This is a genomic window from Streptomyces sp. NPDC001513, assembly GCF_042894695.1.
GTDB lineage: Bacteria > Actinomycetota > Actinomycetes > Streptomycetales > Streptomycetaceae > Streptomyces.
This window is the reverse complement of record NZ_JBIAVU010000001.1, coordinates 54,742-162,106: the sequence shown is the minus strand read 5'-3', so window position 1 is coordinate 162,106 and position 107,365 is coordinate 54,742. Positions and strand designations below refer to the sequence as shown.

Here is a 107,365-nt window from a genome sequence, read left to right as displayed (position 1 = left end):
CACCGCCGGCTCGGTGATCGCCTCCCGCCTCACCGAGGACCCGGACGTCACCGTCGCCGTCATCGAGGGCGGCCCCAGCGACGTCGACCGCCCCGACGTGCTCACCCTGCGCCGCTGGATGGGCCTGCTCGGCGGCGAGCTCGACTACGACTACCCCACCACCGAGCAGCCCCGCGGCAATTCGCACATCCGCCACAGCCGCGCCCGCGTCCTCGGCGGCTGCTCCTCGCACAACACCCTGATCGCCTTCAGGCCGCTCCCGTCCGACTGGGACGAGTGGGAGCAGGCGGGCGCCGAGGGCTGGCACGCGGCCGCCATGGACCCGTACTTCGACAAGCTGCTCAACAACATCGTCCCGGTGGCCGAGAAGGACCGCAACGCCATCGCGAGCGACTTCGTCGACTCCGCGCAGAACGCCCTGGGCGTCCCGCGCGTCGAGGGCTTCAACCGCAAGCCCTTCCACGAGGGCGCCGGCTTCTTCGACCTCGCCTACCACCCCGAGGACAACAAGCGCTCCTCCGCGTCGGTGGCCTACCTCCACCCCGTCATGGACGAACGCCCCAACCTCCGGATCCTCCTGGAGACCTGGGCCTACCGCCTGGAACTCGACGGCCCCCGTGCGCGCGGGGTCCGCGTACGCTCCTCGGACGGTACGGAATCCCTGGTCACCGCACGCCGCGAGGTCCTGGTGTGCGCCGGCGCCGTGGACACCCCGCGGCTGCTGCTCCACTCGGGCATCGGCCCGCGCGCGGACCTGGAAGCCCTCGGCATCCCGCCGGTGCACGACCTGCCCGGGGTCGGGGAGAACCTCCTCGACCACCCCGAGTCGGTGATCGTCTGGGAGACCGACGGCCCGATACCGGAGAACTCCGCGATGGACAGCGACGCGGGGCTGTTCGTCCGCCGCGACCCCGACTCCGCGGGGCCCGACCTGATGTTCCACTTCTACCAGGTCCCCTTCACCGACAACCCCGAGCGCATCGGCTACGAACGCCCCGCGCACGGCGTGTCGATGACCCCCAACATCCCCAAGCCCCGCAGCCGCGGCCGCCTCTACCTGACCAGCGCGGACCCCGAGGTCAAACCGGCCCTCGACTTCCGCTACTTCACGGACGAGGACGACTACGACGGCCGCACCCTCGTGGACGGCATCAAGCTCGCCCGCGAGATCGCCGCGACCCAGCCGCTCGCCGGCTGGCTGCGGCGCGAGGTCTGCCCCGGCCCGGAGATCACCGGCGACGAGGAGCTGAGCGCCTACGCCCGCTCCGTCGCGCACACCGTCTACCACCCGGCCGGCACCTGCCGGATGGGCGCCGCCGACGACCCCGGGGCCGTCGTGGGCCCGGACCTGAAGATCCGCGGGCTCGAAGGCATCCGCATCGCGGACGCCTCCGTCTTCCCGACGATGCCCGCGGTCAACCCGATGATCGGAGTGCTCATGGTCGGCGAAAAGGCTGCCGAACTGCTCGCCCGGGACGGTGGTACCCGATGACCACCGCCCCCGTCGCACCCGCCGCCCCCACCGGTCCCGCCGCACCCGAAGCCGATCCGGCCGCGTCCCCCGTCTTCTCCGTGGACGGCCTCTGGAAGGTCTTCGGCCCCGACAAGGCCGCCGCGAAGGTCCCCGGCTCCGCCGACGCCGACCTGTCCGCCACCGAACTGCGCGAGCGCACCGGTTGCACCGCGGCCGTCCGCGACGTCACCTTCGACGTCCGCAAGGGCGAGGTCTTCGTCGTGATGGGCCTGTCCGGCTCCGGCAAGTCCACCCTCGTACGCTGTCTCACCCGGCTCATCGAGCCCACCGCCGGAAGCCTCGCCATCGACGGCGAGGACGTCCTGGCCATGGACGCCACCCGGCTGCGCGCCCTGCGCCGCCACCGCGCCGCCATGGTCTTCCAGCACTTCGGCCTGCTCCCGCACCGCACCGTCCTCGACAACGTGGCGTACGGACTGGAGATCCAGGGCGTCGGACGCGCCGACCGCCGGCACAAGGCGGCCGAGCTCGTCGCCAAGGTCGGCCTCGAAGGCCTGGAGGACCGGCGCCCCGGCCAGCTCTCGGGCGGCCAGCAGCAGCGCGTCGGCCTGGCCCGCGCCCTCGCCGCCGACCCCGAAGTGCTGCTGTTCGACGAGCCGTTCAGCGCACTCGACCCCCTCATCCGGCGCGAGATGCAGGAGGAGGTGGCCCGGCTCCACCACGAAGAGGGCCGCACCATGGTCTTCATCACCCACGACCTCGCCGAGGCCCTGCGCCTGGGCGACCGGATCGCGCTGATGCGCGACGGCCGCATCGTCCAGCTCGGCACGCCCGAGGAGATCGTCGGCTCGCCCGCCGACGACTACGTACGGGACTTCGTCCGCGACGTCCCCCGCGAACAGGTGCTCACCGTCCGCACCGCGATGCGCCCCGCCACGGCCGGCGAGGCCGAACAGGGCCCCGCGCTGGGCCCTGCCACCACCGTGTCCGAGGCCATCCACGCCGTCGCCCTCAGCGGCGGTCCGGCCCGCGTCGTCGACCGCGGCCGCTGCCTGGGCGTCGTCGACGACGCGGGACTCCTCGCCGTCGTGGCAGGACTCCCGGCCACCACCGGACGGGGGGTGGCGGCATGACCTGCCCGGCCCGTCCCGCGACCCCCGTCCCCGATGCCCGGAGGTGGTGCGCATGACCGCGACCCCGACCCACACGCCGGACCACACACCGGCCCCCACCCGGCCCGACGCCCGCGCCGCCACCCCTTCGAAAGCCCCGCAGTCCTCCGAACGGCCCGCCGGCGCGCGCCCCTCCCGTACCGCGTCCGCTCCACAGGACCGCCCCCGCAGAGCCCTGCCCGGCCTCGCCGGGCGCCGCGGACTCCTCCTCCCGATGGGCGTCGCCGCCGCCCTGCTGATCCCGCTCGCCCTCGTCTTCCCCGGCGCCGGCAGCTGGCCCGCGGCCCTGGCCGTCGACCTGTCCGGCCCGCTCGGCCGCGCCGGCGACTGGATCATCGACCACCGCGACAACCACTGGCTGTTCCTCTACTTCTTCGGCCACGTCAGCAACGGCGTCGTCGTGTCCGTCCGCGCCGTGTACGTGGTCCTCCTCGCCGCCGGATGGACCGGGGTCACCGCCTTCGCCGCCCTGGTCGCCTGGCGCCTCGCCGGCATCCGGCTCGCCCTGACCTGCGCCGCCGCCTTCGCCGCCTGCGGACTGCTCGGCATGTGGGTGCCGACCATGCAGACCCTCGCGCTGATGGTCGTCGCCGTCGCAGCCTCCGTCGTACTCGGCGCCCTGCTGGGCCTCGCCGCGGGACTCTCCCCGCGCGCCGACCGCATCCTGCGCCCCGTACTCGACACCATGCAGATCCTGCCCGCCTTCGCGTACCTGCTGCCGATGGTGCTGGTCTTCGGCATCGGCGTGCCCGCCGCCGTCCTCGCCACCGTCGTCTACGCCGCCCCGCCCATGGCCCGCCTCACCGCCCTCGGCCTGCGCGAGGCCGACGCGGGAGTCATGGAAGCCGCCGCCTCGCTCGGCGCCACCGGCCGCCAACGGCTGCTGACCGCCCGCCTTCCCCTCGCCCGCCGACCGCTCCTCCTCGGCGTCAACCAGGCCATCATGACGGGCCTGTCCATGGCCGTCATCGCCTCCGTGATCGGCGCGGGCGGCCTCGGCGACCGCGTCTACCAGGCCCTCGCCTCCGTCGACGTCGGCGCGGCCCTCGCCGCCGGCATCCCGATCGTGCTCCTCGCCGTGGTGCTGGACCGCACCGCCGACGCCGCCGGCCGCCGCATCGGCGCCGACCCCGTACCCGCCCGCGAACAGCACCTGCTGCGCCGGGTCTTCGCCGGCTGGTACGGCCGCCTGCTCACCCTCCTCGCCGCCGTGGCCGCCGCGGTCGCCGGCCACATCGCCGACAGCTCCCTGTGGCCCGATTCCTGGACCGTCTCCCTCGCCGACCCCGTGAACTCGGCCGTCGCCTGGATGACCGACCACCTCTACTCCGGCGTGCCCGTCGTCGGCGGCACCGCCGACTGGGCCGCCCGCTTCACCGGCTGGATCCTCGACCCGCTGCGCAGCGGACTCCAGGCCGCCCCCTGGTGGCTGCTCCTGCTCGTGGCCTGCGCACTCGCCCTGCTCGCGGGCACCTGGCGCACCGCGCTCACCGCGGTCCTCGCCCTGGGCGCCGTCGGAGTGCTCGGCGTGTGGGAAGCCTCCCTGGACACGCTCTCCCAGGTCCTCGCCGCCGTCGCGGTCACGCTCGTCCTGGGCTTCGCGATCGCCGTCGGCGCCGCCCGCAGCGCCCGGGCCGAGCGGCTGCTGCGGCCCGTCCTCGACATCTGCCAGACCCTGCCGCAGTTCGTCTACCTCATCCCCGTGGTCGCGCTGTTCGGCGTCGGCCGCGCACCGGCCGCCGCGGCCGCGGTGGTGTACGCGCTCCCGGCCGTCGTCCGGATCACCGTCCAGGGCCTGCGCGAGGTGGACCCGACCGTCGTGGAATCCGCCCGCTCCCTCGGCGCGACCCGCTCGCAGCTGCTACGACAGGTCCAACTACCCCTGGCCCGGCCAGCGTTGCTGCTCGCCGTCAACCAGGCCGTGGTCCTGGTCCTCGCCGTCGTCATCATCGGCGGCCTGGTCGGCGGTGGCGCGCTCGGCTACGACGTCGTCCTCGGCCTCGCCCAGGGCGACCTGGCCACCGGCCTGGTGGCCGGCGCCGCGATCGTCTGCCTCGGCCTGCTCCTCGACCGCGTCACCCAGCCCGCGAAGGAGGCCTGACATGCGCGACGCACACACCCGGCGCCCTCCGAGCCGCCGCCGCGGGGCGGCCGTACTCGCCGCCGCCACCGGACTCGCCGTCCTCACCGGCTGCGGGGCCGCCGACATGACCCGCCAGTCCTCCCCGTACGCCGCCGCACAGGGCGCGAAGACCGTCACCCTCTCCGTCCAGTCGTGGGTCGGCGCCCAGGCGAACACCGCCGTCGCCTCCTACCTGCTCGAACACGAGCTGGGCTACCGGGTGGACACCGTCCAGGTCGACGAGGTCCCCGCCTGGGACGCCCTCAGCCAGGGCCGCGTCGACGCGATCCTGGAGGACTGGGGCCACCCCGAACAGGAGAAGCGGTACGTCGAGGGCAAGAAGACCATCACCGCCGGCGGGGATCTCGGAGTGACGGGCCACATCGGCTGGTTCGTCCCCACGTACTTCGCCGAGGCCCACCCCGACGTCACCGACTGGAAGAACCTCGACAAGTACGCCGACCAGCTGCGCACGCCCGAGAGCCGCGGCAAGGGCCAGCTGCTGGACGGCTCCCCGTCCTACATCACGAACGACAAGGCCCTGGTGAAGAACCTGGGCCTGGACTTCGAAGTGGTCTTCGCCGGCTCCGAAGCGGCCCAGATCACCCAGATCAAGCAGTTCGCCAAGGAGCACAAGCCCTTCCTGACGTACTGGTACGAGCCGCAGTGGCTCTTCGAGCGCGTCCCGATGACCGAGGTGAAGCTCCCCGAGTACACCGAGGGCTGCGCGGACGATCCGCAGAAGGTGGCCTGCGCCTACCCGAACACACCGCTCCAGAAGTTCCTGAACACGCGCTTCGCGGAGTCGGGCGGCAAGGCGGCCGCCTTCCTGAAGAAGTTCCACTGGACCAAGGAGCAGCAGAACGAGGTATCCCTGATGATCGCCGAGGAGAAGCTGTCGCCGCAGCAGGCGGCGAAGAAGTGGGTCGAGCGCCACGAGGACGTGTGGAAGCCCTGGGTGGAGTGACCGCGCGGCGTTCAGGCGTAACGGCTGAGGAGGGATTCGATGTATCCCTCCAGCCGTTGGGTCAGGACGTCCGCCGTCAGATCGACGCGGCCCAGTTCGCGCCAGGGGCCGGCGACCTTCTCCGCGTCCGGGGCGAAGCCCAACGCGTCCAGCAGGCGCCAGTAGAGATGGGCGGCTCCGTCCTCCGTCAGGGTTCCGCCCGCGGCGACGTAGCGATCGGCGAAGCGCATGCCCGCGGGCACCCCGTGCAGCAGGGCGAGCGCCGTCGAGCAGTGGGCCACGTCCAGGTCGGCCGGCCCCCACGAGGTTTCCACCCAGTCGACGACACCACTGACCTTCAGGTCGCCGCCGGTGCCCGTGAAGAGCACGTTGCCGGGGTGGAAGTCCCGGTGCAGGAAGCAACCCTGATGGGCCGGGGGCTCCCGGCGGATGACGTCGACAGCCCGCCGCCAGAGCCCGGACCGCCCGGTGGCGGTGGCGGTGGCGGCGGCAGCGGGCGGGGTCACTCGCTCGGGAGAGGCCCAGGCCTGGTAGACGCGAGGCCGTTCGCGTGCGGCCACCGGCAGCCGATGGATGCGTACCAACTCCCGGGCCAGCAGTTCGGCGCGGTCGTCAGCGCCCTGATCGTCCAGGCGCACGGACCCCGGCAGCAGGGACATCAACAGGGACGGGTGATCGCAGTACTGCGCCGTCGCATCCACCCCCACGAGCGTGGCCGCCGGCACGTCCGTGGCACCGAGCAGGCGCAGGACGGTCGCCTCACGGGTCAGCAGGCCCTCCGCGTGCCGGAGGTAGAAGGGCTTCACGAAGGAACGCAGGACGAGCGAGCGCCGACCGTCCGGACCGCAGAGGTCCAGACGGCGCATCTCCGAGGTCCAGCCGCCGCGCAGCCGTACGACCCCTTCGATGCGCTCCGCCTCGGGCAGACCCTTCTCCACCCAGGCGCGCGTGGCGCCCCAGCCCTGACCGTCACGTTCCGCGCCGAAGTCCTCGGTCGCCCCCGCACCCGAACCCATGCCGTCAGATTACTCGCGGACCCGAGCGTTCACCGCGGGTTGCGCGTCGCCGCTGTCCGCTCCCAGGCCGGCGAGCAGGCGCAGCCCGTCCTCGGCGGGGCTGCCGGGGGCCGGGGACAGCACCAGTAGCTCCATGCCCGATTCGTCCGGTAGCGCGAAGTTCTCGTGATGCAGTTCCAGCAGCCCGACCAGCGGGTGCCGGTACGCCTTGCGCCCATGGGTGCGGGCGCGCACGTCCGCGCGGGCCCACAGGCGGCGGAAGCGTTCACTGCCCATCGCCAGCTCACCGATGAGCGAGGCCAGGCGGGGATCGTCGGGGTACTTGCCGGCGGCCAGGCGCAGGTGCCCGACCACGTCGAGCGTGCACTGCTCCCAGTCCCCGTAGAGGCCACGCTCGGCCTCCTCGAGGAAGATGTGCCGGGCGGTGTTCAGGCCCGGCATCGGGCGACCGTAGAGGAGCCCGGCGAGGCGGTTCCCGGCGAGCACGTCCAGGCGGTGGTCCATGATCAGCGCGGGTGCGTCGGCGACCAGGTGGAGGACGCGCAGCAGCTCCGGCCGGATCCTCCCGCCCGGTGTCCTCGCGGGGCGGCGGCGCTGACAGGCGAGCCGGGCCAGGTGCCCGCGTTCCGTCTCGTCGAGGCCGAGGACGCGGGCGAGCGCGTCGAGGACCTGCTCGGAGGGCTGGGTCGCGCGGCCCTGTTCCAGGCGTACGTAGTAGTCGACGCTGACTCCGGACAGGTGCGCGACCTCTTCGCGGCGCAGCCCTTCGACCCGGCGGCGGCTGTCGGTGGGTATGCCGACGGACGCGGGGTCGACCCGGGAGCGCCTGGTCCGCAGGTAGCCCGCAAGATCGTCCATGCCCCCAGTATGGCCGCGGCGCCGCCCGCGAGGGTGGCCCTGCCAATACCAGGAAGTCCGGTCCGATGGAAGCGGCGCCCCTGAACAGCGGGCGCCCCGGCGGCCAGGATCGAGGGCAACCGACCCCGAGGAGTTCCCGTGAAGACGCTGATCGTCCACGCCCACCCCGAGCCGCAGTCCCTCAACAGCTCGCTGAAGGACCTGGCGGTGACCACGCTGGAGGCCGCCGGGCACGAGGTGCGGGTGAGCGACCTGTACGCGATGAACTGGAAGGCGGCCGTGGACGCCGCCGACTACGGCCCCCACGCCTCAAGCCCGTTGAAGGTCGCCCGGGACTCGGGCCGGGCCTTCGAGGCCGGGACGCTCACCCCGGACGTCCTCGCCGAGCAGGAGAAGCTGCTGTGGGCCGACACGATCATCTTCCAGTTCCCGATGTGGTGGTACTCGATGCCCGCGATCCTCAAGGGCTGGGTGGACCGGGTGTTCACCCACCGGTTCGCGTACGGCGTCGGCGAGCACAGCGCCACCAAGTACGGCGAACGCTTCGGCGAAGGCACCCTCGCGGGCAAGCGGGCCCTGCTGTCGGTGACCGTCGGCGGCGCGGAGTCGCACTACGCCGCTCGCGGGATCAACGGCCCCATCGACGACCTGCTGTTCCCGATCCACCACGGCATCCTCTACCACCCGGGCATCGAACCGCTGCCGCCGTTCGTCCTGTACGGCGCGGACCGGATCACCGACGAGGACTACGCGGACGTCGCCAAGGCCTGGGAACAGCGGCTGCTCACCCTGGAGTCGACCGCACCGATCCCCTTCCGGCGGCAGAACTTCGGCGACTACGAGATCCCCTCGCTGCACCTGAAGGAGGGCCTGGAGCCCAAGGGCCGCACGGGCTTCGGCCTCCACGTGCGCGGCTGACCCCGGCGGTCAGCGGTACCAGTCTTCGCCGGCGTGGGAGAGCGCACGGTGGAGGTACGTCTCCAGATCGGCTGCCACCCAGGTCCGGCTGTCGTTCTCGTGGTCCCAGACGAAGACGTCGGTGCGCTGAGGGGTACGCACGAAGGCGAATTGGTCTCCGCCGCCGTTGTCACCGAAGAACATCAGCGCATCGAACGGCATGTACAGCGAGGAGAAGTCTCCGCCCGTCCGGAACTCTCGATTCTGCCGGCCGATCCGGGCCGCGCTCCAGACGACGTCCGTGCCGTCCTCATCGACTACGCCATCGCATTCGAGCAGCAGCTCTCGCAGCGGTGCCGGAAGCGGCTGTCCCAACTGGAGCTCCAGATCGCTCAGATCCTGATCGGATGCGGGCTCCTCCAGTTCGACGTCATCGTATTGCTCTACGAGCTCACGCCACACGGATCCTCCAAGGCTCGGTCTCATTTTCGGGGGCTCAGCGGCCGGCGGCGGGCTCCTCCGGTACCTCGCCGGTCCGGTACGCGGCCTCCCGCAGCAGTGCCTCGGTCACCCGTACACCTGTGAGGCGCTCGGTCAGCGCGAGCACCGCCGCCTTGCGGTCGACTTCGGGGTCCTCGTCACCCGTTGGGTTGAGCCCGAGCTCCCTCATGACGGCGTTCAGCGCGTCGGGAGTGCTGCCGGTCCTGTCCGCGGGCCACTCGAAGGTGGTCCGCAACTCCCCGTCCTCGTACCAGTGGAAGAAGTCCATGGGCTTCCCCCCGTTGCTCGAATGGGAGACGCTCCCGCGAGGAAGGACTCGGGCCGGTCCTCGTACCCGAACAGGATCTCCGTGTGCCGCTCGATCAGCTCGTCGATCCCCTCACACGTGCCGCGCGGCTCGGCACCCGCCACTTCGAGCAGTTCCGCGGCGGGCGCCGTGGCGGGGGCGCCCCGGCCGCGACGGTGGCCGGACCGCAAATCCGCTGGCACGACGGCCTTCCGGCGACGAGACTGCACCGGTGAACGACCTGCCCCAGCCACCCGACCCGCTCCTCCGGCCCGTACGGGACCCCCGTGCCCGCTACGACGTTCCCGACTACGCGGGCATGCACGAACTGGCTGCCGACCTGGTCCTGCCCGGCGGCGCGTCGATGTACGTCATGAGCGCGTTGGAAACCTCCCGCGAGCTCATCCGGCACTCCTACTACCGGTACGAGTTCGCCACCGTCGCCGTCACGCACTCCCTGTTCGCCCTGGAGCACGTCCTCGCCGAGCGTCTGGCCACGAACGAACCGCTCCACACCCTGATCGAGAGGGCCGCCGACACAGGGCTCATCACGGCCGAACTCGCCGCCGAACTCGACCGCAGCCGGCTGCTGCGCGACAAGCTCACGCAGGGCGCCGCGTCGAGTGCCTCCCTCAGACTGTTGCAGGCCGTCCACATGGTGCGCGCCGTCTTCGATGCCGTCGCCCTGCTGCTTCGCCCACCGTCCGGGGCCGAGGCGGCAGCGGCCGGAACACCACCCGACGGCGTACTCGACCGGTTGTGGGAGGACCACCGGCGCGCGCTGTACCCCGACGGCTTCCGCGGCGTGGACATCGACGGCGTCGAGCTGATCCTCCTGGACGCCAACGTCGCCGGCCTCGTGTACACGGAGCTGACGCACGGACTCGACGACAGCGGCATCGCCCACCTCTGGGGCTGCATCGCCGACCTCGACAAGGCCGTGCCCCTGATCAACGAGGAGTACTGCGCGGGCTACTTCACGAACCTCCGGACGATGGCCCGGGTCGCAGCAGCACGCCACATCCCCACCGCGACCACATGGTGAGATTCAGGCAGGCAGCGGCGGATCCGGCGACCGCCCGCGACCAGTGGTCCGTCTCAGCCCGGCAGTGCGTCCTCGAGGCGCGTCAGCTCCGCCGTGCTCAGCGTGAGTTCCGCGGCCTTGGCCGAGTCGGTGATGGAGGCCGGGCGGCTGGCTCCCGGCACCGGGATCACCGCGGGGGAGCGGGCGAGCAGCCACGCCAGGGCGATCTGCTGCGGGCTGACGCCGCGCTCGGCCGCGACACGGTGGAAGGCGGTGCCGACGGAGGTGGGGCCGGACGGGCCGTCGAGGGAGCTGCGGGCGATGCCGCCGAGCGGGCTCCAGGGCAGAAAGGCCAGACCCAGCTCCGTACTAAGGCGCAGCTCGGGCTCGCTGTCGCGGATGGCGGGTGAGTACCGGTTCTGTACGGAGACGAGCCCGTCGCCGAGGATCCGATGCGCCTGGCGGATCTGGGCGGTGGTGACGTTGGAGATCCCCGCGGCGCGGATCGTGCCGGCGTCGAGCAACTCGCGCAGCGCGCCGACGGACTCCGCCCACGGCACGGCCGGGTCCGGCTTGTGCAGTTGGTACAGGCCGATCGCGTCGCCGCCCAGGCGCTTGGCGGAGGCCTCGGCCGCCCGCTTCAGGTGGGCGGGTGTGGCGGTGACGGTCCAGCTGCCGTCGCCGGGGCGGCCCCGGCCGCCCTTGGTGGCCACCAGGACGTCGGAGGTGTCGCCGCCGTAGCGGGCCAGGGCGCGGGCGATCAGCAGCTCGTTGTGGCCCGCCTCTCCGGCGTGCCAGTGGTAGCTGTCGGCGGTGTCGATGAGCGTGACACCCGCGTCGAGGGCGGCGTGGACGGTGGCGACGGCCCGCGCCTCGTCCGGGCGGTGCTCGATGGACAGCGGCATGGCACCCAGACCGATGGCGCCGACGGTGGTGCGGGAGATGGTGCTGCCGATGGTGCGGTACTGCACGGTGGCTCCGTTCCTCAGGCGGTGGGTGACGGCTCGGTGGTGAGGGCTTCGGCGACGGCGCCGGGCAGCCAGTCGGCGGTGCGGGAGAAGGAGAAGCCCAGCTCCTTCGCGCGGGCGTTGCTCATGGCGTAGTGGCGGTCGAAGGAGAACGGGGAAGCCTCCTCGCCCGCCGCGACCACCCGGTAGACGGGCTCCCGGCCGGCCTGCGCGGCGATGACGGCGCCCAGGTCGCGTACGTCGAGCGGGCCGTCGGAACAGGCGTTGACCGGACCGGTGAACTCGGCCGTCGCCGCCCACAGCAGCAGGTCCGCCAGCTCCTCGTAGTGGATGAAGACCGTGGGCAGTGCCTGCGCGTGCACGGTGACCTCTTCGCCCGTGCCGATGCGCCCGACGTAGTGGGCCAGCCGGCCGGTGAACTCCTGCGCGCCACCGCCGAGTACATGGGCACTGCGCACACTGGCGAACGCGAAGCCGTCGGCGCGGGCGAAGACGGCCTCCGCCTGACGCTTGCCCTCGGCGTAGTGCCCCTGCAGGTACGCGTCGTCGTGCCAGGGAAGGTCCATGACCGCCCGCCAGGTGGCCGGGTCCACGTTCTCCTCCGGCACCGGCGTGCCCGGAGGCACCGCCGGCAGCGCGGCGGTCGCGGGGTCGTAGACCTCGATCGTGGAGGTCATGACGTAGCGCCGGGTGCGGCCGGCGAACGCGCGGACGGCGATGGCGGCCTGCACGGGGGTGTAGCAGACCTGGTCCACCACGACGTCGAAGGTACGGGAGTCGAGCGCGGCCGTCAGGGCGGTCTCGTCGTTCCGGTCGACAACGAGGTGCTCGACACCGGCGGGTGGCGGGGTGGAGCCGCGGTTGATCACCGTGACCTGGTGGCCGGCGTCGCGCAGGCGCTTCACCAGGAGCTTTCCGAAGTATCGGCTTCCGCCGATGACGCAGATCCTTTGCATGCCCCCATCCTGGAGACCTATCGTCATCAGCAGAAGTGCCGATCTACTGGATGCGTATAAAGGAAAACTGTTGATCGATGTGCAACGGCTCCGCGTCCTGCGGGCAGTGGCGGAGCACGGCAGCTTCAACCAGGCGGCCACGGCCCTCCGCCTCACCCCCTCGGCTGTCTCCCAGCACGTGGCCGCCCTGGAGCGCAGCCTCGGTGCGCAGGTCGTCGCCCGCAGCACCCGCGGCGTCACCCTCACACAGGCCGGTCAGATCATGGTCGGCGCCGCGGAATCCGTGGCCGCAGAGCTCGAACACGCACAACAGCAGGTCGCCCGGCTCAGCACCGGCCGCGCCCAACTCACCGTCGCCACCTTCACCAGCGGCGGCCGGCTCCTGCTGCCCGCCGCCCTCACCCGGCTCATGGCAGACCATCCCCACACCGTCCTCCACATCAGGGAGGGCGAACCCGAGGACACCCTGCCGCTCGTCCGCCAGGGCGCCGTGGACCTCGCCCTCGCCTACCACTTCGACGGCCCGCTCCCCGTCGGGCCGGGCCCCAGCGCCCGTCTGGAGTGGACGCCGCTCCTGGAAGACCCCCTGCACGTCGTCCTGCCGCAAGGCCACCGACTCGCCCACCGCGACACCCTCGACCTCGCCGAGCTCGCGGCCGAACCCTGGGTGCTGGGCTGCCTGAAGACCGAGGCGTACCTGCGCCGCTACGCCGAGCGCGCCGGCTTCGCCCCGGACGTGCGCGGCACCACAACCGACTACTTCTTCGCCCGCTCGCTCGTCGCCGCCGGAATGGGGATCTCCCTGATCCCCTCTATCGCGCTCGCTCCCGAGATCCCCGGCCTGCGCACCGTCCCGATCACATCGCCGGGGCCGATCCGGCACATCGGCGTCGCCGCGCTCCACCGCAGAGACCGACCCCACGTCACGGCACTCATCCAGGCCCTCCGCGAACAGGCGATGCGGCAGCACGAGACGTAGTGTGACCCACATGCAGACGACCCCGGTCTCCTCGGCCGCGGACCCGGGCATGCCCGCCTTCGGCCGCGACCGGGGGCGCAAGGTCACGTCCACCGACCCCGACTGCACCCCTGCGCCCCTCGCGCCGGCGGAACCGGCACGAGGAGCAGGGGCGGAGTGGTCGCATCACGCGACGGCGGTTCCCTCAAGCTCGACCATCTGGCCCGGGACCGCCAACCGCGTCACCCCGAGCATCGTGGACGTCGGTGCCACCCCGGCGGCACCCAGCCGCGCCGCCAGCACGCCGTAGTGCTGGAAGAGCAGATCGACGTCGGTCGTGTAGACGTTCAGCCGCACGAGGTTCGCGAGAGACATGCCGGCCGCGCCGAGCACGCCCTCCAGGTTGTCGACGCTCAGCGCCAACTGCGCGGCCATGTCGCCCTCGTGCATCGGCTTGCCGTCACAGCTCATCGCGGTCTGCCCCGAGACGTACAGGGTCCGTGTCTGCCCGGAGACGAGCTCACCCTGGTTGAATCCCAGCTCCTGCGACCACGTCACCGGGTTGACCGCTGTTCGCTCCACTGCCACATCAGCTCCATTCGATTTGCTTCGATTCGCTTCGATTTCTGGGGAGTGCGTACGTCCATCGCCGCTCCAGCCAACCGGCTTTGACGTCGCGTGACCGAGCCTCGCAACAAATCACGACACCCTCCGTCATGTATTCCCTTAGCGTTCTCGTATGCGTGCCGACAGGCTGGTCTCGCTCGTGCTGCTCCTGCGCCAACGCGGGCGACTGACGGCGGACACACTGGCCCGCGAGCTGGACGTATCCACCCGCACCGTGCTGCGCGACATCGAGGCACTGTCCGCGGCCGGCGTCCCGGTCTATGCCGAACGCGGCAGGCACGGCGGTTTCGCGCTGTTGCCCGGCTTCCAGACCAAGCTCGCCGGACTGAACCACGACGAGGCCCTCGCCCTGCTGACCGCCGGATCGGGGCGCGGCGAGCAGGTCTTCGGACTCGGCTCGGCGCTCGCCTCGGCCATGCGGAAGGTGGTCGACGCACTGCCCGAAGGCCACCGGACCTCCGCGAACGACGCGGCCCGGCGATTCCTCGTCGACCCGGAGGCCGACCTGCTCTCACGCCGCCGTGTGGTCACCGAGGAGGTCCCGGACAGCACAATGTTCGAGGTCAGGCGTGCGGTGCTCGCCGGACACAAGCTGCGCATCCACTACGCGGCGACGGGCCGGACGCCGCAGTGGCGGACGGTGGACCCGATCGGCCTGGTCACCGTACGGGACCGGGGCTACTTGCTGGCCACGAGATCCGGCGAGGACCGTACCTACCGGCTGTCGCGGGTGCTGGCCGCCGAGGAGCTTCCCGAACCGGCAGAGCGACCCAACCGGGTCGATCTGGACCGGATCTGGCAGGAACGCTCCGCTCGGTTCCTCTCCGGCGGCGACCACATCACCGTGCTGGTACGGATGGACCCGGCGCGGCGGGAGGAGCTACTGGACACCGTGCTGGCCGTCCGTGCAGAAGAACCCGACGCGGACGGCCGGCTGCGGCTGGAGGTGACCTTCCAGGACTTCCGACACGCCGAATGGGCCCTGTGGCAGCTCGGCACGGACGCGGAAGCCCTGGCCCCGCAGTCGTTGCGCACCGCCCTGCGCAACCGGGCCGCAGCGATCGCCGCCCGCTACGAAGACTCACCCTGACACGGGGTCTCACCGACCGTTTAGGGTTGCGCGCATGGACATGGACAACGAACGTTCGACAGGGCCAACGGGCTTCAGGTAGCCCGCCAGGAAGTACCTGGCGGTTGCCGCGAACGGAGTCCGTCCCGTGACACGCACCGCTCACCATCTTCCCCCTTCACGCCGTCAGAGTGCGTACGACCGCTCATCAGGAGGCCCTTGGCGTTCTGTGGTTCTCTATGACCTCAGGTACAGCGCACACACCTTCACCGATGCCACACGAGAGTCCAGAAGGCCCCAACCGCGCCTGGTCCGCCGCACGGTGGACGTCTATTCGTTCCCTCGACACCAGCAGGACCGCTCCGTCGCACGGTGGTCGGCGGAGGAGGAGCGCCGGGCGCGCCAGCGGCTGCGCGCCCAGGTCGGCACTGTCCTGCGGCTGGTGCGTTCCGCCACCAATGAACTCGCTCTCGATGCCGCGGACGCGGTGGACATACCGCCGGCACGTCATCGACGTGGCTCGCTCTGGCTCGCGTAGCCGCGACGGGAGAACCGCCTCACTCCTCACTCGCTGCCGGCCGACGCCTCTGGCCCCGGCCGGCAGCGAAAACGAGGCATGCCCTCACGCCTGAGGCGTCAGGTCCGGCTTCCATTCCTGGACGAGGAGTCCGAGTACCACGTCGTCCAGGAACTCGCCCATCACCCAGGCCGAGGAGCGTAGTACGCCCTCACGGACGAAGCCGTTGCGCTCGGCCGCGCGCAGCATCGCGGTGTTGTCCGACAGCGTCTCGAGCTGCAGCCGCTGCAGGCCGCGCACGATGAACCCGTAGTGACACATCACCGCGACCACGTCGGTGCCGTAGCCCTTGCCGCGGGAGGACGGCCGCAGGCCCATGCCGATGTGCGCGGACCGGTTGTGGTTGTCGATGCCCCACAGTGTCGCCGTACCGACGAGCGTGCCGCCGTCCAGCTCCACCACGGAGAACGAGACGTGCCCCTGCTCGCTGTCGTCCACCACGAGCCGCGAATCCTTCGAGCCGGGCGTGATCGGCCGCCACGGCCGGAGTTCGGACCGCGAGTAGTTGACCACGTCGTCGTGGAACTCGCTCTGCAGGATCGGAATGTCGTCGTCGTGCCGGGCCCTGAGCCCGACCTTGCTGCCCTTTAGCATGCAAGGTTCCTATCCGACCAGGCCGGCCGGCGGCAAACCCATTGATGATGGACAGCCCGGATCATGACGCGCTGGGACGGGTAGGGATTCTGATTGAATCGGCTGCGTATACGTCATACACTCATGCTTATGTCATATACATCATCGCGCGTGGGCGGCCTGCCGCTGCGAAGGTTCACCGGAATCACCGGCGTGGCGTTCACGGTCCTGCAGGTCATCGAGGTGCCGCTCTACTTCGTCCATGACGGGGCACCGCCCGACTCCAACGTGCTGACCCGCATCATGCTCAGCCTTGTCGTCCTCGTCCTGCTCTTAGGATTCGTCACCGGGCTTCGCGAGCTCGTCCGCCGGGCGGACCCGGCCTGCGGCTGGGTCGCGGACCTCGCCTACGGCGCGGCACTGGCCTACATCGCGGTCACCTTCGTTGCACACTCCCTGCAGGCCGGGGAGGTCATCGCCGCCAAAGAGCCGGTCGATCCGACCATCACCGCCGAGGGCTCCTATCTGCTGTACGGCTCGATCGGTCGCATCCTCACCGCGGTGTTCCTGGTGGCCGCCGGGTATGCCGCGGTTCGCTCAGGACTGCTGTCACGGTGGGCCGCCCGGTCGGCGTACGTCATCGCCCTGATCAATCTCGTGTTCGTCCCGTCGCTGTATTTCGGAAACGACACCGGGCAGTTCTTCAGTGCCAACGGCTGGGGCACCACGGCCACCATCGCCAGCCTTTACGCCTACTGGGTCCTCGCGTTCGGCATCGCGCTGCTCCGGCACCGAAACGCCCGCCACTATGCTGGGCAACCGGGATCGGCCTCGGAGAATCGGCGGTAGAAGTGTCAGAGGACAAGAGCGCGGCCACCTTCCGACTCCTATGGGAGACGAAGGAGAGCTCGCGGTCCTCCCTCAGCGTCGGCGGCATCGTCGAGGCCGCCATCGCGCTGGCCGACGCCGAGGGCCTGGGCGCGGTGTCGATGCAACGGGTCGCCGGCGAACTCGGCTACACCGCGATGGCCCTGTACCGGCACGTCCCCGGGAAGGACCAGCTGGTCGCCCTGATGGCCGACCGGGCACAGGGCAACCCCCCGGCGGAGTCGGGGAAGGAGTGGCGCACCGAGATTCTGAACTGGGCCGATGCGGCCTGGGACTTCTACCTCGCCCACCCCTGGATGCTGCGCGTGGCGACCACCGGGGCCCCGACCGGCCCGAACGAGCTGGCCTGGTTCGAGGCCCTTCTGCGGCCCCTGGCCCAGTCCGGCCTCGCCCCCGAGAACCTGGTCGCCACGGCCATGTTCATCTCCAGCGCCGTCCGCGACCTGGCCCGGATCGCCACCGAGATCGTCCCGTCCGGCTCCGACTACGGGAACCTTCTCGCCCAGGTCATCCAGCCCGACCAGTTCCCCACCCTCGCGTCCCTCATGACCTCGGGCGCCATGGAAGACGACGGCGATGTCAGACCAGCCCTCGACTTCGGCCTCAATCTCATCCTCGACGGCCTCAAGACCCACACTTCCTGACACCGTTCTGTCACCCCGGCCTGCGACCCCCGGCCAGAAGGCCGCGGGGTGTTGTCGGTGGTGCTCAGGTGCCAGGGGAGTGTGAATAGGGTGACCCCATGTCTGTCACATTGAGCTCCGCGAAAGCTGCTGCCGCACTCCGCAAGTCGGCACGGATCTCCGCCGAGTTGCTGGTGGTCCTGGTCATGGCGGCGGCGGCCCTGTGGGTCTTGAGCCGGATGTGGTCGGTCGTCTGGCCGCTCATAGTCGCCCTGTTCCTCACCACCCTGACCTGGCCCCTGGCCGCATTCCTGCGTCGGCGCGGGTGGCGGCCCGCCCTTGCCGCCTCCACGGTGACCGTGCTGTTCCTCCTGGTGGCCGCCGGCATCGTGGCGCTGATCGCGGTGCCCGTGGCCTCGCAGTCGGGCGAACTGGCCGACGGCGTGTCCGAGGGCATCCAACGACTGCGCGAGTGGGCGGCCGGGCCGCCGCTGAACATCGGCGACGACCAGATCAGCGGCGCCTCCGACGCCGCGATGGACCGCCTTCAGAACAGCGTCGGCAGTGCGGTCTCCACCGTCGTCACGGGGGTGAGCACCGTCTTCAACGGCCTGATCACCGCCGTCCTGGCGCTCTTCCTGATGTTCTTCTTCCTCAAGGACGGCCCCCGCTTCCTGCCGTGGCTCACCCGCCAGCTCCCCGGCCGGCTCGCCACCGACATCCCGGTCGTGGCCGCGCGCAGCTGGCAGACCCTGGGCTCGTTCGTCCGGTCCCAGGCCTTCGTCGGCCTCCTCGACGCCGTGTTCATCGGCCTGGGCCTGTGGATCGTAGGCGTACCCCTGGTGCTGCCGCTGGCGGTTCTGACCTTCGTCTCCGCGTTCGTGCCGATCGTGGGAGCCCTGTTCGCCGGCCTGGTGGCGGTGCTCATCGCCCTGGTGTCGAACGGCCTGACGGACGCGCTGATCGTGCTGGCCATCATCGTCGCGGTGCAGCAGCTCGAAGGAAACGTGTTCCAGCCGATGATCCAGAGCCGCAGCCTCGGTCTCCACGCGGCGGTGGTCCTGCTGGCAGTCACGCTGGGCGGCAGCCTGGCCGGCGTCGTGGGCAGCCTGCTGGCCGTACCGGCCGCCGCGCTCCTCGCCGTCGTCTGGAACTACCTGCGCGACCAGCTCGGCGAACCACCGCACGAGCCGGAGGCCGACGAGCGGCTTCCCGCTGTTCCCGCACCGTCTTAGGACCCCGCCACGGCCCTCCCCGAGCCGTGGTCAGTTCGCCGTGGCCGCGCGCTCCGTCTGCAGGGTGCGCAGGAGGTCGAAGGCGGGGCCGTCCACCGGGCGCCGGGTGTTGCCGAGGGCGATGACGGCGAGCCGGCTCTCCGGGTCGAACCCCACGAAGGAGGAGAAGCCCCCTGTTCCTCCGTTGTGCCAGATCTGGAGGTGGCCGCCCTGCCGGGGGTGCAGGCGGTGGGCCATCCAGCCGAGGTGCACCCAGGTGAAGGAGTTCCGGCGGTGCTCGTACGCACGGCTCAGGCGGATCGCCTCGGCGAGCCCCGCCGGGCCGCCGTCCAACTGGGCCCGTACGAAGGCCACCAGGTCGGTCGCGGTCGACCGCAGGCCGCCCGCTCCCGCCAGGTCGGCGAGGTGCCAGGGTGCGGCGGGCCGCCCCGGGCGTACGTGGCCCTGCGCGGAGCGTTCCGAGCGGGCGTCGTCCACCGTCACGACGGTGTCGGTCATGCCCAACGGGGCGCAGATCTCACGGGTGATGAGGGTCTCGTACTCCGTGCCCGCCCGGCGGGCGAGGGCCAGCCCCAGCAGCCCGGCTCCGAGGTTGGAGTAGCGGAACCGTTTCCCGGGAGTGGCCCCCAGACGGGTCCGGGCCAGCCCGGCCAGCAGGACGTCGGCCGTGCAGCCGGCGTACGGATCCGGCTTCGACGGGCGCAGCAGAGCCTGGAGCAGCATGCCTTTCGGCAGCCGCGGCAGGCCGGAGGTGTGGGTGGCCAGATGCTGCAAGGAGATCTGCTGTCCGTCCCGTGACGGAACGGCCGTCCCGGCGGGCAGCAGATCGGCGAGCGGCTCGTCCAGGCCCACCGTGCCGGCGGATGCCAGGCGCGCCAGGGCCAGGGCGGTGAACGCCTTGGTCACCGAGCCGATCTCGAACAGGGTGCCGGGGCCGGGGACGGTCGCGTGGTGTGCGCCGGTGCTTCCGGCACCCCGTATCTCCACGACGTCATCCGCCACCGCGGCCACCACCACGCCGACCTGCCGCTCCGCCAGCCGGTCCGCGGTCTGCTGGACGAGCGCTGCGAGTTCTTGTGCCATGACGGACATCATCGCGGCGTCTCCCCGTGCGACAGGTGCGCCCTGATGATGATTTCCGGCCGTCGGCACTGCGACCTGAGCAGTACGGCGAGGCGACGACGGCACCCCCAGCGGGTCGCACCGCCGAAGCCCGGAACCGCGGGTCGCCGCGCGCACCCGGTTTTTGGGGGCCTCTGCCAGGTGTGGCCCCGGCAGCTAGGACGTGGCGGGGTGGGCCTCCAGTTCCGACTTCAGGTTGCGCAGCGTGGCCCGGATGTTCTTGCGCTGGAACTCGGCGAAGGTGTGCCCGCGCGTCGCGATCCTGTCGAACGTGTTGGCCACCGGGTCGGGCCAGCTGCGCCGGTCATCGGTCCAGGTCTCCGTCACCTCGGTGCCCCCGGGCACGGCGGCGAAACGATACTCCCAGGTGGCGATCGGGCCGCGCAGCCATGGGCGGCGCAGGCCTATGGCGTGGACCTTGAACCGGAAGACCTCGTCCGGGTCGGCGGCCGTCACCGTGCAGCGGGTGGTCCAGCGGTACGGACCGCGCTTGTTGTGACCGTCGAAGACCATCCCGACCCGAGTCGCGGTGCCGGGTCCCTCGGCCGGGGTCGCGCCCAGGTTTTCCGGGCTCCAGCGGCCCATGAGAGCGGGGTCGGAAACGTGCTGGTACACCGTCGACGGGTGGGCCGCGACGATGATGGTGTCGCAAACGCTGAACGTGCGGGGCATGTGGCTCCCTCCTCAGAGCACGACGGTAGCGGTCGCCGGCCCGGCGCTCGCCTACGGGCTCCACCGGTACGGCTTCCAGGCCACCATCGTGGAGCGCGCCCCGGCCCTCCGTGAGGGCGGCTACGCCGTCGACTTCCGCATCACCCTCCGCGACTACGGCGACCTCGCCCATCCGGCGAGGCGGCGGGCTTCGGCCGTGACCTCGGCATCGATCTGAGCTGCCGCTCTGTCGCCGGGGTACTCGAGGAAGGCGTACGCGTCATCGAGTTCGGCGAGCCGTGCTGTCAGGGGCAGCTCATGCCCGTAGCGCTGGTTGATCCGGAAGGTGAGCTCCCAAGGTTCCAGCTCGCCGGCCAGCATGCGTCGTGCGAGCGCTCGCACGGCGGCTTCTCGGCCGGCCTCGCCGGCGGGCGGATAGAAGATCAGGCCGAGCTCATCGAGGGCTTCGGGGAGCAAGTCGTGCACGTCGTAGTCCGCCTCGGCGCGTGAACAGGCTGCCAGCACCCGCAGTCCGGGGCTGTCCAGGCCGGCGACGAGCGCGTCACAGGCCGCGCTGACGACATCGGCTGCTGGGATCTCGCCCACACTCCAGAGAGCGGCGCGGTCCTGTAGTTCGCCTGCTGCTGCTTCTGCTTCTGTCATTCGGACCACTCAGCGTGTGAGGATGACGCGCCGGCGGACCCACAGGTCGCTGGTCGCGGCGGAGAGCAGGAAGTCCGCGACGTCGGCACGGTTGATCCTCCCGCCGACGCGCCCTTGGGTTCCGTCCAGCGGGATCGTCTTGTAGTCGGCGGTCGTCTGGCCGTTGCCGAACATCACGGGCAGGGCGATGGTCCAGTCGCGGTCGCTGCGGGCGATGGTCTCATCGGCGATGCCCTTGTCCGCCATGAGCGCGCCCATCACCAGCTTCGACGCGGTGGCCTGGAAACGGGACTGGCGCCGGGCGGTGTCGCCCGAGCCGAGAGCCGAGAGCCAGACGAGACGCTCCACGCCGGCCGCGGCCATGGCTTCCAGGACGGGACCGGCGGTACGGGTGGCGAGCGTGGACTTGTAGTCCTTGCCCGGTCCCAGGGCGCAGATGAGGGCCTGGCTGCCCCGAGCCGCCTCTTCGACGTCCGCGGCGGAGGCGGCGTCGCCGATGACGACGGTGACGCGCTCCTCGTCGCGCTGCGGCAGCCGGGCCGCGTCACGGACCAGTGCGGTGACCCGGTGCCCGGCTGCGAGGGCCTGCTGGAGTACCTGCCGGCCGATGGGGCCCGTGCCGCCGAGGACGGTGAGCTGCATGATCAGGCCTCTCTCTGTGTGCGGGCCGGCCCTTCGGACGAGGCGCGCCGCCGAGCGCGGGTTCCGGAGTACGGGCCTCACGGCGACCAGCCCAAGAGCCCCGCAGTGCCGGAGGGGACGGCGCGGCACCGCGACGGACCCCGGCGGCGTGACTCGGCGAGCCGCACCCGGGCTGGACCGGTCACGATCACGAGCCTACTGGCGCAGCACTCCGCACAGCGGGCTCCGCGCACGTGGCGCACGGAGGACCGGGTGACGGGCGCGGTTCGGCGCCCACCTGGACCGGCGTGACGACCGCCACCCCTGGCTCACGTACGCTTCCGGCCGACGCCTGCCCCTATTGCGGCTTCGGGCCCTTCATCAGCTTGCTGAGCTCTTCCAGAGGGCCTTCCTTCATGCCCCGGACGTAGTCCCAGCCGTTGTGGTCGCCGCCCTGGATCTCGTGGATCGAGACCTTGATGGGGCCCTTGCCGAACTGCTGCTGGAACTTCTCCATCCGGTCGCGGCCGCCCTCCTTGGTGCCGTACTGGAAGAGGATGTTCACCTCGGGGCCCTTGCTGTTGATCAGCTTCGGCGCGAGCTTCTCGGGGTTGTTCGCGTCCATCTCCGCCTGGTGGCCCTTCCAGAGCGGGGAGTCCGGGACGATCTCGCCGCCGTTGGCGATGACGGCCCGGAAGCGGTCCGGCTTCTGCAGGAGCTGCTTGAGGCCGACGAAGGCGCCGGAGGAGTTGCCCATGAAGGCCCAGCCGTCGCGGGACTTGTACGTACGGAAATTGGCCCGGGCGAGGTCGGGGACGTCCTCGCCGATCCAGGTGCCCATCTTGGCCTGGCCGGGGATGTCGGAGCCGTCGTAGTAGTACTTGGCGTCCGGGTTGAGGATCGGCATGACCAGGATGTACGGGAGGCTCTTGCCGGTTGCGGCGCCCTCGGCGATGGCCTTCTGGAGGCCCAGCTTCGGCATGGTCGCCCAGTAGTTGTCGGCGTTCCCGTTGCCTCCGGGCAGCGCGATCATGACGGGGAAGGCGCTCTTCGCGTACTCCGGGCGGTCGTACTCCTTGGGCGTCCACACCCAGACGCTGCCGTCGAAGCCGGACTTGGCGCCCTTCACCCGGGCCTTGGATATGCGGGTGCCGTCGTCCAGCTTCACCGTCTGCTTGAAGTCGGTGAACGGACCGGCGGGCAGGGATATGTCCGGGTCCGCGCTCGGCGCGGAGGCCTGCTTTCCGCCGCCCTCACCGCCGGTCGCCTTGTCCTTCTCCTCGCCCTTGTCCGCTCCGGCTCCGGCAGAGGGTTTCCCGTAGCTGACGGCCTCTCCGTTGCCGTCGAACCAGTCCGTCTTCCAGTAGATCAACCCGGCACCGGCGCCGGCGACCAGGGCCACCACCACCGCGGAGCCGATCCACACCTTCTTGCGGGATCGCCTGGGTTCCTGCGGGTGCCGGTGCGGCTGCGGCTGCGGGTATTCGTGCACGAACGTTGCTCCGAACGGGGCGGCTGCCCTCGGGCGGGCAGAACGGGTGGGTCCTTCTCTTGGGATGCGCTTCTCGACTCCTGGGTTGCAAAAATATGCAATTAATGTCGTTTAGGATTCAAATGAGTGCGTCCGGGGCGCGCGCAAGGGGGAAAGTGCCACGGCACGCTGGGCGCAAAGGTCGGGTAGTTGCGCAGTCGAGGGGTAGAACAGACGCCGGGTGCCTTCCGGCGACGGACGGGTCCCGACCACAGACCAGCCGGGACCCCTCGGCGCTATCGAAGGACAAGCAGCATGGCCAGCGGCACCGTGAAGTGGTTCAACGCCGAGAAGGGCTTCGGGTTCATTGCCCAGGACGGCGGCGGCCCGGACGTCTTCGCCCACTATTCCAACATCTCCGGCAACGGATACCGCGAGCTGACCGAAGGCGAGCCGGTCACCTTCGACGTTGCCCAGGGCCAGAAGGGCCCCCAGGCCGAGAACATCGTCCGCGGCTGACGACCGTAAGGGAGAAGGGGCCCGGTATGGCCGGGCCCCTTCTCCGGGCCCGCATCAGAACGGGGCTGCCTGGGGGACTGCGGGCAGAGCGAGGCGGGACCCCAGGCGGTAGCGCATCTCTTCGGCGGCCTGGCGCACCTCTTCGGAGCGGGCCTCTTCCTCGAGGGCCCCGAGGAGCATCATGACGGCTCGCGCTTCGTCCCCGGTGAGCAGCTTCAGCCGGGTGTCGGTGGCGGCGTCCAAGAGCACGCCAAGGAAGTCTTCTTCGTCCATCTCCATGCCGGAACAACGCGGTACGGCACCGCCGGTCACCCCTGGAACGCAGGTGCCCGGGCCGGAAAGCTGACGCTCCCGGCCCGGGCGCCTTCCTGCGATGTGGATGCCCCGAACCCGCCCTCGTCACGACCGGATCTGCACGTGGTGATGAGATGTGCGCGATGCGCTGTGACTCGTCACGCTGCTGAGCTGCACTGTCGTCTCGGGAGTCGAACCCGATGCGCTGCTCTCCGCGCGCCAGCCGGGCCGGTAACCGCCGGCCCTCGGTTGTGCACGCCTCCGGAGGGACTACCTGCTCCACATCGCACGTCTCAGTCCAGGAGGTCGGCCTCCCAGTTGGTGCGCTGGATGCGCACGTCGATCTCACGGATCTCGCGGGCGGCGTCGTCGGCGCCGGCGCGCAGCTCGGCGACGGGCAGTGCGGGGAGCACCATCAACTCGGAGCGCAGCTGGCGGCCGTAGCCCCGTTCCCCGCTGCCGGCGGCGGCATCGGCAGCCGAGGTGAGCACGGAGTGGCGCAGGCGCAGGGTGTCGCGGCGGGCGAGGGCGTCGGTGAGGGTGCCGTCGGCGCCCATGTCGACGGCGGCGTTGGTCCGGTTGATGCGCCGGATCAGGGACTCGAGGGTGGTGAGGGTCTCGGTGACCTCGGCGAGCAGCACGGCCGGGTCTTCGGCGGGGGTCTCACCCTCCTGGTGGCGGGCGTTGGCCACGATGCGGGCCCGCAGCTGTTCGACGCGGCGAGTCGCCTCGGCGCGATTGGCCAGTGCTTCGCCGAGCTTCATCGTGGTGGTCCGTCCCTTGGTGTTGTTCGTCGTGCGGTACTGCTGCGCTGATCACCCTACGTCAGCTCACGCGCCCGCCCGGCGTTGCCCCGGGCCTGGGCAAGCCGACCGTTCGTATGACCGGGCGAGGGCTCTTCCAGTGATTGGCGGGCACTCGCGAGGCCCGCACGTGACGGGCGGGGTACGTCATCTTCGGAGCGACGACGCCGAGCACCGTTGAGGAGACCACGAGCCATGTACGCAGCAGTCCGGAGGTACGAAGGCGTGACCGATCCGGCCGAGGCCGGGCGCCTCGTCGACGAGGGGTTCGTGCCGATCATGCGCCAGGTCCCCGGATTCGTGGCCTACTACTGGGTCGATGCCGGCCAAGGGGTGATGGTTTCGACCAGCGTGTTCCGCGACCGAGCGGGTGCCGACGAGTCGATCGGGAGGGCGGCGGATTTCGTACGGGAAAACCTCGCCTCGCTCCTCCCCAACCCGCCGCAGGTCACAGCGGGCGAGGTGGTTGCCTCCGGGTAGCGGCCCGGTCGACGTTGGGGGCTCCCGGATCGGGGTGCGTCCGGCGGCGGTCTACGAGGCCGGGCACCGTGCGGGCGCGGCAGTGCGGGGTGCGATCCGCATGCGGGTGCCGTCCCACAGCACGGTTTCCGCGGGCAGGACCAGCAGGCCGGCCTCGCTGTCGCTCCAGGCTGCCCCGACGCGCTGCACGTGGACGGCGGCGCCGCCGGCGCCGGCCATGTAGACCGTCGGGTCGACCTCCCAGCCGCGCTCGGCCAGCCACTCCTCAAGCTGTGCCATGGCCGAGGCCGCAGCCCCGCGCGGCCACGTGTACGTGTTCTCGCCGTCCATGTCCTGTCCCCCCGTCGTCGTCGGCCATTCGGCCACGAGCGATGCTCTCAGGTGGCACTGACAACGGCCCCGCAATTTCACCGCCGCCCTCCGGCCCACCGCAGTACGAAGGGCGTGCCGCGGCTGGTTGCCGCGGCACGCCCGTGCGGGTGGCCGGCAGGTCACTGCCCCCGATGGAGTGGCTGCCGGTCCGGGTCAGCGGCGGTGGTTGTCGTGGTGCCCGCGGCGGCCCCAGCTCTCGGTGTCGATGACGCGACCGCGGTCGTCGCGGAGGGTAGCGGTGTCGCGCTCGTCCCAGATCTGGTGGCGGCGGTCCTGGTAGACGTCGCGGTGGGTGTCGCGTCCGTTGCCGGTGTGGACCTTGACGCTCGAGCGGCCGTCCAGGCGGAGGCGGTCGAAGCGGTAGCGGTTGCCGTCCTGGTCGGTGAGCGTGAAGCCGCGCAGGTTGACGGCGTTGCGGCCGGTGTTCTTCACCTCGACCCATTCGCGGTTCAGGGCGCGGCTGTCGCGGCCGCGGCTGTCGTGCTGGACGTCACCGATGACGATCGAGGAGTTCCGGCCGTGGTGGCCGTGCCGGTCGTCGTCGTGAGCGGCGGCCGGGACGGCGGCCGCGCCGACCAGGGCGCCGGCGGCCAGGACCGCGGCGAGGAAGCGGCGGGTGGCGGGGGAAGCAGACATGCAGATGGCTCCTTGAACAGTCAGCCCGGCCCGGCGTTGTGCGAGCCGGGCGGGCTCCGTGCGGTTCCCGGCGTCCTGCCGAGGAGCCACACTTTGGCCCGCACCATCGCCAATCGCCACAACTCGTGATGTGTGTTTCTCAACGCGGACATATCCGTAACTCTCGCTTGTAAGAGGCAAACGTCAAGGCCTGTTGACGTGAAAGGGGCGGGGAGGGGCGGGGGCTCCGCATTGTCGGAGCAAGGAGGTTTCGGCCAGATAACCAGTTCATTCGCGCCATGCCGTGCGCTGTGCGCCGAACGGGTTCAGGCTCCTGTAACAGCCGTTCCCGCCGTACGAATCCCGTTTGCGTCGGTCAGAGGGGGACGGCCTTCAGGCCGTCGCCACGAGGCGGGATACTTGCCCGATGGACGTATCGAGGGCCTCCTGGGTCAACACGACGCACGATTGGTCCGGCCTCGTTGATGCCGATCATCTGGCGGACATCCGGCGGAGCCCCGCGGAGTTCGCTCCGGATGGACCCTGGCACCTCGTCCTCGAGGTGCTTGCCTACGCCGCCGACGAAGCGTCGAGCAAGGGCGGGGGCAGCTGCGTCGTCGTCGTCCATCCCGACGGTTCGCTGTCCGTCCGGGATGACGGACGGGGCACCGACACCCGCGTGGACGAGCACGGCCAGGTCGTGAAGAAGCCGGTCATGGCCACGAAGGATCTCCGGTTCTTCGACTTCCCGCAGGTCGAGACGCTGCCCGACGGCCGTCCCCGGCGCGGCATGTCCGTGGTCGCGGCGCTCAGCGAGTGGCTCGCCCACACCAACCGCCGCCTCAACGGGGCCTGGACCCAGCGCTACGAACACGGCGTGCCCGTCACCGGCCTCGAGCCCGTGGAGGTCGACGGCACGACGGGAACGCTGGTCCATTTCAGGCCGGACGCGTCGTTGGGCCCGGTGACCGTGCCGCCGTCCGGCGTCCTTTCGCGCCTGGCCACGGTCTGGCCGCATCTGGAAGTCCACGTCGACGACCGCCGCAACGGCTGACGGAGCAGCAGGAGTTCAAAGGTCGAGAGGGTGCAGGACGGGTGCAGGACACACTCGCAGGACGCGGGGTTCTCAGCCGTGCGGGGCGCGCCTAGGCTGCCGGCATGGCTGCTGACCCGCCGTCGCGTGATGCCGGTACCGAGTTCGTCGGGCGGGCGTGGCTTGCGGACGCCGTACGGGACTGGGCCGCGAGCGGGTCCGCGTACCTGTTCCTCACCGGTGGGCCGGGCACCGGCAAGTCCGCCGCCGTGGAGCACTTGTGGGGCGGCCGCCCGAGCGCGGGCACGGCGGTGCACCGGTGCCGGGCCGCGAGCCGCAGCAGTTGCGACCCGGTGCGCTTCGCCGAGTCCCTCGCCGAGCAGTTCAGCGCGACCGTACCGGGCTTCGCCGAGGCCGTGACCCGGGTGGCGCGGGACCTGTCGGGGCGGTCCGGGGAACTGCGCATCGAGGGCACGGCCACGGCCGGTACGGTCCACCCGAACGCGAGCCTGGTCGGGGTACGGATCACCCTCTCGCACGTCACCGCCGACGAGGCCTTCGAGCAGCTGGTGTGCCGACCGCTGGAGGTCCTCGCCCCGGCGGAGCGGCCGATCGCCGTCGTCGACGCCTTGGACGAGGCCCTCACCTACCGGAGCCGTCGTACGATCGCCGAGCTCGTCCTCGACGGCACGGACCGGCTCCCGCTGCGCTTCGTGATCACCTCGCGGCACGACGCCCGGGTCACCGCGGCCGTGCAGAGCCTGCCGGGCGCGGTCGTGGTCGACCTCGTGGACGACGCCCCGGATCCGGCCGCAGACCTTCTCGCCTACGCCCGCCACCAGTTGCGCGGTACGCAGCTCGCCGAACCGCAGCGGGAGGCGCTGGCCCACGGCCTGGCCGCCGGGGGCGCCGGAAACTACCTCTACGTGCGCCACCTCACCGAGGAACTGGCCTCCGGCATAAGGGGGACGGCCGGACCGGACGGCGCCGCCGCGCTGCCGCCCGGCCTCGACGGCGTCTACCGGCAGTTCCTGCGGCGGGAGATCCGCCCGGCCGGCAGCGCGGACGCCGAAGAGCGCTGGCGCACCGCGTTCCGGCCGGTCCTCGCCCTGCTGGTGGCGGCGCGGGAGGACGGTTTCACCGCAGGCCGGCTGGCCGACCTGCTGGACCGTACGGAGCAAGAGGTGCTCGACGTCGTCCGGATCCTCGGCCAGTACCTGCGCGGCGGACCGCGCGGCCCGTGGACGCTCTACCACCGGTCGTTCGCGGAGTTCCTGCTCAGCGGGGACGATCCGTACATCGACGCCGCCGAGGGCCACCGGCGCATCGCCGACCACGCCTTCGCCGAGTGGGCCGGTGCCTGGGAGAGCTGCGACGACCCGTACCTGCTGCGGCACCTGCCGGACCACCTGATGACCGCCATCGAATCCACGACGGGTGGCCCGGCCCGGACCCGGACGCTCCAGGACCGGCTGTACGACCTGGCCACGTCCCCGGGCTACCTCGCCGCCCAGAGTGCCGCCGCGCCCGACCGGGAGCCACACCTGGTCACACTGGGCCTCGCGCTGGAGGCCTCCCTGGCCGCCCACGCCTACCCCAGGGCGGCCGGCCTGTCCCTCGGCCTGGTGCGGGCCCGCGGGGAGGCCGACGGCGTGACCCCGGTGCAGGCCGCCTTGCGCTGGGGAGCGGCGGCGGGGGCCGCCAAGGCCCGTACCTACCCGGAGGACACCGCCCTGCTGTGGCTGCTGCTGATCGTGGCGGCCCTGGGCGCCCGGTCGCCCGGTGAGGCGGCCACCGTGCTGCACGAGATCGGCTGCGGCGGGTTCGGCCAGACCGACGACCGCTGGTCCCCGGCGGTCGCGGCGCTGCTGGCCCCGCTGGTTCCCCGGTTCACGGAGGAGGAGTTCGCCCCCGTGCTGGACATCGCCGGCGACGTGCTGCTGGGCCACCTCGCGGCGTTCCTCCTGGAGGAAGCCGGACCGCAAGGGGCGGTGGGACCCGCCCTGCGCATCCGCGAGGACATCCCGCGGGCCCGTACGGTCACCGGCATCCTCACGCACGCGGCGCTGGCCGCCCTGACCGAGCCCACGGGGACGGCACGCGCCGAACTCGACCGGCTGGGCACCCGGATCGCGGCCCGCCACTTCCCGGGGCAGGACGAGCAGGACGAGCAGGGCGCCCGGGCTGCCTGGAGCTCGCTGCTGGCCACGCCGGAGGTCGCCGATTCCTTCCTGCTGGTGCACGCGGCACGTGGCGAACTGGACGCGAGGCTCCCGGAACTCGTCGACTGGTCGCGCGGCCTGGGCGAGTTGACCGACGACGCGGTCCTGCTGGCCCGGATCGTCCAGGCCGCGCGGCTCGGCGCGGCCGGTGTCGCCCAGGCGTGTGCGGCGGGGGAGCGGGCCCGGGCCGACAACCCCGCGGACGTCCGGATCCTGCTGCACCACACCGCCCTCATGGTCCGCGTGGCGGATCCGGCGGCGCCCGCCCTCCTCGACGCCCTGGTCGAGGCGTCGCGCACCGAGGTCGACGACGACCTGTACGCCGGCCACGTCGACGCCTTTCACGGCCGGTGCGGCGTCGGGCTGCTGCTGGCCGTCGTACGCGTCCTGGCGGCCGCCGGGCAGACCGACCGGGCGGAGCTTGAGGCCCACCGACTGGTCGAGCACCATCCCGCCGAGCACGTACGGGCCCTGGCGTGGGTGGCCCGCGCCGAGTCCCGGCCCGACCGCCGCGAAGCCCTGGCCGCGGCGGCCCGGGAGGCGGCCGACCGGATCCCGTACGACCTGCGGGCGCAGAGCGCCCTGGTACTCGCCGACGCGGACCGCGAACGCCTGGCGGGCATGGTGGCCCGCACCGCGGTGCGGACCCGGCGCGAGCCGCCTGCGGTCGGCCCGGCGCGGGCGGCGCTGGCCTGGGCCGCCCACGTACGCGGCGACCACGAGCGCGCCGCGGCCCTGGGCGCCGAGGCCGTCGCCTGGTTCGTGGCGCTGCCCCGGAACCGGCGCCTGCAGCAGGATGCCGACCGCCTCGTGCGGAACTTGCTGCGGGCCCGGCTGCCCGCCGAGGCGGCGACGGTGGCGAGCACCCCGACGACGCAGTACGGCTCATTCGTCCTGCTGAACCTGGGGGACGTGCGGCACTCGCTGGCGGGCCACGGCGAGTACGCCGAACTGGCGCTGCTGCGGGAGGCGGAGGGCGGGAACCCGGGAGGCCGGGCGCGCGGCTCCGCCGCGTACGAGCAGGAGCTGGCGATGCGCGTCCTGCGGGTCGGCGACGACCAACGGGCGTTCGAAGAGACCTGCACGGCCTTGCGCACCGTCGTCCAGCAGGTTCTGAAACGGCTGATCGTGCGGCCGGACTACGGCTGGGGCGACCCGAGCAGGGACGAGGAGGAGGCGGTCTGGAGCGCGCTCCTCGCCGTCAGGCTCCAGTGGTCCGAGGCGGTCGAGGTGGCCATGGATGAGTTGCGGGACGCCCGCAACAGGGCGATGTGGCGCAGCGCCTACCAGGATTCCTTCTTCGGCCGATACCCGCGCGAGGTCGAGATGCGCGACGAACTCGACGCCGTCCAGCGGCGCAGGGTCCAGACGTTCGCCGAACTGGCCGAAGCCCTGCACGAGGTCGGCGACGAGGCTCAGGCCTCCGCCGCGCTCAACCATGCCTACGACCAGGCCCGCGAGTTGGAGGAGCCCGCGTCGCGGGCCCAGGCGTTCACCCGGCTCGCCGGGACGGCGGTGCGCCTGGGCTGGTACGCGGACCTGGGGCTGCTGTGGCCCGAGGTCGCCCGGGTACGCGGCGCCTCCCTCGGCGAGGTCGCCGAGTCCCTCGTCGTGAGCGTGCTGCGCGGCGGCTCGGACGCCGCCGACGCGCGCGCGGCGCTGGAAGCGATCCTCGGCTCACCGGGACTGGCCGACCTCGACCACGTGGACCTCCTCGCCGCACTGGCCGTCCTCACCCCCGGCACGGAGGTGGAGGACCTGCTGCTCGCCGCCCCCTCCGGCCCCGGCGGCCCGGCAGCGTCGGGTCGCGCGGCCTACAGCTGGTAGCCGCCGGAGACCTCGATGTCCTGGGCGGTGATCCAGCGGCTCTCGTCGCCGACCAGGGTCGCGATCAGCGCGCCGACGTCGTCGGGCTCGCCGACCCGGCCGAAGGCGGTCTTCGCGGCGATGGCCGGCACGACCTCGGGGAAGCGGGTGAACGCGTCGTCGGCGAGCCGGGTGCGGGTGGCGCCGGGCGAGACCGCGTTGACGCGGATGCCGCGCGGACTGAACTCCTTGGCCATGTAGCGGGTCAGCACGCTCAGGCCGCCCTTCATCGACGCGTACGCCGCGTAGCCGGGCTCCAGTCCGGAGGTCGCGGCCGCCGCGCTGCTGCTGACGTTGACGACGGAGCCGCCGTCGGCCATCAGCGGGAGGAGCCGCTGGGTCAGGAAGTACGGGCCCTTGAGGAGGACGCGCATCAGCCTGTCGAAGTCCTCCTCGGCGGTGTCCTCGATCAGCGAGGTCTGCGCGATGCCGGCGTTGTTGACGAGGTGGTCGAAGGTGTCGCGGCTCCAGGTCGTGCGGAGCGCCTCGGCCACGGAGTCGCGGAAGGCGTCGAAGCCGGCGCTGTCGCCGAGGTCCAGGTGCAGCGCGACGGCCGTGCCGCCCGCCTTCTCGATGGTGGCCACGGCGTCCGCGGCGCCCTGCCGGTTGCGGCCGTAGGTGAGGATCACCCCGGTCCCGCGTGCGGCGATCCGGATGGCGGCGCTCTGCCCGATGCCGGAGCTGGCGCCCGTGACGATGGCGACCTGCATGATGGTCCTCCTGGGAGTCCGTTGGGATTCGGTACTTCCATTGGACGCCTCTGACCTGCTGTTTCAGTAGAACGATCGTCCGGGAGACTTGCCTGATCCTCCCGAGTGCGGGATGGGGAAGCCGGTCCTGTGCTGCACTGGAACCATGGATCTGGAAGAGCTGCGGAGCCTGCTCACCCGGCATGCGCGCCCGGACGCGACCACGGCCATCGACGGGGTGCTCGTATCGAAGGTCGACAGTTCGGACGCACCGGAGCCGGCGACCACCGGCACCGTGCTCGCGGTCATCGCGCAGGGCACCAAGCGCCTGGCCGTCGGGGACCGGGTCCTGGAGTACGGCGCCGGGCAGTACCTCGTGGCCTCCGTCGACCTGCCGGTCACCGGCCAGTTCCTGCGCGTCGGACCGCACTGCCCGGCCCTGGGCTTCGGCCTGCTGCTGGAGCCCTCCGACATCGCCGAACTGCTGCTGCTCGCCGGTCCCGGGGACGTCCCGCGGGCTGGCGGCGGCGCCGTGCCCGCCCTCGCCGTCTGCGACGCGCCCGAGGAACTGCTCAACGCGGTGGTGCGCCTGCTACGGCTCCTCGACCGGCCCCGCGACCGCGCGGCGCTCGCGCCCCTGCTCAAGCGCGAGATCCTGTGGCGGGTGATGACCGGGGAACAGGGCGGCACCGTACGCCAGCTCGGTCTCGCCGACAGCGGCCTGAGCCATGTGGCGCGGGCGGTGGCGTGGATCCGCAGCCACTACGCGCAGCCGTTCCGGGTCGAGGACCTGGCACGGCTGTCCGGCATGAGCCAGTCCGCCTTCTACCGGAACTTCCAGGCCGTGACCGCGATGAGCCCGCTGCGGTTCCAGAAGCAGATCCGGCTCCAGGAGGCGCGGTTGCTCCTGGCCACCGGTCCCGGCGACGTGACCGGGGTCGCCCACCGCGTCGGGTACGACAGCCCGTCGCAGTTCAGCCGTGAGTACCGGCGGCAGTTCGGTACGCCGCCCAGCAAGGACGCCGCCCGGCTGCGACTCGACGACCATCGATCGGCAGCGACCTGACCCTCATCACCCTCATCGGGAGGGTCAGGCACCGGTCGACGATGATGGCCATCAGACCACCTCGGCGAGTTCGCTCTTCATGTCGCTCGCCTTGCGCAGCAGACCGCGCATGATCACGATGAGCATGACCAGGCACGCCCCGATGCCGGTGGTCGCGGTCGCGGCGGCCAGGGCGCCGATGAGCTCCATGCCGTCATCGGGGGACGGGATGGTGGCCAGCATCAGGTGGCAGGTGACGGCGAGAGCCAGGAGCGTCGCCGCGATGGTCGAGCCGATGACGGTGTCGACCCACCGGAAGGCCGCCGACGAGAAGATCGCATCGCGCTCGACCATGCCGAGCAGCTTCCACGCCGCAGCGAGGACGACCTGGACGCAGGCGACCCCCGCGATGGCAACCAGCGTGTAGGGCAAGGCGTACGGGGCGTACGGGGGGAAGCGGTCGACCTCGTCGGCTGCCGTGGTGGGGATGACGACGAGCTGACCGAAGAGGCCGAAAAGGATCGCCGCTGCGATGCCGCCGCGAAGCACGGTGATGAGGAAGCGATGCATGCATCGATAATCGATCGATATCAATCGATAGTCAATAGATCCATGTAGGCCGCCGCTGCCTGCCTCCTGCCTCCTGCCTCCTGCCTCAATCGGACGGGGGCGCGGCCGAGGACCACACGCCGAACCACTGCTCGGCGCCGAACTCCTCGAACCGCTCCACCTCGGTGAACCCCAGCTTCTTCGCGACGCGTTTCGCGCGGTCGTTGGCGGCCTGGGTGGTGAGTACGACCGGCTCCCCGGGCCGCGCGTCGGCGAACCAGTCGAGTGCCGCCGCGCACGCCTCGGCGGCGTACCCGTGTCCCCATGCCTGCGGCAGGAACAGGTAGCCGAGTTCGGTTTCCCCGGCTTCCGGGCGGACATGACCGGGCCGCTGGGCGTCGCGCGGATCGAGTGTGGTCATGCCGACCATCGCGCCGTCGAGCTCGACGACGAAAAGGCCGGGGCGGCGCCCGGGCACCTCCGGCATCGCGCGCTCGAGCTCGTCTCGTGGTCGGGAGCCGCCGATGTAGCTGCCGACCTCCGGCGACGCGAACAGCTCGATGAACGCCGGACGGTCCCGGGCCTCGGACGCACGGAGCACGAGCCGCTCGGTCCTGATCAGCGCAGGTGGCCAGGCGACAGGGCGCGCTGTGATCTCATCCGGCATGGAACGGCTCCCGATCCCTCTCGGCCACGCGCTCGACCTCGTATGGCCGCGATAGGCAACGACTTCTGACGCCGCCACACATCAGGACGCACCCCGACGCAAGGCCAGTTGCGTCCGCCCGGAAAGATCCGCCGGGCGCGGCCTGGTGGCCGCATCGTTCTGTTACCGGGCCATGACACTCCAGCGCTTTTGAACGCGCTCAAGAGCCGCTAGGTTCTTGAACATGATCAAAATTGGGTACGGGGCATGGGTGAGCGAGTTCCAGGCCGAACGGGAACGCCGGGCGGCTCTCGGCGACCCCGACTGGGGGAAGGGTGCGCAGCTGCCGGCCGAAGTCGTCCGCAGCATCCAGAAGTTCCAGGTCGGCGAGGACGGCGACGGTTCCGCGCTCTGCGGCAAGGCCGATCTCGCGGGGGATCCCGTCTACTCCGAGGCGGTCCGGCTCTTCATCGCCGAGGAGCAGAACCATGCCCGGATGCTGAAGCTCCTGCTGGCAGCCGGTGGGGCGGGCACTCTCGACGGGCACTGGAGCGACGCGGCCTTCGTACGGGTGCGGCGGCTGCTCGGACTGAGGGTGGAGCTGCTGGTGTTGATGATCGCCGAGGTGGTGGCGCTGGGGTACTACCGGGCCCTGCGCGACGGCGTCGCCGACCCGCTGGCCTCCGAGGTGGCGGGCCGGATCCTGGCGGACGAGGAGCGGCACGTTCCCTTCCACTGCCTGCGCCTGCGTGAGGGGCTCGCCGGGCTGCCCCGGCCTGCCCGCCGGGCGGTGGCGGCCGGGTGGCGCGGACTGCTGGCCGGCGCCGCCGTCCTGGTCGCCGTGGATCACGGCCCGGCCTTGCGCGCGTTGGGGGTGGGCCGCGGTGCGTTCGTCGCGCAGACCCTGCGCTCCTCGGCGTGGATGGCCCGCGCGATGTCGGGCGGCCCGGTTCCCGCACCGGCGGGCGCTGATGCGGGCGTGGGCGCGGCCGCGGCTGTGTGACCTTGCCGTTGTTGGGGGAGCGAAGGTGATGCGGCCGGTGGCGGCTGATGGCCGTCACTGGTGCGGGACGGCGATGCCGGCCGCGCGCAGGTTCGCCTCGACCAGCGCGTTCAGCCGGGCGATGGACGGTGCCTGGTCCTCCCGGTGGTGGTTGACCAGCCCGTAGCGGGAGGCGGCGTCGGCCCGGTTCCGGAATCCGGTCGGCGTCGCCAGCAGTGCGCGGTCGCTCAGCAGCTTGTCGGACAGCGTCGACGCCAGCTCCTCGATCCGGGGGTCGTCCGGATCCCAGGACCTCGCCTCCCAACCGCGCTTGGTCAGCTCGACGTGCTCGGGATCGTCCAGGGATTGTTCGAGCCGGGTCAGGAAGCTGTCGAAGATCTCCGGAACCAGCGCCCGGGCCAGTATCAGGGCCTCCCGCTGGCCGGCCACGTAGTCCGGATCGAAGCCGAGTTCGGCGTGTCGGTCCATGACCGCGCAGGCCCGCTCGGGCAGCAGGACCCGGTCCCCATGGGCGAGCCGGTGCAGCGTGTCGCGGCGCCCGATCAGGTCCTCGATCCGTTCGGTGAGCCGACGATGTACGTCGTCCAGGGCGGCGGCGAACCGCTCGGGGTCGGCGTCGAGCAGGTCGCCGATCTCGGCCAGCGGCACGCCGGCCCCAGCCAGGGTCCGTACCTGGACCATGCGGAGCAGGTCGGCCGACGCGTAACGCCGGTAGCCGGAACCGTCACGTTGCGGCTCGGCGACGAGCCCGAGCCGGTGATAGTGCCGCACGGTCTTGATCGTGACGCCGACGAACGCGGCCGCCTGACCGATCGTGAGCTTCGGGTACGGGTCGCGGGTGATCACAGGGCGAGGGTAACGGGCATCCGTTCGAGCGCATCACCCTTGCCGCCGAGGCCGGCACCCGACGACGCGACGCCTGCGATCGGTGTCGGTCAGTCCGTGATCGCGACAGGTGTTGACCTTGACCTCGGGTCAGGGTCCAGGGTCATCGCACGGCCACCTCGCAGGGGGCCGGGTAGCCGGCAGGGCTGCCGCGGGATCGAACACCGCAGACATGGACATGGACAAGGGGATTCATGATGGGAACAGGCAACAGCGGCTTCTCCGAAGACGGCCTGCGCAGACTGCACGACGTGCTGGCACGGCATGTCGAGTCCAAGAAGATTCCCGGGCTCGTCGCCCTCGTCAGCCGCGGCGGCCGGACGCACGTAGAAGCCATCGGGACGATGCGCCATGACGGTGGGGGCGCGCCGATGTGCCGGGGCACGATCTTCCGGATGGCGTCCACGTCCAAGCCGGTCACGATGGCAGCGGCGATGATCCTGCTCGATGAGCAACGGCTGCGGCTGGATGAGCCGGTGGATCCGTGGCTGCCCGAACTCGCCGACAGGCAGGTGCTGAAGCGGCCCGACGGCCCGCTGGAGGACACCGTGCCGGCACGGCGACCGATCACCGTACGGGACCTGCTGACCTCCACGTTCGGACTCGGATTGGATTTCGAGTTGCTGAACTCCCCGATCAGGGCCGCGACTTTCGAGCGCCTCGACTACAGCGTGGCATCCGGGCCGGCGCCCGAGCCGGACGAGTGGATGCGCCGCCTCGGCGAGCTGCCGCTGTCGTACCAGCCCGGCGAGCGGTGGCAGTACGACCTCAGCAACGAGGTGCTCGGCGTGCTGGTCGCCAGGGTGACGGGCCGACCGCTGGAGACGTTCCTGCGTGAACGCGTCCTCGATCCGCTGGGGATGAAGGACACCGCCTTCCACGTGCCCGCAGGCAAGATCGACCGGCTGCCGCCCCTCTACGGGCCCGATCCGCAGACCGGAGAGTTCCTGGTGTGGGACGAGGCGGTCGGCGGAAGGTCCAGCCGGCCTCCGGCCTTCCAGGGCGCCGGCGGCGGGCTCGTCTCCACCGTCGACGACTACCACGCCTACTACCGGATGCTGCTGAATCACGGGATGCACGGCAGCGAACGGATCCTCTCCCGGCCCGCCGTCGAGCTGATGACCACCAACCGCCTCACGCCCGGGCAACAAGCCGCCCGGGACGCCATGTACGGGAACATCGCCCACATGACGTTCGGTCAGGGACTGCACGGGGGCTGGGGCTTTGGGATGGCCGTACGCACGCATCGCACCACCTACGCGCCCGTCGGCCAGTTCGGCTGGGACGGCGGTACGGGCACCACCGCCTACGCCGACCCGGCCAACCAGCTCACCGGAATCCTGCTCACCCAGGTTGGGATGTCCACCCCGGATTCACCGCGGCTCATCCACGACTTCTGGACCACGCTCTACCAGGCCGTCGACAACTGACGGCGAGTGGCTCATGGGTCGACTCGACCCGACGGCCGTCACAGCACTCCGAGCTTCTCCTCGACTGCCTTCACGGTGCCGGTGACGCCCAGGAAGGTGGCGCCGGACGAGCCGATCGCGACGAGCGCGCCCGCTCCCAGGTGGCGGAAGAGGATGAAGGCGACGAGCGCGCCGACGGTCCCGCACAGGACGGCGATCAGGAGCGCCATGACCTTCTCGGTCCTCGACGGTCCCGCGGCCGTGTCAAGGGCGGCCGCCTCAAGGGCGGGCGCAGCATGGGGGATTGCCGGGGTCGGCGGGGTGACTGGTTGGTCTGCCATCGGCGGGGACCGTCTTTCTCGTGCCCTGCCCCTGCCCTCGTGAGAGGAGGGGCGGCCGCCGCGGTGGCGGCCTGAGAACCAGGAGACGGGACCGGCTGACGGCGACTCCAGACTTCACCCCTATAAGAAAATCTTGTAGGCAACTGCGCTTGTTTTGTACGCCGTTCAGCCCGTTCACGCAGGTGGCAGGCTCGACCGAACATCAGTGCACAAGATCGACATCATAGTGTATACGCCACTGAATGAGACATTCAGCCGGTAAGGGATGCTTGGTGCTCCGCGCGAGTCGCAAAGGAGCGGCGCACAGTGAGTACTTGGCGTGATCTGCTGACCGAAGCCGGCCACTGGGGGGAGTACCGCGGGGCCCTGCGAGCCCTGCAGAAGGACGAGGGCCCCAGCTTCAAGGACATGGCGGTCCGGAGTGAGGAGCTGGCCACCCGCGACATCCCGGGCGTCACGTCCTGCTCGGCCGGCACCCTGCACAAGCTCACCAACTCCGAGCTGTACAGCGCGCCGAAGTGGGGCCAGGTGGAGGTGTTCGTACGGGCCTGCGCCGAGCACGACGCGGAGCGGGGCAGGGAGGTGGACGGCGAGGCGGTCCTCCGCCTATGGAAGGACGGCTTCCGCAGGTTGAAGGGCGAAGTGCCACTGCCGGATCGGCCGGATCGGCCGGAGCTGCCAGATCGGCCGGATCTGCCGGAGCGGAAGGGGAGGATCGGGCTCGTGGTCGCGGCAGGCGTGGTCGTCGTGCTGGCCGCCGGCGCAGTGGCGTTCAACTGGCCGTTCTCCGGCGGCTCGGGGGACGACGGGAAGCCCGACGTGCCCGCCTCGTCGGCGCCGCCGACCGGCACCCCGACCCCGACGTCGAGCGCGACGCCGCCCGTCGTGAAGTCCGAGCGGTTCCCGTCGCGCATCGCGTGGTCCGACAACGGAGGTTCCACGATCGTGCAGGTCTACTCCGACTACTCCGACAGCGCCCAGGGCCGCGGGTCGCTCACGGGCCACGCCTACGACCTGGGCCAGGACCTGGTCGTGCAGTGTCAGGTCGCCGGGCGCGCCGTCCCGCTGGGCGACTACCGCGGCCCCGCGCAGCGCAACGGCCTCTGGTACCGGATGACGACGGGCGAGTACATCCCCGCCATCTACGTCGACACCGGCCGTGACTCTCTTCCCGCCTGCTGACCGCCCGCTCGCCCGCCCGTCCTCAGAAGCGAAGGGGAACCCCCATGACGTCCGATTCCCGTTCCCGTCCCCGATCCGCCCCACCCCGTGGGAAGACCCGCCGGCTGGCGCTCAGCGCCGCCGCGGTGACCGCGATCGCCGTCGCCGCCGCCGGGATCGGCTACGCGGCCGGACACTCAGGGCCGGCCGCCGACGACAAGGGCCGCCTCGAGGCGGCCGGCAAGCCCTCCGCCCTGCCGTTCCCGGAGATCACCCGGACCTCGGGGCTGAGCCGGGTGAAGACCGACAGCCCGGGCTACCCGGTCAAGATCCGCCCCTGCCCGGGCCTGGCACCCCAGGGCAGCCACGACTGCCAGGGCGTGGTGCAGCTGGAGGACGGCGCGGCGGTGCAGATGTGGTGCCTGCAGGACGGCATGGCTCCCGAGGGCTACCCCGCCACCCACAAGCGGTGGTTCTACGTGATCCAGGCCGAAGGCAGCCCGAAGCCCGGCGAGACCGGGTGGGTCTACTCGGCCCTCATCCCTCCCTCCGAACAGATCCGGGTCCCCGACTGCACCATCGAGCGCATCCTCGAGGCCGGACCGCTGCCACCGGCCCAGCCCGACCCCGACCCCGACCCCACCAAGGCGCCCGAACCCACCCACGCGCCGCCGTCCCCTGTCCCGCCCGTCACCAAGGCGCCCGTACCGACGGCCACCCCGCCCGTCGTGCCGCCACCGGCCACTACCCCGCCCCCGCCCCCGCCGCCCGCCCGGCACACGGTGCGCGAGCAGAGCGGCAGCCACGGCTCACCCACCTTCCTCACGCCCCGCAACGCCTCCGGCCCGGGCGAACGGATCCCGGCGCACGCCTGGGTCGAGGTGGAGTGCAGGGTGCATGAGCCGGGGATCGAAACCGCCAACCCCGGCGGCTGGTGGTACCGCATCGCCTCCAGCCCGTGGAACGGCCGCTACTACGCCGTCGCAAACACCTTCATGAACGGGGACACCCCCGGCCAGCAGCCCCCCACCGATACGGACTGGTCAGTCCCGGTCTGCTGACCGCGCGGCCGCGCGTTTGCCGGAGCGCGGGCACCCTGCTAGCTTCGGGCGATTTGATCACTCGGGGTGGGAGGTGGTTCGAGGTGACCAACACAGGAATCCTGTACGTGGCCGGATGCGTGATGCTGGCATTGGTCACGGCGTGCGGAAGCTCGACGAAGCCCCAACCGGCGATGCCGGCTGCCGAGCTGCGGACACACCTCCTGCCCGCAGCCCTGCCGGACGGCTGGACCTCCGTGGCCGAGCCCAAGGACGAGAAACCGAAGAGAACCGCGGCCGCGTCGGCGACACCGCCGTCCTGCACGGACCTTCTCGACGGGCAGAGCGTGGTGGACGCGAGTACGACGGGATCGTCCGCGTCCGCAACGGCCATGTTCAGCGGCGGACACTCCGTCGGAAACGGTGTCATACCCGGCACGGAGACGCTCTACTCGTTCCCGGGTGACGGCGCGCACCAGGCGATGCAGGACATGCGCAACCTGGTGGGCCGGTGCCGGAGCGTGGAACTGCCCCATGCGTCCTGGGAGCCCGCCGAGACCGCCGGTTTCGCCGTCGCCGAAGGCCCCCGACTCGGAGATGAGAGCCTCGTCATCCACGCGACGGTGACGGCGGGCGCCACGAGCACCGAGGGCGACCCGCAGAGCGCCGACGCGACTGTTGTACGAGTGGGGAGTTCGCTCGTCGTCATCAGCAGCGTCCTCTCGCTGACCCGCGCAGAGGCCGACGCCGTAGCGGCGTTCATGCCCGTTGCCGTGGAACAGATCAAGTCGCACCACCCCAAGCCCGTCGACGCGAGCTCGTGAACACCCCTTGGCGTTCAGCCGGCTTCACGGCTTCACGGCTTCACCGCCGGGACGCCCCGAGGGTCTCGTCGGCCGTCTCGAAGCGGTGCTCCGTCGGCTTCAGGACTTCGTGGAGGTGGCCGAAGTAGTCCGTTTCGGCCGTCCCCGCGAGTACGGCCATCAGGAAGGCGAGGCACCCCGTGTCGTGGGCCTCCCACAGCGGTCCCCGCCCCTCGTTGTAGAGCACGGTCCACTGGTCGGGGTGCTGACCGGGCCGCGCCAGCCAGTACAGGAACGCCCCCGTGCCCCTCCTCGAACGCCCACGGCACGAGCCGCGCCCCCGCCTCCAGCAGTCCCACAGGTCGGTCAGGGGTGTTCCGACTGGGCGTAGAGCCTGGCGGCGAGGGGGCCGAGGGCCGTGCCGTAGCTGTGGGAGTCGTCGCTGCTGACGTTCACGGCGACCACTGTTCCCATGCCCGCCGGATCGAGGTCGACGATGTACGGGCCGCCGCTCGAACCGACGCCCATGAGGCAGGGGATCCGGAAGAGCTTCGGCGCGAGCCACGGCTGCTTGCCAGGGCCCTCGCAATGCAGCACCCGACTCGTGTAGGGGTAGCCGAACTGGTGGGTCGGGTTTCCCGGTTTCGCGCCGAAGGCGATCCGCTGGGCTCCGACCGCCCCCGAGACCGTCCGTCCATTCGCGGCGTGGTTCATCTCCAGCATCGCGACATCGTTGCCGTCGGCCTGCCAGTCCTCGGCCATGTGCACCCGGCGTACGGTGAACCCGCCGTAGGGGCTCTGCCCGTCCCGGTAGCCGGGAACGAAGTACAGGTTCTCGTCCCATGTCGCCGTCTTCGAGGAACCGCCGGAGAGTGGCGTGCGCACGCAGTGGGCTGCGGTCACGACGGTGTTCGTGCCGACGACCGTCGCGGTGCAGGCCGCGTCCTGCCCGCCCGTGACATAGATGCGGCCGACGGTCAGGGCGATGACGCCCCCCTGATCCCATTCCGGCTGCACGAAGTCCTCGGACCGCTCCGTCCGCGCCATCCCGGCGATCCCGTGGCTCACCCAGTACCGCTCGACCTGCTGCTGCTCGGCCACACTGAGCGCCGCGTCATGGGCCAAGACCTTCGCTTCCGCCGTCCCGGCCTGGGTTGTCGACGGTACGCATCCGGCGACCGAAACGAGCAGCACCCCCGCCGCCGCCCAACTCCGAGCGCGTCTGAGTATCACGTGTTTAGCCCCCCAAGATCGGCTCAGGCTACTTCACGCCGCGGACCGCCCCCGGACAGCGGGTCTCCGGCCGGGCCGGGCTCGCGGGAAAAGGGTTTCGTCTGTCGGTTCCCGCCCGCGTACGGTCTGCGGATGATGAGGACCACGCCATCCAGGCCGGTATCTGTGGAGGGCGTGTTCCCGGAGCTGGCCGCCCACCGGGGGCGGACGACCCGGCTGCACCCCAGGCCGGGGCGGCCCGGCATGCGCGACAGCCATGTCGGCGGGCCGATGCTGTGGCCGGCCGGCGAGCCGTGGCCGGTCTGCGACGAGCCGCACCAGCCGGAGACCGAGGGGTACGCGCCGGACGAGATCCGCAGAGCCCGCGCCGCGGGCGCATGGCTGGCGAGCCTGTCCTGGCCCGGCGGCGGAACGCCGGGGGAGGGCGGATCGGTGCCGTTCGTGGGGCTCGCCCAGTTCTTCCGCCGGGACATCCCGGGCCTGGCGGCCGGGCCCGACGGCGCGGATCTGGTGCAGCTCTTCCGCTGCCCGCTCACGCACGGTGCGTACCTCGAGCGCCGCTACGTTCTGCGGTGGCGACGGGCCGCGGAGACCGAAACCGCCGAAGACTTCCTTGCCGCCCCTCCCCAACTGCCCCTGCTCCGGTGGGAGGACGAGCTGCCCGAGCCGTGCGTCCTGCACCCCGAACAGGTGGTCACCTACCCGTGGGCGGAGGACGACACACTGCCGGCCCCGCTGATCGCCCGTATCGACGCCTGGGACGACGCCCAGACGGCACAGCACGGGCGGGAGGCGCCGAGCTACCAGTCCGACCTGTCGATCCCGCCCGGCTGGCGGGTCGGCGGCTTTCCCAGCTGCGCGTCGACGGGCCCGCTGACCGTCGACTGCGCGTCCTGCGCGACCCCGACCCCGATGCGGCTGCTGCTGACGGCCGGCGGCGACGAGTTGGACGGCGATTCGCACAGCTGGGTTCCGCTGGAGGACCGCGACCCGTCCCTCCAGAGGAGGGACGCCATCCGGTTCGATCGGACCCTGGCGACCCCCACCCGGCTCCGCTTCGGCCGGGACCGGGACCTGCACGTCTTCACCTGCCCGGCCACCCCCGGACACCCACCTCGATGGCTGCTCGCATAGGCCACGTGACGCCTGTCCGCCGAGGTCGCGGACGAGGACGACGAATGCTTCGCCGGCGGTGTCCCCCCTGCTCGTACGGGGTATCGCACTGGCCGTCGACGCCGCGCCCGCCGAACACCCACTGGTCGTACTGGCCCGACTCGGGCACGTTGTAGCGCGGCTGGTCGAGGGGCGTTTCTACGCCACCAGGTGCGCGCCCCGCTCACTCCGAGGGCTCAGCCAGTCCGGCCTCCCGCGCGCGGGTCGACCGGTGTGAGGACGCCGAGTCGGTCCTCGATCGCCTGGGCCGCGTCCAGGCACAGGTCTTCCCGGAACGCGCGCCCGACGATCTGCACCCCGCAGGGCAATCCGTCGACCAGCCCCGTAGGTACGGCCACACCGGGCACGCCCACGAAGCTGGTCACGGTGCACAGCCGCATCCCCGACCCGACCCGGTCCCTGCCCGGCCTGTCACGCGACTCCAGCCCCGGCTCGACCGGCGGCTCGGTGAAGACCGGGCCGAGCAACAGCGGGTATGCGTCGAGGAATTCGGCCCATGAGCGACGGATGTTCATCCAGGTGCCCATCAGCTTCATGAACTCGTCCGCGCTCGCGGGCGGAGTCTGCTCCATCATCATCTCGACATAGCGGTCCCCGCCCTTGCCGAGCAGCGTGCGCACCACCGGCCAGCTCGGCGCGAACTCGGTCACGGTGATCCGGCCGTACGCGTCAAGAGCCTCGTCCATCCTCGGTACGTCCTCCACCTCTCGCACGTCGTACCCGGCGTCGCGGAGCGCGGCGGCCGCGGTCGCGACGGCTCCGCGGATCGTGGGGTGGACGCCGTGCCCGCCGGGATCCGCCACGACCGCGACCTTCACGCGTCCGGGGAGCGGTTCGCCGTATACGGGCACCGGTACGGCGCGCGGGTCTCGCGGATCGGTCCCGGCCAGGACTTCGTACGCGAGCCGGAGATCGCCCACGCTCCGGGCCAGCGGGCCGTCGGTGACCAGCATCTGGGACGCCGGGCCGGGGTCGTCGGGGCCGAGGATGCGGTGGTCGGCGGGGAACCGGCCCGTGGACGGCTTCAGCCCGGCCACACCGCAGAACTGGGCCGGGATGCGCACCGACCCGCCGGAGTCGTTGCCGAGCCCGAGCGCCGCCATGCCCGTGGCCACGGCCACCGCGTCGCCCCCACTGGAACCACCCGGGGTCCGGCTGCGGTCCCACGGGTTGACCGTGTCGCCGAACAGCTCGCTCCGGGTGTGCATCCCCGCCAGGATCAGGGTGGGTATGTTGCTGTGCCCGATGGGGATGGCCCCCGCCGCGCGCAGCCGCGCCACCGGGGGCGCGTCGGCCGACGCCACCAGATCGCGGAAACGCTCCGTGCCGAACGTGGTCGGCACGCCCTCGATCGCGGTGCTCTCCTTCACCGTGAAGGGCACCCCCGCGAGCGGTCCCAGCGCTTCACCGGCGGCCCGCCGACGGTCCATCCGTGCCGCGGCCTCCCGTGCGCGCTCCGCCAGCAGCTGCGTGACCGCGTTGACCTGCGGATTGACCTGGGCGATCCGATCCAGGTGGCTGTCGACCAGTTCGACGGCCGAGATCTCCGCGCTGCGTACGGCCTCCGCCTGCGCGGCGGCCGGCATCTTCCACAGGGCGTCCCGGGTGTCCTGAGTGTCCTGAGTGTCGTGAGTGCCCTTGTCCTGCATGGCTTTTCCCTCCCCCTCCCGTACCGATGCGCTTGCATCGGTATCAACCTGTCGAACCGTACCCCTGGAACCGATACGGCCGCATCGAATAAAGTGCCGCGAACGCAGAGCGCGTGCAGCAGGGAGGGGATCGGGCATGCCCAGGCAGGTGGATCACGCGGGCCGACGCCGCCTCATCGCCGAGGCCGTCTGCCGCCTCGCCGACGAACGCGGGCTGGAGGGGGTGACCCTTCGCGATGTCGCGGCCCGCGCGCAGGTGTCGATGGGCGCCGTACAGCGGTGCTTCCACACCAAGGAAGAGATGCTCGTGTTCGCGCTCGGACACATCAGCGAGCGGATCATGGAGCGCGTACAGGCCCGCCTCGTCAGGAGCCCGGCCCAGTCGGCCGGCACCGCCCTGGGGCACGCGGCCACCGAGATTTCACTCCTCAGGGAAGAGCACCGCGCCGAGGCCAGGGTCTGGCTCGCGTTCGTTGCGCAGGCGGCCGTCAGCGAGGTGCTCGCGAGGACGCTGCAGGCGAACTACGCCACCCTGCAGGAGGCGTTCACCCGCCTCATCTCGGAGGCGAGCGAGGGTACCGACTGTGCGGTCCCTCTCGATCCGCAACGCGAGGCCCGCACCCTACTGGCCCTCGCGGACGGCCTCACCGCGCACGTCCTCATCGGCCACCTCACCGCGCAAGAGGCGTACGACGTTCTCGACGCCCATCTGGCCGGCCTCTGGGCGGGGTGAAAGGTATTCTTGAAGGTATTCATCGATGCATACTCGATCGAGGCCTGATCTTGCAGCTGCACATCGACCTCCGCTGGCTCCTGGACCGGCAGGAGGAACTCCTCGGCAACGAGCTGGGAGTACGGGACTACTCCGGTCTGGTGGCCGCGGTCGCGCGGCACCGCGTGAACACCCCGGCGTTGACGGCCGACGAACCCGACGCGTACTGGCGGTCGGCGGCGCTGCTGGAGCAGATCGTGCTGCTGCGGCCGCTGCCCGCCAGGAACGAGTACTTCGGCTACGGCGTGGCGGTGGCCTACCTCAGGGCCTCCGGCCACGACGTGGACACCACGTTCGAGCCCTGGCGCGCTCTGATCACCGACATCCGCGCACTGCGCCTGACCGTCCACGACGTGGCCGCCCGGCTGCGCGCCATGCGTCCGGAGTCCTGAACGAGGCCGTGGACCTGCGGACCCTGCGTCAGGTGCCCGTGATGGGGAAGAGCTGGTCGGTGCCGGTCAGCTCCAGCAGGTGGATGACCTGCGCGGTCGGGGCGTGCAGGCGGATCTGCCGACCGTGCTCGTGGGCGGTGAGGCGGGCCTGGAGGAGGGCGTTGAGGCCGGAGGAGTCGCAGAACGTGAGCGCGGCGAGGTCGACGACGATCTCGTTCGGACAGTCGGGCCGGGTGATCGCCGCGTGCAGAGCGTCCCGCAGCAGAGACGCACGGTCAAGGTCGATCTCACCGCTCACCCGTACGACGACGCTCTGTTCCCCGCGCTCCACCCGCACCAGCGGTACTCGGACTTCTTCCCGGTCATCTGCCATGCCGCTCAGCGTACGGGGGCCGGAGGGCGCGGTGACAGAATCGCGCAGGTGGCGCGAGCTGAAGGGGCCTCAGAACCTCAAAACCTCAGACCTCAGACCTCAGACCTCAGACCTCAGAACCCACCCTCGAGACCTGTGACCGCCGGAGGTCCCAGGGGCGCGTCCTTCTCCGAGAACCCCAGCTCCTCGAGGGCGCCGGCCAGCAGGCGTACGGCTTCCTCCTCGGCCGTGGCCCGGTCCGCGGCCTCGACCTCGAGCCGGACGGAAAAGGTTCCGCCCTCGTGGACCGTGAGCAGTTCCACGTCTTCGGCCTCGCTCAGGTCGGTGTGGTGCGAAGCCAGCCTCCTCGCCAGCTTGGAGCGAGCTGCATCGTCGACGTCCCTCAGGAACGTGCCGGGCACGGTGATGACGTAGGTGGTCACTGCTGCCTCCTGTCGGTGGGCAAAGGGCTGCACAGGGATGCGTTGTGGATGCCCCAGTCTCGCGCTTCAAACCTCCTCAAGCCCGGTACATCCGCCTACCGCATGTCGCCGGGCGGACCGCCCCGCCCCGCGCGGCCCCGCCGTCGGGCAGGGCCGCACGGGCAAGCCGTAGCGCCCGCACTGAATAGAGCGGCCGGTACCGGCCAGGAGCGGGGGTGAGGATCCGGACGAACTGGATGGAGGAACGAGGAATGACGATGAACTGGCGCCACGAGGCCGCCTGCAGGTGGGAAGACCCCGATCTCTTCTTCCCGGTGGGCTCCAGCGGCCCGGCCCTTGTCCAGATCGAGGAAGCCAAGGCGGTGTGCAGCCGTTGCCCGGTCCGGGAGAACTGCCTTCAATGGGCGCTCGAAGGAGGCCAGGACTTCGGTGTGTGCGGCGGCATGAGCGAAGAGGAGCGCCGGGTGGCCAAGCGGCGCGCGGCTCGGGCCGCCCGCGCACGATCGGCAGGCTGACCTCGCCTCCTCGTTCCCGTGGCGCCTGGTCACGACCAGGCCCACGTACCCGAGATGGGACCCTTCGTGGACGGGGCGGTGGTCAACGATGAAGCCGGCGGGTTCGAGCGGGCATGGGACACCCGCATGCCCGCAGGCGCGTCGCCCCGGTACAGCAGCTGCGGACGTTCCCGCTATCGGGCGACCTGCGCGTCGTGCCGGCGTTCCTGTTCCTGCGCCGGGCCGGCGCCCCCCCGTAGGCCACGGCGGTCGCCCGCGCGGCCGGCGCTGTGGCGCACATGAGTCCTCGTACTCAGAACGCAATGGACGCGCCGTCCCAGCTCTCTTGGCGGGCAGCGGGCGATAGCGTGATCGCATGGAACAGCGCATCACCCTGGTCACTCTGGGAGTGTTCGATCTCGCACGTGCCAAGAGCTTCTACGAGGCCTTGGGCTGGCGGGGACAGGAGGTCGAGGAGACGGTCTTCTTCCAGGCCGGCGGACTCGCGCTGGTGCTGTGGGATCGCGACAAGCTGGCACGCGACTGCGGTGTGGAGCCCGGGCCTGCCGGCGGCCCTGGCGGCCCTGGCGGCTCCGGCGGGTTCGGCGGGATCGCCCTGGCCCACAACGTCCGCTCCGAGGCCGAAGTGGACGAGCTGCTCGCCGCAGTACGACGGGCGGGCGGCCGCGTCACCAAGCCCGCGGCCGTCAATGCGATCGGGTTCTATTCCAGTGCCTTCGTGGATCCGGACGGCCACGCCTGGGAAGTCGCGTACAACCCGCGATTCCCCCTTGCCGCAGACGGATCGGTCACCCTGCCCGACTTCGGCGGCCTGCAGAACTGAGCGAGGCAGCACGACGTCCGGCCGGACAGGGATCGGCGGGTGGCGACTGAGGGGAGAAGGTCAGGTCCTGGCACCGCGGGCGATGCGGTACAGGACGTTCGCACGCAGTGGCCCTTCGGGTTCGGTGAGGTCGTCGAAGTCGTCGGCCGGGTCCCGCGTCATTCCGATGCGGCGCATCACCGCCTGTGAGCGGACGTTGGTGGCCGTGGTCACGGCGAGGATCTCGGGAAGTCCAAGCGTGTCGAAGCCGTGGGCGAGGACCGCCAGCGCGGCCTCGGAAGCGTAGCCCTGGCCCCAGGCCGAACGGGCGAGCCGCCAGCCGATCTCCACGCCCGTGAACGGCATGTCGTCATCCACCCGGTCCAGGCCCGCGAAGCCGATGAACTCACCGGTGGCCTGTACCTCAACCGCCAACCACCCGTAGCCTCGGTGATCGAACTCGGCCTGGTACCGCGCCACGGCGGCATCGCTCTGTTCGCGGGTCAGCAGGTCGCCCAAGTGCTCCCGGACCTCAGGATCGGAGTTCATCGCCGCCCACGGTTCAAGGTCGGAGTCACGCCATCGACGGACGGTGAGGCGATCGGTACGCAGTTCAGTCATGCCGCCCAGCCAACGCGAGGTCCGGCCTCGGGGCAATCTCATTTCCCGGGGACAGCCACACACGACACGGAAAGCAGATCGATACCAGTGAACAACTACGACAGTTTCGCCGAGGCCTATGCGGCGGAGAACGAGAACAGCCTCGTGAACGCGTACTACGAGCGGCCCGCGATGTTGGCGCTCGCCGGAGACGTCGCCGGCCGTCGCGTCCTGGACGCAGGTTGCGGCTCGGGGCCCCTGTCCGCCGCATTACGCGACCGCGGTGCGATCGTCACCGGCATCGACGCCAGCGCCGGCATGCTGCGGCTGGCCGGACAGCGGCTGGGTGACGACGTGGCCCTGCACGTGGTGGACCTGACCGACCGCCTGCCGTTCGCCGACGGCGCGTTCGACGACGTGGTCGCGTCACTGGTGCTGCACTACCTGGAGGACTGGGGGCCGACGCTGGCCGAGTTGCGCCGGGTGCTCAGGCCCGGCGGCCGGCTGATCGCGTCGGTGGACCACCCCTTCGTGGCCTACACGTTCCAGGACCCTCGGCCCGACTACTTCGCGACCACCAGCTATGCCTTCGACTGGACGTTCGACGGGCAGTCCTTCCCGATGAGGTTCTGGCGCAAGCCACTGCACGCGATGACCGATGCCTTCATGACGGCCGGCTTCCGCCTGTCCGTCATCAGCGAGCCGCAGCCCGACCCGGCCGCCCGCGAGCTGTTCCCCGACCAGTTCCCAGACCTGTCGAGCAAGACCACCTTCCTGTTCTTCGTCGTAGAGGTACCGGCTGACGAGCCCTAGGCACGGCCTGCCTCCGCCCCGCGGACGCACGGCGACCTCCCGTGGGGAGCCGGGAGGGCGTCGAGCCCGGGATGGTCCGGAGCCACACCATAAGCGCGGGGCCGGACGGGCCGATAGGCATATGACAAGGGAGATTCCGTATCCGGTCGGCGGCGACACCGCCAGCGCGCTTCGCCCGCGAGCCAGGTGGTCAGGGGCGCGGCGGCGAGTGAACGGATCGCGATGCCGGGGGGTGCGGGCAGGCCCGTGACCTCGTAGAAGATGGTCCAGGAGGGGGCGCCGGACGAGGCGATGGCGGTGAGCGTGCCGCGTACGAGGGCGGCGTCGAGCACGGCCCGGGCCTGCGGCAGACTTCCGTGCCTCCGTCGGGTACGCCCGGGCGAGGAATCCTTCGAGGCGCTGCTGCCGGAACAGGCGCGGTACGAAGTCCACTTCACCGATCCCGCCGGCCGGGGCGAGCCTCGCGGGGACTGACCGCCTCACCGCGCGGTGCGTCACAAGGGCGTTGGCGTTGACCCGTCACAAGGTGAGGCTTCCCTGCCAGTCCAGAGTCAGGTCTCCGACGACCGGCGCGAGACCGGGCGCGAGTCTGCCGGCGCCCGCCGTTCCCGGGTTGGCCAGCGGAAGCGTGAACTGGTCCAGTGTCGCGACCAGATGCCGGTAGCCGGGGACGTCCGGGTCCGGCACCCACAATTCCAGAATCCCGGCGGCCGGCTCCCACTCCCATTCACCCTGGTTGCCGGCGGCACGCTGCACGAGGAAGGCGATCTCTCCCCACCACGCGCCCTTCGGCCGGGGGTCCGACAGGGTGGTGTCGTCCCATTGAAGGTCGACGATCGTCGTCTGCGGAACCCAGCTCGGAATGATCTTCACGTTTCCGCCGTGGATCACGAGCGCCTCCAGGGGCGAAGGATTCCGCTGCCGGGCGCCCCCGCACAGCCCTGCTGCCTCAACGGTTGGGGAGTCCCTGTACCTGGTCGAGTCTGGCGAGCGCGCTCTGCTTGTCCCAGCCGGGGCCGCCACCGTCGTCCGGGGCGTCCGCGATGAGCGCCCGCAAGTCGACGAGGGCCTGCACCATCTCTTCCCGGGCCTGCACCAGTTCCTCGCGCTCGAAGGGGATCCCGTCGTCGTCTTCGGTCCTGGGAATGACTGGCGCCATGACCACTCTCCGCTTCACTCCTGTGGCTTCGGGACAACAAGAGTGTTGACCGTCGAAACCGGGGGTGAACCATGGTTCGTCCGGATGGACGGCGAAGTCACCCACCCCTGCGAGCTCGGCCCGGGCGGAGCGGCCCGCGGTAGTGGACTTTCGGCAGTGCCGCGGGGGCGGTGGAGTTCCGTAGGGTCGCGTGCGTGAGAACAGTGATCACCAAGGCCCGGGTGCCGGCACCGGTGCTGTCCGCGGGTCTGTTCATCGGGGCGGTGGTGGCCGTCGGCACGGGCGTCGTCACCCTGTGGTGGGGGATACCCGCGGCGGTCTGCGCTTTCCTCGCCGGCCGGCGGCCGGGACGGAACCGGAGCGCGGCGGCGGCCCTGGCCGGCGTGCTCGCGGCCGCCGTGGTGGCGGTGCTCGTGGTGCCGGCCTGGCTGGGCTGGGCGAGCCGGTTCGTGGGGTTGCTGCTCGTGGCGGAGATGCTGCCGTGGTTCGCGGGCCGGTTCCTGCGCCAGTACCGGGAACTGGTGCGGGCCGGGTGGGAGCGGGCCGCGCGGCTGGAACGGGAACGGCATCTGGTCGCCGAACAGGCCCGGTTGCGCGAGCGGACCCGGATCGCGCAGGACATGCACGACCTCCTCGGTCACGAACTCAGCCTCATCGCGCTGTCCGCGGGCGCACTGAAGCTGGCCCCCGGCCTGTCCGAGGACCACCGGGCCACCCCCCGGGTACATCCGCGCCCGGGCGGGAGCCGCCGTCGACCGGCTCGGTGAGGTGATCGGCGTGCTGCGCGAGCCCTCGGATGCGGCTCCGGGGTCCGAGCCCGACGCCGGGCCCACCGCACTCGAAGGCCTGGTGGACCGGGCGGCCGCGGCGGGGCTTGATGTACGGCTGCGCGTGGAGGGCCAACCGGCTTCCGGTGACGCGCTGTCGGCCGTTGAACGGGCCGTGTGGCGCGTCGTCCAGGAGGCGCTGACGAACGTGGCCAAGCACGCGCCCGGGCACCGGGCGACCGTCCTCGTCCGGCACCTGGACGCACGGACCGAGGTCAATGTGACGAACGAGCCGGTGCCCACCACTGCTGCGACCCGCCACGACCGCGCCCTCCGCCCCACACCGGGGCCCCGACCCGACGCACCCGGCGAGAACCACCGCTTCGGGCTCATCGGCCTCGACGAACGCGTCCGCCTGGCAGGTGGCACCTTCACATCGGGCCCCCAGGGTCCCGAGGGCGGCGGGTTCGCCGTCCGGGCCACGTTCCCGCACCGCCCCGGGGCCGTGCCCCCGCCGCGCCGCACCGAGCCCGGGGAGCCGGCCGGCGCACTGCCTCCCGAGCACCGCAGTGCCCGTCGCCGACTGGGCCGTACCGCCGCCGCGGCCGTCCTGGTGCCGCTGTGCACCACCGCGTTGCTCATCGGCGGCGTACGGGCGTGGGACACCGTGACGGCACGGCAGTCGGTGCTCGCACCCCGGGACTACGCCCACCTGTACGTCGGCCAGCCACGCGCCGACGTGGCGCCGTACCTGCCCGAGCGCCAGACCACCCGCCGCCCGGCAGCCCCCGCGCCCGCGCCGCACGACGCGGTCTGCGAGTTCTACGTACAGACCGGCGACCCGTTCGACGACCGCTCGGGGGACATCTACCGTCTCTGCTTCCGGGCCGACCGCCTGGTCTCCACCGACGACTACACCGGGAAGGCCGTCCGATGATCCGGATCCTGATCGCCGACGACGAGCCCATGATCCGCGCAGGCGTCCGCGCGGTCCTCGCTACCGAGCCCGGCCTCACCGTCGTCGCGGAGGCGGCCGACGGCCACCAGGCGGTGGAACTCGCCCGGCGCCACCGCCCGCAGGTGGCCGTGCTCGACATCCGGATGCCCGGGACCGGCGGGATCGAGGCTGCCGCCGAAATACGAAGGACCGTCCCCGGCACGGGTGTGGTGATGCTGACGACCTTCGGCGAGGACGAGTACATCCTGCGCGCACTGAGCGAGGGTGCCACCGGCTTCCTGATCAAGTCCGGCGAGCCGGAGGAACTGATCGCCGGCATCCGGGCGGTGGCGGACGGCGCCGCCTACCTGTCACCGAAGGTCGCGGCCCGCGTCGTCGCGCATCTCGCCGCCGGCGGCGCGGGCGCCCAAGCCGGCCGCCGCTCCGCCGCCCGCGCCCGCGTCGAGGCCCTGACGGCCCGGGAGCGGGACGTACTCGGTTTCCTCGGCAGCGGTCTCTCCAACGGGCAGATCGCGCGCCGCCTGCGCCTGGCGGAGGGAACGGTGAAAGCCCACGTCAGCTCGATCCTCGCGCGCCTCGGCGTCGACAACCGGGCTGCGGCCGCCGTGGTCGCCCACGAAGCCGGCGTGGTCCCGGTGCCGCCCGACCGGCTGCCGTAGGAGGGCAGCCGACACCGCCCGTACGGCGATGGGGAGTACGAGGAGCCGTACGGTCACCACGGCGGCCGCGCCGAGCGCCGCGCCCGCCAGGACGTCGTGCGGATAGTGGACGCCGACCAACACCCGCAACAGCGCGGCCGCCCCGGCCACCGGCAGCACCAGGACGGAGAGCCGAGGACGTACCAAGGTCACGCCGACCGCCAGCGCAACCGCGAGGGTGGCGTGGTTGCTGGGGAAGGACCAGTCGCCGGGTTCGGGACACGAGGCGAGGGCCGAGACCCCTGGCAGGGCCCGGCACGGGCGTTCCTCGTCGACGAGCAGTTTGAGCGCCTCGCTGAGCCCGTAGGCGACGACGGTCCCGGCGGCCGCGACCGAAACCCCGGCCAGGCCCGGCGCGTCACGGCGTCGCCAGGCGGTCCACGCGACCCAGGCCAGGAGCAGGCCCAGGGACATCAACGTGCCCTCGCTCGCCGCTTGCAGGGCGGTGTCGGCCCACGACGGCCCGTCCGCCACGCTCGCGGTCAGTGCCTTGTAGGCCCGCGCCGAGAGGCCCGCGGTGACGTGCACCGGCTCGTTCGTGCCCAGGGCGCCGCCGGGCGCCAACCAGACCACGGCCGCCGCCCCTGCCCCGGCCGACGCGACCGCCATCGGTATGCGTCGACTTCCGTATCGCTTGATCGAATCCATGCTGCCGACGGTAGGAACACCGCAGGCCGGTCACCCTGGCCGAACGGCGGCCCCGTACCCCGACGATCGTCAGGGTTGACGACTCCACCGGCTTGGACCGTCTGGAGGAGATCTCGTCCGACGGCGTCGAGGTCGTCCGTTATACGCCGATGCGTGAACGCCCGCCTGCGTGGTTCTCCTACTACCGTGACGGTGCGGCGGTTTGCGCCTTCGGGGTGGGTGAGGAGCGCCGGCGCCGCGGGGGTGCTGCGTCCCGATGGGAGCAAGGTCTTCGCGCCTGACGACGAGCCCCACACGGTCACCCACGCGCGCACCCTCGGCGTCCTCGAGCAGAGGCGTCCGGAGAGCCAGGGCGTGAGCGCGGCGCCCGGGATGCGCTCCTTGCTCAGCCGGTACTCGGCCGCGATGGCCCGAATCGCGGTGACCGGGGCTCCGTTCCCGCGAGGGGGTCCGGGTGGGCGATCATGTGTGGTGTGGTGGGTTCGGCTCGGGCGCGGAAGGTACGGCGATGGAGGTTGTGCGGGGGGCGGAGTTCGTGACGGTCGCGGGTCTGGTCGCGGCCGTGGCGCAGGGGCAGAGCGGCGCGCTGTGGCGGCTGGAGGGCGTCGACCGGCAGCTGGACGCGAACCTGGTGCGCCACCTGCCCGGGACCGGCGGGGCGCCGCACACCGAGGAAGAGGTCGACGTGATGCTGGTCGTCCTCGGCGGCACCGGCACTCTCACCCTCGACGGTACCGAGTCGCAGCTGTCCCCCGGATTCCTCGGCATGCTGCCGCGCGGCACCTCCAGGGCGCTGCTGGCCGGTTCCGAAGGACTGCTCGTCCTGACCGTGCACCGCAGGCGCCGCGGCATGCGCATCGGACGGACCACCTCCGCCGCCGCGCCCCAACCGTGCGCGGTGCACCTGGTGTGCGGCCGGTGCCACCGGCACGCGATCGAGGCGGACGCCCGCTACTGCAGCGCCTGCGGCACGGCGCTGACGGGCCACCGCTCAGCCTGACGGTCCTGGTGCCGTCCGGCGGCACCAGGACCGTGAGCGGACACGCGGCAACGCGTCCGCTCTCTCCGGGGTATCAGGTTGCCCGCAGTACATCGGAGAGCCCCGCAGCAGGCCGTGACCGTCAGCGGGCGCATGCTCAAAGATCGGTGATGCGGTCCATCGGGTCAACCCGAGCGACACGGCTGCGGGAATCCGCCGCGCCGCACCGCCTTGAGCTGGGGAGACGAGGGGTGAGCGGTACCGGGAGCCCCTGCGGATTCCCGGGACGCGGCCACGGAAAGCCGGACACCGGCCCGGCGGATCATGAAAAAAGGTGGGTCGCACCTGCGGATTCCAGAGCCTCGGCTGACCACTGACCTGGACCGATGCAAGGACGGCCCCGCCACCCGGATCGGCTCGGCACAAGGACGCGCACGCGGATTGGCCCGCACGAGGGTTAGTCCGGCAGCCCCGGATGCTGCAACATCACTACCCGAAGGCGGCGGCAACCGCCCTACGTACCCAGCACGTTCGCCCGCAGTACACGTCTGGAGAGTCCACCCATGAACCACCACGCACCTTGTGGCGCATCCTCCACCGCGCCGCGCCCACTGACGGCCCCGGAGAGCGCAGCCGTGATCGTCATCGTCGTCATCGCCGTCGGTCTGGCCGTCGCCGGACTTGAGTTCCTGAGCATGATCGTTCTGGCCGCGGAGGCGACGACGCTCGGCATGCGGCTCATGCGACACCTCCGCAGCAGCACCAGTGGCATCAGCGGCAGCCGGCCCGCGCCGGGACTGACGGCGGCATAGCTCCATGGCGCGCCGCGAGAACCCCGTCGCCCCGTGCGGCAAGTCCCTGCTCGCGCTGGTGACGTGGCTGCGTGCCGGCCGCGCGTCGGCGGGGCTGACCTACCAGCAACTGGCGGTCCGCACCCCCTTCAGCGCCGACACCCTCGCGCGCGCCGCCTCCGGACGCAGCGTGCCGCAGAACCTGAGCGTGGTCGTCTCCTACGCTCGGGCCTGCGGCCGCAACGTCAAAGAGGCCGAGCGGTTATGGAAGAACGCCCGCCGTGACGAAGTCCGCGCGCAGGGCGTACTCGCCGGCCACCGCGGCGGAGGCCACATCACCGTCGCCAAGGACTTCGCCGACCTGCACTCCGCCATCGTCGATCTCTACCAGGACGACGGGTGCCCGCCGTTGCGCAGCCTGGACGGCCGGGCAGGGGGAGTGGGACGCCTTCCCCACAGCACGGCCGGCCGGATCCTCAACGGCCAGTCCACGCCCAGCCGGGCGTTCGTACTGGCCTTCGCCGAAGCCTGCGGCGTCCGGAAGGGCGACCTGCCGGAATGGGGGAAGGCCTGGGACCGGGCGGATGCCGACCTCCACAGCACGCGCATGCGCCGCAGGCGACCGCGCGTCGGCCACCCGGGCGGTTTCCTCACCGCACACGACCGTGTCACCCCCCGCGACCTGCAACTGCTGATGAGCGACCTGGAGTCCTCGGCCCGCAAGGAACCGGGACTGAAGCTCCTGGTGGCCGTCCCCGACCCGGGAGCGGCCAACGTCAGCCGGTCCGCACGCCGCATGACCAGGGAACTCCTGGTCGACCAGGCGCAGCGGCGGGGAGAACTCGCCTGCCCACGCTGTCGCCGGCCCTCCTTCGCCTACGACGGCGCGACGGGATGGACCAGGGCCCTCTGCGGTGACTGCACCTCGGAGCAGACCGGGAGCCCTTCGCCCGGGCCGGAGCCGCAGGGCGCACCCACACGGCAGGACCCGAACGCGTTCGTCGCCGCGCCGCCCCTGCCGCAACGGACCCCCGGGACGTCATGGCCGCGCCCTGTGGAGACGGCGCCCGCGGTACCCGTAGCGGAAGACCCGTTCAGCGCCCCTCCTCCGGCTCCTCCGGCACCGCCGGAACCGGGTCGACGGGCATCCGGATGGATTCCGCACCCCAACTGTCACTGCACGGCCTGTGAACTCACCCGCGCCGGCCCACCCGAAGGTGCTCCGACGCCGCCGATGACGACCACGCGGATCCGTATCGACGTCCCCGGCGCCGAACGCTCTTGACCCTCACGTGGCGTCAGGCCGCATAGTCGGTGCCGTGGAAGACCACTGGACCGTGGGACGCGTGGCCGAGCTGGCCGGAGTGAGCGTCCGCACGCTGCATCACTATGACGAGATCAGGCTCGTCCGGCCGTCGGCGCGGACCGCGGCCGGGTACCGGGCCTATTCGGCGGGCGACGTCGAGCGGCTGCGGGAGGTACTGGCCTATCGGCGGTTGGGCTTCGGGCTGCGGGAGGTCGCGGAACTGGTCGGCGACCCGACCGCCGACGCGGTCGCGCACCTACGCCGACTGCGCGGCCTGCTGCTGGAGCGGCGCGATCGCGCCGACGCCATGGTGGCGGCCATCGACAGGGAACTCGACGCACGGGCGAAGGGACTGCAGGTGACACCGGAGGAGCAACTGGAGATGCTCGGACCACGGCTCTACGACGCGATCGGCGGCGCCTACACCGCGACGCGGCGCACCGAGCCACGGATCGCCGCACAGATCTGGGACGCGCTCGGGGACGCGCAGACGGTGCTGAACGTCGGGGCCGGCACCGGCTCCTACGAGCCCACCGACCGCTACGTGACCGCGGTGGAGCCGTCGGCGGTCATGCGGGGGCAGCGGCCTGCCGGCTCGGCGCCGTGCGTGGCCGCCGCCGCGGAGAGCCTGCCGTTCGAGGAGCACTCCTTCGACGTCGCGATGGCCGTCTCCACCGTTCACCACTGGGGGGACCCGATGGCGGGGCTGCGCGAGATGCGGCGCGTGGCCCGCCGGGTGGTGGTGCTCACGTTCGACACCGACGAGCCCCGATGGCAGGACCGGTTCTGGCTCACCCGCGACTACCTGCCCGAGTTCGCCACCGTCCTCGCGGGGTTTCCCCCGCTTGCCGGGATGGCCGACGCGATCGGCGCCCGCGCCGAGCCGGTGCCGGTCCCGTGGGACTGCGCGGACGGCCTGTTCGAGGCGTACTGGCGCCGGCCGGGGGCGTACCTGGACGATCATGTGCGCCGTGCGATGTCGGTGTGGACGCGGGTCGGGCCGGAGGCCGAGCAGCGGGCGGTACGAAGCCTCGGCGCGGACCTCGACTCCGGCCGGTGGGCCGAGCGCAACAGCGCCCTCGCCGACCTCGAAGCAGCCGATCTCGGCCTCCGCCTCCTCATCGCCTGAACCGCACCACCCACCCGGCAGGTGACGGGAGGTCAGCGTGGCGACGGCCCGCTCTAAACATCACTCAACGTGTTTATCGAAGCTGGCGTTGGAAACGCTGAGTAGCTACAGAGGTAAGGGTCTACGCGAAAGGCGGGAATCATGTCCGTGAGCATCGGAATCATCCTTGTCGTGGTGACGGCGGTCATCGCTGCGATCGCGCTCGCCCCGGCGGTGGCACCCGCGGAACCCGACCAGGGGGCAGCCCGGTCCGGTGATGAGGACGCGCGCAGGACCGGCGCGAGGCGGCGCAATCGCCGCCGGCTGCACCGCATCCCGCCCCAGCAGACGGGCGACCGCAGGCGCAGCTTCGGCTGACCGGCGGCCGGCGCCCGGCCCCGCAAGGGACGTGCCAGGGCCGGAAGATGGGCCCGCGGTCATCGCGGGCCCACCTGGCCGGGATCAAGTCGCAGTGCGGGTCGGGAGTATGAAGGTCATGACGTCGCCTGCGCCGTCAGTGAGGCGGTGTGGGGTGGCTGCCGTGTCGTTGCGGCGGCCGCCCGCAGCAGGCGTTTCACGGCCCGGGAGCGGTTCGCGAGCCTGAGGCGGCGTCCGTGCCGGGGCCACCAGTCGAGGATGGCCAGGAAGCCGGAATCGGCGAAGGCGACGTCGGAGGTGTCCAGCACGAGGCCGGTGTAGCCGTCGTCGGCCGCCGAGGCCAGGAGCGCCCGCAGCGGGGCGGCACTGAAGTGGTCGATCTCCCCGCCGAGGCGGACGATCAGGGTGGCGCCGAGGGTGGTGCAGGAGTGGATGTCTATGACGCCGGGCGCGGTGTCAGCGCCCGAGTCGTGCACGGTGGGAGGGGCCAGGGGCGCGAGGGTGGCGGGCAGTATCGGGGCGGTGCTTGAGGTACTCACATCCCCATCAACGCGTCCCACCCGGTGTCGGGAAACGAGCCATGCGCTCCTTTCACCCCATGTGACCAGCATCGATCCCCGACAGGAGGAAAGATTTCACCCGGATGAGGCGTCAGGCGCCCACCGTGCGGCGTTCGGAGCGCCGGTCCGGCGCAGACGGTTCCGGTCAGTCTTCGGGAAGGACGCGGCCGTCCTCGTCGAGGGGGAGGTGGATGCGCGCGGGGTCCTGGCTGTTGGTGTCGGACGGGCGCGGACCCTCGGGGCCGTCGGGGCCCCAGCGCAGCAGGCGGCGCGTGCGGGCGATCCGGTACACGGTGTCCTGGAACTCCAGCTGGTTGACGCGCCCGGCCCGCAGGACGTCGGCGGCCTCGGCGTACGCGGCCAGCTCCGCGGACCGCGGAACGGCCGATGCCCCGTCCTTCGCCGTCCAGGTACGGGCATCGAACTGCGGGCCGGCGTCGGCGGGGATGTGGCCGTGCATGCGCGGCCACATCCACGTCAGGGTGAAGTCCAGCGACTTGCGGGCCTCGTGCGCGGTCGCGTGCGGGCCGCCGGCCGGCCGCCAGCCGCGGGCGGCGGTCTGTTCCACGACCGTGAACGTCGGGGGCAGCAGCAGGACGTCCGGGTGGGTGTCCAGCGCCCGCTGCGCGTCGGAGCGTACGTCTTCGGGGAACCGCTCACCGGTGTAGCACAGGCCTCGAAGGGCCAGCTGCTCCACGGCCTGGGTGGGGGTGACCGGTGCGTCCGGGTCCAGGACCAGGTCGTCGTCGACCCCCGGTCCCTTGGCGGCGCGGTTCCAATCGGGGAAGAGGGGATCGGGATCGGTGGGCCGCGGCTGCTCGATGCCGTCCGGGCCCGCACCCGCGTACTCCTCGGCGCGTACGACCCGGTACCGGGTCCCCGCCGCTTCGAGTTCGTCGACGCGCTCGCTCTCCAGCCGGGCGACCGCCGCCAGCAGGGCGCGCCGTTCCGCCCGGTCGCGCGCATCGTCCTTCGCGCGGAACCACAGCAGCGAGTTCAGCCCGTCGCGCGCCAGCTGCGGGCAGCCGTCCGTCACCGCGAGCACCACCCGCCACCGCGGTCCGTCCCCCACGTCCTGCGCCGCCACCCCGAACAACGGGCCGCGCACCACCACGCTGGCGGTGCGCGCCACGGCGTCGACCGCGTCGGCCTCCACCGCGGCTTCCACCGGCTCCACGGGTACCCGTACCACCATCGGTCGGGACCCGCCCGGCCCCACATCCCCACGGTCCATACGCCCATCCTGCCGACCGCGGTACGGCACCGCCCCTGATTCGCCGATTCCCATCCGGGCGGGGGCGGGATCGACTATGCGGGGGACCCCAGGTCGTACGTGAAGGAGTAGGCGACGGAGGATTCGCCGTGGCGGTACGTGAATCCCCCCGAGCCCGTCAGCCCGGCGAGGTCCCCGGTCGCGGAGCCGGGCACGACCTCGAAGCGGCAGACGGTGCCGCCGGCGTCGAAGCTGCCGCGCTCCTCCAGTACGAAACTGCCCTTGCGGCCGTCGACGCTGCCGGTGAGCAGTTCCATGCCGCTGTAGCTGCCGACGTTCTCCCCGGTGTAGGCGATCGTGTAGTCGCAGGCGGTCTCCGCGGCCTCGATCCCGCCGGTGAAGGCGTTGGTGACATGGGCGTGGGCGAGCCGAGGGACGGCCTCCGCCGATCCGACGGGGTTCTCCTCCCAGTTGGCGAAGGTGAAGCGGCCACCGGTCTCTACGGGCAGGGGCGTGGGCATGGCTGTCCTCTCGGTCGTTCTGTCGTTCTGTCGGTTGTTCTGTCGGTCTGCCTGACGGTCTGCCGACGGTGTGGCCGGACGGTGTGCTCCGCCCGGCAGTCGATCAGGCCGTGCCCCCAGGCTGGCAGCGGTACCTGACACCTTCTGTCAGGTAGGGCGGACAATGGGATCCATGCGCGCCGACCGGCTCCTCTCCCTGCTCCTGCTGCTGCAGAACCGCGGCCGGATGACCGCGCCCGAGCTCGCCGCCGAGCTGGAAGTGTCCGTGCGCACGGTCTACCGGGACGTCGAGGCCCTCGGCGCCTCCGGCGTCCCCGTCCTCGCCGACCGGGGACCGGCCGGCGGGTACCGGCTCGCCGAGGGCTACCGCACCCGCCTCACCGGCCTCACCGACGCACAGGCCGGCTCGCTCTTCCTGGCCGGCGCCCCCGGACCCGCGCGGGAACTCGGCCTCGGCGCCGACCTGGCCGCCGCCCAGCTCAAGCTCCAGGCCGCGCTGCCCGCCGCACTCGCCGGACGGGCCCGCCGGATCCAGGACCGCTTCCACCTCGACGCGCCCGCCTGGTTCCGGGAGGCCGACCCCGTCCCGTACCTCGCGCGGATCGCCCAGGCCGTATGGGACCAGCGCGTCCTGCACGCCCACTACCGTCGTTGGCGCGGAGAGGTACGACGCGAGCTGCACCCGCTCGGCCTCGTCCTCAAGGGGGGCATCTGGTACCTGGTGGCCGAGGTGGGGGACGGTGCCGTACGGACCTACCGCGTCGGCCGGTTCCTGGCGGTGGACACCTCGGCGGAGTGCTTCGAACGGCCCGCCGGGTTCGAACTCGCCGCGTACTGGCAGGAGTCCACCCGCCGCCTGGACGCCGTACTACACCAGCAGACCGCTGAGCTGCGCCTGTCCCCGCGCGGACAGCGGCTGCTCCCCATGCAGTTCGGGGCGGCGGGCAACCGGGCACTGGCCGAGGCCGGGCCGGCCGACGCGGACGGCTGGGTCCGGCTGCTCCTGCCCGTCGAGTCGGAGGCGATCGCCGTCGGCGACCTGCTGAGGCTGGGCGCGGAGGCCGAGGTGCTCGGCCCGCCCGAACTGCGCCGCGCCCTCGCCGAAACGGTGGCCACACTGGCCGGACGCTACGCCTGAGTTCCGGGCGCCGCGCTGTTCGGCCCGGCCCCGGTCCCGGGCGGTGAGGGCGCCGATCCCGGTGCGTTCGACGCACCGGCCCGATATGCCGTGCTCCGGCCCCGGGGCATCGGCTACGGTCCTTGGCTGTGAACCGTACCGAGCGTCTGTACGCCATGGTGGAGGAGTTACGCGCGGTCTCGCCCCGGCCGCGCAGCGCCCGGTGGCTCGCCGAGCGCTTCGGCGTCAGCACCCGCACCATCGAGCGCGACCTCAGCGCCCTGCAGCAGTCCGGTGTGCCGGTCTACGCCGAACCGGGCCGCAGCGGCGGGTACGTGGTGGACAAGGACCACACCCTGCCGCCCCTGACCATCACCCCCGCCGAGGCGGCGGCCCTGGCCGTCGCCCTGCACGGGCTGTCCGGGACACCCTTCGCCGCGGACGCCCACTCGGCGCTGTACAAGGTGTTCGCCGTCATGCCGCAGCGCGAACGCCAGGCCGCGCGCGAGCTCGCCGCCCGGGTACGGCTCGCCGTGCGCCCCGCTCGGCCGTCCGCACTCCCGCACACCCTGCGCGAGGCGCTCTCGACCCACCGGCTGCTGCACCTGCGCTACGCCGACCCGCAGGGGGAGGTCACCGACCGCACCGTCGAACCCCTGGGCTTCCTCGGAGGTGACGCCTGGTACCTCATCGGCTGGTGCCGGCTGGACTCCGCCGTACGGGGCTTCCGCCTCGACCTCGTCCGCGAGGCGCGGGCACTGGAGGAGACGGCGGAGCCGCGTCCGGTGGACCTGTCCGAACTGGGCACCCTCGGCCGGAATTTCGTCGCACTCGACGAGCTCTACAGTTTCGCTTGAGCCGCTGTCCGGAGGGCTAAACACCGACAGAGGGTTGTCGCCTCCGGCCCGGAGGCTGGGTGACCACGAACCGACCCTGGAAGGCACCCATGTCTGTGACGACGATCCCCACCACCGACTCCGCGCCGCTGACCCGGGAGGCCGGCACCCGGCTGGTGGAGGGCTGGACGGCGCTCTGGAACGGAGACCTCGCCCTCGCCGAGCAGATCCTCGCCCCCGGCTTCCGGCTGCACTTCGCGGACGACTTCGACGGAACCGGCTCCGCCGCCACCTTCGGCCGGGACGAACTGACGGCGTTCATCTCGACCAACAGCCTGGCCCTCACCGGCCTGACGTTCGCCGCCGACGCCGCACCGCTGGTCGACTCCGAGCGCGGCGAGATGGCCTGCCGGTGGCTGGAGAGCAACACCGGCGGCGGAGACGTCGTCGTCAAGAGCGGCATCGACATGTTCGCGGTCACGGACGGCCGGATCTCCGCCGTGTGGTCACTCACCGGCAACCGCCGCTTCGACGCCTGAAGCAAGGGAAGTCAGAGCCCTGCCCTCCGGCCGTCGCCGGACTCCCAGCGGACCTCGCCGTCCCGGAGCCGCCCGGTCGGACGCAGTCCGCAGCGCGCGGCGACCGCCGCCGAGGCGGCGTGGTCCGGGTGGACGTGCGCGACCAGCAGATCGACGGGCAGCGGCCTCAGCCAGTCCGCGACGGCCCGTGCGGCCTCCGAGGCGAAGCCGTGGCCCTGCCAGGGGGTGCCGACGACCCAGGCGAGCTCGGCCAGGGTGCGCGCCGGGACGATCGTGGCTTGGACGGTGCCCACCAACCGCCCCTGTCCGCGCAGCCGCAGGACCCAGTTGGCCCAGACGGTCGCGGGGTCGGGGGAGCCGGCGCCGAGCCGCTCGTAGCGGGCGCGGAGCTCCTCCCGCGACAGTGGCGCGCCGCCGGTGAAGGCGTGCAGGGCGGGGTCGGCCAGGACGAGGCTCATCTCCTCCGCGTGCGCGGGGAGCAGCGGGAGCAGGTCCAGGCGACGGGTGGCGAGGGCGACGGGCCGGACGACGGGCCGGCGCACCTTGGCCGCGGTGCCCGGGCGGGGTACGCCGTCCACGGCCAGGCAGATGCCCAGCACCCGGTCGTAGCCGGTCCAGCCGTTCACGTGGCCGTGGTTGTTGCTGATCTGCACGCGCCGGCGCGGGGCGTCCACCGCCGACACGAGGTGCAGGTACACCGTGCCCGAGACGCGGGCCAGGACGATGTCGCCGACCTCGACCGACGCCGGGTCGGCCGGCGCGACCCGGACCCGCTGCCGGCTGCGGATCAGCGGCTCCATGGATCCGCCGGTCGGCCGGAACTCCACGGTCTCGCCCCGGCCGATGCGGTCCGCCTGTGTGTCGAGCATGCCCATCGGGTGAGTCTCGCGGGGCGGGGGTGTTCCCGGCCACCGCATTTCCCGCCGCGGTCGAGTACGGCGGTACGGCGCGGCTACGGGGGCTCCACCTCCAGGAAGCGGCGCCGGCGCGGGCCCCGGTACTGGAGGCAGACCCACCCCAGCCGTTCCAGTACGGCCGCGCAGGCCGCGAGCCGCTCCTGCTCCTCCTCGGCCGCGCCGCCGCCCGGGGGCCCGAGCCAGGTCACCTGCACCCGCCCGGGCTCCGGACCGGAGGCCACCCGGTAGCCCGTCCGCGTGCGCCGGCCCTCCGCGTCCTGTGCCGACGGGGGGATCCCCGCCGCCTCCAGTACGAGGGCCACCGCGCGCGGCGGCTGCCGTACCTCCCACGGCGCGGGAACCTCCGCGCCCGCCGGGCCGTTGACCAGGCGACGGATCTGCAGCAGCCCCTCGTAGGCCGTGCGCAGCTCGGCCTCCCGCCGGCCGGGGGGCGCGGCCGGGCCGTCACCGGTCGCCGGCTCGAAGCCCTGCCCGGGTACCGTCATCGGCTCACATCCTCCCCGCTCGGCGGGTGCCCGACGGGCCCCTCGCGAGCCCGTCTGAGTACGTCGTGCCCAACGGCCTGAGTATCCGCCCCGATTCCCCGCCGGGCCGCCGCTGGTCGAATGGGGTCATGACTTCCGAGGCCCCGCGCAGCGCGACCGTCCGCCCGCGCATGCAGCACGTGACCACCGCAGGATCGGCCCTGGCCGTGGCGTTGGTCCCGCTCGTCGTCGGCGTGCTGTTCGCCAAGGCGATGGCCGCCGACCCGATGACCCCGGTCAACGCCCTGATCGCGGGCGGCGGTCAGCGGGCCGCCCTGCCGCGGGGTGAGTGGAAGCGGCGCGGCCACAGCACCCTGCGCCGGTTCCGTACGGTGCGGCGTGACACGGCGCGCCGGTGCGCCCACGTCCGCGGCCACGTCTGTGGCCGCCGACCCTGATCCCTCGGGGCGTCAGGGCGTGGCGAGGGGCTCCTGCAGTTCGGTGACCCACTGGTCCGGGTCCTCGGGGCAGGAGAGGGTCAGCTCCCGCGCGTACCCCGCCGAGCGGTGGCCGTGGGCGTCGATCCACCGCGCCAGGGCCTGCGCGGTCGGCAGTACGCCGTCCATCGCGCCCCGGTGCACGACGGTCGCGGCCCGCTCCACCCCGGGCAGCGTGACGATCCGCACCTCGCCCCCGAGGTCCTCGGCGCGGACCGAGGCCGCCACCGGAAGGCCGGCGTGGACGAGGACCGCCGTTCCGGAGTCCGTGCCCGGCGCGTCCTCGTAGTAGGCGGTGCCGGGACCGGCCGGGACGACCCCGGCCTCCTCGACGCGGCGGCACAGCTCGTCGTAGAGCGGGCCGATGACCGGGCCGATGTCCTGCGGGTCGAAACTCCCGGCCGTGCCGGTCAGCTCGGCGAGCCGGACGGGCGGGAGGCTCTTCACGACGATGTCGTCGGCAGGCATGTATCCCTCGCTTTCGATGGTCCGGAGCCTCGCCTCGACCTGGACCAGCCGGGCCGCCGCGGCGGCCATGGCGCTCTCCAGTTCCGCCTGCCGCAGCCGCAGCATGCCGCGCAGCTCCTCCGCGCCCACCCGCTCGTCGAGGATGGTCGCGACCTGGTCGAGGCTGAAGCCGAGTTCCTTGAGCGCGATGACACGGTTGAGGCGGGCGAGCTGCCCGGCCGCGTAGAAGCGGTAGCCGGTGAAGGGGTCGACACGCGCCGGGCGCAGCAGTCCGAGGGCGTCGTAGTGACGCAGCATGCGGACCGACACCCGGCCGTGTTTGGCGAAGTCTCCGATGGTGAACATGACGTGCTCCACTGCAAGGCCTGACACAGGGGGAGGGTCAAGCCTCGCATGTGGAGTGGGGACGGTCAGCGGCCGTACTGCCGTAGGCACAGGTCGACGATGGACGGCGGTACGACCCCGTCCGCGGCCGCGCAGAGCTCGTCCATGCGGGGCGGCGGGGCCGGCCGAGGGCGCGGGTGCGGGTGCGCGGTCGCGGGCCCGGGCACCCGCGTCCGCCGGGGCGGCACCGCCTTGGCGCGGGCCCGCTCGCGGGAGGGCGCGGGCTCCGGGGCGCGGCCCCGTTCCGCCGCCGGTTGTGGGTCCGGGTCCGGGTCGGTTTCGGGGGTCGCGGGCAGTTCACCCAGGGGCAGCGCCAGGGGGGTCGGGAGCTCGGGCGCGTCGGCGGGCGGCACGGAACCGCGTACGGGAACCGGAGCCGAATCCTGCGGTGCGACGGAGACACAGCCGGCGCTCGCGAGGAGCACGACGAGGGAGAGGGGCACGGCCCGGCGTAACTGCATCCGACCACCTTGCCGTACGGTACGGCCCGCCCGTTTCCCCACTTCACCCGTCCGGGTGATGTGATCCCCATGGTTGACACCGGGGTGTGTGGGAAATGGGAACGGCAGTGCGGGTGACGGGGGAGGCGCGACCTCCGGAGCCCCGCGCCACCGTGTCCTGCCCGCCGAACGCCCGTACGGAGTGCCCGTCCATGACCTCAGCCGCCGCGCCCGGCAACCCCGCGCCGCCCCCGGATCCCACGGCCCGCCCCACGGCCCGCCCCGCGTCCCTGCCCTCGGCCGCGTCCCTGCCCGTCTCCCTGCCAGGGGCTCGATCCGAACCGGGGAGCGCACTCGGATCGGGTGGCGGACTCGCGCCGTGGAAGGGCTGGGCGGCCGTGTGCGCCGTCGCCCTCGGGATCTTCTGCCTCATCACCTCCGAGCTGCTCCCCGTCGGACTGCTCACCCCGGTCGGGGCCGACCTCGGCGTCTCCGACGGGACCGCCGGGCTGATGGTCACCGTTCCCGGGCTGGTCGCCGGATGCTGCGCCCCGCTGGTCACCGTCGGCGCCGGCCGGCTCGACCGGCGGCTCGTCCTGTGCGTGCTCATCGCCCTGATGGCCGCCGCCAACCTTGCCGCCGCCCTCGCCCCGAACTTCGCCGTCGTGCTGGCGGCCCGCCTGCTGGTCGGCGTCAGCGTCGGCGGATTCTGGGCCATCGCGGGCGGACTCGCCGTACGCCTCGTCCCCGGGCGCCACGTGGGCCGGGCGACCGCGCTCGTGTTCGGCGGTGTTCCCACCGCCTCCGTGCTCGGCGTACCCGCCGGCACCCTGCTCGGCGAACTCGGCGGCTGGCGCACCGCCTTCGCGGCGGTCGGCGCCCTCGGCCTCGTCACGCTGACCGCCCTGCTCCTGCTGCTGCCCCCGCTTCCGCCGACCCGGCACATCACCTTCCCGGAACTGCCGGCCCTGCTCCGCGAGAACCCCGCGGTCCGGGCCGGGGTGATCGTCACCTTCCTGGTGGTGACCGGGCAGTTCGCCGCCTACACCTTCGTCCGGCCGATCCTCCGGGACGTCTCCGGCATCGACGCCGCATACGTCAGCACGCTCCTGCTCGGCTACGGCGTCGCCGGTGTCGCGGGCAACTTCCTGGCCGGGACCCGGGACGCCTACCGGACCCTGCTGGTGGTCAGTTCCTCCCTCGCCGTGATCCTCGCGCTGATCGCCGTCCTCCCGGGACCGGTCGCCGGGACCACGCTGCTGCTCGCCTGGGGACTCGCGTACGGAGGGGTCTCCGTGAGCGTGCAGGGCTGGATGATCAAGGCGTCCCCGGACGCGCCCGAAGCGGCCTCCTCGCTCATGGTGGCCATGTTCAACCTCGCGATAGCCGCGGGCGCGCTGTTCGGCGGCCTCGCCGTCGACGGCATCTCCGCACCCGCCGCTCCGCTCGGCGGAGCCGCCCTGATGCTCGTGGCCGCGTGCACCGTCTGGGCCACGGCGGTCCGCCGCACCGACAGACGGGACGGCAAGGCCGATACCGGACATCCGGCTTGACCCGGACCCCGCCGGAGGGAAAGAGTGCGCCGATCAAGAACCACCGCTTGAGCCGCACTTCGGAGATACGCCAGATGTCCCCATCCGTTCGCACATCGCCCGCCCCGGCCACGGTCGGCGGTTCTCCGGCACTCGGCACCCCCGGCGTCCCCGCCACCGGTGCCCCCCTGGCTCCCGCCGCCCGGCGGCGCAGAGCCTGACCGGCCGGGTGGGGGCCGGCACCGCACCGCCGCGCCGGCCCCCGTCCCAGCCGGGGAGCCACCATGTCCCAGGACCCTGATGAGAGCGGGCTCGTCCCCGACGACCACCTGCTCGTACGCCCGTACGTCGGCCCCTCGGGCCGACCGCCCCGGCCGACGGCGCCCGCCTGGCCGCAGACCGGCCCCCTCGCCTTCCCCGGCCCGGCGCGCGCCCCGCAGGCCGGTGGCCCCGCTCCGGTTTCCACCCCCGCCGTCGCCCCCGCGGGCGTGCGGGATGCGGCGGACGGCGGGAGCCGCGGCCGCAGTCGGCTTGTGCCGGCCGTCGGCACCCTGCTCGCACTCGCCGTGGTCGGCGCCGTCGTGCTCCTGCTGAACGGGCCCGAGCCGGAACCTCCCCGGGCCGGGCGGCCGCCCGAGCTGTCCGTGCCCGTGCTCCCGGCGCGCAGCCCGGACGCGGGCGTCGGCGGGGAACCCGGGCCGACCGCATCCGGACGGGCCGGGGCCACCCCGGCCGCCCCGACGGCGGAGCCTTCCGGGAGCGCGAGCGCGAGCGCGAACGCGAGCGAGGGTCCGGAGTCGACGCCCTCGCCCAGGGCGTCGGCGGGACCGTCGGGTGCCGTCGCCCCCGTGACCCTGCGGATGGGGGACAAGGGACCCGAGGTGCGCGCCCTTCAGGAAATGCTCTACGGGCAGGGGTTCACGTACGTCTCCGTCACCGGCGTCTTCGACGGCCAGACCAAACGCGGCGTCGGCCAGCTCCAGCGCGACCGGTCCATCAAGGGCGACCCGCAAGGCGTCTACGGGCCGGCCACGCAGGCGGCCATGAGGTAGTGCCGCTTCGGGGGCCTTCGCGGGTCCTGCGGCCCTGAAGGGGCTCAGCAGCCGCCGGAGACCCGCAGTACGGTTCCCGTCGTGTACGAGGCGTCCGGGGACAGCAGCCAGGCGATGGCCCCGGCGATCTCCTCGGGCCGGCCGGGCCGCCCGAGCGGGATTCCGGCCGCGGCCCGTGCGGGCCGGTCGGGATCCCCCATCGCCGCGTGCATGTCGGTCTCGATGATGCCGGGAGCCACGGCGTTGACCCGGATCCCGTCCGGGCCGAGCTCCTTGGAGAGGCCCACGGTCAGCGCGTCGGCGGCCGCCTTGGTCGCCGCGTAGTGCACGTAGTCTCCGGGGCTGCCGAGGGTGGCGGCCGCCGAGGAGACGTTCACGATCGCCCCGCCACCGGACTCCGCCATGTCCCGGGCGGCCCGGCGGCAGCACAGCAGGTACCCGAGGAGGTTCACCTCGACCACCCGCCGCAGGTCCTCGGTCCGGGCGTCGGCGAGCCGGCCGAGCGGGCCGGTCACCCCGGCGTTGTTGACCAGGCCGGTCAGCGTGCCGAGTTCGGCTCCGGCGATGTCGAAGAGCCGCTCGACGGCGCACTCCCCGGAGGTATCGCCGCGTACGGTCACACAGCGGGCCCCCGTGGCCCGTACCCGCTCGGCGACGGCCTCGGCGGCCGCCTCGTCGCGGACGTAGCCCAGGGCCAGGTCGTGCCCGTCGGCGGCCAGCCGCAGCGCGGTCGCCGCACCGATGCCCCTGCTGCCGCCGGTGATGACGGTGACAGGACGACGAGGACGTGACACGGGAGCCTCCTGCGGACGGTGGAACAGCGAATGCCGGAACAGCGAATACAGGAACGGCGGATGTCGGAACAGCGGATGCCGGAACAGCACGCGCGGTGCGGCAGGCTAACACTGTGATAATCGCTGGACCAGCGAAAATGGCGCGCCGGAGAGTGATCGTCACCGACGCGCCGCAGGACCGGCACGTCGTCCGCGTCCCAGACGACTGCAGGAGCCGTCCATGTCGACTTTGAGAGTCACCGCCGAAGAGCTGACCGTCCACGAGCACCCGAACGCCGACGCGTTGGAGCTGGCCCAGGTGGGCCTGTACCGCGCCGTGATCGCCAAGGGTGCCTACCGTACGGGCGAGTTCGCGCTCTACATACCCGAACAGGCCGTGCTGCCCGCCGGACTGATCGAGGAGCTCGGCCTCACCGGACGGCTGGCCGGCGGCTCCGCCGACCGGGTCAAGGCGGTCCGGCTGCGCGGCGAACTCTCGCAGGGCCTGGTGTGCCGCCCGCGTGCGCTCGCCGACGTCGACCTCGTACAGGCGGCCAAGGAGGGCACGGACTTCGCGGAACTGCTCGGCATCACCAAGTGGTCCCCGCCCATCCCCACCACCATGAGCGGCGACGTCGAAGCCGCCGCCGATCTGATGCCGTGGGTCGACATCGAGAACCTCCAGCGCTACCCGCACATCTTCGAGCCGGGGGAGCAGATCGTCCTCACGGAGAAACTGCACGGCACCGCCTGCCTGTTCACGTACGTGGTCCAGGAGGAGCGGTCGATCGTCTCCTCCAAGGGGTTCGGATCGAAGGGGCTGGCGCTCAAGGAGGACGAGCGCAACCTCTACTGGCGGGCCGTACGCGGCCACGGCGTGCCGGCCGTCGCCGCGGAGCTGGCCGCCCGCCTCGGCGCCACCCGGGTGGGCATCTTCGCCGAGGTGTACGGCGCGGGCGTCCAGGACCTGGCCTACGGGACCGACGTGCGCACCGCCGACACGCCCCCCGGGTACGCCGTCTTCGACGTGTCCGCCGAGATCGACGGGCAGGTGCGCTGGCTGGACCCGGTCGCCGTCCTGACGGACGGGGAACTGCCGCTGGTGCCCCGGCTGTACGAGGGCCCGTACGACCTCGACACCGTGCTGGAGCTGGCGAGCGGCCGCGAAACCGTGTCCGGGCGGGCCGTGCACCTGCGCGAGGGCGTCGTGATCCGTCCCGCGACGGAGCGCTACAGTCCGGTCGTCGGCGGCCGTTCCATCGCCAAGGCGGTCAGCCCGGCCTACCTGACCCGCAAGGGCGGTACCGAGTACGAGTGATCGACCGCCTCGCCGCGGAGACCGGCGCCGAGCGCTGGGAGGCGTACCTGGAGCTGGACGTGGTGCTCGGGCGGATCGCCGAGGGGGCGGACGGGCGGCTCGACTTCCAGGCGGCCTTTCCCGTGCACGCGTGACCTGCTGCGTCTGACCGGCCGCGTCCGACCGGCCGGGCCGTGTGGGACGCGCCGCGCCGCGTTCGCCCCGCATCGTGGGGCGGGCGCGGCGTGCGTGGTGGGATGGACCGGGGGCGGGTCCACCAGCACACGGAGAGGTCGGGTACATGTCCCAGTCGGGCCGGAGCAACCAGGAAACCATGCGGGCGATGGCGTACGAGACGTACGGCGGGACGGAGGTGCTCTCCGAGATCCGGCTGCCGGTGCCCAAGTACGGCCCGGGTGAGGTGCTCGTCCGGGTGAAGTACGCCGGGGTCAACCCCGTCGACTGGAAGATCATGTCGGGCGGGCTCGACGCCCTGATGGACGTCGTCCACCCGGTGATCCCCGGCTGGGACGTGGCCGGCACCGTCGAGCGCGTCGGCATCGACGTCCCCGAGTACGCCGAGGGCGACGAGGTCATCGCCTACGCCCGCAAGGACTACGTGCACGGCGGGACCTTCGCCGAGTTCGTCACCGTGCCCGTACGCGCCCTCGCGCACAAGCCCGCCTCGCTGAGCTGGCCCGAGGCCGCCGGGCTCCCGCTGGCCGGGCTCACCGCGTACCAGCTGCTCACCCGCCTCGGCACCGGCAAGGACGACACGGTCCTCATCCACGGCGCCGCGGGCGGTGTCGGCTCGCTCGGCGTGCAGATCGCCCGCGCGCTCGGTGCCCGCGTCATCGGCACCGCCTCTCCGCGCAACCACGACCGGGTACGCGAACTCGGGGGCGAACCCGTCGAGTACGGAGACGGGCTCGCCGACCGCATCCGCGCCCTCGTGCCCGACGGGCCCACCGTCGTCGCGGACTTTGTCGGCGGCGTCGGCGCGGTCACCCGGGAAGTGCTCCACTACGACGGCCGGCACGCCTCCATCGCCGATCCCAGCGTGCTCGGATCGGGCGGCCAGTGGGTCTGGGTCCGTCCGGTCGGCAGCGACCTCGCCGAGCTGGGCCGGCTCGCCGACGCCGGACAGCTGAAGGTGCCGGTCGCCAAGACCTTCCCCCTGGCCGAACTCGCCGCGGCCTTCGAACTCAGCCAGGGCGGGCACACCCCAGGCAAGATCGTCATCGAGGTCTGATCCCGCCCGCAGGGCGAGCTGCGTCAGGTCAGGTCCGGCACCTCGCCGCAGGCCGCCCGGGCGACCTCGACCCCCGCCAGGCCGGCCCGCCACGGGCCGGCCAGCGCGGCCAGCTCCGCCGCGTCCGGCGGGGCGGAGCCGAGGCCGATCGCGTAACGGGCGAGGCCCGGGCCGGACTCGAAGGGGCGCGGCCAGGCGTGCGCGTCCGTGACGCGGGCCGCCTCCAGGGCGCCGAGCAGTGCCCGCAGCCGCCCCCGCACGCGGCCCAGGGTCTCCTCGAAGTCCCCGCCGGGCGCGCGTACGGTCACCACCGCCCAGGCGGCGTGCCGACGGTGCAGCGGCGGAGGGGCCACCAGGGCCCGGCCGGCACCGTCCGGGCTGGCCTCCAGCAGCTCCCAGGCCCGGTACAACTCCTGGACCAGCAGGTCGCGCAGGCCCGGACCCACCTGGGCGGTGCAACTGCGCACCGGCTCCGAGGGCGTGAGCACCGTGACCGGATCGAGCACGGGGAGCGCATCGAGGACCGGGTGCGCATCGAGGGCCGGGGCCGGTCGGCCCTCCGCTTCCGCATCCTGACCCTCAGCCGCCGCCGGATCCGCCGGCGCCACGGCCGCCGGCAACAGCCCGACCGGCTTCCGCCAGTCCCAGGCGGCCCACCGGCCGAAGAACTCCCGCAGCAGGTCGTCCGGCGGCAGCGCCCCGGCCTCCTGGACCGTCCGCGCCGCGAGGACCGCCCAGGCCAGCCCCGGCAGCCCGCCGAACGGCGCCGAGTCCAGCCCGCGGGCCCGCGCCCACGCCTTCACCTCCCGCGCCAGCCGGGCGAACGCGGCGTGCTCCGCGCCCACCCGCTCCCGTACGGCATCGGCGTCGCTCACCGCGCTCAGCGCGACGGCGGCCGCCTCACCCAGCTCCGCCCGCCGTGCCACCGCGTGCGCGGGATCCACGCCGTCGGCGGCCACCGTCACCAGGTCCACGGACAGCGCCCCGACGCGGAAGCGCAGGCCCGGTACCCGCGCCCCCGTCACCTCGCGCAGCGGCCCGGCCTCCGGCAGGGCCGCCGCCAGCCGGTCCCGTACGGCGGTGACCCCGTCCGGCCCGGGCAGCACCGCCACCAGGTCCAGGTCGGCCTCCGGCAGCGCGCAGCCCATCCGGCGCGATCCGGCCAGGTGCACCTCCGCCCCGACGAGGGCGGCCCGGACACGGGCGGTGACCTGCTCGGCCCGGTCGGGCCCCCGTCCGCCCGTCTCACCCCGGTCCCGGTCCGGCTCCGGTGCCCAGCGCACCTCGCCCGTCCCCAGCGCCACCGTCGCGCGGACCCGCATCGGTCCGTCCCCGCGCCGCGAGAGCACCGCCAGCTCCCCGACCCGCGAGGGCACGGCGCCGCGGAGCCGCGCCGTGAACTCCGCGACCGCCCGCTGCGGGTCCTGGCTGCGGCCGAGCGTCAGATGCGGGGTGTACCCCTCGGCGCGTCCCCGGCAGCCCGGGAACCGCTCCGTCAGGGCGCGCCGGAGTTCCTGCCACGGCCCCTCCCCGGCCGCCGCGGGATCCAGCCAGAGGGTGGCGTCCTCGCGGTGCCCGAAGCTGTGTACGCCCTCCAGCCGCACGTCGAAGGGCCCCGTCCCGGCGGCCGCTTCGGCCAGCAACGGCAGGGCCTCGTCGAAGGAGGACTCCGGCACGAAGCCGAAGAGCAGGTTCACGTGCGCGGGCCAGCGGCCGGCCTGCGGGTCGTGTCGCTCGCGCACCTCCCGTACCGCGTCCGGCAGCTGCGGCGGCAGCCACGCCACCGCCGTCCGTGCGGTCGCCGGTACGTCGAGCCGCGCCGGGCCGGCGCCCGGCGCCCCGAACTCCACCGTCGCCTCGACGCCGAAGTGGTCGGAGATGAACAGCCCCTCCGCGGCGGGCGCGTCGCCGCGCAGCGCCGCCCGTGTCACCCGGGCGCCCGTGGACCCGAGCAGGATCCGGTCCAGCCGGGCCGCCCGCCCGGACAGCGAGCCCACCGCGGCCAGCGGATTGGCCACCGGATCGAAGGTCGGCGTACCGTCCGCCGCCCCGTGTACCTCGCTCCAGGCGTCCCGCATGCCGAGTGCGGCCGCGGGCCCCTCGGCCCCGTGGCGGCCGTCGTTGAAGTCGCCCAGCAGGGCCACGGAGGCCTCGATGCCGCCCAGGCCCTCCGCGAGCCGGGCCAGTTCGGCGTCCCGCCGCAGGTGCCCGTTCTCGGTGTGGTCGCTGGTCAGGTGCGTGGCGGCGACGACCAGGGGGCCGGCCGCGGTGTCCACCGTCACGGCGGTGACCGCCTTGTGCTTGCCGAGCAGGTGCATCCCCGCCTCCCGCACCGGCAGCCGGCTCAGCACCAGCAGCCCGCACTCGGCGACGTCCCGGCCGCCGGGATCCGTGCCGAGCGTGTACCGGGCGCGCACCCACGGCGCCGCCAGCAGCATGCCGACCAGCTCGGGCTCGACCTCCTGGAGCGCGATGACATCGGCGTCGGCGGCCGCCAGATCCGCCAGCAGCAACGGCCTGCGCCGGGCGGTGGCGATGCGCGGGGCGTCGTACCGGTCCCAGAGCGTGTTCCAGGTCAGCAGCCGCACCGCGGTGGGGCCCGCCGCCGGCCCGGGGGGCGGCGGCTGTGCGGGCCGCCAGGCGCCGCCGCCGGCCGGGTCCCACGCGTACGGGGTGCGCGCGGTGAAGAACGGGGCCCGCAGCAGGCGCGGATCGCGGACCCGCCCCGCCGCGCTGACATCGATCCGGTCCACGCCCGTGGCCCGGTCCCAGACCAGTTCGCCGTCCGCCTCGACGAACAGCACCCGGTGCCAGGGGATGTCGCCGCCGGGTACGAAGGAGGGCAGCGGAACCCGCTTGGGCGCGGCCCCGCGCTGGAGCAGGCCGAGCACGAACCGCGCCGGATCGAACCGCGGGTCCCAGCGGACCTGGTGGTAGAGCTGCTCACTGGTACGCATCAGAACTCCCCGCGGATCGGATCCGGGCCGTCCGCGAGGCCGCCCGCCGTGTCCTCGACGTCCCCGCCCGCACCGATGTACCACGTACGGTGCGCCTGGCCGGCGTGCGGGGGACTGAACCGGTGCAGCTGGGAGGCCAGCACCTGCGCCGGCACCGGGTGCGTGCGCACGGAGTTGCGGCGCAGCAGCTCCGGCTCGTCGACCAGTACCACGGCGTGGGTGACGAGCGCGTCGCGGCGCCGCGCGACCGAGCCGGCCAGGCCGCGCTGCTGGTCGGTGAGCGAGGTGGCGTCCCACACCACGGTTCCGCCCCGGGCGAGGGCGGCGTCGAGGAGGTCCAGGCCCTGGCCCAGCACGTCCGCGTTGGCCCGCTGGTCGGCGCGGGAACCCCGGGCGGTGCGCAGGTCGTCAAGACTGATGTACGCGTCCACGCCGGGCAGGCCGCGGCCGAAGGTGCTCTTCCCGCTCCCCGAGGGGCCGCTGAGCTGCACCAGTCGGGGAAACGTTCCGTCGCGCCACTTCCAGGTCGCCGCCACCGCCTCCTCGACGACGGCGCAGCCGACTCCGGGATCCCGGCCGAGGCGCGCGGCCGCGATCCTTCCCTGCCCGAAGGCGCGCCGGGCCTCCGCCCAGCACCGGTCCGCCGCGTCCGCGTCCAGCCCGGCCAGGGGCTCACGCAGCGCGGCGCGCAAGGCGTCCAGCGGGTCCGGGCCGCCGAGCAGCCCCGCTTCCTCGGCCCACAGCGCGGACCACTCCACCGCCTCCCGCGCCTCCGGCCCGTCGGCCAGCGCCCCGGCGAGCGCGTGCAGCACCCCGAGATCGGCCGCCATGGCCATCCGGACCAGTCCGGCCCGCCGGTCCGCGTCGGGGAACGGCCGCTGCACGTACGGGTACAGGCCCACCAGGTCGCCGACCCGGCGCGCGAGCCCCATCCCGGCCGGGCCGGCCGCGAGCCGCGCCGCGATCCGGCCGCGCGGCTCGCGCCGCAGCAGGGCGGCCAGTACGCCGGCCAGCCGGTCCTCGCCGGTCCGCCCCGCCCCGTCGATCCGGGCGGCGACCTCGGCCACCTCACCGGCGACGTCACCGGCGGCCTCGTCCACACCGGCATTGTCGGCGGCTCCGCCCGCGCCGACGGCGGCGGCCAGCCCCGCCACGTCCGGCTCGGCTCCCGACCGCACCGCCCACAACGGGGCCGCCGCACCGAGCCCGTTGGGCACGACCTCGGCGAACATCCAGTGCGTACCGGTCTGTACGTGCCCGCTCCGCACCCACTTGGCCACGCACCGCCCGAAGTCCTGGCGTGCGAAGCCGGCTGCCGTCCGCACGACGTAGCCCTCCTCCCGCGCGGTGTCGAGCTTCAGCCTGCGCAGCGTGCGCGCGTCGAAGGTGCCCCGCCACAGCACGCGCGGCGTGGGCACCCCGAGGCCCCGCAGGAACCGTACGGTCCGGTCCCAGTCCAGGCAGTGGTCCCCGTCCCACACCGAGAACCCGTAGAACCAGCTGTCCAGATCCTCGTACGGGATCGAGTGCCGGGCGTAGAGGTTCTCCCCGCACACCCGCCAGCCGGCCGGAATCCCCGGGCCGATCCTGCCCTGGAGCCCCTTGACCCATGCCCGCGAGGGATGGTGCGCCGAATCGAGCGAGCGGGCGTGCAGGCCGTCCGCGTACAGGGTGGTGTTCTCCCCGTCGAGCTTCTCCGTCACCACCACCTCGCGCCCGGCCAGCCCCTCCAGTCCGAGGGCCCGGACGTCGTCCGCCGAGGCCCCGGGGGACCAGGGCAGGTGCGGCGTACGGGGATAGTGGGTGCGCATGATCCGCTCCTGCTCGACGACGTGGTGCCTCGTCACTGTAGGTATCCGGAGCCGACCCATCCACCCAATAACCTCAATAACCCCACGGGGGAGCAACCCCGTGGGGGATCCGGGACCTTCGGGGCGCTCAGTAGCCGAGGGTGAACCGCCGGCCCGCGTGCGCGTCGAGCTCGATCTCGTCGAGCACGGCGACGGCGTAGTCCTCCGTCGAGATCCGGCTGCGGCCCTCGTCGTCGACGACCAGGTCGTCGAGCGCCAGCCGGTACGTGCCCGTGCGCTCGCCCGGAGCGATCTGCGCGGCCGGGCTCAGGCAGGTCCAGTGGACCTCGTCCACGGGCACGGTCCGCAGGAAGTCCAGGGCGTCCCCGTGGGCGTGCATCAGGGCCAGCACGGGCTCGGGAACGCCCGCCTGGTCCCAGACCCGGGGGCCGCCGGGGGTGCGCAGCGAACCCGCCCCGCCGACGACCACCACCCGCGGCCGGGGCGTGTCCGTGCCGAGCGAACGCACTCCGCCGATCAGCGACTTCGCGGCGGCCACGAGAACGGCGGGATCCCCGGAGCCGGGGCCGAACGCGCTGATCACCACGTCCTGCCCGGCCGCCGCCCCGGCCACGGACGCCTGGTCGAGCACGTCGCCGCGCACCACCGCGGTGGCCCCGCCGCCGGAATCCGCGAGCTTCGCGGGATCGCGTACGACCGCCGTGACCTCGTGGCCGCGCCGAACCGCTTCGCGCAGCACCTGGGTTCCGATGCTGCCGGTCGCGCCGAAGAGGGCGATCTTCGCCATGACAACTCCCTGGGGATGGAAGGCCGTACGGAACCCCGATCGAGCCCCGCCCCACCATCCAACCGAACCACCCCACCCCCACCCGTCAGCCGTGCCGAAACCAACCGGACGATCCGCCCCAGCCGGGCGACGATGGCGGCGAGCCGGAGTCCTGCGAGGCGGATGTGGCGGTTGGTCGTTCGACGTCAGCCGGGCAGGGCACGGGGCGCCGGTATGATCAGCACTCTCATGGAAAGCGCGATGCGAACAGCGGAGCGGGGCGGCGCGGGACAGAAGTACGCTCTGACCTCGGACGAGGAAGACGCCGACTTCTGGGGCTTCGCTCACGAGGCGGAAGGGCTGTTCGCGCCGCTGCCGCACGACCAGGGAATACGCCGAGTGCAGCTCGCGGGCTGCCTCCCGCAGGGTGGCCTACTGAAGAGCCTTGGCCACGTGGGCAGTCGTCGTGCCACGGCGGGGAACGCCTGGTTCGACCTCCTCGACGGCGACGGTGCCACCATGGGGTCCTACTTTGTCGGCGAGGTCACCGTCATCGACGCCAAGCCCTCGGCCCGCGGAGCCGGCCTCGTCGACCTCACGCTGACACTGTGGTGCGAGAACGCCCTGGCAGGAGCGGAACGAGCGTGGGACCTGATCCGCGCGGGTCACCTGGACCGCACCGGCATGTGGCACGAACTCGCCCCCGAGGACAGACACGCGTGGCTGTCGGTGGCGCTGTGGTCCCGGGAGTATCAGCGCCAGGGGAGACGCGACGCTCCGGCAGGCAAGGTGTTCACCCTGGACGGCCGGCACATCGTCGACGAGGACAGCTTCTACTGCGCGATCGGTGAGGCCGTCAACGGGCCCGGCGGCTACTTCGGCTGGAACCTCGACGCTCTGAACGACTGTTTGAGAGGCGGCTGGGGCGCGACCACTCCGTTCACCGTGCACTGGGATTCCTCGGCCGAGTCCAGGGCACGGCTGGCAGCGCGCGTGCCCACCGCCGACGGCGACGTTTCGCTGTTCGACCTGCTCCTGGAGATCATGGAGGAACGGGGCGTAAGCGTCGTCCTTCGGTGATGCGAGCGGGTGGCGCACTGCGGGAGCCGCTTACCGGCCAGGAGGCCGCACCTACGGGGCGAAGCGCTGGTCGGACGCCGCATCCGGGCGCGGGTGGGGCTCCGGCATCCAGTCGACGCCGCGGTCGCGCAGTCAAGCGCGGGCGGCCGCCATCGGGTGGAGGCGCCCCAGGTGCTCGTAGGCCGCGATGGTGACCCAGTCGGTGCTCAACGTGTTCGACGTGTTCGGCGTGTCCATGGCGACCATGATGCATCCGCGCGCCCTGCCGCGCCCTGCCGCGCCCCGCCGGGCCGACCGCACCCGTCACCCGCACGGGTGCTGCCCCGGGGGCCGGCTCCTCGGGCGGATCCGGGCCATCGAACATACGATGGGCGGGAACCGGGGCGGGCGGCTCGCCGTGCCGCTGGTCCAGGCCGTCGTGGGAGACGTATGGCAGAGGTCGCCGACGCAGCACGGACCGTCATCCTGACCGTGGACGACGATCCCGGGGTCTCCCGTGCCGTCGCCCGTGACCTGCGACGCCGGTACGGCGCCGGGTACCGGATCGTGCGCGCCGAGTCGGGTGAGTCCGCCCTGGAGGCCCTGCACGAGCTGAAGCTGCGGGGCGACCTGGTGGCCGTGATCCTGGCCGATTACCGCATGCCGCAGATGAACGGCATCGAGTTCCTCGAACAGGCCCTGAACGTGTACCCCGGCGCACGGCGCGTGCTGCTGACCGCGTACGCCGACACCAACGCGGCGATCGACGCGATCAACGTCGTCGACCTCGACCACTACCTGCTCAAGCCGTGGGACCCGCCGGAGGAGAAGCTCTACCCGGTCGTGGACGACCTGCTCACCGCCTGGCGCTCCAGCGACTACCGGCCGGTACCCGCCACCAAGGTGGTCGGGCACCGCTGGTCGGCGCGCTCCTCGCAGGTGCGGGAGTTCCTGGCCCGCAACCAGGTGCCCTACCGCTGGTACTCCTCCGACGAGCCCGAGGGCCTGCGCCTGCTGGAGGCGGCCGGGGTCGACGGGCAGCGGCTGCCCCTGGTGATCACCCCCGAGGGCACCGTACTGGTCGAGCCGGAGCCGCCCGACCTGGCCGCCCACGTGGGGCTCGCGACGACGCCGACCGCCGAGTTCTACGATCTCGTCGTGATCGGCGGCGGCCCGGCCGGGCTCGGCGCGGCCGTGTACGGGGCCTCCGAGGGGCTGCGTACCGTACTCATCGAGCGGTCGGCCACCGGCGGCCAGGCCGGGCAGAGCTCCCGCATCGAGAACTACCTCGGCTTCCCCGACGGCGTCTCGGGCGCCCAGCTCACCGAACGCGCCCGCCGCCAGGCCGGCCGGTTCGGCGCCGAGATCCTCACCGCCCGCGAGGTCACCGGGTTGGAGGTCAACGGCCCGGCGCGCGTCGTCCGTTTCTCCGACGGCTCGTCGGTCGCCGCGCACAGCGTCATCCTGGCGACCGGCGTGTCGTACCGGCAGCTCCGGGCACCGGGCTGCGACGACCTGACCGGCCGCGGGGTGTACTACGGCTCCTCGCTCACCGAGGCCTCCTCCTGCCAGGGGTACGACGTCTACATCGTGGGCGGCGCCAACTCCGCCGGGCAGGCCGCGATGTACCTGGCGCGGGGCGCGAAGTCGGTCACGCTGCTGGTGCGCGGGGAGTCCCTGACCGCGTCGATGTCGTACTACCTGATCCAGCAGATCCAGGAGGCGCCGAACATCTCGGTGCGCACCCGGACCGTCGTCGAGGCGGCGCAGGGCGAGGAGCACCTGGAACAGCTGGTCCTGCGGGACGTGGACAGCGGTACGACGGAACTCGTCGACGCGCAGTGGATGTTCGTCTTCATCGGCGCGGCCCCGCTCACCGGCTGGCTGGACGGTACGGTGCTGCGCGACGAACGCGGCTTCATCCTGGCCGGACCGGACCTCACGGCGGACGGAAGGCCACCGGCCGAGTGGCCGCTGGACCGGCCGCCCTACCACCTGGAGACCAACATTCCCGGCGTGTTCGTGGCCGGCGACGCGCGGGCCCGGTCCGCGAAGCGCGTCGCGTCCGCCGTCGGAGAGGGAGCCATGGCCGTGATGCTCGTCCACCGGTACCTGGAGCAGTCGTGAGCGGGCAGGCGATGCCCTGCAGCCCGCAGGAGATCGCCTCGCTGTTCCTGTTCGAGAAGCTCTCCCCGGAGCAGCTCGGGCGGTTGTGCGCCGAGGGGCGCGTCGAACGGTTCGAAGCCGGCCCGGTGTACACCGAAGGCTCCCCGGCGACCTGCTTCTACGTGATGATCGAGGGCACCGTCGTACTGTTCCGCCGGGTCGGCGGCGACGACGTCGAGGTGAGCCGGACCTCGCAGCGCGGGGTGTACGCCGGAGCCATGCAGGCCTACCTGGGCGACCGGGTGCCTCAGACGTACACCAACTCGATGCGGGTGACCGAGCAGACGCGGTTCTTCGTGCTGCCCGCGCAGTCGTTCGCGGACTTCATGCAGGAATGGTTCCCGATGGCCGCCCACCTGCTGGAAGGGCTCTTCTTCGGCGCGAAGAACACCCAGCGGGCCATCGGCCAGCGCGAACGGCTCCTGGCCCTCGGATCGCTGTCCGCCGGACTCACCCACGAGCTCAACAACCCGGCCGCGGCGGCCGTCCGGGCCACCGCGACCCTGCGCGAACGGGTCGGCAAGATGCGGCACAAGCTGGCCGTCATCTCCCAGGGCGGCTACTCCCGCGAGACCATCGCCGACCTCATCGAAATCCAGGAACGCACCGTCGAACGCGTCGCCAAGGCACCGGCGTTGAGCCCCCTGGAGGCCTCCGACAGGGAGGACGAACTCGCCGACTGGCTCGACGACCACGACATCCAGGAGGGCTGGCGGATCGCGCCGACCTTCGTACAGGCCGGACTGGACACGGACTGGCTGGACCAGGTCGCGGCGACCGTGGCCGAGGACATCCTGCCGGCGGCCATCGGCTGGCTCAACTACTCGGTCGAGACCGAGCTGTTGATGGACGAGATCGACGACTCCACCACCCGCATCTCCCACCTCGTGGACGCGGCCAAGCAGTACTCGCAGCTCGACCGGGCCCCGCACCGCGTCGTCGACGTCCACGAACTCCTCGACAGCACCCTGCTGATGCTGTCCGGGAAGATCGGCCGCCGGATCAAGGTGGTCAAGGACTACGACCGCTCCCTGCCCGACGTGCCCGCCTACCCGGCCGAGCTCAACCAGGTGTGGACCAACCTCATCGACAACGCCGTCTTCGCCATCGGGAGCACCGGGGGCGAGGGCACGCTGACGGTCCGCACGGCGCGCGAGGGGGACCGGCTGCTGGTGGAGTTCCGCGACACCGGGCCCGGAATCCCCGGGGACATCCGCAGCCGCATCTTCGATCCCTTCTTCACCACGAAGCCGGTGGGTGAGGGCACCGGTCTGGGCCTGGACATCTCCTGGCGGATCGTCGTCAACAAGCACCACGGCAGCCTCCAGGTCGAGTCCGAGCCCGGCGACACCCGTTTCCAGGTGCTGTTGCCGCTCACCGCACCGGAAACCGATACCGATACCGGAGCCGAGGCTGCACGCGCAACCGGCACCGAGACCGCCGAGGAGCCCGTATGACCGACATCAAGGGAATCGACCCGAGCGTCCCGCCCGCCGGCACCGGCTGCGCCGACTGCGACGGGGTGGGCGGCTGGTGGTTCCACCTGCGGCGCTGCGCCCAGTGCGGCCACATCGGCTGCTGCGACTCGTCGCCGGCCCAGCACGCCACTGCCCACTGGAAGTCCGCCGGCCACCCCCTGGTGCAGAGCTTCGAACCGGGCGAGGACTGGTTCTGGGACTACGACCGCAACGAGATGTACGAGTCCGGGCCCGAGCTGACGCCGCCGGGCGGCCATCCCGCGGATCAGTCGGTCCCGGGGCCGGCCGATCGGGTTCCGCCGGACTGGACGCAGCGGCTCCACCGCTGAACGGGCTCGTCACCCCGTTCGGTCCGCGCGCCGCCGCGCGGGTGGCCGGTGCGGCGCAGGGCTGCGGGGGTGGTGTTGTACCAGCGCTGGACGGCCCGGCGCAGGGCGCGCGCGTCGGCGTAGTCGCTTCGGGCGGCTATCGCGTCGATGCTGAGGTCGGTGCTGTGGAGCAGCCGCGTGATCTGCTCCCGCCGTACGGTTTCGACCTCGTTGCTCCACGTGGCGCCGTGTTCGTCGAGGCGGCGTTGGAGGGTTCGGGTGCTGATGGCCAGCCTGCGCCGTCCGCGCCTGCGCGCTCGGCCTCTACCATCGCCGTCTCAGCGCGGCGGCACGGAGGACCCTCGTTCCCGTCCGCGTCTCCCTGGCCGCCAGGACTCCCGCCCGGCACGGCGCCCTGACCGAGCTCTACGCCACCCGCACCATCGAGTTCGAGGCCCCGGTCAGCTCGATCACCTTCCGCGCCGAAGACCTGAACGCCCCCTCGCCGCACGCCCAGCCCGGTCTGTCGACCGTGCTGCGCAGGCACGCGGACCAGACCCTCGCCTCCGCCGTCCCGCTGCGCAACTGGCTGGATCTCTTCCGCACCGCCGTGGCCTCCCTCCACGCGGAAGGCGCCCTGACCCTGTCAGCGGCGGCGCGGCGCATCCCAGACCCCGAGGCTGCCGATCTCCGACCGCCGGGTCATCACCTGGGCCACCTCGGTCCAGTGGGCGTGGACGGTGGCCAGTTCCGCGATGCGGATGCTCGTGAGGGCGGGGGGGCCGGCACAGGTCGTCGTTGAGGTGCTCGGGGGCCAGCCCCAGCAGGTGCGCGTACCCGGCCCGAGGTATCCCGAGCAGACGTGCCGCATTGACGTTCAGACGGGTGAGGGCGGAAGAGGTCGTGCCCTGGTGCGCGTTCGGGACCACAGGGGTCGAGCATAGACGAGTACGAATGTCCAGGTCATCGCGGCACCGCGGAGGCCGCCGGCCCCAATGTGGCGCGCAGGGTCCCCCCTTGGCGCGTCGGGTCCCCTTGCTGGCGTCCGCTGCCATGGGCCGGGCACCCTTTCCGGCCATAGCGTGGTGATCGTTCCCGCGCGGTGCGGACGGCACGTGACCCGGTGAAACACAGTCATGTCCGCCGCGGAGCACGGGAGATCCCGGTCGGCGCGGAGCCCCTCCACGTGGGTGGGGGCTCTGCAGCCCATCGGCCGGCGTCACCTTCCGCGCTCCGCGCCGCCGCCGAGGAGCGTCCGGCTCCCCGCCCGCGTGGCCAGGCGGAGCGCGTGTTCCAGTGGGCCGCGGCGCAGCGGGCTGTCCGCCCAGATCTGCTGCCAGGCCCACGTCAGGGCCAGCGCCGTGCCGCTGAAGGCCAGCCAGGCGGACCAGGACGCGGCGCCGTGCGCCGGACCGGCCAGCACCAGCGCGTGGATCACGTACGCGCTCAGCGCCATCGCCCCGAGCACCGCGAGCGGCCGCAGCAGGCGCGCGCCCGGCCGGTGCCGGGCGGCGAGCGCGCACAGGCCGATCAGGGCGCATCCCACACCCGCGTTGCCGAGGGTCTCCAGCGGGGTCTGGCTGTACGGATCGGCGACCAGCAGCCAGTCCCAGGAGGTGCTGGGCACGGCGCCGAACTGCCCGCCCAGCACCTCCCGTACGGGGTCGGCGGCGGCCAGCGCCTCCGGGTGGTGGACGGCGATCGCCTCCAGCAGCCGCTGCCGGGACCCGAACACATGGGAGGCGAGCCAGGCGGAGCCGTATCCGGCGACCGCGGCCGCCGTGCCCCACCCCGCCATCCGCCGCGCCGCCGCCCGTTCCCGCACGTCGAACAGCCGGGCGAGGGCCATCCCCGCCAGGACGTACGGAAAGTAAGTGGCCAGCGGATACGCCCCGATGAGCAGCAGCTCGCACACCACCGTGCCCAGCCCGGACCAACTCGCCAGGTCGGCGGCCTCCGGGACCAGGCCGCGCCCGGACGACCCGTACCCGAAGACCGGGCCCAGCAGGAACGACAGCAGCGGCCCCGCCACCACGGAGCCGCCCGCCACGGCGGCGAGCACCGGTGTGGACAGCCGGGTGAAGGGCTCGGCGGCCAGGAAGTACACGGCGAAGAAGGCCAGGATGACCAGGATCCCGGGCCACAACGAGGCCAGGAACAGCCCCAGTACGGCGAGCACGGCGCAGCGGATCAGCAGCGGACGCCAGCGCCGCGCCCAGCCGTCGGGCTGCCGCACCGCGTCCGGGCCGCGCTGGGCGAGGACCAGGGAGAAGCCGGCGAGGAGGGTGAAGAGCGCCGGGGCGCGTCCGTCGGCCGCGACGAGCACGTAACCGGCGCCCTCGGGCTGCGGGCCGGGGCCGACGTGCACGGCGAACATGCCGAGGACGGCGAGACCGCGCACGGCGTCCACCCCGGCCAGCCGGCCGCGGCCGCCGCTCCCGCCGGCTGCCGGGGCTACGAGTGAAGCCGCGGCTTCCGTGGGGGAAGCGCGTCGCATGGGGGATCTCTCCTCGGTCCGGCCGGGGCGTGCGTGACGTGGTCGGACCGGCGGTTTTCATGCCGCCAGTCCGCCAGCGGAAGGTACCAAGGTCGGCATAACCGCGTAATAAGGAGGTATAGGGGTGGCAAAGGCGAGGGTCGGGCGCCGCGGCGCGCGGGCGCCGTAACCCGGGGGCCGCGCCCGCTGTTGCACAGGCGGCGGGTCCACCCACGGTGAACGGAGTCCGATGCCGCAGCTGACCGACCAGGCCGAGACCGACCAGGCCGCAACAGACCAGGCCGAGACCGAACGGGTCGCGTGTGACCGGGCCGCGTGCGACCGGGCCGCCGCGCCCGACGATCACGGGCGGGCGGGCACCTGGATGACCCCCGAGGAGTACGGCGCCTCGCGCGCCGCCGTGTGGACCGCGGCCGTCGTCCTCGTCACCGACACCGACGGCCGGATCCTCGTCCAGAGCGTCGACTACCGCGCCGACCGGCTGCTCCCCGGCGGAGCAGTGGACGCGGGCGAGGCACCCTCCGCGGCCGCCGCCCGCGAGCTGCGCGAGGAACTCGGCGTCGACGGCCACTACCCGCGGGGCCTCGCCGTGGACTGGATCCCGGCCGACACCCCCGGCTTCCCGCCCGAGATGCGCTTCCCCGGCGAGATCCTGCACGTCTACGACGGCGGTACCTGGACCGCCGAGCGGATCGACGCCGTCCGCCTCCCGGAGCAGGAGGTCCTCGGCATCCACTTCGCCGAGCCGGCCGACCTGCCCGCCCTGATGGACGCGGGCGACGCCCGCCGCGCCCTGTCCGCCCTGCGCGCCCGCATCAACGGCTCCGGCACCGCCCTGCTGGAGGACGGCCGCCCCACCGCGCCGACCGCCCTCGACCGGCTCGGAGTGCTCCGCACCCGGCGGACCCCGCAGCACGGCACCTGGCACCCGGGTCCGGTCCCGGCGCAGTTGCCCGTACGGGACCACAGCGGCTGGCTGTTCGGCCCCGACGGCCGGGTCCTGCTCCTGATCGCCCGGGCCACCGGTACGGCCCATCTGCCGCCTCCGACGGCCGGATCGACCACGGGGGCCGTCCCGCTCGGCTACCGGCACGCCGGTGAGGGCGCCCACGCCCGTACCGCGGCCCGCCTCACGGGCCTTCCGCCGGCCGCGGACCCGTCGTACGCCCGGCTGCTGGCCACTCCCGAACAGGTCTGCGAACTGAGCGACTGGGGCCCGGCCGGCGCGGACGAACTCGCGGCGGTGCACACGGCCCGCGCCCGGCTGTCCCTCCCCGTCCCGACCCGGACACCGCCCACGGAACTCCCGGAGGACGGCGTGCGCTGGTGACGGGGCGGGCGGGCCCCGCCCCGGCCCCGGAAGCCGCCATGATCGGGAAATCCGGCCTCCGCCGTCCCCGGTCCCGCAGCATGGGGCCATGAGCGACAGTGCGATCACCTACACCCTGTACATCCAGGCCGATCCCGCCCGGGTCTGGCAGGCTCTCACCGACCCCGCCCTCACCCGCCGGTACTGGGGCCTGAGCTTCGAGACCGACTGGGCGGTGGGCTCCGCGATGGACTGGGTCGAGCGCGGGGCCCGCACCAGCGACCCCGAGCAGGTGGTCCTCGACTGCATCCCGGACCGCGTGCTCTCCTACACCTGGCACACCTTCACCCCGCAGTGGGCGGCCTCGGTCGGGATCGCCGAGGAACTGCGGGCCGAACTGGCCAAGGAGCGGCGCACGAAGGTGACGTACGAGATCGAACCGGTCGGCGAGACCCTGGCACGACTGACCATCCTGCACGAGGGGTTCGAGCCCGGCGGCACCCTGATCGGCATGTGCGGGCGGGCCTGGCCGATGCTCGCGTCGAGCCTCAAGACCCTGCTGGAGACCGGTGCTCCCCTGCCCGAGCCCGAACACGAGGGCGGCCAGGGAGCCGGCGGCCACGAGGCCCACGAGACCCGCCGGGACCGCGGGCCGCGCGAAGGCTGAACCCGCGAGGCGGAGAGCCGGCGGCCCGGCGCCCTGCCCGGCCCTCCGCCTTGTCCGGGTCCTCCGCCATGTCAGGCTGACGGCATGGGGCATACGCTGACGGGGATCCTGGACGCGGCGGCCGAGGGGCGGTTCCCGCCCCCGGACGGCGGCACCACCGTGGTCCCGCAGGAGAACCGGCGCGACGCGGGCGTCATCGCCTTCACCGCGCACTCCGTGGTGTTCACCGACGAGGACCCGGACTGGGTGCGCTCCACCCTCGCCGCCCTCGACTGCGACGCGCTCGCGGCCACCATGAACGCCCGCTTCCTGGCCGCGCTGCTGGACCGCACCGGACGCAGCACCGACACGATCGACCTGCTCACCGTCGCAGACCCGCTGCCCGGCGAACCCCCGCTGGAGCTCCGGGAGATGGCCGACCCCGACCACCCCCGGGTACGGCGGGCCCTGAAGCGCCGTGACGACGTACGGGTCTGGTCGGCCGACGGTGGGGTCCTCGTCCTCGGCCGCGGAGTCGGAGGCCGCTGGGAGACGGCGATCGAGGTCGACGAGGGCGCCCGCCACCGGGGGCTCGGCCGGGAACTGGCCCGCGCCGCCCGCCACCTCGTGCCCGACGGGCAGCCGGTCTGGTCCCAGCAGGCCACCGGCAACGCGCGCAGCATCCGCGCCTTCCAGGCCGCCGGATACCGGCCGGTCGGCGCGGAGTCCCTGCTGCTGGCCCCGGCAGGCTGAGAAACGGCTTGACGGGACCCTGACGACAGGCCGTTCACGGAGGTCGTGTGGAATGGGTGTCATGGGGAGAGGAAAGAAGCAGCAGCGGCCCGCCATAGGCACGCCGGAGCGGATCCTGGTCGTGCCGGACGGCGGCCGGGCCGTGCCGGACGGCGGCCGGGCCGGGCGCGTGCGCGAAGGCGTCGCCCGATGAACCGTTCCGATGCCGCCACGCCCCCGGAGCACTGGCGCTACGGCCGCCACCTGGAGGCGCTGGCCGTCGCGCCGGGGGAGAGCGCCGAAGCGGAGGCCGTGGCCGCCGTGCTGCGCGATCCCGATCCGGTGATGGCCGAGAGCGCCGTGGTCACCCACCTCGACCGCAGGGCGGCGCGGCTGCTCGCCGACGAGTCCTTCCCCGCCTGGGCCCGGGCGATGGCCGACGCGCTCGCGGGGCGGGCGTTCCCCGAGCGCCGGCTGCGGGAGTGGATCCTGCTCAAGGCCATCACCCGAGGCGAGCCCTGGTCCGCCGCGGAACTCACCGCGGCCTCCGACTGGTGCCAGCGCACCGCCGCCCAGTCGCTCACCTCGTACGAGGCCCTGCGCCTGCTGGCCACCAGCGCCCGCACCCGCCGCGTCCGCAACGCCGCCGCGGTCCGCCTGCGCAGGCGCACCGCGGTCTGAAACGGCCGGCCGCGGCAGGCGCCGCGGCCCGTACCGTCAGATGCCCCGGCGGACCCGGGCCGCGCGGCGGGCCTCGGCCTGCTGCCGGGCTTCCACCGTCTTGCGGGACTCCTTGCCCTTCCCCGGCCGGCCCGGCCGGGTGCCGATGCCGCGGAAGCCGAGGTCCGACCCGGAGGGCCGGCCCTTGGCGTCGGTCGGCGCGGAGCCGGCCAGCGGCACCCCGGGGGCGGCCTTGGCGCCGGTGATCCGGCTCAGCGCCTCCTCACCGGACCGGACCTGCGTGATCGTCGGCCGGATCCGGGCGTCCGCCATCAGCCGGACGATGTCGCGGCGCTGGTTCGGGGTGACGAGGGTGACGACCCGGCCGGTCTCGCCCGCGCGGGCGGTGCGGCCGCCCCGGTGCAGGTAGTCCTTGTGGTCGGCCGGCGGGTCCACGTTGACCACGAGGTCGAGGTCGTCGATGTGGATGCCGCGCGCGGCGACGTTGGTCGCGACCAGGACGGTGAGCTCCCCGGTCTTGAACTGGGCCAGGGTCCGGGTGCGCTGCGGCTGCGACTTGCCGCTGTGCAGCCCCTCCGCCCGTACGCCCATGGCCCGCAGGTGCTTCACGAACTGGTCGACCCCGTGCTTGGTGTCGAGGAACATCAGCACCCGGTTGTCCCGGGCCGCGATCTCGGTCGCCGCCGAGATCTTGTCGGCCGCGTGGATGTGCAGCACGTGGTGGTCCATCGTGGTCACCGCGCCCGCCTGCGGGTCGACGGAGTGCGAGACCGGGTCCTTGAGGTACTGGCGGACCAGCTGATCCACATTGCGGTCCAGGGTCGCCGAGAACAGCATCCGCTGCCCCGCGTGGTGCACCTGGTCCAGGATCTCCGTGACCTGCGGCATGAAGCCCATGTCGCACATCTGGTCGGCCTCGTCGAGCACGGCGATCTTCACGCGCTCCAGGTGCACGTCCCGCCGCCCGACCAGGTCGCTGAGCCGCCCCGGGGTGGCCACCACGACCTCGACGCCGGTGCGCAGGGCGCTCACCTGCCGCCCGATGGACAGCCCGCCGACCACGGTGGCCATCCGCAGCTTCAGGGCCGCCGCGTACGGCTCCAGCGCCTCGGTCACCTGCTGCGCCAGCTCGCGCGTCGGTACGAGGATCAGCGCCAGCGGGCGCTTCGGGTCCGCCTGCTGTCCCGCCGTACGCGCCAGCAGGGCCAGGCCGAAGGCGAGGGTCTTGCCGGAGCCGGTCCGCGCCCGGCCGAGGACGTCCCGCCCGGCCAGTGCGTTCGGCAGCGTCGCGGCCTGGATGGGGAACGGCTCCTTGACCTCCAGGGAGGTCATGGTCGTCACCAGTTCAAGGGGCAGGTCGAGCTCCGAGAACGACTCCACCGGCGCCAGGCCCGGCACCTTCGGCTCGTGCATCGTGAACTCGCCCTGCGGCCCGATGCTCCGGGGGGTCTTGCCGCCGGACTTGGCTCCGGGCCGGGCACCGCCCTTCACACCGAAGCGTCCGTGAACTGACGGGTTCCTCATGCAGGGCCTTTCGAAGCAAGAAGCAGATGGAGCAGGAAGCAGGCGAAGGGGGAAGCAGACGGGGAAGAAGTTGGTCAACCGCCCATGGTACCAGCGGGGCCTACGCCTCCCCGGTGTCCAGTTCCCCGGAGCGCACCTGGGCGCAGTGGGCGCGGACCTCGACCGCGGCCCGCTCGAACCAGTCGGCGATCACGGCGACCTCGTCGGGGGAGTAGTCGGCGAACAGGGCGCCGAGCCTGTCGTAGAACGGCTGGTAGACCGCGACGACCCGGGCGGCGGCCTCGGGCTCGGCCACCACCCGTACCCGACGGCGGTCGGCGGGGTCCGGCCGGCGCCGCGCGTACCCGGCGCGTTCGAGGCGGTTGAGGACCCCGGTGACGGCGCCAGTGGTGAGGTCCACCAGCTCGGCGAGGTCACCGGCGGCCAGCGGGGTGTCCCCGGCTCCCAGGATGTGGCCCAGGCACGTCAGGTCGGTGACGTTGAGTCCGAGCCGCTGTGCCACCTCCTGCTGGCCGACGATGCCCAGGGCGACGTACTGGTCCATGCGCGACATCGCCTCCGCGGCCGTGGCCGGGGGGCGGGGCTTGCCCTCCACGCAGATACTCCTTAGCATCTAAGTTACTTAGCTCGTGAGATAAATTAATCTCCTCTCCGAGCCTACTGCCGACGGTCCGACCAGGGAGAACCATGAGCGCGCACGGCCACGTCGATCTCGGCCACACGGTGGCCGGCTGGACCGGTACCACCCTGGCCCTGCTGGGCTCCGCCGGAGCGGGCATCGCCGTGTGCGCGGCCTGGACCCCCGGGATCTGGCTCGGCCTCGGCGTCGTCGCCGCGGCCGGGATCGTCACCTGGCTCCTGCACCTCGCCGGCTGGGGCAAGCCGAGCGGGCCCCGCCCGGAAGCCGACTGGGACTGGCGCACCCGGGACACCACCGCCCACACCGGGCACGCCGACTGCCTGGGCTGCAGGGTCAGCGGACCGCGCCGAGCCGCAGTGGCGGCCCCCCGGCCTCGATCCGCCGTGTCGTTGCCGGCTGCGGATGGCAGTGCATGAGCACGCGGGTGAAGTGCTCCCGGAAGGCCTCCCGGAAGGCCTGCGCAAGGCCTTCGGGAGGCCTCCGGACGGGGTTTCTCCCCCGTTTCACGGACAAGCCGACCAGAAGTTCGAATATGCGCCGCGCCCCGGTTGGCCGCGTTCAGCGTGTGCTGTAGGGGACCGTTGGGCAGGATCGAGACGGCCGCATATGCGGCCCGCAGTGGAACGTTGAGAAGGATCAGCCAGATGGCAACAGGCATCGTGAAGTGGTTCAACTCGGAGAAGGGTTTCGGGTTCATCCAGCAGGACGACGGCGGCCCGGACGTGTTCGTGCATTTCTCCGCCATCGCGACCACCGGCTTCAAGTCGCTGGAGGAGAACCAGAAGGTCCAGTACGACGTCACCCAGGGCCCGAAGGGCCCGCAGGCAGAACAGGTGGTCCCCCTCTCGTAGTGCCGCTTCACGAGCCAGGCCCGTGAGCCGAGCCCCGCCGGTCCCCGGCGGGGCTCTCGCACGTCCGGGGCCCGGGCCGGGCCGCTACCCGGCCCGGTGGAGGGCCAGGAGCAGGCGCCACAGGTGGTCCGCCAGGGCGGGCGGATCGGCGGGGACGGTGCCGTGCAGCCAGTCCGCGAGTACGCCGGTGAAGGCGGCGGCCACCGCCGAGGCGACCAGCTCCGGGCGCGGGGCTCCCACGGCCGCGCGCTCGGCGCGGGCGCGTTCGCGCAGCTCCCGGTGGAGCCGGTCGCCGAGCGGGCCGCCGCCGCCCGGGAGGAGCAGGGTGCGGTAGAGCGGCCCCCGCTCGGCCGCCCCGGCCAGGAAACCGGCCAGTTCGGCGGGCGGCCGCGCCGGGGGCAGCGCCGCCGGACCGGTCTGCCAGGCGTGCAGGGCGTCCACCGCGGCGTGCACCACATCGGCGCAGGCGTCGACGGCGAGCGCGGTGAGGTCCTCGTAGTGCAGGTAGAACGTGGCCCGGCCGACGCCGGCCCGGCGGACCACCGCCGCCACGCTGACCTCCGCGAGCGGTGTGGTGGCGCACTCCGCGAGCAGGCTCTCCCGCAGCCGCGCCTTCGTCCGTGCCGTGCGCGGGTCCGGTGCGCGGGAGTCCGCCGGGCTCACGCGGCCAGCAGCGCCGCGCCGAGGGCGAGGGCGCCGGGCAGGGCCTGCGCGACGAGGATCCGTCGGTTGGCGGTCGCGGCCCCGTACACCCCGGCGACGATCACGCAGACGAGGAAGAAGATCTGCGTGGCGAGCGAGTCGATGACGAGCGACCAGATCAGACCGGCGGCCAGGAAGCCGTTGTAGAGGCCCTGGTTGGCGGCGAGCGGCGCCGTGAGGCGGGCGGTGTCGGCGTCGAAGCCGGACAGTGCGCGGCCGGGCGGGCGCTGCCACAGGAACATCTCGAGGACCAGGAAGTACACGTGCAGCGCGGCCACGAGGCCGATCAGGATCTGAGCGACCGTGTGCATGGCCGCCTCCACTTCTTGGCTGAATGGGCTGGATGGGTGACTGGAGAGGACGCTATTTCCTGGACAACTGTACAGGAAATCTGGTCCGAGCCGTTGAGTGGCCCGTCACCCTGCTCCGAGGCTCAGAGGTTGGCGTCCAGGAAGGCCCGGAACTCCCCGCGGGTCATCGGGCCCGCCTGGCTCGCGACCGCCTCGCCGTCCTTGATGAGCACGGCGGTCGGCGCCGCGGTCACCCCGTAGCGCCGGGTCGGCTCGGGGCACCGGGTCATGTCGGTGCGGACGGCCGTGAACCGCGTCCCGTACTCCTCGGTCAGTTCCCCGACCACCGCGTCCATCGCCCGGCAGGCCTCGACGGCCTTCGGCCAGCTGCCGCAGAAGTAGGCGAGAACGGGCCCGGTGGTCATCGACAGGATGAAGTCGAACTCCTGGTTCTCCAGCGGCTGGTGCACCCGACGTGCCATGCGTGTCGCTCCTCGCTCGTACGCCCCCTCGATCGGGAGGGCGGCCCCCATCATCGCCGCATTGTCAGTGGCGCCTGGGAAGCTGATCGGCATGGACGACAGGATGCTCCGGCGCCGGGTCTACGGCGCCGACCACGAGGACCCCGACCCCGGCCCGCGCCCCGACCACGCGTACGGCGAACTGGTCGGCGGGCCGCTCGACGGGCTGCTCCTGGACATCACCGGCTGGAGCGCGCCCCAGCTCGCCGAGGAGGCCAGGCTCCCCACGGAGATAGGACGCTACGGAGCGGGCGGCCGCGCCCACTACCGCCGCCGCGCCGGGGACCCGCGCCACTGGGACTGGACGGGTGACAGCCGCTGACCTCCGGTGACCGCTGACCTCCGGTGGCCGTCCCGGGAAAATCTTCGAAGAATTTCCCGGGAGCTGTCGATCGGGGCGTCTCCCGTTCGACGCAAGGGGTGAGAGGCGGGGACAGCCCCCGCCCTCCCGACGGAGGAGTCACCATGCCGCGCTTCCTGACGATGATCCGCATCGACGAGCAGGAACTTCCCCCCGAGACCCCGTTCCCGGCCGACTTCGAGCAGCGCATGGGCGCCCTCCACGAGGAGATCACCAAGGCCGGGGTCATGCTCGACACGGCCGGGCTGCTCCCCACGTCCGAAGGGACCCGCGTCACCTGGTCCGGCGGGAAGATCAGCTACACCGACGGGCCCTTCACCGAGACCAAGGAGGTCATCGGCGGCTACTCCCTCACCCAGTGCAAGGACAAGGCGGAGGCCATCGAGTGGACCCGCCGGTTCCTGGAGATCCACCCGGCGGAATGGAAGGTGAGCGCCGAGGTCCGGCAGATCCAGGAGATGTGATCCCAGGGCGGCCGCGCCGCGTTTGCCCTGCCTCGTCACGGCTGCTCTGATGGGTGGCCGTGACGGCAGTGAGTGCGGCCCAGGCGGTCGAAGCGGTGTTCAGGATCGAGTCCGCGCGGATCATCGCCGGCGTCGCCCGGATCGTACGGGACGTCGGCATCGCCGAGGAGATCGCCCAGGACGCCCTGGTCGCCGCGCTCGAACAGTGGCCGGAGTCCGGCGTCCCCGACCGGCCGGGCGCCTGGCTCACGGCCACCGCCAAGCACCGCGCCATCGACCTCGTCCGCCGCAAGGAGACCTACGCGCGCAAGCTCGCCGAGGTGGGCCGCTCTCTGGAGGACGTGCCGCCGCCGGCCGAACCGGCGGACCCCGATGACATCGACGACGACCTGCTGCGCCTGATCTTCACCTCTTGCCACCCCGTCCTGGCCACCGAGGCCCGGATCGCGCTCACCCTGCGCCTGATGGGCGGGCTGACGACCCAGGAGATCGCCCGCGCCTTCCTGGCCTCCGAACCCGCCGTCGCCCAGCGGATCGTCCGGGCGAAGCGCGCCCTCGCCAAGGCCGGGGTCCCCTTCGAGGTCCCGTACGGAACCGACCGCGAGGCACGGCTCTCCTCCGTCCTCGAGGTCATCTACCTGATCTTCAACGAGGGCTACTCGGCGACCGCCGGAGACGACCTCCTGCGCCCCGCCCTCTGCGAGGACGCGCTGCGCCTGGCCCGCGTCCTGGAAGGCCTGATGCCCCGGGAACCCGAGGTGCACGGCCTCGCCGCGCTGCTGGAGTTCCAGGCGTCCCGGACCGCCACCCGCACCGGCCCCGACGGGGAACCGGTGCTGCTCGCGGACCAGAACCGGTCCCGGTGGAACCGCCTGCTCATCGCCCGCGGCGCCCGGGCGCTGAGCCGCGCCGGGAACGGCCCGTACTCCGTCCAGGCCGCCATCGCCGGCTGCCACGCGGCAGCGGTCCGCTACGAGGACACGGACTGGCCGCGGATCACCGCGCTCTACGGCCGCCTCGTCCGGCTGGTCCCCTCGCCGGTGGTGGAGCTCAACCGGGCCGTCGCGGTCTCGATGGCCGAGGGTCCGCAGGCGGCCCTGCCGCTGGTCGACGCCCTTGCCGAGGAACCGGCCCTGAGCGCCTACCACTTGCTGCCGTCCGTACGGGGCGACCTGCTGGAGCGGCTCGGCCGGCCGCAGGAGGCCCGCGCGGAGTTCGAGCGCGCTGCCTCGCTCACGCGCAACGCGCAGGAGCGCAATCTGCTCCTGCGGCGCGCGGCCCGCCTCTGAGCACGGGACGACGACCCCTGCAGGGCCCCGGAGTCAGCGGCGCCGGGCGTACGCGGCCACGTCCAGCGGGGTGCCCACGGGCCGCCGCGGCGGGGTCAGCGCGATGGGCCGGCGGAAGCCGCCGGAGCGGACGATGTCCTGGAGGGTGCGGCGCAGCGCCTCCTGGAAGTCGCCCATGGTCCGGCGGGCCGCCGGGGTGTCGACGTAGAGGGAGTTCATGTGCAGCCCGTCCGTGTCCCGCTGGAACCACGAGCAGGCCCCGTTGGCGCGCGCCGACCACACGTGGGTGGTGGGCCGCCAGTCCTCGTGGCGCTCGGCGCCCGGGCACTTGCGCATGTCGATGTACGAGAAGAAGTTCACCGGATGCGGCCAGGAGCGGGCGGCGAACTCCTCGGGCGCCAGCAGCTCCCAGGCCCGCACGAACGGCACGTCGAGATGGCTGATCATCTCGCTGAAGCCGGCTCGCACCGAGGCCATGACCTGGGCGAAGTCGCGGCCGGGGGAGGCGTCGAACTCGATGGGCATGGTGTTGACGAACCAGCCCACCGAGTCCGTCCAGGTGTCCCGGCCGCGTTCGCTGACCGGCATGAGGCCCCGGTAGACGCCGGGCCCGCCGGCCTCGCGCAGGCATACGGCGACGGAGGCGAGCACGCCCATGAAGGGCTTGCCGCCGACCGTCTGGCAGGTCTTCTCGAAGACCTCGGCCTCGCCGGCGTCCAGCAGCAGGGAGGCCTCGTTGACGATGGGGTACATCCGGTCGGGCTCGACGCCCAGGTCGAGCGGGAAGCGGGGGAAGAACTCGCCGGCCGGGCCCATGAAGGCCTTCCAGTAGTCCAGGCGTTCGTCGCGGGCGTCGATCGACAGGTAGCGGCGGCGCTGCTCGTCGGCGAAGTCGAGGTAGCTGGGGGCGGGCGGCAGTTCGGCGTCCTCGCCGCGGCACAGGCCCTCGTACGTGGTCATCACCTCGCGGGCGACGATCGGCATCGACATGCCGTCGCAGACGATGTGGTCGAAGGTGAGGTACACCGTCGCGGACTCCTCGCGGATCACCGCGCCCATGATGAACAGCGGCCAGGCGAGGGTGTCGATGCTCTGCTGGAACCGTTCGACGAGGAATCCGTTCAGCCGCTCGGTGGTCTCGAAGGTGCCCACGTCCAGGGGATCGAGGGCGAGTCCGGCCGGATCGAAGGGCTCGCAGGCCAGCTCGCCGGCCAGTCGGCGGAAGGCGCACCGCAGCACCTCGTGCCGCCGGACGAAGGAGAGCAGGGACTGCGCCAGGGCCTCCTCGTCGAGCGGGCCGGTCACCTCGAAGGTGACCGCGACCCAGGACGCGACCGGGTCGTCGGCCGCCCGGCTCTCCTCGGCGACGGTGAAGTGCTTGTCCTGGTTGAAGGACGCCTTCCTGCTCGCCGGATCGTCCGTGCCGCCGGCCTCCGCCGACGTGGACCGGAGCCGCCACTCGACCACCCGGCCGGGCGCCACGTCGTGCATTTCCAGAGGAAACTGCCGCATACCGTCATCCCTTCGTCCCCCGGATCAACCCCCAGGCCCTAACGACCCCCGGCCCGGGGAAGTGACGAACCACTTGCGCCGGGCCGAACGGCGGGGGCGGGGGAGGCGGGATCGGAGGGCGCGGTGACGAAAGTCGATCAGCGGTCGCCGGTGCGCCGTTCCAGAGGCGTTGCTACTGCCGAGTTGCTCACACTGAAAGTCACGCTGCCGGCCCGGTAGCGGTCGTCGGACCACTCGATCGGGCGGCCGGTCGCCGTGGCGGAGACGTGGCGTTGGCGCAAGAGCGGGCTGCCGCGCCGGACCGCCAGCAGCCGGGCGTCCTCGCTGCCGGCGGGAAGGGCGTCGATGAGGTGTTCGCCGTAGTGGGCGACGACCCCGGAGTCCTCCGCCAGCCGGTCCATGATGGAGCGGCAGTCCTCCGGCATCGCCTCCACGGCCGCCGCGACCCAGTCGGGGTAGGCCGTCCGCTCGACCATGGTGGGCTCCCCGTCGAGCAGGCGCAGCCGCAGCACCGCGAGGACCTCCGCGCCCGGTGCCACCGCGAGCCGCTCCGCCTCCTCGGCGGTCGCGGGCCTGCGCGTGCGGGAGAGGAAGCGGCTGGCGGCCTCGTGCCCGACCCCCTCGGCCCACTGGGCGAAGCTGTTCAGCTCGCCGAAGCTGTGCCTGCGCTCATGGCGCAGAACGATCCTCCGCGCGCCCTGCCGGGAACCGATCAGCCCCTCGGCGGCCAGGGTGGCCACCGCCTGGCGGACCGTGCCGCGCGACGCGGACCACCGGGCGGCCAGATCGCTCTCCGAGGGCAGCTGGGATCCCACCGGGTGCTCGCCGGAGAGGATCGCCCGGCGCAGCGCATCGGCGATCTCCAGATATCGGACCGTGCCCATGCCCTTCGCCCCCTGGTTGGTGTGTACGGATCACCCCGTCGATTCTGTACTCATGATCATTCCAACATGCTCTGTCACGACGTATTCCGGTCATTCTCATCTCTTCGTCGAGCCGTGCTCCCGGAGACAGGCGCCGTTCACCGTCCGTACAGCGAGCCCGGGCGAACTGGTGCCAACTTGTTCAGACAAGTGAACCCACCCTCGTCTCCGGGAGAGACCGTGCTCAGTTCCTCCGCCCGTCGCGGTGCGGCCGTACTGCTCAGCGCCGCCGTACTCACCACGCTCAGCGCGTGTGGTGCGGCACCCGACCAGAAGTCCGGTGGCGCCGGCGCCACCAAGACCGGCGTACAGCCGGGCGCCGCGGCCTCGGTGGCCGACTTCGGCTCGATGGAGGCCCTCGTCGCCGCCGCCCAGAAGGAGGGCAAGCTCAATGTGATCGCGCTGCCGCCGGACTGGGCGAACTACGGCGAGATCATCAAGGCCTTCGAGGCCAAGTACAAGATCAAGGTGAACAGCGAGAACCCGGACGCCTCCAGCGCCGACGAGATAGCCGCCGTCAAGTCCCGCAAGGGCCAGGACCGCGCCCCCGACGTCCTGGACCTCGGCATCGCCTTCGCCCGCAGCGGCGCCGCCGAGAAGCTCTTCGCCCCGTACAAGGTCACCGCCTGGGACAAGATCCCCGGCTCCCAGAAGGACGCCGACGCCCGCTGGTACAACGACTACGGCGGCTACGTCTCCATCGGCTGCGACGCGGCCCGCATCACCACCTGCCCGAAGACCTTCGCCGATCTCCTCAAGCCGGAGTACAAGGGCAAGGTCGCCCTCAACGGCAACCCCACCAAGTCCGGTTCGGCCTTCGGCGGCGTCTACGCGGCCTCCCTCGCCAACAAGGGCTCCTTCGCGGACATCCAGCCCGGCATCGACTTCTTCGGGCAGCTGAAGAAGAGCGGGAACTTCATCCCGGTCGAGTCCACCCCCGCCACCGTCGAGAAGGGCGAGACGCCCATCTCCATCGACTGGGACTACCTGAACGCCGGCTACGCCGAGCAGTTCAAGGGCAAGGGCGTCGACTGGCAGGTCACCGTCCCCGCCGACGGCGTCTTCGCCCAGTTCTACTCGCAGGCCATCAACGTGGACGCCCCGAACCCGGCGGCCGCCCGCCTGTGGATGGAGTTCCTCTACAGCGCCGAGGGCCAGAACCTCTGGCTCAAGGGACACGCCCGCCCCGTGCTGCTGCCCGTCATGACTCAGGACGGCACCGCCGACAAGGACGCCGTCACCAAGCTCCCGCAGGTCCAGGGCACCCCCGCCTTCCCGGCCTCCGCGGAGCTCGACCGGGCCAAGGCCACCCTCGCCGAGAAGTGGGACAAGGCACTCTCCTGATGTCCACCTCCGACTCACACGCCGCCGGCGGCACCAGCCGCCGGCGGCGCGGCCCGCGCACCTGGCTCGCGGCCCTCCCGCTCCTCGTCTTCACCGGGCTCTGCTTCGGCATCCCCCTCGGCGCCATGGCCTTCGGCGCGGTCACCCGCACCGACCAGGCGAGCGGCGCCACCCGGCTGACCGGCGAACACCTCACGCGCTCCCTCCAGGGCCCCTACCTCGGCTCCCTGATCGGCAGCGTCCAGCTCTCCGCCCTCACCGCACTCGTCGGCGGAGTGCTCGGCGTCGTGATCGCCCAGGCCGTGGTCACCTCCCGCTCCAAGGGCCTGCGCAGCGCGGCACTGACCGCCTCGGGCGTACTCGCCAACTTCGGCGGCGTACCGCTCGCGTTCGCCTTCATCGCCACCGTCGGCATCTCGGGAGTCGTCACCCAGCTCGCCGATCTCGGCAGCCTCGGCTGGAACCTGTACTCCTTCACCGGCCTCACCGTGGTCTACCTGTACTTCCTGATCCCGCTGATGGTGCTGGTGATCGCCCCGGCGCTGGACGGACTGCGCCCGCAATGGCGCGAAGCCGCCCAGAGCAGCGGGGCCACCGGATGGCAGTTCTGGCGCCACGTCGGCCTGCCGGTGCTCGCCCCCTCCCTGCTGGGCGGGTTCGTGCTGCTCTTCGGCACCGCCTTCGCCGCCCACGCCACGGCCGCGGCCCTCGTCGGCGGCTCCGTACCGCTCGTCACGCTCAAGATCGCGGACGCGCTGTCCGGGAACGTGCTCACCGGCCAGGAGAACGTGGCGCTTGCCCTCGGCCTCGACATGATCCTGATCGCCGGCCTGGTCATGGCGGTCTACCTGCCCCTCCAGCGACGGAGCGCCCGATGGCTGCGATGAACCCACCCGCCCCGCCGGCCCAGGCCGCCGCGCCCGGCGACCTTCAGCCCGAGGACCGCACCGACCGGCCGGTGGGAGCAACCTCCCAGGACCCGGCCCCCGCTTCCGCCCCGGCGGGCACCCCGGCCCGGCAGGGCCGCGGCCCCCGCCGCCCCGGGATCTGGCGCGGAGCCGTCCTCGCCCTCGCCGGCGTCTACTTCCTCGGCCCGCTCCTCGCCTCCTTCGTCTTCACCGTGCACGTGCCCGGCCAGGGGATCACCTTCGAGGCGTACAGCGAACTGCTCTCCGCCGACGGATTCACCGAAAGCCTGCTGCTCTCCCTCGGCCTCGCCGCCGCGACCATCGCGCTGTCGCTGCTGCTCGCCGTGCCCGCCCTGGTGGCCGTACGCATCGGCTCCCCGCGGCTGCGCCCGGTCGTCGAGGTGATGTGCATGCTGCCGCTGGTGGTGCCGCCCATCGCCCTGGTCACCGGAATCTCCACGGTGCTGCGCTGGGGCCCGGAACACCTGTCGAGGACCCCGCTCTACCAGACCTTCATCGCCGTCCAGAACGAGAAGTTCCCCGTCGTCCTGGTCCTCGCCTACACGGTCCTGGCGCTGCCCTTCGTCTACCGCTCGCTCGACGCGGGCATGCGCGCCGTCGACGTGCCGACCCTCGTCGAGGCCGCCCGCAGCTGCGGCGCGAGCTGGCCGTACGTCGTCCTGCGCGTGCTCCTGCCGAACCTGCGGGCCTCGCTCGCCGGCGCTGCCTTCCTCACCCTGGCCCTGGTGCTCGGCGAGTTCACCATCGCCTCCCTCCTCGGGTTCCAGCCGTTCGCCGTGTGGATCGTCTCCATCTCCGGAGCCCAGGCCCGCATGTCCGTGGGAGTCTCCATCCTCAGCCTGCTCATCACCTGGCTGCTGCTGATCGCCCTCTCACGGGCGGGGACCACCCCCTCCACCGCCGCGACCGCCCCCGCCACCATCTCCCGCAAGGAGTCCTGACCCCCATGCCCACCACCCTCCCCGCGGCCGGGAAGCCGGCGGACCCCACCGCCCCCGCGGACCGCACCGAGCAGACGGGCGGCGCGCGCGTCGAATTCCGCAGCCTGCGCAGGGCGTTCGGCTCCACCATCGCCCTCGACGGACTCGACCTGACCGTCGAGCCCGGCGAACTCCTCGCCCTGCTCGGCCCGTCGGGCTGCGGGAAGACCACCGCCCTGCGCGTCGTCGCCGGCTTCGAACAGCCCGACTCCGGCGAGGTCCTCGTCGACGGACAGGACATCACCCGCGTCCCGGCCAACCGCCGCGACGCCGGCATGGTCTTCCAGTCGTACAGCCTCTTCCCCAACCTCAACGCCCGCGACAACGTCGCCTTCGGACTGCGCGTCCGCAAGGTCGGCGCCGCGCAGCGCCGCGAACGCGCCGCCGAACTCCTCGACCTGGTGGGCCTCCCCGACCACGGCGACCGCTACCCGCACCAGATGTCCGGCGGCCAGCAGCAGCGCGTCGCGCTCGCCCGCGCCCTGGCCCTGCGCCCGCGCGTGCTGCTGCTCGACGAGCCGCTCTCCGCGCTGGACGCCAAGGTGCGGTCGAACCTCCGCGACGAGATCCGCCGCCTCCAGCTCTCCCTCGGCATCACCACCGTGTTCGTCACCCACGACCAGGAGGAGGCGCTGTCGATGGCCGACAGGGTCGCCGTCCTGAACGCCGGCCGGCTGGAGCAGTGCGCCGCCCCGGCCGAGCTGTACGACCGCCCCGCGACCCCCTTCGTCGCCGAGTTCGTCGGCACCATGAACCGGCTGCCCGGACGCCTCGCCGACTCCGGCCTGGTGGAGGTGGCGGGAGCGCGCCTGCCGGTGGACGGCCCCGTCCCCTCGACCCCGGACGTCGAGGTCCTCGTACGGCCCGAGAACGTCACCGCGACCGCCGACGCGCAGGGCACGGCCACCGTGGTCTCCGCCTCCTTCTTCGGCTCCGTGACCCGGCTCCACCTGGAACTGCCCGGCGGGGTACCGGTCAAGGCCGACCTGCCCTCGCGGGACGCGGGAGCCCTGGTGCCCGGGGCGCGGGCCGCCGTGGGACTGGCCGAGCGGCCCGTGCTCGTCGTGGCCAGGTCCGTGTGAGCGCCCTCGCCGCGGTCCTCTTCGACATGGACGGCACCCTCGTCGACACCGAGGGGCTCTGGTGGCGGGCCACCGAGGAGGTGGCCGAGGGCCTCGGCCACCGGCTCACCGACGCGGACGCCCCCGAGGTGGTCGGCCGCGCCGTCGAGGACACCGCCGCTCACCTCGTACGGGTCTCGGGAGGGGGAGACCCGGACGAGGTGGGGGCGGCCCTCACCGACAACTTCTTCCGCCGCGTGGAGGAGGGGGCACCCATGCGGCCCGGTGCCCAGCGGCTGCTGACCGCGCTCGCGGCGCAGGGCGTGCCCTTCGCCCTGGTCAGCGCGTCCCCGCGGGTGGTCGTGGACTCGGTCGTCGGCGGCTCGCTCGCTCACGTCCCCTTCGCGTTCACCCTGTCCGCCGACGACACGACCCGGACCAAGCCGCACCCGGACCCGTACAGGGCGGCCGCCGGACGGCTGGGCCTCGCACCGCACGCGTGCGTGGCGGTGGAGGACTCGCCGGACGGCGCGGCCTCGGCGGAGGCCGCCGGCTGCGGGGTCCTGGTCGTGCCGTCGCTGCTGGCCGTCCCCGCGTCACCGAAGCGGGTGTTCGCCCGCTCCCTGGAGGAGGCCACGCCCGAACTCCTGCGCAGCTGCCTCCCGGCCCCCTCCTAGCCCGGGGCTCCGCCCCGCACCCCGCTCCTCAAACGCCGGAGGGGCTGGATGGTGCGGGCGGGGCGGGATGGTGAGCGAGTGGGAGTGGTACGGCCGGACTGGAGAGCGCGGCTCAAAGCTCGGGGCTCCGCCCCGGACCCCGCGCCTCAAACGCCGGCGAGGCTGAATTTTGTGCGGCGGAGGCTGAAGTGGTGCAGCGAAGCTGGATGGCGCCACGAGGCTGGAGCGTGCGCCAGGCCGGAGTTGGTGCGGCCGGGGTGAAAGGTCGCCGGGGCTGGGGCCGAACCGGGCCGGTTGGGCCGGGGTCGGGTGTGTGTCGGGGTGATCCCCGCAGGGCGCCGAACGCATCGGGGCCGATCTCTCCGACCCCTCGTCACGTTCGGCGTCCGAGGAGACGCCCCGGCGCGCGCCCGGCCCCGGCACAACCGGCCTCCCTCCAGACCTCGCCTGAGCGGCGCAGCCAACCGGCGCCCGGCCCCGGCACAACCGGCCCCCCTCCAGACCTCGCCTGAGCGGCGCAGCCAACCGGCGCCCGGCCCCGGCACAACCGGCCCCCACCCGAAGCCCTGCCCGAGCGGCGCAGCCAACCGGCCCCCACCGCACCCCGCCCGAGCGGCGCAGCTACCCGGCTGCGCGGAAGGCCGTCGCGCGCGCCGTGGTGCCGCAGAGCGCGTACTCCCCGCCGCCGTCGGGCGACACCTGGAGCCCGCCGCCACCCACGCCCACCACGAGCGAGGGCGCGACGGTCGGCTCGGCGCCGGAGGCACAGTACCCGTCGGCCTCACCGAGCACCGGGGTGAACGTCAGCTGGGTCCAGGCCCGGCCGCCCACCGGAAGCTCCACCGCGCGCGCCTGGCCCTGCGGGACCACGTTCAGGGGCTTGTTGCGGTCCGGCGAACCCTGACCGGCGAGGGCCACGGTCGGGAACCCCTTCAGGGAGCACGCCCCCGGGCCTTCGTTGGTCACGGTGACCCGCACCTGGCTGCCGCGGATCTGCTGTGCGTCCGCGCCGAGCTGTGTGCTCGTGCACGGCGGGGCGGGGGCCCGTAGCCCGGCCGGCTGCTGCGCCGCGGCGCCCGCGCCCGGGCCCGCGGCCAGCAACAGGCCGCAGGCCACGGCGCCCGTCGCGAGCCAGAGGGTCGTGGTCCTGGCCACGCCTGCATGCGTTGTGCCCTTCATGCGGTCTCCTCAAGGTCCGCAGGACGCCCGCTCACGCCGGGCCACATCTCCTCCCAGGCTCGCACCACCTCTGCCCAACGGCACCCGTAGCGCTCTGACCTGGACAGAGCCTAGGCGGCCGGCAGGCCGAGGATCTCGAGGATGCCCTCCGCGTAGGCGGCCGGCCCCGAGCCGGGAGCCGCGGCGAGTTCGTGGCGGAAGCCGGCGGTGCCGGTACGGATGAAGGCCACGCACTGCCCGTGCAGCCCGGCCTCGTGGGTGCCGCCGTCGTCCACCGTGCACAGCAGGGCCAGCAGCGTCCACAGCAGCGCCTCGCGGGTCGCCTGCCGCGGCGGCTGCGCGGACCACACGGCCATCAGCACGCCGCACACCGCCGGAGCCGGCGGTTTCAGGTTCTCCGCGAAGAAGGCATGGCCCTCCAGCGCGTGGAACGCGGCCGGATGCCCCTCGGCCGCATCCCGTACGGCCGCCACCAGATGGCCCGCCGAACGGCCGCAGCCGCATTCGATCGACTCCCAGTCGTGCCGGGCGATCTCCGCCGCCACCGCGTCCGGAACCAGCGGACTGCGCGGCACGGCGCCCTGGCGCAGCAGAGCATGCTGCCGCTTCTCGCTCCCCCTCATGGGGCACAGTATGAGCCCACGGCCGACCGCTCTGCGAGGGGGGTCGGAACCGGATCACCAGGGCCCTCGTCTGAGACCCCGTGTGGATGAAACGAAGAATTCCGGCCTTGCTCCTCGCGCTGCTCGTGACCCAGCTCGGAGCCCTGATCGACCCCGCCTACGCGTGCGGATGCGGGGCCATGGTTCCCGACGGGCAGTCCCGGATCCGCGTCGGCCGGGAGACCTCCGTCGTGCGCTGGGACGGCCGCACCGAGCAGATCGTCATGCGGTTCACCGTCGACGGGGACGCCCACCGGGCCGCCTGGATCATGCCGGTGCCCGGGCGGGCCACCGTGGAGCTCGGCGACAAGGACGTGTTCGGCGAACTGGGGGACCTGACCCGTCCCGAGCACAAGGCCCGGTACTACTTCTGGCCGCGCGACCGCGACTGGCCCTTCTCCTCCGGCCGGGGTGACCTCGCCGGCGCCGCACCCCCGGGCGCCGCCGACGCGGCCGTCGGCGTCGTCGGCCGCGAGCAGCTCGGCGACTTCGATGTCGCCCGGCTCACCGCCACCGACCCGGACGCCCTGAAGACCTGGCTGGAGACCAACGGCTTCAAGCTCCCCGACCGGCTCGCCACCGAGGTCCAGCCGTACGTCGACCAGCGGTGGGAGTACGTGGCCGTCCGGCTCGCACCCCGCGAGCAGGGCAAGGTGCTGCGCGGCGAGCTCGACCCGTTGAAGATCCGCTTCGACAGCGACCGGCTGGTCTACCCGATGCGGCTCTCCCGGATGGCGAAGACACCCCAGTCACTCGGCCTGTACGTGCTGGCCGACCACCGCATGGAGCCCGCCTCCCCGATCGGCGGCTCCGCACCGAAGGTGACCTTCGCGGGGAGCGTGCGGCCCAAGGACGGCCGGATCGCCGAACTGACCGGCGGCAAGCCGGTGTTCCTGACCGCGATCGACCAGGAGTTCCCGGAGCCGGGCCGCATCGACGCCGACCACGAACTGCGCGCCACCGCGAAGGACACCCCGTACCGCCGGGCGGTCTACCACGACGAACTGCTCACCGTGGGGGGCGGCATCCCCGTCTGGATCCTGACCGTGTCGGCGGTCCTGGTGGCGCTGGCGGGCTCCTTCTTCGCGCTGAACCGCCGCCGCCGGCTCCGCGCGGACCGGGCCGCCTGAACTCCCCCGCAGGGCGGCCCGGTCCGCGTTCGGTCAGAGGGGCCGCGGAGGCTGGGTCCGCCAGAACGCGCACTGGTGGTCCTCGCCGAAGGACGAGGTCGTCCGCGTCGCCGACGGGTTCAGCGTGAGGACCGCACCGGCGGCGGCGCCGGCCGGCGGCCACGCGGTCTGACCCGGCACGACGGGGGCGCCGAAGCGTGCGAACGCGGCCCAGTAGCGCTTCATCCGGGTGCCGAGCGCGGCCTGGACCGGGGTCAGCGGACGCTCGCCCATGGTGAAGTCGTGCAGGTAGGCCAGCTCCGCGCTGTGCGCGTTCGACTCGTCCAGGCCCGGCACCTGTGCCCCCGCGAGCGTCGGCGACTGCGGGTCGTCGAACTCGTAGACGTACGTCGGCACCTGGGACGCGAACAGCTGCGCCGTCCACGCCGTGTGGCAGGCGAACGTCGAGTCCGTCATGACGGCCGACAGCGCCAGGTACGGCGAGCCGTGGGCCGCGACCGGATAGCGGGCGAGCACCTCGGGACCCGCCGCCCCGTAGTCCGCCAGGACCTGCGCGGTGTACTGCTCCGCCGTCAGGTGCGGCTGCGTCAGCGCGACGAAGAAACGGGCCTCGGAGCGGGTGCTCCCGATCAGCACCGGCACCTTGTTCCACGAGCCGCTTCCGATGGCCTGCGCGGGCGGGAGCGGCAGCAGCCCGTCACCCGACGCCGGACCCGGGGTGGGCAGCGTACGGGCCGCCTCGACCAGCGCCGCACCGGAGGCGGCGCGCAGACAGGCGGCCACCTCGCCCGGCACGGCGCAGCCCGCGTGCGCGGCGAAGGACCGTGCCTGCACCTCGGCGCTCGCGCTGTCCGGCGTACGCAGTAGGGTGCACGGACCGCTCTGCAGTACCGCCCGGTGGAACAGGCCCGCGGCGGAGGGGGCCGCCAGCAGCGCACAGACGGAACCGCTGCCCGCCGACTGCCCGGAGATCGTCACGCTGCCCGGATTCCCGCCGAACGCCGCGATGTTCTGCCGGGTCCACTGCAACGCGGCGATCTGGTCCATCAGGCCGAAGGAACCGGAGCGTCGGGCGTTGTCCCCGCCCAGCTCGGGCAGGGCCAGGTAACCGAGCTGCCCCAGGCGGTAGTTGATGCTGACGACCACGCTCTGGGTGAGATCGGCCATGGTGCGCCCGCCGAACTGCGTGCCCGTTCCCTGGCTGTACGCACCCCCGTGCATCCAGAGGACCACCGGGAGCCGGGCGCCGGGGCGGGCGGTCCGGGGCCGGTACACGTCCAGGTACAGGCAGTCCTCGCTGACCGCCCGCGGATCGGCGAGGCCGAACGGCGAGAACTGCAGGCACGCGGGGGCCTGTTGTACGGCCTCGCGCACCCCGTTCCACCGCGGCGGCTGAGGCGCCCGCAGCCGGGCGTCACCGACCG

General features: G+C 72.5%; 119 protein-coding genes and 3 pseudogenes (2 of these 122 running past the window's edge). 68 read left to right on the top strand and 54 right to left on the bottom strand.

Translation table 11 applies throughout. The features are described 5' to 3' along the window. The 4 genes from ACFYZ4_RS00885 to ACFYZ4_RS00870 form a co-directional block, all read left to right on the top strand. On the top strand, positions 1 to 1,492 hold the 3' portion of the coding sequence (locus ACFYZ4_RS00885) for a GMC family oxidoreductase N-terminal domain-containing protein (protein ID WP_351296101.1). Its footprint begins 86 nt before the window's first position; 1,492 of the gene's 1,578 nt are visible here — the last part of the coding sequence; the start codon falls outside the window, past its left edge; the stop codon is at positions 1,490 to 1,492. Continuing rightward, on the top strand, positions 1,489 to 2,607 hold the full coding sequence (locus ACFYZ4_RS00880) for a glycine betaine/L-proline ABC transporter ATP-binding protein (protein WP_390782596.1): 1,119 nt from the start codon (positions 1,489 to 1,491) through the stop codon (positions 2,605 to 2,607). Before ACFYZ4_RS00885 ends, ACFYZ4_RS00880 begins: the two co-directional genes overlap by 4 nt. A gap of 253 nt (positions 2,608 to 2,860) precedes the next feature. Then, positions 2,861 to 4,747: an ABC transporter permease subunit gene (locus tag ACFYZ4_RS00875; protein ID WP_390782902.1), complete on the top strand. Its 1,887-nt coding sequence runs from the start codon at positions 2,861 to 2,863 to the stop codon at positions 4,745 to 4,747. 1 nt (position 4,748) lies between these two features. After that, entirely contained in the window at positions 4,749 to 5,735 is a 987-nt protein-coding gene (locus ACFYZ4_RS00870) for an ABC transporter substrate-binding protein (protein WP_390782595.1), read from the top strand. 11 nt (positions 5,736 to 5,746) lie between these two features. Here the strand turns inward: ACFYZ4_RS00870 and ACFYZ4_RS00865 are convergent, their stop codons facing one another. Next, complete coding sequence (locus ACFYZ4_RS00865; RefSeq protein WP_390782594.1) at positions 5,747 to 6,751, bottom strand: phosphotransferase family protein; 1,005 nt, start codon at positions 6,749 to 6,751, stop codon at positions 5,747 to 5,749. 9 nt (positions 6,752 to 6,760) lie between these two features. After that, complete coding sequence (locus tag ACFYZ4_RS00860; RefSeq protein ID WP_384342411.1) at positions 6,761 to 7,609, bottom strand: helix-turn-helix transcriptional regulator; 849 nt, start codon at positions 7,607 to 7,609, stop codon at positions 6,761 to 6,763. A 138-nt stretch (positions 7,610 to 7,747) separates the two neighbouring features. Between ACFYZ4_RS00860 and ACFYZ4_RS00855 the strand changes: the two genes are divergently transcribed. Next, positions 7,748 to 8,527, top strand: coding sequence for an NAD(P)H-dependent oxidoreductase (locus tag ACFYZ4_RS00855; RefSeq protein WP_351296086.1), 780 nt, complete (start codon positions 7,748 to 7,750; stop codon positions 8,525 to 8,527). A 9-nt stretch (positions 8,528 to 8,536) separates the two neighbouring features. Here the strand turns inward: ACFYZ4_RS00855 and ACFYZ4_RS00850 are convergent, their stop codons facing one another. Together ACFYZ4_RS00850 and ACFYZ4_RS00845 are read right to left on the bottom strand one after the other, a co-directional pair. Then, complete coding sequence (locus ACFYZ4_RS00850; RefSeq protein ID WP_390782593.1) at positions 8,537 to 8,968, bottom strand: SMI1/KNR4 family protein; 432 nt, start codon at positions 8,966 to 8,968, stop codon at positions 8,537 to 8,539. Positions 8,969 to 9,002: 34 nt separating this feature from the next. After that, positions 9,003 to 9,418 (bottom strand): annotated as a pseudogene (locus ACFYZ4_RS00845) (DUF6461 domain-containing protein). On the opposite strand from ACFYZ4_RS00845, the gene ACFYZ4_RS00840 reads away from it, so the two are divergent. Further along, positions 9,359 to 9,529, top strand: coding sequence for a hypothetical protein (locus ACFYZ4_RS00840; protein WP_390782920.1), 171 nt, complete (start codon positions 9,359 to 9,361; stop codon positions 9,527 to 9,529). The pseudogene ACFYZ4_RS00845 and the gene ACFYZ4_RS00840 sit on opposite strands and share 60 nt — an antisense overlap. After that, on the top strand, positions 9,526 to 10,338 hold the full coding sequence (locus ACFYZ4_RS00835; protein ID WP_390782592.1) for a hypothetical protein: 813 nt from the start codon (positions 9,526 to 9,528) through the stop codon (positions 10,336 to 10,338). Before ACFYZ4_RS00840 ends, ACFYZ4_RS00835 begins: the two co-directional genes overlap by 4 nt. A 53-nt stretch (positions 10,339 to 10,391) precedes the next feature. Here the strand turns inward: ACFYZ4_RS00835 and ACFYZ4_RS00830 are convergent, their stop codons facing one another. Beyond that, entirely contained in the window at positions 10,392 to 11,288 is an 897-nt protein-coding gene (locus ACFYZ4_RS00830) for an aldo/keto reductase (protein WP_390782591.1), read from the bottom strand. A 14-nt stretch (positions 11,289 to 11,302) separates the two neighbouring features. Next, positions 11,303 to 12,241 carry an NAD-dependent epimerase/dehydratase family protein gene (locus tag ACFYZ4_RS00825; protein WP_390782590.1) on the bottom strand — a complete coding sequence of 313 codons (939 nt, stop codon included), beginning with the start codon at positions 12,239 to 12,241 and terminating at the stop codon, positions 11,303 to 11,305. A gap of 70 nt (positions 12,242 to 12,311) precedes the next feature. Here ACFYZ4_RS00825 and ACFYZ4_RS00820 point away from each other — a divergent pair, with 70 nt between their 5' ends. Continuing rightward, positions 12,312 to 13,220 (top strand): LysR family transcriptional regulator, encoded by a 909-nt coding sequence (locus ACFYZ4_RS00820; RefSeq protein WP_390782589.1) that lies wholly within the window; start codon positions 12,312 to 12,314, stop codon positions 13,218 to 13,220. 165 nt (positions 13,221 to 13,385) lie between these two features. On the opposite strand, the gene ACFYZ4_RS00815 is transcribed toward ACFYZ4_RS00820, so the two are convergent. Continuing rightward, positions 13,386 to 13,781, bottom strand: coding sequence for a RidA family protein (locus ACFYZ4_RS00815; protein WP_390782588.1), 396 nt, complete (start codon positions 13,779 to 13,781; stop codon positions 13,386 to 13,388). A gap of 157 nt (positions 13,782 to 13,938) precedes the next feature. On the opposite strand from ACFYZ4_RS00815, the gene ACFYZ4_RS00810 reads away from it, so the two are divergent. Next, positions 13,939 to 14,916: a helix-turn-helix transcriptional regulator gene (locus tag ACFYZ4_RS00810; protein WP_390782587.1), complete on the top strand. Its 978-nt coding sequence runs from the start codon at positions 13,939 to 13,941 to the stop codon at positions 14,914 to 14,916. A 301-nt stretch (positions 14,917 to 15,217) separates the two neighbouring features. Next, positions 15,218 to 15,433 (top strand): hypothetical protein, encoded by a 216-nt coding sequence (locus ACFYZ4_RS00805; protein WP_390782586.1) that lies wholly within the window; start codon positions 15,218 to 15,220, stop codon positions 15,431 to 15,433. 84 nt (positions 15,434 to 15,517) lie between these two features. Here the strand turns inward: ACFYZ4_RS00805 and ACFYZ4_RS00800 are convergent, their stop codons facing one another. Beyond that, positions 15,518 to 16,066 (bottom strand): GNAT family N-acetyltransferase, encoded by a 549-nt coding sequence (locus ACFYZ4_RS00800; RefSeq protein WP_390782585.1) that lies wholly within the window; start codon positions 16,064 to 16,066, stop codon positions 15,518 to 15,520. Positions 16,067 to 16,216: 150 nt separating this feature from the next. Here ACFYZ4_RS00800 and ACFYZ4_RS00795 point away from each other — a divergent pair, with 150 nt between their 5' ends. The 3 genes from ACFYZ4_RS00795 to ACFYZ4_RS00785 all read left to right on the top strand — a co-directional run bounded on the left by ACFYZ4_RS00795 (position 16,217) and on the right by ACFYZ4_RS00785 (position 18,791). Next, complete coding sequence (locus ACFYZ4_RS00795) at positions 16,217 to 16,894, top strand: hypothetical protein (RefSeq protein ID WP_390782584.1); 678 nt, start codon at positions 16,217 to 16,219, stop codon at positions 16,892 to 16,894. Between the two features lie 2 nt (positions 16,895 to 16,896). Continuing rightward, positions 16,897 to 17,577, top strand: coding sequence for a TetR/AcrR family transcriptional regulator (locus ACFYZ4_RS00790; RefSeq protein WP_351296055.1), 681 nt, complete (start codon positions 16,897 to 16,899; stop codon positions 17,575 to 17,577). A 98-nt stretch (positions 17,578 to 17,675) separates the two neighbouring features. Further along, positions 17,676 to 18,791, top strand: a complete 1,116-nt coding sequence (locus ACFYZ4_RS00785; RefSeq protein WP_390782583.1) for an AI-2E family transporter — start codon at positions 17,676 to 17,678, stop codon at positions 18,789 to 18,791. Positions 18,792 to 18,821: 30 nt separating this feature from the next. On the opposite strand, the gene ACFYZ4_RS00780 is transcribed toward ACFYZ4_RS00785, so the two are convergent. Continuing rightward, a complete protein-coding gene (locus tag ACFYZ4_RS00780; RefSeq protein WP_390782582.1) occupies positions 18,822 to 19,874 on the bottom strand; it encodes a serine hydrolase domain-containing protein in 1,053 nt (350 codons plus the stop codon). 195 nt (positions 19,875 to 20,069) lie between these two features. Then, a complete protein-coding gene (locus ACFYZ4_RS00775) occupies positions 20,070 to 20,585 on the bottom strand; it encodes an SRPBCC family protein (protein WP_351296043.1) in 516 nt (171 codons plus the stop codon). Here ACFYZ4_RS00775 and ACFYZ4_RS00770 point away from each other — a divergent pair. Beyond that, on the top strand, positions 20,584 to 20,802 hold the full coding sequence (locus tag ACFYZ4_RS00770; RefSeq protein WP_390782581.1) for a hypothetical protein: 219 nt from the start codon (positions 20,584 to 20,586) through the stop codon (positions 20,800 to 20,802). The two genes, ACFYZ4_RS00775 and ACFYZ4_RS00770, sit on opposite strands and share 2 nt — an antisense overlap. Here the strand turns inward: ACFYZ4_RS00770 and ACFYZ4_RS00765 are convergent. From ACFYZ4_RS00765 to ACFYZ4_RS00755, 3 genes are all read right to left on the bottom strand, one after another. Continuing rightward, complete coding sequence (locus ACFYZ4_RS00765) at positions 20,739 to 21,227, bottom strand: hypothetical protein (RefSeq protein WP_390782580.1); 489 nt, start codon at positions 21,225 to 21,227, stop codon at positions 20,739 to 20,741. The two genes, ACFYZ4_RS00770 and ACFYZ4_RS00765, sit on opposite strands and share 64 nt — an antisense overlap. Positions 21,228 to 21,236: 9 nt before the next feature. Then, positions 21,237 to 21,869, bottom strand: coding sequence for an NAD(P)-dependent oxidoreductase (locus ACFYZ4_RS00760; RefSeq protein WP_390782579.1), 633 nt, complete (start codon positions 21,867 to 21,869; stop codon positions 21,237 to 21,239). Between the two features lie 337 nt (positions 21,870 to 22,206). Further along, positions 22,207 to 23,340 carry an alpha/beta hydrolase gene (locus ACFYZ4_RS00755; RefSeq protein ID WP_390782578.1) on the bottom strand — a complete coding sequence of 378 codons (1,134 nt, stop codon included), beginning with the start codon at positions 23,338 to 23,340 and terminating at the stop codon, positions 22,207 to 22,209. A 294-nt stretch (positions 23,341 to 23,634) separates the two neighbouring features. Between ACFYZ4_RS00755 and ACFYZ4_RS00750 the strand changes: the two genes are divergently transcribed. Beyond that, positions 23,635 to 23,838, top strand: a complete 204-nt coding sequence (locus tag ACFYZ4_RS00750; RefSeq protein ID WP_351296031.1) for a cold-shock protein — start codon at positions 23,635 to 23,637, stop codon at positions 23,836 to 23,838. 54 nt (positions 23,839 to 23,892) lie between these two features. On the opposite strand, the gene ACFYZ4_RS00745 is transcribed toward ACFYZ4_RS00750, so the two are convergent. Together ACFYZ4_RS00745 and ACFYZ4_RS00740 are read right to left on the bottom strand one after the other, a co-directional pair. Continuing rightward, positions 23,893 to 24,111, bottom strand: a complete 219-nt coding sequence (locus tag ACFYZ4_RS00745) for a hypothetical protein (RefSeq protein ID WP_351296028.1) — start codon at positions 24,109 to 24,111, stop codon at positions 23,893 to 23,895. 314 nt (positions 24,112 to 24,425) lie between these two features. Further along, positions 24,426 to 24,896, bottom strand: coding sequence for a DIP1984 family protein (locus ACFYZ4_RS00740; RefSeq protein WP_390782577.1), 471 nt, complete (start codon positions 24,894 to 24,896; stop codon positions 24,426 to 24,428). Positions 24,897 to 25,130: 234 nt separating this feature from the next. Here ACFYZ4_RS00740 and ACFYZ4_RS00735 point away from each other — a divergent pair, with 234 nt between their 5' ends. Continuing rightward, positions 25,131 to 25,415 (top strand): hypothetical protein, encoded by a 285-nt coding sequence (locus ACFYZ4_RS00735; protein WP_384342449.1) that lies wholly within the window; start codon positions 25,131 to 25,133, stop codon positions 25,413 to 25,415. 51 nt (positions 25,416 to 25,466) lie between these two features. Here the strand turns inward: ACFYZ4_RS00735 and ACFYZ4_RS00730 are convergent, their stop codons facing one another. Together ACFYZ4_RS00730 and ACFYZ4_RS00725 are read right to left on the bottom strand one after the other, a co-directional pair. Beyond that, positions 25,467 to 25,745, bottom strand: a complete 279-nt coding sequence (locus tag ACFYZ4_RS00730; RefSeq protein WP_351296020.1) for a hypothetical protein — start codon at positions 25,743 to 25,745, stop codon at positions 25,467 to 25,469. A gap of 195 nt (positions 25,746 to 25,940) precedes the next feature. Next, positions 25,941 to 26,423, bottom strand: a complete 483-nt coding sequence (locus tag ACFYZ4_RS00725; RefSeq protein WP_351291055.1) for a lamin tail domain-containing protein — start codon at positions 26,421 to 26,423, stop codon at positions 25,941 to 25,943. Between the two features lie 406 nt (positions 26,424 to 26,829). Here ACFYZ4_RS00725 and ACFYZ4_RS00720 point away from each other — a divergent pair, with 406 nt between their 5' ends. Both ACFYZ4_RS00720 and ACFYZ4_RS00715 read left to right on the top strand, forming a co-directional pair. Beyond that, positions 26,830 to 27,456 carry an ATP-binding protein gene (locus ACFYZ4_RS00720; RefSeq protein WP_390782576.1) on the top strand — a complete coding sequence of 209 codons (627 nt, stop codon included), beginning with the start codon at positions 26,830 to 26,832 and terminating at the stop codon, positions 27,454 to 27,456. Between the two features lie 104 nt (positions 27,457 to 27,560). Continuing rightward, entirely contained in the window at positions 27,561 to 31,484 is a 3,924-nt protein-coding gene (locus tag ACFYZ4_RS00715) for a hypothetical protein (protein ID WP_390782575.1), read from the top strand. Here the strand turns inward: ACFYZ4_RS00715 and ACFYZ4_RS00710 are convergent. Then, complete coding sequence (locus ACFYZ4_RS00710) at positions 31,472 to 32,233, bottom strand: SDR family oxidoreductase (protein WP_351291050.1); 762 nt, start codon at positions 32,231 to 32,233, stop codon at positions 31,472 to 31,474. The genes ACFYZ4_RS00715 and ACFYZ4_RS00710 overlap by 13 nt on opposite strands. A gap of 145 nt (positions 32,234 to 32,378) precedes the next feature. Between ACFYZ4_RS00710 and ACFYZ4_RS00705 the strand changes: the two genes are divergently transcribed. Then, a complete protein-coding gene (locus tag ACFYZ4_RS00705) occupies positions 32,379 to 33,278 on the top strand; it encodes an AraC family transcriptional regulator (RefSeq protein WP_351291048.1) in 900 nt (299 codons plus the stop codon). Positions 33,279 to 33,329: 51 nt separating this feature from the next. On the opposite strand, the gene ACFYZ4_RS00700 is transcribed toward ACFYZ4_RS00705, so the two are convergent. Together ACFYZ4_RS00700 and ACFYZ4_RS00695 are read right to left on the bottom strand one after the other, a co-directional pair. Beyond that, positions 33,330 to 33,827, bottom strand: a complete 498-nt coding sequence (locus ACFYZ4_RS00700) for a DUF2975 domain-containing protein (RefSeq protein ID WP_351291046.1) — start codon at positions 33,825 to 33,827, stop codon at positions 33,330 to 33,332. Positions 33,828 to 33,912: 85 nt separating this feature from the next. After that, a complete protein-coding gene (locus tag ACFYZ4_RS00695) occupies positions 33,913 to 34,473 on the bottom strand; it encodes a GNAT family N-acetyltransferase (RefSeq protein ID WP_351291044.1) in 561 nt (186 codons plus the stop codon). A gap of 223 nt (positions 34,474 to 34,696) precedes the next feature. Between ACFYZ4_RS00695 and ACFYZ4_RS00690 the strand changes: the two genes are divergently transcribed. Then, positions 34,697 to 35,455: a ferritin-like domain-containing protein gene (locus ACFYZ4_RS00690; protein ID WP_390782574.1), complete on the top strand. Its 759-nt coding sequence runs from the start codon at positions 34,697 to 34,699 to the stop codon at positions 35,453 to 35,455. 54 nt (positions 35,456 to 35,509) lie between these two features. On the opposite strand, the gene ACFYZ4_RS00685 is transcribed toward ACFYZ4_RS00690, so the two are convergent. Beyond that, positions 35,510 to 36,301 carry a MerR family transcriptional regulator gene (locus ACFYZ4_RS00685; protein WP_390782573.1) on the bottom strand — a complete coding sequence of 264 codons (792 nt, stop codon included), beginning with the start codon at positions 36,299 to 36,301 and terminating at the stop codon, positions 35,510 to 35,512. Between the two features lie 236 nt (positions 36,302 to 36,537). On the opposite strand from ACFYZ4_RS00685, the gene ACFYZ4_RS00680 reads away from it, so the two are divergent. Then, positions 36,538 to 37,770 (top strand): serine hydrolase domain-containing protein, encoded by a 1,233-nt coding sequence (locus ACFYZ4_RS00680; RefSeq protein WP_390782901.1) that lies wholly within the window; start codon positions 36,538 to 36,540, stop codon positions 37,768 to 37,770. Between the two features lie 38 nt (positions 37,771 to 37,808). On the opposite strand, the gene ACFYZ4_RS00675 is transcribed toward ACFYZ4_RS00680, so the two are convergent. Then, complete coding sequence (locus ACFYZ4_RS00675; RefSeq protein ID WP_351291039.1) at positions 37,809 to 37,979, bottom strand: hypothetical protein; 171 nt, start codon at positions 37,977 to 37,979, stop codon at positions 37,809 to 37,811. A 417-nt stretch (positions 37,980 to 38,396) separates the two neighbouring features. Between ACFYZ4_RS00675 and ACFYZ4_RS00670 the strand changes: the two genes are divergently transcribed. From ACFYZ4_RS00670 to ACFYZ4_RS00660, 3 genes are all read left to right on the top strand, one after another. Then, positions 38,397 to 39,272, top strand: a complete 876-nt coding sequence (locus ACFYZ4_RS00670; RefSeq protein WP_390782572.1) for a hypothetical protein — start codon at positions 38,397 to 38,399, stop codon at positions 39,270 to 39,272. 44 nt (positions 39,273 to 39,316) lie between these two features. Next, complete coding sequence (locus ACFYZ4_RS00665; RefSeq protein ID WP_390782571.1) at positions 39,317 to 40,312, top strand: hypothetical protein; 996 nt, start codon at positions 39,317 to 39,319, stop codon at positions 40,310 to 40,312. An 83-nt stretch (positions 40,313 to 40,395) separates the two neighbouring features. Next, positions 40,396 to 41,115, top strand: coding sequence for a hypothetical protein (locus ACFYZ4_RS00660; RefSeq protein WP_390782570.1), 720 nt, complete (start codon positions 40,396 to 40,398; stop codon positions 41,113 to 41,115). A gap of 40 nt (positions 41,116 to 41,155) precedes the next feature. Here ACFYZ4_RS00660 and ACFYZ4_RS00655 read toward each other — a convergent pair whose 3' ends face one another. Both ACFYZ4_RS00655 and ACFYZ4_RS00650 read right to left on the bottom strand, forming a co-directional pair. Next, a complete protein-coding gene (locus tag ACFYZ4_RS00655) occupies positions 41,156 to 41,341 on the bottom strand; it encodes a hypothetical protein (RefSeq protein WP_390782569.1) in 186 nt (61 codons plus the stop codon). A 119-nt stretch (positions 41,342 to 41,460) separates the two neighbouring features. Further along, on the bottom strand, positions 41,461 to 42,219 hold the full coding sequence (locus tag ACFYZ4_RS00650) for a trypsin-like serine peptidase (RefSeq protein WP_390782568.1): 759 nt from the start codon (positions 42,217 to 42,219) through the stop codon (positions 41,461 to 41,463). 240 nt (positions 42,220 to 42,459) lie between these two features. Here ACFYZ4_RS00650 and ACFYZ4_RS00645 point away from each other — a divergent pair, with 240 nt between their 5' ends. Then, positions 42,460 to 43,461: a hypothetical protein gene (locus ACFYZ4_RS00645; protein ID WP_390782567.1), complete on the top strand. Its 1,002-nt coding sequence runs from the start codon at positions 42,460 to 42,462 to the stop codon at positions 43,459 to 43,461. 215 nt (positions 43,462 to 43,676) lie between these two features. Here the strand turns inward: ACFYZ4_RS00645 and ACFYZ4_RS00640 are convergent, their stop codons facing one another. Next, positions 43,677 to 45,149 (bottom strand): amidase, encoded by a 1,473-nt coding sequence (locus tag ACFYZ4_RS00640; RefSeq protein WP_390782566.1) that lies wholly within the window; start codon positions 45,147 to 45,149, stop codon positions 43,677 to 43,679. A 136-nt stretch (positions 45,150 to 45,285) separates the two neighbouring features. Between ACFYZ4_RS00640 and ACFYZ4_RS00635 the strand changes: the two genes are divergently transcribed. Together ACFYZ4_RS00635 and ACFYZ4_RS00630 are read left to right on the top strand one after the other, a co-directional pair. Continuing rightward, positions 45,286 to 45,882 (top strand): TetR/AcrR family transcriptional regulator, encoded by a 597-nt coding sequence (locus ACFYZ4_RS00635; RefSeq protein ID WP_390782565.1) that lies wholly within the window; start codon positions 45,286 to 45,288, stop codon positions 45,880 to 45,882. Positions 45,883 to 45,932: 50 nt separating this feature from the next. Continuing rightward, positions 45,933 to 46,313, top strand: a complete 381-nt coding sequence (locus ACFYZ4_RS00630) for a toxin Doc (RefSeq protein WP_351291021.1) — start codon at positions 45,933 to 45,935, stop codon at positions 46,311 to 46,313. 28 nt (positions 46,314 to 46,341) lie between these two features. Here the strand turns inward: ACFYZ4_RS00630 and ACFYZ4_RS00625 are convergent, their stop codons facing one another. Then, positions 46,342 to 46,686, bottom strand: coding sequence for an STAS domain-containing protein (locus tag ACFYZ4_RS00625; RefSeq protein ID WP_351291019.1), 345 nt, complete (start codon positions 46,684 to 46,686; stop codon positions 46,342 to 46,344). A gap of 113 nt (positions 46,687 to 46,799) precedes the next feature. Further along, on the bottom strand, positions 46,800 to 47,108 hold the full coding sequence (locus ACFYZ4_RS00620) for a hypothetical protein (RefSeq protein ID WP_351587558.1): 309 nt from the start codon (positions 47,106 to 47,108) through the stop codon (positions 46,800 to 46,802). Between the two features lie 257 nt (positions 47,109 to 47,365). Between ACFYZ4_RS00620 and ACFYZ4_RS00615 the strand changes: the two genes are divergently transcribed. After that, complete coding sequence (locus ACFYZ4_RS00615; RefSeq protein ID WP_351587632.1) at positions 47,366 to 47,623, top strand: WhiB family transcriptional regulator; 258 nt, start codon at positions 47,366 to 47,368, stop codon at positions 47,621 to 47,623. 355 nt (positions 47,624 to 47,978) lie between these two features. After that, positions 47,979 to 48,446 carry a VOC family protein gene (locus tag ACFYZ4_RS00610; protein WP_390782564.1) on the top strand — a complete coding sequence of 156 codons (468 nt, stop codon included), beginning with the start codon at positions 47,979 to 47,981 and terminating at the stop codon, positions 48,444 to 48,446. A 60-nt stretch (positions 48,447 to 48,506) separates the two neighbouring features. On the opposite strand, the gene ACFYZ4_RS00605 is transcribed toward ACFYZ4_RS00610, so the two are convergent. Continuing rightward, on the bottom strand, positions 48,507 to 49,046 hold the full coding sequence (locus ACFYZ4_RS00605) for a GNAT family N-acetyltransferase (protein ID WP_390782563.1): 540 nt from the start codon (positions 49,044 to 49,046) through the stop codon (positions 48,507 to 48,509). Between the two features lie 81 nt (positions 49,047 to 49,127). On the opposite strand from ACFYZ4_RS00605, the gene ACFYZ4_RS00600 reads away from it, so the two are divergent. Next, the gene (locus ACFYZ4_RS00600) at positions 49,128 to 49,838 is read left to right on the top strand and encodes a class I SAM-dependent methyltransferase (RefSeq protein WP_390782900.1); all 711 of its coding nucleotides are present in this window, start codon (positions 49,128 to 49,130) and stop codon (positions 49,836 to 49,838) included. A 519-nt stretch (positions 49,839 to 50,357) separates the two neighbouring features. On the opposite strand, the gene ACFYZ4_RS00595 is transcribed toward ACFYZ4_RS00600, so the two are convergent. Both ACFYZ4_RS00595 and ACFYZ4_RS00590 read right to left on the bottom strand, forming a co-directional pair. After that, positions 50,358 to 50,729, bottom strand: a complete 372-nt coding sequence (locus tag ACFYZ4_RS00595; protein WP_351291007.1) for a hypothetical protein — start codon at positions 50,727 to 50,729, stop codon at positions 50,358 to 50,360. A 58-nt stretch (positions 50,730 to 50,787) separates the two neighbouring features. Next, positions 50,788 to 50,997 carry a hypothetical protein gene (locus ACFYZ4_RS00590; protein WP_351291005.1) on the bottom strand — a complete coding sequence of 70 codons (210 nt, stop codon included), beginning with the start codon at positions 50,995 to 50,997 and terminating at the stop codon, positions 50,788 to 50,790. A 194-nt stretch (positions 50,998 to 51,191) separates the two neighbouring features. Between ACFYZ4_RS00590 and ACFYZ4_RS00585 the strand changes: the two genes are divergently transcribed. The 3 genes from ACFYZ4_RS00585 to ACFYZ4_RS00575 are packed head-to-tail and all read left to right on the top strand — an operon-like array spanning position 51,192 to position 53,381. Next, positions 51,192 to 51,764 carry a histidine kinase gene (locus tag ACFYZ4_RS00585; protein WP_390782562.1) on the top strand — a complete coding sequence of 191 codons (573 nt, stop codon included), beginning with the start codon at positions 51,192 to 51,194 and terminating at the stop codon, positions 51,762 to 51,764. Positions 51,765 to 51,774: 10 nt separating this feature from the next. Further along, complete coding sequence (locus ACFYZ4_RS00580) at positions 51,775 to 52,701, top strand: sensor histidine kinase (RefSeq protein ID WP_390782561.1); 927 nt, start codon at positions 51,775 to 51,777, stop codon at positions 52,699 to 52,701. Next, positions 52,698 to 53,381, top strand: a complete 684-nt coding sequence (locus ACFYZ4_RS00575; RefSeq protein ID WP_390782560.1) for a response regulator — start codon at positions 52,698 to 52,700, stop codon at positions 53,379 to 53,381. Before ACFYZ4_RS00580 ends, ACFYZ4_RS00575 begins: the two co-directional genes overlap by 4 nt. A 105-nt stretch (positions 53,382 to 53,486) precedes the next feature. Here ACFYZ4_RS00575 and ACFYZ4_RS00570 read toward each other — a convergent pair. Further along, positions 53,487 to 53,834: pseudogene (locus tag ACFYZ4_RS00570) on the bottom strand (phosphatase PAP2 family protein); the annotation flags it as partial. Positions 53,835 to 54,576: 742 nt separating this feature from the next. On the opposite strand from ACFYZ4_RS00570, the gene ACFYZ4_RS00565 reads away from it, so the two are divergent. The 5 genes from ACFYZ4_RS00565 (at position 54,577) to ACFYZ4_RS00545 (ending at position 58,630) form a co-directional block, all read left to right on the top strand. After that, positions 54,577 to 55,068 (top strand): hypothetical protein, encoded by a 492-nt coding sequence (locus ACFYZ4_RS00565; protein ID WP_351290997.1) that lies wholly within the window; start codon positions 54,577 to 54,579, stop codon positions 55,066 to 55,068. A gap of 542 nt (positions 55,069 to 55,610) precedes the next feature. Next, positions 55,611 to 55,859 carry a hypothetical protein gene (locus ACFYZ4_RS00560; protein WP_390782559.1) on the top strand — a complete coding sequence of 83 codons (249 nt, stop codon included), beginning with the start codon at positions 55,611 to 55,613 and terminating at the stop codon, positions 55,857 to 55,859. A gap of 4 nt (positions 55,860 to 55,863) precedes the next feature. Continuing rightward, the gene (locus tag ACFYZ4_RS00555; RefSeq protein ID WP_390782558.1) at positions 55,864 to 57,123 is read left to right on the top strand and encodes a helix-turn-helix domain-containing protein; all 1,260 of its coding nucleotides are present in this window, start codon (positions 55,864 to 55,866) and stop codon (positions 57,121 to 57,123) included. Between the two features lie 52 nt (positions 57,124 to 57,175). After that, entirely contained in the window at positions 57,176 to 58,273 is a 1,098-nt protein-coding gene (locus ACFYZ4_RS00550; RefSeq protein ID WP_390782899.1) for a MerR family transcriptional regulator, read from the top strand. Between the two features lie 141 nt (positions 58,274 to 58,414). Then, entirely contained in the window at positions 58,415 to 58,630 is a 216-nt protein-coding gene (locus ACFYZ4_RS00545) for a hypothetical protein (RefSeq protein ID WP_351290991.1), read from the top strand. 116 nt (positions 58,631 to 58,746) lie between these two features. On the opposite strand, the gene ACFYZ4_RS00540 is transcribed toward ACFYZ4_RS00545, so the two are convergent. The 3 genes from ACFYZ4_RS00540 to ACFYZ4_RS00530 form a co-directional block, all read right to left on the bottom strand. Then, positions 58,747 to 59,169, bottom strand: coding sequence for an STAS domain-containing protein (locus ACFYZ4_RS00540; protein ID WP_390782557.1), 423 nt, complete (start codon positions 59,167 to 59,169; stop codon positions 58,747 to 58,749). Between the two features lie 166 nt (positions 59,170 to 59,335). Then, on the bottom strand, positions 59,336 to 60,367 hold the full coding sequence (locus ACFYZ4_RS00535) for a DUF5954 family protein (RefSeq protein WP_390782556.1): 1,032 nt from the start codon (positions 60,365 to 60,367) through the stop codon (positions 59,336 to 59,338). A 131-nt stretch (positions 60,368 to 60,498) separates the two neighbouring features. After that, entirely contained in the window at positions 60,499 to 60,924 is a 426-nt protein-coding gene (locus ACFYZ4_RS00530) for a DUF3224 domain-containing protein (RefSeq protein WP_390782555.1), read from the bottom strand. A gap of 172 nt (positions 60,925 to 61,096) precedes the next feature. On the opposite strand from ACFYZ4_RS00530, the gene ACFYZ4_RS00525 reads away from it, so the two are divergent. The 3 genes from ACFYZ4_RS00525 to ACFYZ4_RS00515 all read left to right on the top strand — a co-directional run bounded on the left by ACFYZ4_RS00525 (position 61,097) and on the right by ACFYZ4_RS00515 (position 63,416). Beyond that, entirely contained in the window at positions 61,097 to 62,062 is a 966-nt protein-coding gene (locus tag ACFYZ4_RS00525; RefSeq protein ID WP_390782554.1) for a helix-turn-helix transcriptional regulator, read from the top strand. 128 nt (positions 62,063 to 62,190) lie between these two features. After that, positions 62,191 to 62,898, top strand: a complete 708-nt coding sequence (locus tag ACFYZ4_RS00520) for a WYL domain-containing protein (RefSeq protein ID WP_351290981.1) — start codon at positions 62,191 to 62,193, stop codon at positions 62,896 to 62,898. 89 nt (positions 62,899 to 62,987) lie between these two features. Next, complete coding sequence (locus ACFYZ4_RS00515) at positions 62,988 to 63,416, top strand: nuclear transport factor 2 family protein (RefSeq protein WP_351290979.1); 429 nt, start codon at positions 62,988 to 62,990, stop codon at positions 63,414 to 63,416. An 11-nt stretch (positions 63,417 to 63,427) separates the two neighbouring features. On the opposite strand, the gene ACFYZ4_RS00510 is transcribed toward ACFYZ4_RS00515, so the two are convergent. Together ACFYZ4_RS00510 and ACFYZ4_RS00505 are read right to left on the bottom strand one after the other, a co-directional pair. Beyond that, complete coding sequence (locus ACFYZ4_RS00510) at positions 63,428 to 64,285, bottom strand: GNAT family N-acetyltransferase (protein WP_390782553.1); 858 nt, start codon at positions 64,283 to 64,285, stop codon at positions 63,428 to 63,430. A gap of 83 nt (positions 64,286 to 64,368) precedes the next feature. Then, entirely contained in the window at positions 64,369 to 64,818 is a 450-nt protein-coding gene (locus ACFYZ4_RS00505; protein ID WP_384342513.1) for a hypothetical protein, read from the bottom strand. Positions 64,819 to 64,946: 128 nt separating this feature from the next. Between ACFYZ4_RS00505 and ACFYZ4_RS00500 the strand changes: the two genes are divergently transcribed. Beyond that, positions 64,947 to 65,255: a hypothetical protein gene (locus ACFYZ4_RS00500; RefSeq protein ID WP_351290975.1), complete on the top strand. Its 309-nt coding sequence runs from the start codon at positions 64,947 to 64,949 to the stop codon at positions 65,253 to 65,255. A 12-nt stretch (positions 65,256 to 65,267) separates the two neighbouring features. On the opposite strand, the gene ACFYZ4_RS00495 is transcribed toward ACFYZ4_RS00500, so the two are convergent. Both ACFYZ4_RS00495 and ACFYZ4_RS00490 read right to left on the bottom strand, forming a co-directional pair. Further along, a complete protein-coding gene (locus ACFYZ4_RS00495) occupies positions 65,268 to 66,107 on the bottom strand; it encodes a MerR family transcriptional regulator (RefSeq protein WP_390782552.1) in 840 nt (279 codons plus the stop codon). 65 nt (positions 66,108 to 66,172) lie between these two features. Continuing rightward, positions 66,173 to 66,607: a hypothetical protein gene (locus ACFYZ4_RS00490; protein ID WP_351290971.1), complete on the bottom strand. Its 435-nt coding sequence runs from the start codon at positions 66,605 to 66,607 to the stop codon at positions 66,173 to 66,175. 191 nt (positions 66,608 to 66,798) lie between these two features. On the opposite strand from ACFYZ4_RS00490, the gene ACFYZ4_RS00485 reads away from it, so the two are divergent. Both ACFYZ4_RS00485 and ACFYZ4_RS00480 read left to right on the top strand, forming a co-directional pair. Further along, positions 66,799 to 68,139, top strand: coding sequence for an MFS transporter (locus ACFYZ4_RS00485; protein WP_390782551.1), 1,341 nt, complete (start codon positions 66,799 to 66,801; stop codon positions 68,137 to 68,139). 263 nt (positions 68,140 to 68,402) lie between these two features. Then, positions 68,403 to 69,170: a peptidoglycan-binding protein gene (locus ACFYZ4_RS00480; RefSeq protein WP_390782550.1), complete on the top strand. Its 768-nt coding sequence runs from the start codon at positions 68,403 to 68,405 to the stop codon at positions 69,168 to 69,170. Between the two features lie 44 nt (positions 69,171 to 69,214). Here ACFYZ4_RS00480 and ACFYZ4_RS00475 read toward each other — a convergent pair whose 3' ends face one another. Beyond that, entirely contained in the window at positions 69,215 to 69,964 is a 750-nt protein-coding gene (locus tag ACFYZ4_RS00475) for an SDR family oxidoreductase (RefSeq protein WP_390782549.1), read from the bottom strand. A 220-nt stretch (positions 69,965 to 70,184) separates the two neighbouring features. Between ACFYZ4_RS00475 and ACFYZ4_RS00470 the strand changes: the two genes are divergently transcribed. The 3 genes from ACFYZ4_RS00470 to ACFYZ4_RS00460 all read left to right on the top strand — a co-directional run bounded on the left by ACFYZ4_RS00470 (position 70,185) and on the right by ACFYZ4_RS00460 (position 72,492). Beyond that, entirely contained in the window at positions 70,185 to 71,261 is a 1,077-nt protein-coding gene (locus ACFYZ4_RS00470; RefSeq protein ID WP_390782548.1) for an RNA ligase (ATP), read from the top strand. Next, positions 71,258 to 71,395, top strand: coding sequence for a hypothetical protein (locus ACFYZ4_RS00465; protein WP_390782547.1), 138 nt, complete (start codon positions 71,258 to 71,260; stop codon positions 71,393 to 71,395). Before ACFYZ4_RS00470 ends, ACFYZ4_RS00465 begins: the two co-directional genes overlap by 4 nt. Before the next feature lie 179 nt (positions 71,396 to 71,574). After that, positions 71,575 to 72,492, top strand: coding sequence for an NADP-dependent oxidoreductase (locus tag ACFYZ4_RS00460; RefSeq protein ID WP_351291065.1), 918 nt, complete (start codon positions 71,575 to 71,577; stop codon positions 72,490 to 72,492). 23 nt (positions 72,493 to 72,515) lie between these two features. Here the strand turns inward: ACFYZ4_RS00460 and ACFYZ4_RS00455 are convergent, their stop codons facing one another. The 3 genes from ACFYZ4_RS00455 to ACFYZ4_RS00445 all read right to left on the bottom strand — a co-directional run bounded on the left by ACFYZ4_RS00455 (position 72,516) and on the right by ACFYZ4_RS00445 (position 78,047). Next, a complete protein-coding gene (locus tag ACFYZ4_RS00455; protein WP_390782546.1) occupies positions 72,516 to 75,449 on the bottom strand; it encodes a poly(A) polymerase in 2,934 nt (977 codons plus the stop codon). Next, a complete protein-coding gene (locus tag ACFYZ4_RS00450) occupies positions 75,449 to 77,260 on the bottom strand; it encodes an RNA ligase family protein (RefSeq protein WP_390782898.1) in 1,812 nt (603 codons plus the stop codon). Before ACFYZ4_RS00450 ends, ACFYZ4_RS00455 begins: the two co-directional genes overlap by 1 nt. 127 nt (positions 77,261 to 77,387) lie before the next feature. After that, the gene (locus tag ACFYZ4_RS00445; protein WP_351290957.1) at positions 77,388 to 78,047 is read right to left on the bottom strand and encodes an NAD(P)H-binding protein; all 660 of its coding nucleotides are present in this window, start codon (positions 78,045 to 78,047) and stop codon (positions 77,388 to 77,390) included. A 240-nt stretch (positions 78,048 to 78,287) separates the two neighbouring features. On the opposite strand from ACFYZ4_RS00445, the gene ACFYZ4_RS00440 reads away from it, so the two are divergent. The 4 genes from ACFYZ4_RS00440 (at position 78,288) to ACFYZ4_RS00425 (ending at position 83,058) form a co-directional block, all read left to right on the top strand. Continuing rightward, entirely contained in the window at positions 78,288 to 79,106 is an 819-nt protein-coding gene (locus ACFYZ4_RS00440; RefSeq protein ID WP_390782545.1) for a barstar family protein, read from the top strand. A 429-nt stretch (positions 79,107 to 79,535) separates the two neighbouring features. Further along, on the top strand, positions 79,536 to 81,212 hold the full coding sequence (locus tag ACFYZ4_RS00435; RefSeq protein ID WP_351290951.1) for an FAD-dependent oxidoreductase: 1,677 nt from the start codon (positions 79,536 to 79,538) through the stop codon (positions 81,210 to 81,212). An 11-nt stretch (positions 81,213 to 81,223) separates the two neighbouring features. Further along, positions 81,224 to 82,708 (top strand): ATP-binding protein, encoded by a 1,485-nt coding sequence (locus ACFYZ4_RS00430; protein ID WP_390782897.1) that lies wholly within the window; start codon positions 81,224 to 81,226, stop codon positions 82,706 to 82,708. Next, positions 82,705 to 83,058: a UBP-type zinc finger domain-containing protein gene (locus ACFYZ4_RS00425; protein ID WP_351290949.1), complete on the top strand. Its 354-nt coding sequence runs from the start codon at positions 82,705 to 82,707 to the stop codon at positions 83,056 to 83,058. Before ACFYZ4_RS00430 ends, ACFYZ4_RS00425 begins: the two co-directional genes overlap by 4 nt. Here the strand turns inward: ACFYZ4_RS00425 and ACFYZ4_RS00420 are convergent. Further along, positions 82,995 to 83,324, bottom strand: coding sequence for a helix-turn-helix domain-containing protein (locus ACFYZ4_RS00420; protein WP_390782896.1), 330 nt, complete (start codon positions 83,322 to 83,324; stop codon positions 82,995 to 82,997). The two genes, ACFYZ4_RS00425 and ACFYZ4_RS00420, sit on opposite strands and share 64 nt — an antisense overlap. 83 nt (positions 83,325 to 83,407) lie before the next feature. Here ACFYZ4_RS00420 and ACFYZ4_RS00415 point away from each other — a divergent pair. Next, positions 83,408 to 83,839, top strand: a pseudogene (locus ACFYZ4_RS00415) (hypothetical protein); the annotation flags it as partial. A gap of 417 nt (positions 83,840 to 84,256) precedes the next feature. Here ACFYZ4_RS00415 and ACFYZ4_RS00410 read toward each other — a convergent pair. Next, a complete protein-coding gene (locus ACFYZ4_RS00410; RefSeq protein WP_390782544.1) occupies positions 84,257 to 85,534 on the bottom strand; it encodes a DUF418 domain-containing protein in 1,278 nt (425 codons plus the stop codon). A gap of 229 nt (positions 85,535 to 85,763) precedes the next feature. Between ACFYZ4_RS00410 and ACFYZ4_RS00405 the strand changes: the two genes are divergently transcribed. From ACFYZ4_RS00405 to ACFYZ4_RS00385, 5 genes are all read left to right on the top strand, one after another. Further along, entirely contained in the window at positions 85,764 to 86,864 is a 1,101-nt protein-coding gene (locus ACFYZ4_RS00405; protein ID WP_390782543.1) for an NUDIX domain-containing protein, read from the top strand. 88 nt (positions 86,865 to 86,952) lie between these two features. Further along, positions 86,953 to 87,510: an SRPBCC domain-containing protein gene (locus tag ACFYZ4_RS00400; RefSeq protein WP_384349916.1), complete on the top strand. Its 558-nt coding sequence runs from the start codon at positions 86,953 to 86,955 to the stop codon at positions 87,508 to 87,510. Between the two features lie 84 nt (positions 87,511 to 87,594). Next, positions 87,595 to 88,242: a GNAT family N-acetyltransferase gene (locus ACFYZ4_RS00395; protein ID WP_384349911.1), complete on the top strand. Its 648-nt coding sequence runs from the start codon at positions 87,595 to 87,597 to the stop codon at positions 88,240 to 88,242. A gap of 61 nt (positions 88,243 to 88,303) precedes the next feature. After that, positions 88,304 to 88,435, top strand: a complete 132-nt coding sequence (locus ACFYZ4_RS00390; RefSeq protein WP_390782542.1) for a hypothetical protein — start codon at positions 88,304 to 88,306, stop codon at positions 88,433 to 88,435. Further along, entirely contained in the window at positions 88,432 to 88,902 is a 471-nt protein-coding gene (locus tag ACFYZ4_RS00385) for a hypothetical protein (RefSeq protein WP_351290934.1), read from the top strand. Before ACFYZ4_RS00390 ends, ACFYZ4_RS00385 begins: the two co-directional genes overlap by 4 nt. Positions 88,903 to 88,938: 36 nt before the next feature. Here the strand turns inward: ACFYZ4_RS00385 and ACFYZ4_RS00380 are convergent, their stop codons facing one another. Together ACFYZ4_RS00380 and ACFYZ4_RS00375 are read right to left on the bottom strand one after the other, a co-directional pair. Continuing rightward, entirely contained in the window at positions 88,939 to 90,315 is a 1,377-nt protein-coding gene (locus tag ACFYZ4_RS00380) for a DEAD/DEAH box helicase (protein WP_384349937.1), read from the bottom strand. A 211-nt stretch (positions 90,316 to 90,526) separates the two neighbouring features. Then, the gene (locus ACFYZ4_RS00375; protein ID WP_351587458.1) at positions 90,527 to 91,021 is read right to left on the bottom strand and encodes a MarR family transcriptional regulator; all 495 of its coding nucleotides are present in this window, start codon (positions 91,019 to 91,021) and stop codon (positions 90,527 to 90,529) included. 92 nt (positions 91,022 to 91,113) lie between these two features. Between ACFYZ4_RS00375 and ACFYZ4_RS00370 the strand changes: the two genes are divergently transcribed. Both ACFYZ4_RS00370 and ACFYZ4_RS00365 read left to right on the top strand, forming a co-directional pair. Next, positions 91,114 to 91,482 carry an HGxxPAAW family protein gene (locus ACFYZ4_RS00370; protein WP_390782541.1) on the top strand — a complete coding sequence of 123 codons (369 nt, stop codon included), beginning with the start codon at positions 91,114 to 91,116 and terminating at the stop codon, positions 91,480 to 91,482. 228 nt (positions 91,483 to 91,710) lie between these two features. Beyond that, a complete protein-coding gene (locus tag ACFYZ4_RS00365) occupies positions 91,711 to 91,917 on the top strand; it encodes a cold-shock protein (RefSeq protein ID WP_351290928.1) in 207 nt (68 codons plus the stop codon). 84 nt (positions 91,918 to 92,001) lie between these two features. Here the strand turns inward: ACFYZ4_RS00365 and ACFYZ4_RS00360 are convergent, their stop codons facing one another. The 3 genes from ACFYZ4_RS00360 to ACFYZ4_RS00350 form a co-directional block, all read right to left on the bottom strand. Beyond that, on the bottom strand, positions 92,002 to 92,580 hold the full coding sequence (locus ACFYZ4_RS00360) for a TetR/AcrR family transcriptional regulator (RefSeq protein ID WP_351301777.1): 579 nt from the start codon (positions 92,578 to 92,580) through the stop codon (positions 92,002 to 92,004). Next, positions 92,577 to 92,930, bottom strand: a complete 354-nt coding sequence (locus tag ACFYZ4_RS00355; RefSeq protein WP_351301774.1) for a DUF1304 domain-containing protein — start codon at positions 92,928 to 92,930, stop codon at positions 92,577 to 92,579. Before ACFYZ4_RS00355 ends, ACFYZ4_RS00360 begins: the two co-directional genes overlap by 4 nt. A 122-nt stretch (positions 92,931 to 93,052) precedes the next feature. Further along, positions 93,053 to 93,391, bottom strand: a complete 339-nt coding sequence (locus ACFYZ4_RS00350) for a thioredoxin domain-containing protein (RefSeq protein ID WP_351301771.1) — start codon at positions 93,389 to 93,391, stop codon at positions 93,053 to 93,055. Positions 93,392 to 93,482: 91 nt separating this feature from the next. Between ACFYZ4_RS00350 and ACFYZ4_RS00345 the strand changes: the two genes are divergently transcribed. The 3 genes from ACFYZ4_RS00345 to ACFYZ4_RS00335 all read left to right on the top strand — a co-directional run bounded on the left by ACFYZ4_RS00345 (position 93,483) and on the right by ACFYZ4_RS00335 (position 95,544). Next, the gene (locus tag ACFYZ4_RS00345; protein ID WP_351301768.1) at positions 93,483 to 93,752 is read left to right on the top strand and encodes a hypothetical protein; all 270 of its coding nucleotides are present in this window, start codon (positions 93,483 to 93,485) and stop codon (positions 93,750 to 93,752) included. Positions 93,753 to 93,895: 143 nt separating this feature from the next. Then, positions 93,896 to 94,255: a YciI family protein gene (locus tag ACFYZ4_RS00340; RefSeq protein ID WP_351301765.1), complete on the top strand. Its 360-nt coding sequence runs from the start codon at positions 93,896 to 93,898 to the stop codon at positions 94,253 to 94,255. Between the two features lie 68 nt (positions 94,256 to 94,323). Then, on the top strand, positions 94,324 to 95,544 hold the full coding sequence (locus ACFYZ4_RS00335; RefSeq protein WP_390782895.1) for an RNA polymerase sigma factor: 1,221 nt from the start codon (positions 94,324 to 94,326) through the stop codon (positions 95,542 to 95,544). Between the two features lie 33 nt (positions 95,545 to 95,577). Here the strand turns inward: ACFYZ4_RS00335 and ACFYZ4_RS00330 are convergent, their stop codons facing one another. Together ACFYZ4_RS00330 and ACFYZ4_RS00325 are read right to left on the bottom strand one after the other, a co-directional pair. Next, positions 95,578 to 97,056 (bottom strand): condensation domain-containing protein, encoded by a 1,479-nt coding sequence (locus tag ACFYZ4_RS00330; protein ID WP_390782540.1) that lies wholly within the window; start codon positions 97,054 to 97,056, stop codon positions 95,578 to 95,580. 137 nt (positions 97,057 to 97,193) lie between these two features. After that, a complete protein-coding gene (locus tag ACFYZ4_RS00325) occupies positions 97,194 to 97,940 on the bottom strand; it encodes a GntR family transcriptional regulator (protein WP_351301759.1) in 747 nt (248 codons plus the stop codon). Between the two features lie 219 nt (positions 97,941 to 98,159). Between ACFYZ4_RS00325 and ACFYZ4_RS00320 the strand changes: the two genes are divergently transcribed. From ACFYZ4_RS00320 to ACFYZ4_RS00300, 5 genes are read left to right on the top strand one after another with little or no spacing between them, the layout of a single operon-like run. Further along, positions 98,160 to 99,323, top strand: a complete 1,164-nt coding sequence (locus ACFYZ4_RS00320) for an extracellular solute-binding protein (RefSeq protein ID WP_351301756.1) — start codon at positions 98,160 to 98,162, stop codon at positions 99,321 to 99,323. After that, on the top strand, positions 99,323 to 100,210 hold the full coding sequence (locus ACFYZ4_RS00315) for an ABC transporter permease (protein WP_384349893.1): 888 nt from the start codon (positions 99,323 to 99,325) through the stop codon (positions 100,208 to 100,210). The genes ACFYZ4_RS00320 and ACFYZ4_RS00315 overlap by 1 nt, the downstream gene beginning before the upstream one ends. After that, positions 100,198 to 101,193: an ABC transporter permease gene (locus ACFYZ4_RS00310; protein ID WP_390782539.1), complete on the top strand. Its 996-nt coding sequence runs from the start codon at positions 100,198 to 100,200 to the stop codon at positions 101,191 to 101,193. Before ACFYZ4_RS00315 ends, ACFYZ4_RS00310 begins: the two co-directional genes overlap by 13 nt. 5 nt (positions 101,194 to 101,198) lie before the next feature. Continuing rightward, positions 101,199 to 102,314, top strand: a complete 1,116-nt coding sequence (locus tag ACFYZ4_RS00305; protein WP_390782538.1) for an ABC transporter ATP-binding protein — start codon at positions 101,199 to 101,201, stop codon at positions 102,312 to 102,314. Next, the gene (locus ACFYZ4_RS00300; protein WP_390782537.1) at positions 102,311 to 102,970 is read left to right on the top strand and encodes an HAD family hydrolase; all 660 of its coding nucleotides are present in this window, start codon (positions 102,311 to 102,313) and stop codon (positions 102,968 to 102,970) included. Before ACFYZ4_RS00305 ends, ACFYZ4_RS00300 begins: the two co-directional genes overlap by 4 nt. Positions 102,971 to 103,591: 621 nt before the next feature. Here ACFYZ4_RS00300 and ACFYZ4_RS00295 read toward each other — a convergent pair. Both ACFYZ4_RS00295 and ACFYZ4_RS00290 read right to left on the bottom strand, forming a co-directional pair. After that, a complete protein-coding gene (locus ACFYZ4_RS00295; RefSeq protein ID WP_390782536.1) occupies positions 103,592 to 104,149 on the bottom strand; it encodes a DUF4232 domain-containing protein in 558 nt (185 codons plus the stop codon). Positions 104,150 to 104,259: 110 nt separating this feature from the next. Then, the gene (locus ACFYZ4_RS00290; protein WP_351301739.1) at positions 104,260 to 104,772 is read right to left on the bottom strand and encodes a hypothetical protein; all 513 of its coding nucleotides are present in this window, start codon (positions 104,770 to 104,772) and stop codon (positions 104,260 to 104,262) included. A gap of 86 nt (positions 104,773 to 104,858) precedes the next feature. On the opposite strand from ACFYZ4_RS00290, the gene ACFYZ4_RS00285 reads away from it, so the two are divergent. Then, positions 104,859 to 105,941 (top strand): DUF2330 domain-containing protein, encoded by a 1,083-nt coding sequence (locus tag ACFYZ4_RS00285; protein ID WP_390782535.1) that lies wholly within the window; start codon positions 104,859 to 104,861, stop codon positions 105,939 to 105,941. A gap of 33 nt (positions 105,942 to 105,974) precedes the next feature. On the opposite strand, the gene ACFYZ4_RS00280 is transcribed toward ACFYZ4_RS00285, so the two are convergent. After that, on the bottom strand, positions 105,975 to 107,365 hold the 3' portion of the coding sequence (locus ACFYZ4_RS00280; protein WP_390782534.1) for a carboxylesterase/lipase family protein. 232 nt of this gene lie beyond the right edge of the window; the window shows 1,391 of its 1,623 coding nt (coding positions 233–1,623); its start codon lies off the right edge, out of view; its stop codon occupies positions 105,975 to 105,977.

Coding starts and splice junctions, on each gene's coding strand:
- ACFYZ4_RS00750 (WP_351296031.1), top strand. CDS start 23,635: ATGGCCAGCGGCACCGTGAAGTGGTTCAACGCCGAGAAGGGCTTCGGG.
- ACFYZ4_RS00530 (WP_390782555.1), bottom strand. CDS start 60,924: ATGCCCACGCCCCTGCCCGTAGAGACCGGTGGCCGCTTCACCTTCGCC.
- ACFYZ4_RS00575 (WP_390782560.1), top strand. CDS start 52,698: ATGATCCGGATCCTGATCGCCGACGACGAGCCCATGATCCGCGCAGGC.
- ACFYZ4_RS00515 (WP_351290979.1), top strand. CDS start 62,988: ATGTCTGTGACGACGATCCCCACCACCGACTCCGCGCCGCTGACCCGG.
- ACFYZ4_RS00720 (WP_390782576.1), top strand. CDS start 26,830: ATGGACGTATCGAGGGCCTCCTGGGTCAACACGACGCACGATTGGTCC.
- ACFYZ4_RS00485 (WP_390782551.1), top strand. CDS start 66,799: ATGACCTCAGCCGCCGCGCCCGGCAACCCCGCGCCGCCCCCGGATCCC.
- ACFYZ4_RS00430 (WP_390782897.1), top strand. CDS start 81,224: ATGCCCTGCAGCCCGCAGGAGATCGCCTCGCTGTTCCTGTTCGAGAAG.
- ACFYZ4_RS00460 (WP_351291065.1), top strand. CDS start 71,575: ATGCGGGCGATGGCGTACGAGACGTACGGCGGGACGGAGGTGCTCTCC.
- ACFYZ4_RS00785 (WP_390782583.1), top strand. CDS start 17,676: ATGTCTGTCACATTGAGCTCCGCGAAAGCTGCTGCCGCACTCCGCAAG.
- ACFYZ4_RS00455 (WP_390782546.1), bottom strand. CDS start 75,449: ATGCGTACCAGTGAGCAGCTCTACCACCAGGTCCGCTGGGACCCGCGG.
- ACFYZ4_RS00340 (WP_351301765.1), top strand. CDS start 93,896: ATGCCGCGCTTCCTGACGATGATCCGCATCGACGAGCAGGAACTTCCC.
- ACFYZ4_RS00765 (WP_390782580.1), bottom strand. CDS start 21,227: ATGACAGAAGCAGAAGCAGCAGCAGGCGAACTACAGGACCGCGCCGCT.
- ACFYZ4_RS00870 (WP_390782595.1), top strand. CDS start 4,749: ATGCGCGACGCACACACCCGGCGCCCTCCGAGCCGCCGCCGCGGGGCG.
- ACFYZ4_RS00470 (WP_390782548.1), top strand. CDS start 70,185: ATGTCGACTTTGAGAGTCACCGCCGAAGAGCTGACCGTCCACGAGCAC.
- ACFYZ4_RS00330 (WP_390782540.1), bottom strand. CDS start 97,056: ATGCGGCAGTTTCCTCTGGAAATGCACGACGTGGCGCCCGGCCGGGTG.
- ACFYZ4_RS00640 (WP_390782566.1), bottom strand. CDS start 45,149: ATGCAGGACAAGGGCACTCACGACACTCAGGACACTCAGGACACCCGG.
- ACFYZ4_RS00825 (WP_390782590.1), bottom strand. CDS start 12,241: ATGCAAAGGATCTGCGTCATCGGCGGAAGCCGATACTTCGGAAAGCTC.
- ACFYZ4_RS00605 (WP_390782563.1), bottom strand. CDS start 49,046: ATGACTGAACTGCGTACCGATCGCCTCACCGTCCGTCGATGGCGTGAC.
- ACFYZ4_RS00800 (WP_390782585.1), bottom strand. CDS start 16,066: ATGCTAAAGGGCAGCAAGGTCGGGCTCAGGGCCCGGCACGACGACGAC.
- ACFYZ4_RS00480 (WP_390782550.1), top strand. CDS start 68,403: ATGTCCCAGGACCCTGATGAGAGCGGGCTCGTCCCCGACGACCACCTG.
- ACFYZ4_RS00695 (WP_351291044.1), bottom strand. CDS start 34,473: ATGCCGGATGAGATCACAGCGCGCCCTGTCGCCTGGCCACCTGCGCTG.
- ACFYZ4_RS00545 (WP_351290991.1), top strand. CDS start 58,415: ATGTCCGTGAGCATCGGAATCATCCTTGTCGTGGTGACGGCGGTCATC.
- ACFYZ4_RS00725 (WP_351291055.1), bottom strand. CDS start 26,423: ATGTCTGCTTCCCCCGCCACCCGCCGCTTCCTCGCCGCGGTCCTGGCC.
- ACFYZ4_RS00325 (WP_351301759.1), bottom strand. CDS start 97,940: ATGGGCACGGTCCGATATCTGGAGATCGCCGATGCGCTGCGCCGGGCG.
- ACFYZ4_RS00810 (WP_390782587.1), top strand. CDS start 13,939: ATGCGTGCCGACAGGCTGGTCTCGCTCGTGCTGCTCCTGCGCCAACGC.
- ACFYZ4_RS00690 (WP_390782574.1), top strand. CDS start 34,697: ATGATCAAAATTGGGTACGGGGCATGGGTGAGCGAGTTCCAGGCCGAA.
- ACFYZ4_RS00525 (WP_390782554.1), top strand. CDS start 61,097: ATGCGCGCCGACCGGCTCCTCTCCCTGCTCCTGCTGCTGCAGAACCGC.
- ACFYZ4_RS00285 (WP_390782535.1), top strand. CDS start 104,859: ATGAAACGAAGAATTCCGGCCTTGCTCCTCGCGCTGCTCGTGACCCAG.
- ACFYZ4_RS00445 (WP_351290957.1), bottom strand. CDS start 78,047: ATGGCGAAGATCGCCCTCTTCGGCGCGACCGGCAGCATCGGAACCCAG.
- ACFYZ4_RS00635 (WP_390782565.1), top strand. CDS start 45,286: ATGCCCAGGCAGGTGGATCACGCGGGCCGACGCCGCCTCATCGCCGAG.
- ACFYZ4_RS00390 (WP_390782542.1), top strand. CDS start 88,304: ATGGGGAGAGGAAAGAAGCAGCAGCGGCCCGCCATAGGCACGCCGGAG.
- ACFYZ4_RS00315 (WP_384349893.1), top strand. CDS start 99,323: ATGTCCACCTCCGACTCACACGCCGCCGGCGGCACCAGCCGCCGGCGG.
- ACFYZ4_RS00610 (WP_390782564.1), top strand. CDS start 47,979: ATGGAACAGCGCATCACCCTGGTCACTCTGGGAGTGTTCGATCTCGCA.
- ACFYZ4_RS00435 (WP_351290951.1), top strand. CDS start 79,536: ATGGCAGAGGTCGCCGACGCAGCACGGACCGTCATCCTGACCGTGGAC.
- ACFYZ4_RS00615 (WP_351587632.1), top strand. CDS start 47,366: ATGAACTGGCGCCACGAGGCCGCCTGCAGGTGGGAAGACCCCGATCTC.
- ACFYZ4_RS00700 (WP_351291046.1), bottom strand. CDS start 33,827: ATGCATCGCTTCCTCATCACCGTGCTTCGCGGCGGCATCGCAGCGGCG.
- ACFYZ4_RS00760 (WP_390782579.1), bottom strand. CDS start 21,869: ATGCAGCTCACCGTCCTCGGCGGCACGGGCCCCATCGGCCGGCAGGTA.
- ACFYZ4_RS00740 (WP_390782577.1), bottom strand. CDS start 24,896: ATGAAGCTCGGCGAAGCACTGGCCAATCGCGCCGAGGCGACTCGCCGC.
- ACFYZ4_RS00680 (WP_390782901.1), top strand. CDS start 36,538: ATGGGAACAGGCAACAGCGGCTTCTCCGAAGACGGCCTGCGCAGACTG.
- ACFYZ4_RS00710 (WP_351291050.1), bottom strand. CDS start 32,233: ATGCAGGTCGCCATCGTCACGGGCGCCAGCTCCGGCATCGGGCAGAGC.
- ACFYZ4_RS00775 (WP_351296043.1), bottom strand. CDS start 20,585: ATGCCCCGCACGTTCAGCGTTTGCGACACCATCATCGTCGCGGCCCAC.
- ACFYZ4_RS00780 (WP_390782582.1), bottom strand. CDS start 19,874: ATGGCACAAGAACTCGCAGCGCTCGTCCAGCAGACCGCGGACCGGCTG.
- ACFYZ4_RS00410 (WP_390782544.1), bottom strand. CDS start 85,534: ATGCGACGCGCTTCCCCCACGGAAGCCGCGGCTTCACTCGTAGCCCCG.
- ACFYZ4_RS00560 (WP_390782559.1), top strand. CDS start 55,611: ATGAACCACCACGCACCTTGTGGCGCATCCTCCACCGCGCCGCGCCCA.
- ACFYZ4_RS00305 (WP_390782538.1), top strand. CDS start 101,199: ATGCCCACCACCCTCCCCGCGGCCGGGAAGCCGGCGGACCCCACCGCC.
- ACFYZ4_RS00875 (WP_390782902.1), top strand. CDS start 2,861: ATGGGCGTCGCCGCCGCCCTGCTGATCCCGCTCGCCCTCGTCTTCCCC.
- ACFYZ4_RS00730 (WP_351296020.1), bottom strand. CDS start 25,745: ATGGACGGCGAGAACACGTACACGTGGCCGCGCGGGGCTGCGGCCTCG.
- ACFYZ4_RS00295 (WP_390782536.1), bottom strand. CDS start 104,149: ATGAAGGGCACAACGCATGCAGGCGTGGCCAGGACCACGACCCTCTGG.
- ACFYZ4_RS00370 (WP_390782541.1), top strand. CDS start 91,114: ATGAGCGCGCACGGCCACGTCGATCTCGGCCACACGGTGGCCGGCTGG.
- ACFYZ4_RS00865 (WP_390782594.1), bottom strand. CDS start 6,751: ATGGGTTCGGGTGCGGGGGCGACCGAGGACTTCGGCGCGGAACGTGAC.
- ACFYZ4_RS00510 (WP_390782553.1), bottom strand. CDS start 64,285: ATGCTCGACACACAGGCGGACCGCATCGGCCGGGGCGAGACCGTGGAG.
- ACFYZ4_RS00395 (WP_384349911.1), top strand. CDS start 87,595: ATGGGGCATACGCTGACGGGGATCCTGGACGCGGCGGCCGAGGGGCGG.
- ACFYZ4_RS00345 (WP_351301768.1), top strand. CDS start 93,483: ATGGACGACAGGATGCTCCGGCGCCGGGTCTACGGCGCCGACCACGAG.
- ACFYZ4_RS00400 (WP_384349916.1), top strand. CDS start 86,953: ATGAGCGACAGTGCGATCACCTACACCCTGTACATCCAGGCCGATCCC.
- ACFYZ4_RS00555 (WP_390782558.1), top strand. CDS start 55,864: ATGGCGCGCCGCGAGAACCCCGTCGCCCCGTGCGGCAAGTCCCTGCTC.
- ACFYZ4_RS00425 (WP_351290949.1), top strand. CDS start 82,705: ATGACCGACATCAAGGGAATCGACCCGAGCGTCCCGCCCGCCGGCACC.
- ACFYZ4_RS00715 (WP_390782575.1), top strand. CDS start 27,561: ATGGCTGCTGACCCGCCGTCGCGTGATGCCGGTACCGAGTTCGTCGGG.
- ACFYZ4_RS00490 (WP_351290971.1), bottom strand. CDS start 66,607: ATGCAGTTACGCCGGGCCGTGCCCCTCTCCCTCGTCGTGCTCCTCGCG.
- ACFYZ4_RS00745 (WP_351296028.1), bottom strand. CDS start 24,111: ATGGACGAAGAAGACTTCCTTGGCGTGCTCTTGGACGCCGCCACCGAC.
- ACFYZ4_RS00355 (WP_351301774.1), bottom strand. CDS start 92,930: ATGCACACGGTCGCTCAGATCCTGATCGGCCTCGTGGCCGCGCTGCAC.
- ACFYZ4_RS00880 (WP_390782596.1), top strand. CDS start 1,489: ATGACCACCGCCCCCGTCGCACCCGCCGCCCCCACCGGTCCCGCCGCA.
- ACFYZ4_RS00675 (WP_351291039.1), bottom strand. CDS start 37,979: ATGGCGCTCCTGATCGCCGTCCTGTGCGGGACCGTCGGCGCGCTCGTC.
- ACFYZ4_RS00770 (WP_390782581.1), top strand. CDS start 20,584: ATGTGGCTCCCTCCTCAGAGCACGACGGTAGCGGTCGCCGGCCCGGCG.
- ACFYZ4_RS00365 (WP_351290928.1), top strand. CDS start 91,711: ATGGCAACAGGCATCGTGAAGTGGTTCAACTCGGAGAAGGGTTTCGGG.
- ACFYZ4_RS00505 (WP_384342513.1), bottom strand. CDS start 64,818: ATGACGGTACCCGGGCAGGGCTTCGAGCCGGCGACCGGTGACGGCCCG.
- ACFYZ4_RS00665 (WP_390782571.1), top strand. CDS start 39,317: ATGACGTCCGATTCCCGTTCCCGTCCCCGATCCGCCCCACCCCGTGGG.
- ACFYZ4_RS00590 (WP_351291005.1), bottom strand. CDS start 50,997: ATGGCGCCAGTCATTCCCAGGACCGAAGACGACGACGGGATCCCCTTC.
- ACFYZ4_RS00350 (WP_351301771.1), bottom strand. CDS start 93,391: ATGGCACGTCGGGTGCACCAGCCGCTGGAGAACCAGGAGTTCGACTTC.
- ACFYZ4_RS00380 (WP_384349937.1), bottom strand. CDS start 90,315: ATGCACGAGCCGAAGGTGCCGGGCCTGGCGCCGGTGGAGTCGTTCTCG.
- ACFYZ4_RS00565 (WP_351290997.1), top strand. CDS start 54,577: ATGGAGGTTGTGCGGGGGGCGGAGTTCGTGACGGTCGCGGGTCTGGTC.
- ACFYZ4_RS00705 (WP_351291048.1), top strand. CDS start 32,379: ATGGATCTGGAAGAGCTGCGGAGCCTGCTCACCCGGCATGCGCGCCCG.
- ACFYZ4_RS00290 (WP_351301739.1), bottom strand. CDS start 104,772: ATGAGGGGGAGCGAGAAGCGGCAGCATGCTCTGCTGCGCCAGGGCGCC.
- ACFYZ4_RS00500 (WP_351290975.1), top strand. CDS start 64,947: ATGACTTCCGAGGCCCCGCGCAGCGCGACCGTCCGCCCGCGCATGCAG.
- ACFYZ4_RS00450 (WP_390782898.1), bottom strand. CDS start 77,260: ATGCGCACCCACTATCCCCGTACGCCGCACCTGCCCTGGTCCCCCGGG.
- ACFYZ4_RS00495 (WP_390782552.1), bottom strand. CDS start 66,107: ATGTTCACCATCGGAGACTTCGCCAAACACGGCCGGGTGTCGGTCCGC.
- ACFYZ4_RS00385 (WP_351290934.1), top strand. CDS start 88,432: ATGAACCGTTCCGATGCCGCCACGCCCCCGGAGCACTGGCGCTACGGC.
- ACFYZ4_RS00405 (WP_390782543.1), top strand. CDS start 85,764: ATGCCGCAGCTGACCGACCAGGCCGAGACCGACCAGGCCGCAACAGAC.
- ACFYZ4_RS00310 (WP_390782539.1), top strand. CDS start 100,198: ATGGCTGCGATGAACCCACCCGCCCCGCCGGCCCAGGCCGCCGCGCCC.
- ACFYZ4_RS00625 (WP_351291019.1), bottom strand. CDS start 46,686: ATGGCAGATGACCGGGAAGAAGTCCGAGTACCGCTGGTGCGGGTGGAG.
- ACFYZ4_RS00440 (WP_390782545.1), top strand. CDS start 78,288: ATGCGAACAGCGGAGCGGGGCGGCGCGGGACAGAAGTACGCTCTGACC.
- ACFYZ4_RS00735 (WP_384342449.1), top strand. CDS start 25,131: ATGTACGCAGCAGTCCGGAGGTACGAAGGCGTGACCGATCCGGCCGAG.
- ACFYZ4_RS00860 (WP_384342411.1), bottom strand. CDS start 7,609: ATGGACGATCTTGCGGGCTACCTGCGGACCAGGCGCTCCCGGGTCGAC.
- ACFYZ4_RS00645 (WP_390782567.1), top strand. CDS start 42,460: ATGATGAGGACCACGCCATCCAGGCCGGTATCTGTGGAGGGCGTGTTC.